Raw genomic sequence first — 115,343 nt, 5'->3', positions numbered from 1 at the left:
ATAAAATTGGGAATAGTAATGGCTAAAATTTTAACAGTTACTTTAAACCCTGCAATTGATGTAACCATCCAACTAAATGAGTTACAGGTAGGTGAAGTGAACCGACAAGAGTCGGTAGAAATTCATGCGGCTGGTAAGGGCCTTAATGTTGCACAAGTATTAAAAGACTTAGGTCACGATGTAATCGTAACTGGTTTTTTAGGCGAGCATAATCGACAAATTTTCGATACACATTTTACCCAAGCTCAATTTCAACCCGAATTCATTTATATTAATGGCGAAACACGCCAAAATATAAAAATTGCTGAGCATTCTGGGCGGATGACCGATTTAAACGGCAAAGGTTTCTTTGTTTCTGAAACAGACAAACAAAGCCTATTTAATAAGATTGAAGGTCTTTTACCCCAAGTTGAAGTGGTTGCAATAGCTGGTAGCCTACCACAAGGTTTTAGTATTGATGAGTTACAACAACTTATTCAACTAATCAAAAAACAGAATAAAAAAGTTGCATTAGATACCAGCGGTAAAGCTTTGGTTGCCGCAATTGCATGTCAACCTTGGATGATCAAGCCTAATACCGATGAGCTCGTAGAAAGTTATCAACGTCCTGCAACAAGCTATGCTGAACAAAGAAAACTTTTTGACAGCTTAACAAATATTGAGCATGTGGTTATTTCAATGGGTGAAGGTGGCGTAAATTGGCTGCATGCCTCACACCCCCTACATGCTCAAGCACCAAAAGTTATTGTAAAAAGTACAGTCGGTGCTGGTGACTCTCTCTTAGCAGGTATGATTCACGGACTTGTAAACCAACTTTCTCCTGAAGAAACTTTAAAAACTGCGACAGCAATTGCAAGCCATGCTGTAACACAAATTGGTTTTCGAATTCCTAATCCAGAAGTTCTAGACCAATTAAAAGCACAAACTACTATCAATTCATTGAGTGAATCTGATGCAAACTGCTAAACATTTATTATTTGTCACGAATAGTCCGCAACAGCAAGTCAATGCTTTGATTTTAGCTCGTAAACTTGCTTTAGTCGCAACACAACATGGCTATAAACACAGTGTTATTTCACTCGATGAATTTGAATCAAGTGATGACTTTAATCATGTGATTATTATTGGGCAAGAGCCTAAAAACTTAAATATTTTTGGTCAAAGCGATTTAGCTTTAGTATCTATTGAAGATATTAAAGAAGATGCAGATAAAGCACTGTTAACTGCACTTGAACACTCGAAACCAGCGAATGAATGGGATCAAAAACCTAAGCAGGCTTCAAATGCAGCAACTCACTTTGTTGCAATTACTGCTTGCCCAACTGGAGTTGCCCATACATTTATGGCGGCCGAAGCGTTACAGCAAGGTGCAGAGAGACTTGGATATCAAATCGATGTAGAAACTCAAGGTTCTGTAGGTGCGAAGAATATTTTATCAGCACAAGCGATTGCGGACGCCGATATTGTTATTCTTGCCACTGACATTGAAGTCAACACAGACCGTTTTGTAGGTAAACGTGTTTATCGATGCAGTACTGGTTTTGCATTAAAACAAACCGACAAGGCCTTTGCCGAAGCTATTGCAAATGCACAAGTTTTAGAACAAGGTAAACAACAAGCTAAAACGGAAAATAAAGAGAAAACTGAAAAAGTTGGAGTATATAAACACTTATTAACTGGTGTTTCTTATATGCTACCTATGGTTGTTGCAGGCGGTCTGTTAATTGCACTTTCTTTATGTTTTGGCCTGAATGCAGCAGAACAAGCTGGTAGCCTACCAGCTATATTAAAACAGATTGGTGCAGCAGCATTTATGCTGATGGTACCGATGCTATCAGGTTACATTGCATATTCCATAGCAGACCGTCCTGGTCTTGCCCCTGGTTTAATTGGTGGATTATTAGCTGCACAGCTACAAGCGGGCTTTTTAGGAGGCATTGTTTCTGGCTTCCTTGCTGGTTATATCGCATTATTTATTGCTAAAAAACTTAAACTACCAACTAGCTTAGAGTCTCTTAAACCTATTTTAATTATTCCATTATTAGGAACGTTATTTGTTGGTCTCATTATGTTCTATGTGGTTGGTCAACCTGTAGCACATATTTTTGAGTTAATGAAAGATTTCCTCAATAACATGGGCACCACAAATGCCATATTAATGGGAATTATTCTGGCAAGTATGATGTGTATTGATTTAGGTGGCCCAATTAACAAAGCAGCTTATGCTTTTACGGTTGGTTTACTTACAACCAATACCTATATGCCAATGGCAGCCACTATGGCAGGTGGTATGGTTCCTGCAATAGGTATGGCAATTGCAACCTTCCTCGCTAGAAATAAATTTAGTACAGGCGAGAAAGATGCTGGCAAAGCTGCTTTCGTGCTTGGCTTATGCTTTATTTCAGAAGGTGCAATCCCATTTGCAGCAAAAGACCCAATGCGTGTTATTCCAACTTGTATTTTAGGTGGCGCAGTAACTGGAGCACTGGTTGCTTTATTTCACTGTGAACTCGTTACCCCACACGGCGGTGTATTTGTACTTCTAATTCCAAATGCAATTAATCATGCTTGGTTATATCTAGCAGCAATTGCAGCTGGAAGCATCGTAACAGGTGTAAGTTATGCCATCCTAAAAAGGAACCAAGAAGAAAAACTATTAACAAACTCATAAGTTAATAAAAAGGGAGAATATTAATTCTCCCTTTTTATTACTAGCTAATTTTTAATGTTGAATTTGAACTGCTCGCGCCATAATTTCTTCTGGAAGATCTTGGGCTAATACCACTGCAAGAGTTGGTTTTTGGTTAGACTCTTCTTTCAAGTTTTGAGCTTCTAAAACTGCATTTACGTCTTTAGGAGCTAGCCTAAACATTGCGCCAGTAAATGGGTCGACAATTAAAATTCCAATTAAGCCACCAAAAAGAATGTTACCTAAATACCACCCACTTAATGTTCCAGTCACTTCTACGGTTTTAGTTTGATAACCAGCTTTACTGAATGTTATTTCGTATTTTTCAGGCTTAAAGTATCCAGCTCCCTTTTTCAAACTAACCGTAACAGGTGTTTGACCAGTATGTATTTTCATACCTTTTCTGTTTTTTATCTCTATAGATGCTGATTCAGGCACACTCGTAAACGTAACGATCTGTGAAGGGCCAGTTATGATACTCGCACAGCCATTCAAACCGATAGTGAAAGCTAATATTGAACTGACTAATATTTTTTCATCATGAATACGCAAAAATTTTCATTGCTAATTTGAACGCGCACTATACCAAAAATAAACAAAAAAACAACAATGAAACAAAACTTAATTATCAAAAAATTAATCTAATATTCAAGTTAAAATAATTAATCAAAAAAGTTAAAACCTTTAAAATACAATAAAAATTAAATTACTTAATAATCAAATATTTATGAAGATATTTTTTTATTTAGTTAAGTTAGTGAATGAATAATGTTAAATATCTGGTAAATTTTTTAGCTGTAAATATAGAATAATTACTTGATTATATTAAATATTTCTTTATTAAATGCATTTATTTTTTATGATTATGACTTTGTAGACAAAAAATATTTAGAGAAATGTCACGTTCAAAACAATTTTTTTTTTCTAGGATTCTCTGGCAAAGAGATATCGTTCATTTTACGAACAAGCGAGCAGCCAAGTTCAAATCAACGGTAAGAAATAAGTTTTATCAGATTAGTAAAATTTATAGTTTGTCCTTGTTAAATCAAACAATATAAATTTTGCTCACGACCTAAAGTCCTGATATAACTTGCTTAGTGAAACTATATTTTTCAACTATTAAGATTAGTTTCATAAAATGCGATCCACCAAGGTATGGGGAAAAGTCAATGACAAAGAAGTATGCGCGTTTTTTACCTACAACAGAATCTTTCACTCTTGAAGATTTTCCATATTATTGGATTACTCAGGTCCATGCTCAATATGTTCAGAATATTGACAATGCCCTCAAAAAATATGGCCTAGATAATTCTCGTCGACGGATTATGCTTGCACTCAGTAGCAAACCACATGCTAGCGTTTCTGAGTTATCTGACATGATCATCTCAAAGATGTCGACTACAACCAAAATTGTTTATCGCTTAAAAGACGAAGGTTTAGTTGAAACATATTCTTGCCAAACTGATGGACGTATTACACGTGTATATCTTACTGAACGTGGCACTGAAATGATAAATAAAATTAATGACCTGACCAGCGTCGTACTTGAGCAATCTTTTGAAGGCATAACCCCTTTACAGTTAGAAAAAATGATGGAAAGCTTAAAAATGCTTTTAAAGAATCTATCTCGTTAATTACTTTCTATAACTTACTGAATTTTAAAGCCCTCTTATGAGGGCTTTTTTACATTTACTGACTATGACTCGAAACTTAAATTTCATAAAGTAGTCAATTAAACACTATGCGTGTTGACTTGTTCTTTCAACTCCAGTAGAAACTCTTTTCTATTATCTACATCGTAATTTTTGGAAAAATGGCTAAAAGAAAATATAAAAGTGATAAGTTTCAGGTACGTCGTATTAACCGTCAATGGTGGGTACTTGAGAAAGATTTAGAAACTAATTGTTATAATAAGCATGAACAGGTAGCTACAAAAACTTTAGCTAACAATTATGCTGATGACTATATAGAGCAGTATTATATGAACCTTTATATTCAACAACAATTGAAAAAACCAGAAACCGTATAAAAAGCCATCACGGCTTTTTTTATATAATTTAAAAGTTAATAAACAGTAAGATAATAAAAATTATGGCATAAAAAAAACCTACATCTTGGGGAAAATGTAGGCTATAAAATGCACAAAAAGGATGTATATATCCTTTTCGACAGAATGAATTTTACTATAATATAAGGCCTTATTTTATATTACTTTTGTAAACTTAATAGTATTTATTGTATTTGTGCTTAATAATTTAAATTAATTTTTTATATAAATTTTTCTAAGTAAAATAGTGAATTTAAACTAACTTGTGCCTTAAAAAATATTTTATCTCATTTATATATCTCCATAATCTCTTCTTTTTTCTAATATATAAACAACTGTTTATAACAATTTTTTTACAAAAATAAGCATAATTTTTTAAAGTTAAAACTCTATTTTTAGCAACCTAAATAGAATTAAAAATTAATAAATAACATACGCATACATGAGTAATTACAATTATATTTTAGAAAAATATTTATTTAAGCTCAAAAAAAACACCAAATGTCCAGTTTTTATAGCTTTTGTGCTGACGACACAACTATTACAATACAGTTTATAAATAGTTTAATTCTTCAGCAATTTTTAGGCATGTTATGACTTCAATGTCGAACACTACCCAAAAGCATTTTATTGTTGAGCAGATTCCTCTACCGACATGGGTTAGTGATGAAAAAGGCTTAATTTTATATTGCAATACGGAGTGTACAAAATACTGGCACGATACTTCTCCCCCATTATCTCAACAATGGCTAGATTTCGTGTACCCTGCCGATTTAGAAGAAGTTAAAAACAAATGGTTAGATGCTATAAGACTCCAATCAAGAATTGAATTTAAATGTCGTCTTTTACATAAAAGCCATCACTATCGATGGTGTAAGCTTTCAATTCAATTGTCAAAATATCATGAATCTTTGCCTGAAAATGAATGGTTTATTAGTTTTTTAGATATTGATCAAGACATTCAAGAACAACAAAACTTACGTAAAGATATTGATATACAAAATCAAATGCTTGATATCAGTGTCGATTGTATTAAAGTTTTAAATACAGATGGCACAGTCTCTCATATGAATAAATCAGGATGCGTTGCTCTAGGCGTGCCTGAAAATGAAAAAAAATTTGGAATGCCATGGTTAGACCTTTTACCACCTCATATACGTAAACGTGGAAGAGTTGCTTTAAAAAAAGCCTTGCAAGGTAAAGTAGCTCGATTCGCTGGCATGAGTTCTTTACCCAATCAGGATCCTGAACATTGGGACAATATACTTACCCCAATTCAACATACAAACGGCGAAATTATTCAAATATTGTGTGTTTCTCGGAACGTTACTCAGCAATATCTTACTGAGAATCGTCTTAGAGACATTAGTGAGCGAGATGAACTTACCGGATTATTTAATAGACGTTCATTTAAACTACAACTAAAACGTACATTAACTTACTCAAGAGAAACTCAAACCAGCGTAGGGTTACTTTTAATTGATTTAGATCATTTCAAGCACATTAATGACACTATAGGTCATAGTGCTGGTGATCACTTGCTAAAAATTCTATCGAAACGTTTTAATCAGTGCGTAGATCATGAAAGATGTATTGTTGCTAGATTAGGTGGAGACGAATTTGCGGTCATTATTAGTCATTTAAAAGATGAAGATGATATTCAAGGTATCGCTGAAGTATTACTCCAACAACTCAATCACCCTATTACATATGCTGGCAATGTGCTCAACGGCGGAATGAGTATCGGCTGTGCCATTTACCCGCAAGATGCTGTTGATCAGTCGAGTTTATTAAGCTGTGCAGATATGGCATTACATGACTTAAAAGCTCGAGGTCGTGGTGGTATACGTATGTATAACCCCAGTATGATGCAATTAACCGAAGCAATCGCATCTCAGCTTAACATTGCTAGGCAGCTTATTCGTCACCATACCATCCAACCTTACTATCAACCTAAAGTTGATTTAAAAACTCATGCTGTCCTAGGATTTGAAGCATTATTACGTTGGCACACAACATCAGCTCAAACAGGTTTGCCTTCACAAATTGCTGAAGCTTTTAAAGACTATGATTTAGCCAGTAAGATCGGTGAAATTATGCAGCATCAAGTTTTGCATGATATGGCTAAATGGATAAAATTAGGTTTTCAGCCACTTCCTGTATCTCTAAATGCCGCACCAGTTGAATTTTTAAGAGACAATTACGCTGAACGCCTATTAAAAAAGATTTATCAGTTTGAAGTTCCTACGCATTTAATTGAAATAGAAGTTACTGAGCATATGCTTGGTGATCGTGGTTCTGAATATGTTATTCGTGCACTCAATAAACTAAAGCAACATGGGGTACGCATTGCATTAGATGATTTCGGAACAGGATCTTCTTCTCTAACGCATATACGAGACTATCCAATTGATTGCCTAAAAGTCGATTGTAGCTTTATACAAAAGATGCAACATGACCCATCAATTTATGCAATCGTCCAAGCAATTGGCTTACTTGCACCTAATCTTTCCCTCAGGCTAATAGCAGAAGGTATTGAAACACCAGAACAACAAGAGTTACTGCTCCAGTTCGGATATAACATTGGACAAGGTTTCTTATTTGAACAAGCTATTGATGCAAATCAGGTTATATCTATTCTAAAACAAGGTCAGGCTTATATAGAAAGCCACTATTCTATGAATTAGTCTGAATATTCAAAAGAAGTCGCTCGCTTTACACACTAAAAACACACAATAAAAACCATAAAATTGGCGATAATATAATCATAACGATAACTAATTTTTAGTTCTTCAACAATAAATATTGTCACAAGGCAATAAGGAGCAATATATGAGTTATCACCATATTTTAGTTCCAGTCGATGGTTCTCCTACTTCACTTATTGCGGTTAATCATGCTGCAAGTCTTGCAAAAGCATTTAACAGTAAAGTCACTTTAGTATATGCGCTCACTATTGATCCTTTTATTTCAGTTGAAATCATCGATAGTACAGAAATCGCGCAAGATTACTTTAATAAAGCGAGAGCTTCGATTCAGGGCATTTTAGATCAAGCTAAAGAGCAATTTAGTCAACACGGAATCTCTGTTGAAACAAAGATTGTTGAAGGTCAAACAATTCACACAGAAATTATCAAAGCAGCAACTGAGCTAAAAGCTGATTTATTAGTGATTGGTTCTCATGGGCGAAAAGGTTTTAAAAAGTTCTTCTTAGGAAGTGTGACTCAAGCACTGTTAGGAGAAATCCATGTACCAGTATTAGTCGTAACTGAATAAATAAATCTAAACTTGTATAAAAAACCCAGCTATAGAGCTGGGTTTTTTACATAAACTACTTTCCGTTATACGTAAATTTAATAAGAGAACCAGGATTCTCTAAAGTATGCGTTACAGAACCATCGTCTTTTTGCACATTCCCCGCTGTATCGGTCAGTACATATAAAACATTGCCCTCTGGACTTGCAATCACGTCACGATAGCGGTTATTGCTTTTAAACATCGGGATAGCATCATCCAAAGTCGCACTATATGTCGGATCTAGCTTAATACGGAAAATTACCCCACGTTTTAAAGATGGTACCAATAATGTATTTTCCCATCCCGGAATCGCTTTTTTGCCTCCCGTATATACATATGCCGATGACGGTGCAACCGTTGGCCAGCAGACATAAGTCATATCACCACAAGTTGGATCATTGTAGTTATAGGTATCTTGTACGGTATATAACGTTTTTAAAGGTGCTACAAAGTTTTTCCCAGTCCATTCAGACTCTTTAGTCACTGGAACGCCTTCGGCTACTTTTACTCCATTTTGACCCAAATCTTTAATTTGTGATTTATTAGTCGCAGCCGAATAGTTGGCATAGGCATAGCCACTATCGTCTTTATAACCAGCTACATTTGGCCAACCATAGTTCCCACCTTTTAAAATGAGATTAATTTCATCATCAGAATTTGGGCCTTGCTCAGACTGTAAAAGCTTTCCGTTTGGAGCAAATGCCAAACCTTGTGGATTACGATGCCCTAAAGTATAGATATGACTAACTACCCCATTAAAGCTTGGGTTATCTTTAGGAATACTTCCATCCAGATTTAAGCGTAATACCTTGCCCATATAGGTATGGTAGTCTTTGCTATTCAGCTCTTGCTGAGTTGGGGTATGCTGCGCCTGATTTGGTAAAAACAAATAAGCCAACTGGTTACGACCTTGGTCACCAATTGTATAGTATATTTTTTGATCTGGACCAATAACAAGACGGCCAGACTGATGGTCTTTCGATGATGGTAAGCCTGCAATCAAATCGACAGGTTTTTCAAATGTATCTGTTATTTTATTATAGGTATACCTACGGATAATCGTTTGGTTTGGTAGTTCTTTATCTGTAGATTTTGGATTTTTAAAAGTACCCGAAATATAGATATAAGGGTTATATTTAAAATCAGGATGAAAGGCAAAGCCTAATAAACCATTTTGTCCATCTGCATCATTCACAATTTCAGGAACCTGAAACACTGTTTTTGCACTACCAGACTCAGGATTGACTCTTATAATCTTTCCCGTTGCTCGTTCAGTTAACCAAATCTGATTGTCTGGCCCCCATAACAAAGCATGCGGTTTATTTAAGTTAGACAAAATAACTTTTTTATCAAAATTTTCTGTTTTTGCTTTAGCAAATTGTGCAGGGGTAAGAGGAATATCAGCAAATGCTGTATTGAATGCAAATATCTGGGCAGCACCCATTAAAGCAATTTTAGTCAATAAATGTTTATTCATATGTCCACCTTATAAATTTTCAAAATTTACGAGAATTTTTAAACTTTTAGCAAAAGTTTGGTACATGCTCTCTATATGATTTGTATTATGATGAATAGCACATTTATTAAAATCCAAATTTATGAAAGGCTCTGTTGCATAAAAGTAGCTATTAAAAAGAGCTCAACATCTTTATAAACTTCTTTTAAGTTAAACAACTTAAATTTATTCTTATCTCTTTTATTAATTTTTAGATCTTATGCTATTCCTCAAACACTTTTAAATGCTTCAAACTCAATATCCATGATTCTTACGCCACCTTAAGTTTACATCCTCTTATTTCTTGTAAATAACTCATCACTGTTTAGTGATGTCGTGTAGTTACGTGTGAAGGGATTGCTATATTGCTTCAGGTTTTGGGTGGTATGGCCGGTTGTGCCATGATTGGTCAATCAATGATTAATGTAAAACCGGGTGGCCGCACACGTTTATCTACTTTCTGCTGTGGAGTTCACTAACACAATTTCAAAACAATCCTAAAAGCAGTAATGTTGTTATGATTGCTACAGTTATCGTGGTAGTTGCCACTCATAACTTAGCGTTAGGCGTATTGACGGGCGTATTACTTTCAGCACTTTTCTTAGCAAATAAACTTGAAAATGATATTCGTATAGAAACCTCCTTAGAAGGTGAAGCTCGTCTGTATAAGTTAAGTGGTCAAATATTTTTTAGTTCATCTGAAAAACTTATGCAAAGCTTTAACTTTAAAGAAGATATTAAAGAAGCCATTATTGACCTTACCCATTCTCATATTTGGGATGTGACTTCAGTTGCTATGCTAGATTCTGTAGTAAATAAATTTCAAAAGAACAATATTAAAGTAACTGTTCGCGGTCTAAATGAAGACAGCTCAATCATGATAGATAAATATGGTACTCATGCAAAAATTTAAAGAAGGTCCTTCGGGACCTTTCTTTTTACGTTTGAGGAGCAATTATATAAAAATATAAAAGCATACTTATTAAAACAATAAGCATAACAGTCAAATAAGTACCAACTGTATTAAAACTTTTTAGAAACTTCAAAATATCCATAAAATCATAGAAAAAACCAAACTTTTAAAAATTATTTAAAAATTCAATCAAATTATCAACCATAAGAATTTTACAATTTATTCAACTACAAATTTTTCGTATCAGAAATGTATAAATATATTAATTATTGATTTAGTTCTTAATAAAAAATACCCCCATATTAAAAAATATGAGGGTATTAAAAAAATAAATAACTTTACAGACGCAGTATATGCTTGAACTACTATAATCGCTTAAAGATGTATTTTCAATACCTCTTTGATAAATTTAGTGACTTATTACTATAAATATGAACAAATTTGATGCTTTTATGTACTAAAATATCTTTCAATAGCAAAGTTTAAAAATAAAAAAGTCCGCATCTTGGGAAGCTACGGACTATAAAACTCATCTAAGCAACAGCTAAACAATTTGTCGCGTAGAGAGAAAACACTATCTTTTTAATCTAATCGAGATATTAGTTTAGGTCAACTCTAAAGCATATATATCAATAAAAAAGTTAATTAAATGTGACAAAGTTTACAGTTCAAACCACACATAATAAACAATGAATATATATTATTAAAAGTTAAATAAATATATATAATCTAACTTTAGGTTGAAGTAATTGATTTACCATATAAGGTCTAACAATCATTTAAACTCGTCTATACACTTAAGTTAACAATTGAGATGGTAGCACTCCCTTTTATAAAACAAGGATAAGTTTTTGATTTTTAAAATCTATAATTTATCTAATTTAATTCCCAAAGTTTTCTATTTCGCATTTTCGATTTTATTTAAATATATACTTAAAGTAATAATCTAAAATAGAATAATGATTAACTTCTGAAATAATATCTAATGACATAAGATTCTGATTTTGTTTGCACTTATGATCAAAATAGTTTTGGCTTTGCCATTTCAACTCACTTAGCTCCAACTCTCCACACAAAAGCGTACAAGGAATATCAACATTCTCTTCCCGATGAATAGGGCTATATTTTAAAATATCGTCTTGTGATAACTTTAATGCATGGTTTAAATGAGTCGCTTGTATAGGTGCTAAATCATATATTCCACTTAATAAAGCCACCTCAGATAACAAAGGGTGGCTTAAACATAATGCTCCGAGATGCGCCCCTGCTGAATGGCCCACTAATAAAACCTCATCCGTTTTCCAATTCTGCTGTGCAATAAAATCTAGGGCTTTTTGAGTCTGAGCCACAATTTGCGAAATATGGCTTTGAGGAGCCAAGTCATATTCTACAAGTACACACTGCGCTCCTTTTGCCAAAATATACGGTGCTATAAAGGCAAAGTCCGATTTATCACACCACTGCCAATATCCTCCATGTATAAAAATCACGGTTTTATTGGCATGTTCTAAAGGGAAAAAATCCATCGTTGATCGGTTCTGTGAACCATACTTAATATCTTTTACGTGATGATAGGCCTGATAACTTAGCAAGCTTCTATATTGAAAGCTTGCTAATATTTCACCTTCATTTGCTACCGTTGTAGCATTGTCATATTGTCTCATATCGCGATTACTTCAATGTCTCTTCAGTAGACTTAAGACTTACTTTTAAGGTTGAACGTTTTAAGTAGAAGCAAAATATCAGAACAAGCACCAAAGGTACGCCAAACTGTAAAGTAGACTTAAACTCATTGGTAAACCAAGTAGTTACTGTAATACTCAAAATCGCAATAAAACCAAATAGTGAGATGAATCGACTAGCAGGAATTTTAAATTTCAGCTCGATGCTTTGCTGAGCCATATGCTTTCTAAAAAACATATGTGTTACAAAGATGCTGCCCCACGTGAACAATGCACCAAACATCGATAGCGCAATCATGATTGGAAACGCAGAAGCCGGATTAATCGTATAAACAATACTAGCAATACCAATCCCCACCGCTGATAACAACAGTGCATTTACCGGTACACCGTTGCTACTGATTCGGCCAAAAACTTTTGGTGCATCACCTGCACGGGATAAGCTAAACAACATACGAGTTGAAATATAAAGCATGCTATTCATTGCAGATAAGGCAGCTACAATTACAATAAAATTTAAAATGCTATCGGCATATGGAATACCAACAATCCTCATGACCATAACAAAAGGACTTGTTGCATCCGCTCCAATCAAAACCGTCCATGGCACCAAAGTAACGATGAGAAATAAGGACAATAAATAGAATAAAATGAGTCGGAGTGCTGTGCTTTTAAATGCCTTTTTTACTGCTTTTTCAGGGTCTTTTGCTTCACCAGCTGCGACGGCGATCATTTCTATACTTAAATAACTAAATATTGAAATAATGACACCAATCCATACCCCACTAAAGCCATTGGGGAAAAAGCCTCCATGCCCTGACAAATTAGTCACAACTTGCTTCATTCCCTGATTGCTTTGAGTCAAGATACCAATAGCCAAAAGAATAAACACGATAATGGCAAAAACTTTGATTGTGGAAAACCAGTACTCAACTAGTCCGAAGGCTTTAACACTATAGGCATTTACAACAAGTAAAGTTAGTGAAAAAAAACCAATCCAGACCCAAGAGCCTACATTGGGGAACCAAAGCTTCATATAGTCAGCTACAGCGGTAATCTCGGTACCTACAGCCAGTACAATACAAGCCCAATAACAGTAGCGAACTAAAAAGCCAGCAAGTGGACTCATATAATGTTCTGCATACGCCCCAAATGAGCCAGAAGTAGGATGCTGAACCGTCATTTCAGCCAAGCAAGCCATAAGTGCAAATGCAATTAAACCACCAATCGCATAGCTGACAATGACTGCAGGACCTGCAAAGCTAATTGCAAATTTGCTTCCCATAAACAATCCGGTTCCAATTGCTCCACCAATGGCAATCATACCCATCTGTTTTGCAGATAACTTTTTATTCAGCCCAGCTTCTCTATTTTGTATTTCATCAAAACTACTCATAAGCCCTCCTAGCCATTTGTTTTATTTTGATTCCTTAAAATCAGGTCACTTCACCGCGAACTAAATAGCGCTTGTTTTTCCATTCACTATTCAACATAGTTTCTTTTAAGTGCTGTACTGCATTCCAAATATCTTCAAATCCTAAGTACAAAGGTGTAACACCAAATCTCAACACCGCAGGTTCCCTATAATCACCAATCACACCACGTGCAATAAGCGCTTGAATAATTTCATAACCGAATTCATGGCGATAACTAACGTGACTACCACGATATTTATGTTCTAAAGGCGTAATTAACTCAAAACCAAATTCAGAGCATTCTTGCTGTACCAGTTGAATGAATAAATCAGTTAATTTCAGAGATTTCTCACGGATTTTTTGCATATCGGCATGTAGGAAAATATCTACGCCGCATTCAATAAGACTCATAGAGATAATGGGCTGTGTTCCACATAAATAGCGACGAATGCTATTAGCAGGCTCATAATGCTGTGCCATATCAAATGGTTTCTTGTGACTCCACCAGCCAGATAAAGGTTGCCAAAACTGATCACGGTGCTTTTCATTGACCCACAACATTGCTGGAGAACCAGGACCACCATTTAAATATTTGTAGGTACAACCAATCGCAAAATCACTGCCGCTTTGGTTTAGGTCCATTGGAACAGCACCAACGGAGTGACATAAATCCCAAATCACCAAAGCTTCTTTAGAGTGAATCTGCTCATTAATAGATGGCATATCGTAGAAATACCCAGTACGGTAATTCACGTGAGAAAGTACCACTACAGCAACATCTTTCTCTAACGCTCGAGCTAAGTCTTCTACGCCATCAATCAATTCAACTTGATAGCCCTTTTGAATTAAATCAATGAAACCTTCAATAATATAAATATCTGTTGGAAAAGCATCTTTCTCCGCAACGATGATTTTACGTTCAGGATTTTTTTCAGCCTGAATTTTTACCGCTGCTGATAAAACTTTAAATAAGTTCAGTGTAGTTGAATCTGAAATAACAACTTCACCTTGTTCCGCACCAATCAGTTTAGCGACTTTGTCACCCAATCTTGTTGGTAATCCCCACCAATCAGCCTTATTCCAGCTATTGATCAAATCTTCTCCCCATTCTTGGGAAATAATGTGCTGGGCGACAGCCAAAGATTTCTTTGGTCTAGCACCTAAAGAGTTACCATCTAAATAAATGACTCCTTCTGGCAATGCAAATTCATCTTTAAATTTTTTGAGCTCATCTTCCTGATCCCAATATAGACACTGTTCACGAGTAATCATTTGGTATTGCACCTATTTCAACATTTCCTTTGTATTTGAATTTTATCACGCCAATTCTTGCGATTTATTCGATAATATTTGATAAAAAATGACTAATTTCGTATAAAATTCTAATTAAAATTAAAAAATATGGATGGAATTCGAAAATGAATGTCGATGCAATCGATCTAAAAATTTTGAAATATTTACAAGATAATGCCCGCTTAAGTAACCAAGAACTTGCTGATCTAGTCAATCTCTCAGCATCTGCTTGTCACCGACGTGTCAAGATTTTAGAAACCAACGGGATCATTGAAAAATATCAAGCAAAAGTTAACTACGAAAAATTAGGTATAAAAATTGAGGCCATAGTTGAAATTAAACTTGCTCAACTCACTGAAAATGATCACCAGTTTTTTTTAAGCCAGATCAAGAATTTTGATGAAGTTATTAATGCTTATATCATTACAGGCGAATCTAATTATGTCCTGCATGTCGCCACTAAAGATCTAGATTCTTTTTCTCACTTTGTTATTAATACACTCAATAAAATTAAAGGAGTGGTAAGCATTAATTCTAAGATTATCTTACAGAAAATTATACAAAAGCCACTGTAGACTATATGGTTAAATTAAAATTATATTTAAAGAGCTTTTACTATGATCGAAACCGAACGTTTAATCTTAAGACAATGGAAAGAAACTGATGCCGCCCCCTTTATCGAAATGGGATTGGATAAAGATGTTATGCGTTTTTTTCCAAAGCTTTTATCTGCTACTGAAAGTATAAATTTAATTCAAAGAGCATCGGCCCTTATTGATGAAAAAGATTGGGGATTTTGGGCTGTAGAATTAAAAGAAAGCCACGACTTTATTGGTTTTATTGGCCTACACGACCAACCAGAACAATTTGATTTTTCCCCTTGCATTGAAATTGGCTGGAGGATTGCTACAAAATACTGGAAAAAAGGTTATGCCACAGAAGGAGCAAAAGCAGCATTAGACTATGCCTTTAATGTGCTTAATAAAGATAAAGTGGTTTCTTTTACAGCAACAGTGAATAAGCCTTCTCAAGCTGTAATGGAAAGACTAGGAATGCGTAAAGTTAAACACTTCAATCATCCCAAGCTTCCAGATGGGCACGCACTTCAAGAACACGTTCTTTATGAAATATACAATCCATAATTTGAGTTATGAGTATATGAAATAGTGATATGATCAAAGATTACTAATAAATTTAAACCAGAGCTATTCATCAAAGTCATAACCTACCGAAGTTGAATGCTCCCAATACTCATTAATTTTATCTGCAATAGCTTCTTTGTCCATTGTAGTTAAAACATAGAAAAGTTTTGCCTCTTTGTTTTTTCTCAAAATTAATAAATTGTAATAGTCATATTCAGGACCATTTAGCCCTAGTGATGGTTCTTGACAGTGCTTTTCAGCCTTGTAATGCCATTCAAGTTTATAAGTATCAATGCCATTTGCAGCATTGATAACTATGCCATCATTGGCTCCTCCAATAAATCCAATTTTCATTGCCTACTCTAAATTATTATTCGGATAATTTTTAATATAACTTTAAACCTGCACAGTTCAATTTATAAAATGTTTGCCAATACGTGCACTATGTAAATCAAAATAGTGCGATTACTACTTTTATAGACATAAGAGTACTGTTGGTAGATTCCATCATTTAAAGTTAGATTTATTATTTTGAATATATTGATCAGAATTGCGATAACTCAATTTTCATTAGACTCTCCATCTAAAAATAACAATCAAGTCCTTGGCAGCATTTGAGTATATCACTTTTAACAATCATTATTAATCAGCCTCGATAGACCTCTAAATGATGAAATAATAACAAATCAATCCGTTTTTATAGGCTTTAATGCTTATAATCTTAGCCTAACTTTCTTCCTTGTCTATTCAAATTGGAGTCCTTAAAACATGGCTAAAATAGTGCTTTTCGATATGGACGGAACTTTGTTAGATTTGGCTTTTGACGACTTTATCTGGAACCAATGTCTACCTGTACGGCATTCTCAGACGCATCAACTCTCACTAGTAGAAAGCCAAGAAATATTGACCCAGTTTTATCTTAGTAATAAGCACACTCTTTCATGGTACTCCTCAAATTATTGGACGAAAACTACTGGAGTAGATGTTTTAAATCTTCAGAAAGAATTTCAACACAAAATTAAAACACGATCAGGATGTATGGAGCTACTTAATGCTCTAAAAGAACAAGGTTATCAATGTTGGTTAGTGACCAATGCAGACTGCGCAAGTTTACAATTAAAACTTGATAACATCCCTATTCAAGATTTTTTTGATGTGATTGTATCTAGTGAACAAATGGGTTATGCGAAGGAAGATCTTCAGTTTTGGCAAGAGTTACAAAGTTTGCATTATTTTGAACCAGAAACCACTATTTTTTTAGACGATACTCTTCAAGTTTTAAAAACTGCAGAAAAATTTGGTATAAGACACTTGTTTACTATATTACAGCCCTCAACTCTTAAGAGTAAAAGACAGCCACAAGATTTAGAGTATAAAGCTCTAGATCAGCTTACAGAGCTACTGTCTGTTTTGAATCAAACTGATAGAAAGGATAATGATGTCAAAATTGCATGAAAACGATGCTGTAGACACAATGCGTGTCGACAAATGGTTATGGGCAGCACGTTTTTTTAAGACTCGTTCTATTGCTAAAGCTGCAATTGAAGGTGGTAAAGTACATCACAATAATGAGCGTGTAAAAGTTTCTAAAGAAATTCGTGTTGGAATGGAACTTGTTGTTCAACAAGGTTTCGAAAAAAAGACAGTTGTTGTCAAAGCACTTTCCAACACCCGAGGACCAGCTCCAGTTGCACAGCAACTTTATGAAGAAACTGAAGTAAGTATTGCGAGACGGGAGTTGATTGCTTCCCAACGAAAATTGCATAATCTAGCTCGACCTGACCATAGACCAAGTAAGAAAGATCGGCGACAAATCAATCGGTTTAAACAGGATAACGATCAACATTATGAAGACCATTGGTCTTATGATGATGAATAGAAACGTCGAGTTATGTCGCACTCACATCTATAAGATATAGAAGCTAAAGAAAAAATCTGTCACTATTAGCCCTGTGAAACAAGTTGAGATTCAATGCATCCACTTGGGTTAAACGTGATGAACATAGAGTATTGAGGTTTTTGAGATGGATGAGAATAAAAGCAAAGCATTACAAGCCGCTTTGAGTCAAATTGAAAAGCAATTTGGCAAAAATACGGTTATGCGTCTCGGTGATAACACTGTTCAAGCAGTTGAAGCCGTATCTACAGGTTCTTTAACTTTAGACATCGCATTGGGGATTGGTGGTTTACCAAAAGGCCGTATTATCGAAATTTATGGTCCTGAATCTTCTGGTAAAACCACAATGACATTGCAAGCAATCGCCCAATGTCAAAAGTCTGGTGGTACATGTGCCTTCATCGATGCCGAACATGCCCTAGATCCTCAATATGCACGTAAACTTGGTGTTGATATTGACAACCTACTTGTTTCACAACCTGATAATGGTGAACAAGCACTTGAAATCGCCGATATGCTTGTCCGTTCAGGCGCAATTGATTTAATCGTTGTGGACTCGGTAGCTGCCCTTACACCTAAAGCAGAGATCGAAGGTGAGATGGGTGATTCTCACATGGGTCTACAAGCTCGTCTTATGAGCCAAGCGCTTCGTAAAATTACGGGTAACGCTAAACGTTCAAACTGTATGGTTATCTTCATTAACCAAATTCGTATGAAAATTGGTGTTATGTTTGGTAGCCCAGAAACTACAACGGGTGGTAACGCTCTTAAGTTCTATGCGTCAGTTCGTTTAGATATTCGTCGTATCGGTCAAGTAAAAGAAGGCGACGAAATCGTTGGTTCAGAAACTAAAGTTAAAGTCGTTAAAAACAAAATGGCTCCTCCATTTAGAGAAGCTATTTTCCAAATCCTATACGGCAAAGGCACTAACCAACTTGGTGAACTTGTAGATTTGGCAGTTCAACAAGATATCGTTCAAAAAGCTGGTGCATGGTATTCATATCAAGGTAATAAAATTGGCCAAGGTAAGAATAACGTGATTCGTTATTTTGAAGAAAATAAGCAAATCGCTGAAGAGATTGAACGCAATATTCGAGAGCAATTGCTGACCACAGGTACAAATGGCGCAGTACAAGTTGAAGATGACGAAGAAGAGCCAGATCTATTATTAGAATCTTAATTATAGATGAGTCATAAAACGCCCTTCGGGGCGTTTTTTACAAGGAAACCTATATGTTCAAAAGAAACGACGAGCAATCTCAACAGCGTCCCCCACTTACTGGCCAGCGTTTACGATCATATGCTTTTGCTTTACTTACTCGCCGAGACTACTCTAAAGCAGAACTGATTGAGAAATTAGCCCGTTATGCACAAAATATAGAAGAAGTGAAACAACTCGTTGAAGAGTTATCTGAGCAAAACTATCAAAGCGACCAACGTGTTGCAGAGCAAATGCTTGCAAGTCAGATTCGTAAAGGTAAAGGTCCAAAACGCATTCAACAAGCTTTAAAAACCAAACAGATTGAGAACGATTTAATCGCTGATGAAATTCACGAAATTGATTGGGTAGAGCAAGCTTATCAGCTTAAAGTTAAGAAATTTGGAGAAGTGGTTGAAAAAGATCCAAAGCTTAAAGCAAAACAAATTAGATTTTTACAGTATAGAGGGTTTGATTTAGATGTAATTTTAAAAGCAATCCAAAGAAAATTGGATTAAAAGAAAGGTGGCAGCCCCACTAGCAAAACTTCGGCACATCATAGATCTGCTACCGTTGCTACCTTCCGGTCCTGGCGGGGTTCACAGAGTACAATTGCGAAGCCACCAGCGGGGCTACCATTGCAAAACAAAGTATAGAGATTTTTAAAAGAGATGCAACCCTTCTATCCCATTTTCGGCAAGTTTTTGTTTCGATTGATTAATTCACCAACAATAATCGCTTAAAATTTGAAAATGTAATTTTATGAGTTTAAGTTCTTTTTTCATTTTGCATAAAATATGCTTGAAGATTGTAAACTATCCTTGCATTTAAACTGTTAACTGTTTTAATTGCATTGATCAATGAAAAACCTTAGATATTTAGTGAATTGATTTTTATATTCCGGTGTTCAAGGTGGCTTTTATATAAAATTATGGATTTATACACATGCAAATGAAGAAGCATTCTTTATTATTTATTGCCTTAATGAGTACCACTTCTCTATACGCAAATATTCCTATCGAGTCTCGTGGTTTAAGTCAAAATGATGGTAGTGCATCTAATACTTCTTCAAGCAATATTTCAGTTCCCACCAATTTAAACTGGGAGTTGATGCAAAAAAATCAACAATTAGAGAATGATATCCGCACATTAAGAGGTCAATTAGAAGAACAAGCAAATGATATTGAGCAACTAAAGAAAGATCTAGCCAACCGCTATACAGACCTAGATCAACGTTTAGAGCTACTACATCAAAAAGTTGACCCAGACAGTGCGACCCAAGATGATAGCTCAAATACGACTGCCGATAGTAGCGCCACTACAAATACATCAGCACCTTCTTCTCAGCCTACAAATGGCAACAAAGTAGTTGCAGCTCCGCCTACTCCAACCACCTCTGAACAACAACCTAGCGCACCAGTAACAAACGCTCAACCAACCACTGCTGCTCAAAACCAGTCAAATCCACTTGAATTAGAAAAAGCCGCTTATACTGTAGCTTTAGATGCTTATAAACAGGGCGGAGCGAAAAAAGCTATTGCCCCAATGCAAAACTTTATTAAAAACCACCCTAATAGTATTTATACAGGTAATGCTTACTTTTGGTTAGCTGAATTTCATTTAGCCACAGACCCTGTGAACTACAATGAAGCGAAGAAAAACTATAATATTGTTGCGAATCAATATCCAAACTCTAGTAAAGCTCCTCGAGCATTGTATCAACTGTATAGTATTGCAAAGGATGTTGATAAGAATACTGCATCAGCAAACCAATATAAGAACAAATTACTTACGCAATATCCTAAATCTGAAGAAGTTAAATTCTTTAAAAAATAATTTATACATAAAAAAAGACACTGTTAAACAGTGTCTTTTTTTATGTCTTATTAATTAACGTACAATTCCACGCTCTGATTGCTCAATAGAATCAATTAATAATTGAGCTTCTGGAACAGAAGGCAAAATTTCACTTTTAATTTGTTCAACAGCTTGAACAGAAGTCAGTCCTGACTTAAATATCAATTTATAAGCTTCTCTTAAACCCTGAATTGTATTTTTAGACCAACCTTTTCTTCGCATACCTTCAGTATTTATACCAAAAGCATGAGCAGGATTACCAGAAGCCATCACATAGGCAGGTACATCTTTAAGAATTAATGAAGCACCACCAATCATGCTGTAAGAATCAATTTTACAGAATTGATGTATCCCAGAATTCCCGCCCACAATAACGTGATCACCAATATGTACATGCCCAGCGACACCGACATTATTAGCAAAAATATTATGGTCACCTACGATACAGTCATGTGCAATATGCGTGTTTACCATCAATAGATTATGGCTACCTATTTTGGTTAATGCATTATCCTGCACTGTGCCTCTATGTAAGCTGCAATGTTCGCGAATTAAATTATAGTTACCAATTTCAAGCCAAGTTTCTTCACCTTTATATTTGAGGTCTTGGCAAACTTCACCAACACTTGCAAATTGAAAGATTTCATTATTTTGGCCTATTCTGGTAAAACCACCTACTACCACATGAGAATGTAATTTAGTACCAGCACCAATAGTCACTTGAGGACCAATAACACAATAAGGTCCTATTTGAACATCTGCAGCAATTACTGCAGATGGATCAATAATGGCGGTAGAATGGATTAAATCGTGATTGCTCATGCCTGCTCTGTTTTTTGGTGTGAAATCATAATCTCAGCGGTTGCTGCTACAATGCCATCAACGCTAGCTGTACAATTATATTTGTAAATGCCGCGCTTCTGCATTACCAACTCAGATTTTAATACAAGTTGGTCACCTGCAACTACTTGTTTTTTAAATCTAACTCTTTCAGCACCAGCAAACAGGAACAAAGAACCTGGTTTTGGCGTTTCATTGTTCATAATAAAACCAAGAACACCTGAAACTTGAGCAAGTGCTTCAACAATTAGAACACCAGGCATAATTGGATATTCTGGAAAATGTCCTTGTAAGAACTCTTCATTGATAGAAACATTTTTATAACCAACAATACTATTGTCAGTAACTTCAGTCACACGATCAACCAACAAGAATGGATAACGATGCGGCAAATATTGACGAATCGTTTGAATCTGCATTGGTAATTCAGGGATGGCAAATTTAGGGGTAGTTGACTCGGTCATAATATTCTATTTACGCAAATTAAAAGTTGATTCAAGAGACTCTATTTGAGCTTGTATATGATCAAGTCGTTTAGTGATTTGGGTCAATGGCACATCTGCTAATTGTCGCAAGCGTACAACAGTCTTTTTCCAATGACTATTTTCAAATAATCCAATTCCCGATGAATAAGTTCCTGCAACAGAAATATTTTTTGTGACCATTGACATTGCAGTAAAAGTCACATTATCGGTAATTGAAAGGTGACCTGATACTCCACATGCTCCACCTAGAATACAGTTTTTGCCAATTTTTGTACTTCCAGCAATACCACACTTGGCTGCAATAGCAGTATTTGAACCAATATGAACGTTATGTGCAATTTGCACAAGGTTATCAATAATTACTCCATCTTCCAAAATTGTATTATCAAGTGCACCTCTATCAATACTACAATTTGATCCAATTCGAACATCATTTCCAATTAAGACCGAACCTAGCTGAGCAATACGATGCCACTTACCTTGATATGGCGCAAAGCCAAAGCCCTCACCTCCAATCACAGTACTCGAGTGTACACGCACACGATCTTGTAATTTAGAGCTACCCGTAATAGTGACATGAGAATCGATAAAACAATCTTTTCCAACTTCTACATAATCATCAAGTTTAGTATGTGACTCAATGATCGTATTATCACCTACCACACAATTTTCACCAATAACCACATAGTGACCAATATATGCCGTTTCCGAAATAATAGCAGAAGGATGAATTTGAGCAGTGCTTTCTATCCCCGTTATGGAAACCTTTTTATCAAACACATGAGTCAAAATTGCAAATGCAAGGTAAGGATTCTCAACAATAATGAAATTATGTTTTTCTGGAAGAAGTTCTTTTAAAGTAGCTGTAACAATGAAGGCACCAGCATTACTCATTTTGGCTTGCTCAAGATATTTCTCACCATTTATAAAAGTAATATGGTTTGAATTAGCTTTTTCTAAACTTGCCAAGTTCGAAAGTTGAAGACTACCTTCACCAATTAGCTCACCTTGAACCAGATGAGCTAATTCATCTAAACGATATTGTTGCACTTTCATTAATTTATTTCATTGAATTAACCTTTTGAATCATTTTATCAGTTAAATCATACTTAGGGTCATAGGCAACAGTTGAATTTTTATTCAAAACAAAGTCAAGATTATTTTCTTTTCGTAACTGTTCAGCAGCTTGCTTAACTCTTGTTTCAAACGTTGTATTCATACTTTGTAAGCTAGTTTGAACTCTAGATTGTAAGCCTTGTTGTGTTGAATTAAATTCATTTAATTTCGATTGATACTGAGATTGCAATTTCTTAATATCATCTTCTTTCATTTTTTGGCCTTGAGTTTGTGCTTGACGTTGAAGTCCTTCCAACTCTTTACCCAATTGCTCAAGTTTAGTCGTTGTAGGTTTCACAGACTGGTTTAAGCTTGCATTTTGTTGTTTCAAATAAGTACTACTTTCAACAACTTTAGCTAGATCAATTACGCCATAACCAGCTGCATTAGCTGCCACTGAAGCTACCGTTAAACCCAATCCTAATATTAATGCATTTAATTTTTTCATATAATCACTTTCCTTATTTCGTTGCTCAATGAAGTCGTACTTAGAAAGTACGACCAATTTCAAACTGGATTTCTTTAGTTTCATCACCCGGTTTATCATTTAACGGGAATGCATAGCTAAGTGACAATGGTCCAATCATAGTAATCCAGGTTACACCCACACCCACGCTATAACGTAAGTTACCTAAATCGAAACCATAATTATCTTCACAATACTTCTTAACGTCTGTAATTGTCTGACCATTAATCCTCATGCCTTTATCGCCATATACAGAGTTATTAATGTTACACTTAGTATCAAAGACCTGACCACCTTCAGCAAACAGTACAGGACGTACCTGACGAGTCCAATCTCCTTTAAATGGCATAGGTAATGCTAACTCAGTTCCAAATTGAACTAGAGCATTACCACCCACATTTTCAGGTGAAGGATCATTTTGCTTTGTTTCTTGTAAATTTACACTAGCATATTTAGGCCCCAAAGTACTGTTGTCATAGCCTCGAACAGAACCATAACCGCCCGCGTAGAAGTTTTTATAGAATGGTAAATCGTTACCATAACCAAGCTTACCATAACCACGAAGTACAAAACCTGAATTACCAATCGGTAAGAATGCTTGCGTATCATAAGTAAGTTTTTGGTAGTCAACATCACTTCCTGGTAAGCCTATTTCAAGACCTAAACGGTGAGACATACCAGATGTTGGGAAAATCGGTCTATTTAACGTGTTATATGACCAACCTAAGTTTAAATTATAAGTAAAGAATTCACCATCAAAAGCACTATTGTAATCTTCAAATCCACCTTGACATGTATCAGCTATTGATTCATTTGTTTTAGGATCTGTCTCTGTCTTACCACTTGGACACCAAGTCGACTTACCAGTTGCTTTACCACCATTTGCTAATAAATAATCACGTACATAGGTAGAAACATAAGGACCAGTGGTGACTTTAGTATTATCAACACCAACAGAAGCACTTAAACTTTGGTTTTCATCAATAGGATAACCAAAACTTAAACTACCACCCACACTATCGGTTACATAGTTATTAACGTTATAGTTATCATTTAACTTAGTTTTACGATAATAAACGTTATACCCACGGCTTACACCATCAATGGTGAAGTATGGGTCAGTGACACTTAAATTATAATAATCTTGAGTTTCTGAACGAGACAAATCAATTGCAACTCGGTTACCAGTACCCATGAAGTTGGTTTGACTAAGTCCTGCTTGGAACGTGATACCACCATTTTGCGAATAACCTACCGCCAATGTTGTGGTACCTGAATGTTGTTCTTCAACATTTACATTCAAATCGACTTGATCAGGTGAGTTTGGAATTCGGGCAGGTTTAATATCAACAGTTTTAAAGAAACCTGTACGCTCCAATCGAACTTTAGACAAGTCAATTTTTTCATTACTTGCCAAAGCACCTTCCATCTGACGCATTTCACGACGTAATACTTCATCAGAAGTTTTGCTATTACCAGTGAAATTAATACGACGTACGGTAACTTGCTGACCTGGATTAACATAATAATTTAGGTCAACAACACCAGTTTCATTATTAATTTGCGGAACAATATTTACATCAGCAAAGTAATAACCTGCGTTACCATACTTACGTAAAAGTAATTGCTTAACAGCATTTACCTTTTCTTGAGAATAAGTATCGCCATCTTTATAAATTTTTAAAGCTTGCAATTCTTCAGGCTTATAAAGTGCATCACCCAAGAATTTAGTTTGGCCAAATTTAAACTGATTACCTTCCTCAACTGCAACTTCAATAAAGATATGTTTTTTATCTTCACTAATATTAAGCTGAGAGTTATTAATATTGAAATTAATATAACCCTTGTTAAGGTACATAGCACGTAATGCTTCAAGGCTTGCGGCCATTTTTTCACGCGCATAGCGGTCATTACGTGTAACGATTGAAGCCCAGCCGCTTTCTTTAAGAGCAAATGCTTGCTTGATTTCACTATCTTTAAAAACAGTATTACCAATTACATTGATATCAAAAACTTTTGCTGCCGTTCCTTCGTTGAAATTAATTTTTAATTCAACGCGGTTGTTTGGTCTCGCAACGGTATCAACAGTAACGCTAGCATCATAACGACCTTGTTGAGTGTATTGCTGCTCTAATTCTGTTTGAATGGTTTGCAAAGCAGATTTCTTAAAAACCTCACCCTCTGCAACACCCATTTTTTTAAGGCCTTGTTCTAACGCCTCTTTAGGAATAAGTTTATTACCTTTAAATTCAAGTTTTGAAATAATAGGGCGTTCAATAACATTAAAAACCAAAGTATCGTTATCTTTTGACGCTTTAATATCATCAAAAAGACCCGTGGCATACAATGTTCGAATTGCTTCGGCGATCATCGGTTCATTAACGCGATCGCCACTGTTGATTGGCAACATGGTATAAACATTTGCAGGAGTAAGACGAACTAAACCGTTTACACGAATATCTCTAACAACGAAATCATCAGCTGCATATGCTTGTTGTACCGCTGCCATAGCGCTAACAAGTGCCAAAGGCATTAAAAAATGTGTGTGCCGCATGCCAGTTTTTTCCAGTAAGTTATAAATCCATACACGTTTACAAACGCATAAAATCATTAAATAAAGCTAAAAGCATCATACTACCGAGCAGTACCATACCAATTTTCAGACCAAACATTTGTATTTGTTCAGAAACAGGCTTTCCTCGAATAGCTTCAATGATGTAATACACTAGATGACCACCATCTAACATTGGAATTGGTAATAAATTTAAAATTCCAAGGCTTACACTCATCAATGCCATGAAAGAGATAAAAGTTTGCCATCCCATTTCTGCACTTTGCCCAGCTACTTTTGCAATAGTGATAGGTCCAGAAAGATTTTCCAATCCAATAAGTCCTTTTACCATTTTCACTATTGAGTTCAAAATCATGCTCGAAATCTGGCCAGTTTTATCAAGAGCCATTTCAAAAGCTTGTATTGGAGTATATTGGATTGTTTGCTTATATTCGTCAGGAATTGTAATTTTTCCAGCGTCACTTTTTACACCAAGGACACCATTTACTTGTCCCATGTTGTCGCGTTTTCCTTGAGGCATCACTTGCAAATGAACCAACTGTTGATGACGCAACACGTCAATATTAAGTAACTTTTCTGGAGAGCGCTGAACAACCTCAACAACATCAAACCAATCTTTCATAGGCTGACCGTCAATCGCAACAATACGATCACCCACTTTCATTCCTTGACGAATTGCAGCACCATCTGCTGTTAAATCTGTTACAACAGCAGGAATTACAGGTCGATAAGGTAAGAAGCCTAATACATCGAGTGCAGATTCATTTTGGTTTTTTAAAAAATCTTTTATCGGTAATACAAAATTTTTCTCGGTGCCTGCACGATTTACATCGATATTTACAGTACCGGTTTCACCTACCCGATCAATCAAAGCAAAATTTAACTTTTCCCAAGTTGCTGTTTCTTTGCCATCAACAGCAATAATTTTATCACCTACATGTAACTGAGCAGCTGCAGCTGGCGAGTTTGGTATAATTTTACCGATTTTAGTATTTAATTGTTGTTGCGCTGGCAAAAATAAAACCCAAAAAAGCAATACGGCAAAAATTAAATTAATTAATGGCCCTGCCGCAACAATAGCAATACGTTTCCATGGTTTTTGACGGTTAAAAGCATATGGTAAATCTTGTTCTGCCACATTACCTTCTCGCTCGTCTAACATTTTAACGTAGCCACCTAAAGGTAAAGCAGAAAGCTGATATTTAATACCGGACTTTTTAGAGGTCCATTTGAGTAAAGTTGGACCAAAACCAATTGAATAAACTAAAACTTTAACACCAAGTTTACGTGCAACCCAGTAATGACCAAACTCATGAATTGCAATTAACGGACCAAGTAAAAGAGCCGCTGCTGCAATCATAAAAAGAGCATTCATTTCAGCCTCCAATACTTGATATATATTGTTGAGCTACTGAGCGAGCCATTTTATCTTTGTCTAAAATGCACTCAATGCTCTCAGCGGCTGCATTCTCTAAATCTTGCAAAGTATGCTCTACCACTTGCGGAATATGTGTAAATCCAATCCTTTCCTTTAAGAATGCTTCAACAGCAATTTCATTCGCTGCATTCAAAATGGTAGGTGCCAAACCTCCTGCACGCATTGCTTGTCTTGCAAGATTTAGTGCAGGAAATTTTTGGGTATCTGGAGCTTGAAAATTAAGCTGAGAATACTCAAATAAATCTAAAGCAGGAACACTTGTTTGTAAACGCTCAGGCCATGCTAATGCATGTGCAATTGGCGTACACATATCAGGATTACCCATTTGTGCTAATGTTGAACCATCAACATACTGCACCATAGAGTGAATAATACTTTGTGGGTGAACAACAACTGTAACAAAATGTTCAGATATTGAAAACAAATGACACGCTTCGATTAACTCTAACCCTTTATTCATAAGAGTGGCGGAGTCAACTGAGATTTTTTGGCCCATAGACCAGTTTGGATGTTTACATGCTTGTTGTGGTGTTACATGTTCCAATTGTTCTAGGGAATGATTTAAAAAGGGACCACCAGATGCAGTCAGTAGTATTTTGGATACACCTAATTGCGGTTGCCCAGTTCTCTCAACTTCTAAATAATTATGAGGTAATGACTGGAAAATAGCATTATGTTCTGAGTCCACTGGCAATAATAATGCCTGATGATCAAGAGCAGCTTGCATCATGATTTCACCAGACATCACCAATGCTTCTTTATTTGCAAGCAATACTCGTTTACCAGCTTTAACAGCTGCCAAAGTAGGTAAAAGACCTGCAGCACCTACAATTGCAGCCATTACAATATCAACGTCAGCATGTGATGCAATATCAATCAGACCATCTTGCCCAATTAAAATATCAATGTCTTGTATGTTTTGTTGCGCAAATAATGTTTTTAATTCAGCTATCTTCAGTTCAGGAACAACAACAACTTTAGGGCGAAACTGTTTGCAGATTTCAACAAGTTCAGAAATTCGACTATGTGCCGAAACTGCAAAAACTGAATACTTATCTGGATGCTGACTTAAAATTTTTAAGGTACTTTGTCCAATAGAACCAGTTACACCCAATATGCAAACAGATTGTGTCATCTATAAATCTACACCAATAAGCTTTAATATATACATTCCCGTTGCAAAAATCGGGGCTGCTGCGAGTAAAGAATCAATACGATCCAACACACCACCATGACCAGGCAACACACGCCCAGAGTCTTTAATACCAGCACGACGTTTGATCATTGATTCAAACAAATCACCTAATACTGAACCAAATACTGTAATTAAAGATAAGATCAGGAATAAAAGTTGTTGAACCCAAGTTAGATTTAAATATTGATATTGCACTACAATCATCACAATCACTGTAGTTAAAATACCACCATACAACCCTTCTACCGATTTATTTGGACTTACTGTGGGTGCCAACTTTCTTTTACCAAATTTGCGGCCTACAAAGTAAGCTCCACTATCTGCACCCCATACAAGCAAGAACAAATACATCAACCACCATGGTGAGCTTTGCCATACTACAAAGATTGCAGTCACTGCTGCACAGATAAGAATTAAACCAATAATATAGAGAGTCGCGTTATACCAACCATCAAATTCAGGAAAAGACTTAACCCAATATACACTAACGAGCCAAGTTAAAATTGAAGCAGACCATAGCAACAATGCAATGTCATGAAAGAATAAGGCAACACCAGAAACAAAGGCAACAAGTAGACCATAACCCCATGCTTTAGGCTTTACTACCGCACCAGCTTCATGAGGCATTAACTTATACCATTCATACCCCGCAACAGCTGCCGCCACAATCATAAGTACCAACATTGGATAATGTGATTGCGTAGCAAACATACAGCCCAAAACAACTGCAACAAGTACCAATGCGGTAACAATCCGCTCTAACATTATAATTTCTCGATTTTCTCTTGCTGAATTTGTTCAGATGTTTTACCGAAACGACGTTCACGCCCTGAAAATACATTCAGTGCATGATCGAATTCCTCGACTGTAAATTCCGGCCATAATGTATCCGTAAAATACAGTTCCGCATAAGCTGCTTGCCACAACAGGAAGTTAGATATACGAAAATCTCCACCTGTACGGATCAACAAGTCCACAGCTGGCAGATCGTTTAGACTGACATATTTTCCGAACAAATCAACATTTATTTGATCAGCGTCAATTTCACCACGAGAAACTGCTTGTGCAACCTCTTTAGCTGCATTTGCAATATCCCACATACCACCATAGCTAATCGCAATAGTTAATGTCATGGCGTCATGATGTACTGTTTGTTGCTCTGCATCTTCCATTAAGGCAACTAAATGTGAAGGTAATCTAGAACGATCCCCTATAAAACGCAAAGCAATATTGAATTTTTTCATGCGAGGTATTTGCTCATGAATCGTTTCTTCAAGAAGCTTCATAAGCAGATCGACTTCATATTGTGGTCGATTCCAATTTTCACTCGAAAATGCAAAAACAGTTAAAGCACGGACGCTAGTTTTTATACAATGCTCAACAATAGGATCAAGAATATTTTTACCTTCTCGATGCCCATCGCCTTTTTGCATTTGATTTTTCTTGGCAAAGCGGTTGTTGCCATCCATGATGATGGCAACATGCTGAGGAAGATGATACTCTTCTGATTCGGTCATAAAATTAGACCTTCATCAATTCTGCTTCTTTCGCTGCAAGACGTTTATCTACTTCTGCAACATATTTATCAGTAATTTTCTGAATATCATCACCTGCACGACGCTCATCATCTTCAGAGATTTCTTTCTCTTTCAACAGTGCTTTGATATCACCTAAAACATCTCGACGAATGTTACGAATAGCAACTTTTGCATTTTCAGCTTCACTGCGTGCAACTTTTTGCATATCACGGCGTGTTTCTTCAGTTAAAGCTGGTAAAGGCACACGAATTGAATCGGCAGTAATAGGGTTTAAACCTAAATCACTTTCACGAATTGCCTTATCAATTGCAGAAACCATTGTACGTTCAAATGGTTGAACGATAAGCGTACGAGAATCTTCAACACCAACGTTCGCTACTTGGTTTAAAGGCACATCAGAACCATAGTAAGGAACCATTACCCCATTTAAAATTGATGGGTGTGCACGGCCGGTACGAACTTTATTAAACCCTTGTTCCAAAGACTCAAGAGTTTTCATCATACGCTGTTCGCTGTCTTTTTTCAGATCGTTAATCATATGATCTTCCTTACTTATTTATTCAAGGATGTATATAACAAATTTAATTTAGCGCTAGTATAAAGAGCTTTGCAGCACACGTACATTATTTAGTAACGCGCGTACCCTCTTTTTCACCCATTACAACTGATAAAAGCGCACCAGATTTATTCATATCAAATACTTGCAATGGAACATTATGGTCACGGCATAGACAAATTGCTGTTAAATCCATAACGCCTAGCTTCTCATCTAACACTTGATCAAATGTTAAATGATCATATTTGACCGCATCTTCGTATTTGCTAGGGTCTTTATTATAAACACCGTCTACTTTGGTTGCTTTCAAAATTAAATTTGCTTCAATTTCAATACCACGTAGACATGCTGCTGTATCAGTTGTAAAGAATGGATTACCTGTTCCCGCAACGAAAACACAAACTTCGCCCTGGCTTAAATGACGGATTGCATCACGGCTTGAATATGACTCTACAACAGTACCAATTGGTAATGCAGACATAAGACGAGTTCTAATGTTTCGACGCACTAATGCATCACGCATTGCCAAACCATTCATGACAGTTGCAAGCATACCCATCTGGTCACCTGTTACACGGCCAACCAAGCCATCTTTTTGTAACTGGCTACCACGATATAAGTTACCGCCACCAACAACGATACCTACTTGCACACCCAAGCCCACCAAATGTGCAATAGAAAGTGACATCTGATCTAAAACTTGAGCATCAATACCCATATCTTTATTACCTGATAATGCCTCACCAGATAATTTTAATAAAATTCGTGAATAACGGGGGCTTATTGTTTCCGCCATGATTTTGCTCCAAGACCTCTTAAACTGAATACTTTTTGAATCGTGATTCGATTAGACCGATTTAATTTTAATTAACTTTGCAAATAAGTCGTATTCATCCGCATCGGTAATTTCGACTTCCAACATATCGCCTGGTTGAATCGTGCTCTTATCGATATCTTCTACGAAGACATTACCGTCAATTTCCGGAGCATCGGCATAAGAACGTGCAACAGCAACAGGATATTCATCTTCCAAACCATCGACTAATACCGTCATTGTTTGACCGATACGTTTTTGTAATTTGGCAGCAGATATTTGCTGCTGCACTTGCATAAAGCGCTCGTAACGCTCTTGCTTAATTTCTTCTGGCACATGATCTGGTAAATCATTGGCCGTAGCGCCTTCTACTGGTGAGTAGGTAAAGCAGCCTACACGATCAAGTTGAGCTTCAACTAACCAATCTAGCAAAATCTGGAAATCTTCTTCAGTTTCGCCTGGAAAACCAACCACAAAAGTAGAACGGATCACAAGATCCGGGCATTTTTCACGCCACAATTTAATTTTTTCTAGAGTATTTTCACTATGCGCTGGACGCTTCATTAATTTAAGAACGCGTGGGCTCGCATGTTGGAATGGAATATCCAGATAAGGCAGGATTTTACCCTGAGCCATCAAATCGATCACTGCATCAACATGTGGATATGGATATACATAATGTAGACGCACCCAAATTCCAAGCTGACCAAGTGCTTCACACATGTCAAAGAATTTAGTTTTTACTGGCTGTCCGTTCCAAAAATCCAACTTATATTTAGTATCTACACCATAAGCTGAAGTATCTTGTGAAATAACCAAAATTTCTTTCACACCTGCGCGTTTTAACGCAGCTGCTTCTTCTAACACGCTACCAACTGGACGTGATACTAAATCACCACGCATGCTCGGGATAATACAGAAGGTACAACGGTGGTTACAGCCTTCAGATATTTTTAGATAAGCATAATGCTTAGGCGTTAAACGGATACCTTGTTCAGGAACAAGATCAATAAAAGGATTATGTTTTGGCGGTGCTGGTACATATTCATGTACAGCTTCCATCACATCTTGATAAGCTGCCGCACCAGTAACCTTTAAAACGTTCGGATGCATTTGACGAATTTTATCTTCGTCTTTACCTAAGCATCCTGTAACGATTACTCGACCATTTTCACTCATGGCCTCGCCAATTGCATCTAGCGACTCTTGTACCGCAGATTCAATAAAACCACAGGTATTAACAACTACTAAATCAGCACCATCATAATCTGATGCAACTTGATAACCTTCAGTCTTTAACTGAGTTAAAATTCGTTCAGAATCTACCAATGCCTTAGGACAACCTAAAGAAACAAAACCGACTTTGGGGGTCTTCATGAATCTGCGCTCCACTTGAATGCGCGTATTGTATGTCTTTTCTCGTCTCACGCATAGGTGGAAACCCCACTCTTTGTGTAATGCACCAAAATACAACCAATATTTGCACCAAAACTCAATATTGCACCAAGTTGGAACATGATATTATTAGCAAGTAGGCTGCTATTTTTGACCAAAAGATATTAAGAACGATTTTAGCGCGCTTTAATTACGCTTAAAACCTCAAAATAATCCATAAACAAAGTTGGCGTACATTTTGCATCATTCATGTTCTATAACGGTGAATACCGATAACCAATGAAGATGCCATTGCGCCATTTTAAGACAGGAACGATTCGCTAATGGATCAACACACACCTATCGACTATCGCCTTTTGGTAGACAATTTAACTACTGCGATTTTATTAATCGATAGTAATTTTAATATTTTTTATTTGAATTCAGCTTGCGAAGCACTTTTCGACATTAGTTTGCTACGTGCTTCTGGGCAGCCGGTTTTAAATTTACTTCATGCGCCCGATGATACCTTTAATACACATGAAGCTTTACTCAATACTTTAAAAACAGGACAACCTTATACACGTCGTGAAGCTGTGATTAATGTCAACTTTAAAGACTTACATGTTGATTATACGGTTTCACAATTAAATGCAGGTAAAAGTTACCATCCGCTTTTACTTATTGAGTTAAATCCAATTGACCGTATGTTGAAAATTTCTAAAGAAGAAAACTTAATTCAACAACATCAAGTAGCTAGACAGTTGGTTCGAGGCGTTGCTCACGAAATTAAAAATCCGCTGGCTGGGATACGAGGTGCCACTCAATTACTTGCTCGGAGCTTGAATGACGAGAGTTATGCAGAATTTACAGATGTTATTATTAATGAAGTAGATCGTCTTACCAATTTGGCTGACACTATGTTAGGTTCAAGACAACTGCCGAGTTATGAGAACGTAAATGTTCATGAACCTTTGGAACGAGTTCGGTCTTTAATTGCAAACCAAACCAAGAAAAAAATTAAAATTACGCGTGACTATGATTTGTCTTTGCCAGATGTGAATGCTGACCGAGACCAATTAATTCAAGTTATGCTCAATATTAGCGTTAATGCCATTCAAGCGATTACAGAAAATAAGTCATTTTTTATAGATCAAGAACCCGAATTAATTTTACGTACCCGAATTCAACGTCTAGTCACTATTAATGGTGTGCTCAACCGCTCGGCGGTTCGAGTTGATATTGAAGACAATGGACCGGGTATTCCAGAAAGCATTTTAGAATCTGTGTTTTACCCGTTGGTTACAGGACGAGCAAAAGGTACAGGGCTTGGCCTGAGTATTGCACAGAACATTATGCATCAACATAACGGAATGATTGAATGCCAATCAGTTCCTGGAAAAACAATGTTTAGCTTATATTTACCTTGGGAGTCAGACCGTGTCGCGAAATAAAATATGGGTTATTGATGACGATCGCGCCATGCGATGGGTACTTGAAAAGACCTTTAAAGAAGAAGGATTTGACGTCACCAATTTTGAAGAAGCTCAAACAGCACTCGAACGTTTACATCATGATGCGCCCGATGTCATCTTAACTGACATCCGTATGCCTGGTATCGATGGGTTGACTTTTTTATCCAAAGTAAAAAACACACACCCCGACTTACCCGTCATTATTATGACAGCTCATTCAGACTTAGAGTCAGCTGTATCAAGCTATCAAACTGGTGCGTTTGAATATTTACCAAAGCCATTTGATATTGATGAAGCTTTAGCTTTAGTCAATCGTGCGATTTTGCATATCAATAAATTGCAGCAGCAAGAAGCTACAAAAACTGCTTCTCCGCTACAATCGACAGAAATTATTGGTGAATCTCCTGCCATGCAAGAGGTTTTCCGAGCAATTGGGCGGTTATCGCAATCACACATTACCGTTTTAATTAATGGCGAGTCAGGAACTGGTAAAGAGCTCGTTGCACATGCTTTACACAAGCACTCACCGCGCCGTGCCAAACCATTTATTGCACTAAACATGGCAGCAATTCCGAAAGACTTAATCGAAACGGAATTATTTGGTCATGAAAAAGGTGCTTTTACGGGCGCAAATACTCAACATCAAGGTCGTTTTGAACAAGCCAATGGCGGAACATTATTCCTTGATGAAATTGGTGACATGCCTTTTGAGACACAGACTCGTTTACTTCGCGTACTTGCAGATGGTGAATTTTATCGAGTGGGTGGGCATATCCCGGTTAAAGTTGATGTCCGAATTGTCGCTGCGACACACCAAGATTTAGAAAAATTGGTGAATGAAGGTCGATTCCGTGAAGACTTATATCACCGTTTAAATGTAATTCGTATTCATATTCCTAAGCTTGCGCATCGTAGCGAAGATATACCAATGCTTGCTCAGCACTTCTTGGCCCGTGCAGGAAAAGAGTTAGGTGTAAGTCCAAAGATTTTACGTACTGAAACAACAGACTATATGCAACAACTGCCATGGCCAGGTAACGTGCGTCAGCTTGAAAATACCTGTCGTTGGTTAACTGTCATGATTACTGGTCGTGAAGTTTATCCAGAAGATTTACCTTCTGAACTAAAACAAGTGCCACTTCAAAAAACTAGTGAAACTAGTCAGCCAGCCCCGTCTTTTGAGCGTATTTCTTTACATCATTGGGATGAACTATTAAATCAATGGGCAATTCAAAAGCTAAAAAATGGCGAAATGAAGATTTTGGATATTGCAACACCGATGTTTGAACGCACATTAATTAATGCAGCACTACAGCAAACTCGTGGACGCAAACGTCATGCAGCTGAACTATTAGGTTGGGGACGCAACACCCTAACCCGAAAGTTAAAGGAACTAGGAATGGATTCTGCTGATGACGATGATGAGGACGAACATAAAGCAACTTTGTCTGAAGCTTAATTGTAAAATACATAACAAGAGCGGCTAATTGATTTTAGCCGCTTTTTCTTTATATCTATTTATAAGGAAATTAATCTTTAAATTAAAACGTGAACATATAGTTACATCACTAAAAAACTCCAAAAGATCGTGTAAGTTTTTATATTTTAAAATATTTATTCAGTTTCATACTTATATGACTGTTTAGCAGACAATCTAAGAATATAGCAATGTCCATCGGTAAAGATAGTTTTGATATACTAGCTAAGCAGTATTAATCGTTGTTATTAAATTTTATGCATGATCCAGTCCTTGAGTCACATCATCCTATATGTGACAAACCTCAGACGCGCCGCGGTATCGAACGTCGTTTAGCTTTATTGCTAAGCGCAACCGAGCTGTTTTTGGAAAAAGGATATGATGCCGTATCTCTGGACGATATCGTAAATCATGCAGGTGGTTCAAAGGCCTCTATTTATAAATATTTTGGAAACAAAGAAGGACTTTTTACCGCGATTTGTGACTATAAGCGTGAAATGTTTTTTAAAGATGTGTGTATTCCATTTAATCCTGAAAAAAGTACTTTAAAAGAATATCTGATTCAAACGCTCGAACGTGTTTACGTTCATATCATTCAACCGGAACATATCGCGTTTTTACGACTTATTATAGAACAGACAGAATGTAATACGGTCCTCATACAATACCTTTATGACAAATGGGTACACAACTTACAGAATACACTTACTCAAGCATTAGAGTTTGCACATAATGCAGGAGAAATCACATGTCCTTCTCCTTATCATTCTTCACTCATGTACTTTGGGATTTTACGCGATATTGAGTGGCGTATGATTATGGGTATGCCCGCTCTACCCAATGAGAAAGAAGCATTTGATTATATTGAATATTGTGTAGACATTTTCTTAAAAGGCCACCATAAAGTCTAATTCTTTTGCATTTTGAAATGCTTATAGTATAGTAGACTTCTTTTTCTCCACATCCACCCAGCCAACAACAGATAATTGTTGTATTTCAAAGACAATTATTATGGAGTAGCTACATGGCTCTAAGACATTTCCTGACTTTACGTGATCTATCCACATTAGAACTTAACCGCATCTTAGAACGCGCAAGTGAACTAAAAAAAATGCAACAAGGCAATAAGGTTTATCAGCCTTTTGTTGGTAAAGTATTGGGAATGATTTTTGAAAAATCGAGCACACGCACTCGTATTTCTTTTGAGGCTGGTATTAACCAATTTGGTGGTAGTGCCATCTTTTTGTCACCTCGCGACACACAACTAGGTCGTGGTGAGCCTATTGAAGACTCAGCACGTGTTATATCAAGCATGCTTGATATTGTAATGATTCGTACTTTTGGTCACGACATTGTTGAACGCTTTGCATCTTACTCAAAAGTTCCTGTGATTAACGGCCTAACTGATGACCACCACCCTTGTCAGTTACTTGCAGATTTACAAACTTATATTGAGTATCGCGGTAGTATTGAAGGTAAAACCGTAGCTTGGATTGGTGATGGCAATAATATGTGTAATTCATATATTGAAGCTGCACATTTAATGGGTTTTAAATTAAAAATTGCTTCGCCAAAGGGTTTTGAACCTAAACCTGAATTTTTAGCAGAGTTTGGACATTGTGTTGAGCTTTTTGACAACGCTGAAGATGCCGCTGTAAATGCTGACCTTATCGTTACAGACGTATGGGCAAGCATGGGGCAAGAAGAAGAACAAAAATTACGTAAGAATGCTTTTTCAGCGTTTCAAGTCAATGAAAAACTGATGAGTCTTGCACATCCAGATTGTTTATTTATGCATTGTTTACCAGCACATCGTGGTGAAGAAATTTCAGAAACCATGCTTGATCATAAAAATTCAGTCGTATGGGATGAAGCAGAAAACCGCCTACATGCTCAGAAAGCTTTAATGGAATTTTTATTGAATGAAAATTTGAAAAAAGCTTAATCTCGATAGAAAAACAGCATCTTTAAGGTGCTGTTTTTTTTATTTCCATAAAACTCTTATTTTTCTTATTTATTTTTTAAAATTTTTCACGATGTTGCTGAATATATAAACAGTCTATATTTCAACTACACTCTGGAATCGTGTATAACATTCTACACAATAAGCCAAGCCTACTCTTGTAGAGTGCGATTATGACAACCCTTGAAGAATCACTATCTCAGATCCCTGCATTTTCAATTATTCATGAACATTTATTTAGTTCAGCACAACCTTCCGTTGAACAGCTCAAACTTATTAAAGAGTATGGCTGTAGCACCGTTATCAATTTAGCTTTGACAAACTCACCGCATTGTATTGAAAATGAAGATCAGGTTTGTCTTGAGCATGGTTTAAATTACATCCATATTCCAATTGACTGGGAAACACCGTCTTCTGACCAATGCTTATTGGTTTTAGATTTAATTGATCATTTAGTTCAAAATGAAATTGTTTGGGTACATTGTGCCAAAAATAAACGTGTAAGTTGTCTTATGTATGTCTACAGACAATTTTATATGAATATGGACATGCCAACTTCTCAAGATTTACTGCACGAAATTTGGGAACCAAATGAAACTTGGACAGGACTGATCCATAGTATTACCTTACAGCTACAAGGCCGTAAGGCTACCTTAGAACTTCAACAGTCTTTGCAACAAACTGATGATTTAGTTTAATTAGAGATTAATACCGTCGCTGTTGCTAAAATTCCTTCTTGGCGACCCGTAAACCCAAGTTTTTCGGTGGTGGTCGCTTTGATACTAATTTGATTTAAATCCACATTCAAAACATCTGCAATGCTTTGGCGCATCTCTAAATTATGTTTCGCTAATTTAGGACGTTCGCAAGCTACAGTAATATCAGCATTATTCAAACGATAACCACGGTCTAATATTAATTGATAAACGTGTTTTAGCAGTACACGGCTATCCGCTCCTTTAAACTCTGGATCGGTATCTGGAAAATGCTGACCAATATCACCAAGCGCCAGTGCACCGAGTAAAGCATCACATAGCGCATGTAACACAACATCGCCATCAGAATGTGCTTTCAAGCCATGCGTATGTGGAATCTGAACGCCAGCCAAAGTTACGGAGTTACCCTCTTCAAAGGCATGTACATCCATTCCTTGTCCAATACGAATTTGAGCAACCATATCAACTCTTCCCTTTTATAAAAACTTAAGAAATCTTGTATTCAGCTGTTGTGTTTCGCTATAGTACACTTAGCAAAGTAGACTGAAAGTATAAGCGATCATGCCGTCGAATACTGATATGAATCAATTGAAAAGATTAAGTTTTGTCGTGACATTGAGTTGTTTATGCTCACCATTTGTTTTTGCGGAATCTATCGACTGCTCAAATTCAAAATCTGAGCTCAAAATCTGCTCAAAAACCTTTAGTGAAGCGCGTAAGCAACTCAACAATCAATATCTTTCTGCATACTTAGTTACAGATGCCCCCTTAAAACTTCTACAAGATACGCAGACTTTGTGGTTTAAACATACTCAACAATGCAAAAACACTTCATGTTTTCAACAACAGTTTGATATACGTGGGGATGATTTAAACTTTTATGCATCACTTAAGCAAACCCTAACACAGCATTATCTTAAATTTGAAAATGGGCATATTGCAGCTCAACCTGTTCATTTACAAATTCATCAACTTGCTAAAGATAAAATCAAAATCGAAGGATTAGCTTACCGTAATCCGAATAACCGAAAAGATACTCAAACTATTTCACTAATGGCTTATAGCTCTCCTGAAAAGAAAAGTGAAATTTTAGACAACGAACATAACTGCAAATATAAGTTCGATTTCCAAAAAGCTTTACTTGTAGTGAAAACCCAACAAAAAGGCTGTGAACGATTTACTGGTGTTTATAGACTATATGATTAGTTGATATAAAACAAAAAAGCCAGTGAATCTACACTGGCTTTTCTTTTTTAAGTTGGATATTTTTGTAGAATATCTTGACTCACCAAAACAGCTGTCGCTGCTGATAAAGTCCAACCTAAATGGCCATGTCCGGTATTATAAAAAACTCGTGGCTGTTTAGACTGTTTTACGACTGGCAGCATATTAGGCATCATCGGCCTTAAACCTGCCCACGGCACAACATGCTCAGTTGAAATGTCAAAATTACGATTCACCCAATTCACTAGGGGTTGAATACGATCCGCTCGAATATCTCGATTATAGCCGTTAAATTCAGCTGTACCTGCAATACGTAAACGATCTTGGCCTAAACGAGACGTTACAATTTTGGCGCTTTCATCAAGCAAACTCACCCATGGCGCATTTTTAATACTTTTCTCATCTTTCAATTGGACAGTAATTGAATAGCCTTTAACTGGATAAACATTTACACGCTCACCGACCATATCAGCCAACTGATAACTTCCGACACCACCACAAACAACCAGAACATCACCTTCCAATTGAAAGCTATCTGATTGAGAAAGATGAGGATGTTCAGCACTTGGCTGACAATTCAACACTACTTTATCTGTGTGACACTTAATATCAGTCACTTCAAGTCCAAATTTATACTGAACACCATATTGTTTAGTCTTTTCAGCTAAAGCCGTTGAATACTTATGAATGTCTCCAGTTGCATCACTTGGAGTGTAATAACCCCCAAAGTAATCACCAGTTAAAGATGGCTCGATTGTCTTCATTTCCTCTGGTGAAACTGAATAGCGCTCCAAAGTACCTTTGTTTAAGACGTCATTCACCTGTTTGGCAACGTCATAATCAGCCTTACTGTGATACATATGAAGAATACCGCGTTTCTCCAAATCAAATTGAAGCTGCTCTTTTTCAGCGACTTCAAACAAGCGCTTACGGGCGAGCAATGCTAAGCGAACAGTTTCTATGGTGTTAGCCTCATAATTTTTAATATGAGAAAGAAACTCAACTAACCAGCTATATTTGTGCAAACTAAAAGAAGGGTTAAGTAATAGAGGAGCATCTTTTTGCCTCATCCATTTAAAACCTTTTATAACGGTCGCTTTCTGGTTCCAGACTTCTGCATTACAAGCAGATAATTGCCCTCCATTTGCAAATGATGTTTCCATAGCTGGATAAAGATGGCGATCAATCACTGTGACTTGGTAACCTAATTGAGATAATTCATAGGCTGAAGTAACCCCTGTGATTCCTGCACCAATCACAATAACATGTGGCATAACAGACTCCTCTGAAATGCAAAAACATTTCATCAGTACAGCCCATCTGTCATTTGTACCTGAGAGTTTCGACCTAAACACTACCTTTTAGCATTTCGATCTTCCCCTTCGGTGAGTTTATGACTTATAAGTTTTTATTCTTCATGCTTATAAATCTTAAGCTGCTCTCCAGATTTTTTAATTATTACAGTCCTTTTGCCTGAGAGTTTCCGGGCCTGTTGCTCCTTCGGCGGGTTCCTAAGAACCTCTCTCCCGCAATAATTTTGTATTTATATAAGCAATGTATCTGCCACTTTTAAAAAAACGCATTCTTTTCTTGTAAACTTTTGTACAACAATTTAATTAAATAAGAAAGTATTTGATTTAATTATAAAAAAAGGTGAATTATTGAAATTCACCTTTTGCTATTTATTAGAGCTTCCCTTCAAGTATTTGGTCAGAAACTAGACCTTTCCATTGCTCTCGCAAGGTGGGTAAATAAAACTTCTCACCAATTGTGACCAACTCAGCATCAATTAGTGCATGAATTTCGTGCATAAAAATATAATCCAGCGCAACTAAAGAAAGTTGATGATTTTTTTGTGCTACTTTTTTACGTTTAACTTGAGCTTGTTTAATGAGCTCATTTGCAAAATTTTTATCTTTATATGTTGTGATTGCATTTAAACGAAGCTCAATAACACCCCAACCTGCCAACAATTTTTTGAAGATTTCAAAGTCTTTTGTCGTTGATTCCCAAGTTACGTTTTCCAGATTATTATCTTCAGGTAAAACAGGTAAGAGTAAATCACCAGTACTTGGAAAAATCTTTTTAAGATTTAACAGAAATTTAACAGGCTGATCACTTGGGTAATCATTAAACTGCACATGTTGTTCGGTATCTGTTAAATAAATCGAGAGCATTCAAAAATCCTTAGCTAAGCAACTGTTTATTATGTGTTTAATTTCTATATCGCAAAATAAATGCAAATTAAAAACAATACAAAAACAGGATAAGGTGGGCATTTTAACAATTATGACAGCTTATTCAACTCTAAGTTAGTTTGATTAAGCTATATAAGAACAATTAAATTCAATTAACTTTGTAAAGAGCGCTGATATGAATTAATAGCTCAAAAAGTGAGTGCTCATTAAATATACTACAACTCAGCCTCTTATTAAGATTTAATGTTACAATACAGTGATTTACTCAATTTCATCTGGCTCCCAAAGAAATGAATAGATCACAGTTAATTTTATTATTTTTAAGTATTTGTACTTTTTCTTCTTCTGTATTTTCTGAAACGATTACCTTCCCAACTGAACAAGAGTTTTATGACCAAAAATCGAATCGCCATAGAAGTATGCTTGAGATAAACAATTCAAATCATAAGTTTAACGAATCAAAACACAATCCTTTTCGTTCCGATTCAAACAAGAAAGCAGTAGATTTTTTTGAAATTGCCAAACAATATCAAGATGAGAAACCACAAAATACATACTCTCACTCTCCAGATCCAACTGTGAATATGAGTGATCATGACCGAAGTCTCTACTACATTAGAAATCATGATGATATAGGTCTCAAAAGAGATATTCGCATTCAACAATATAGATCATTAAAACAGCAATACGATAAAGGAGTCATTTCCAATGACGAATACAAAGAGAAAGTTTACAAAATTTTAAAATAAGCTTTTATATATTCTGAAGCCTTCTTTTAATGGAAGGCTTCTATAAGAAATTTTGAGATAGAAGGTTAAAAATTATAAAAAACAAAGATTCATAGTAAATAAACAATAAAAATTAAACAGTTTTAATTGTTAAAAGACACCAAACTATTGAGGTCTTCCCTACAAATAAAGGAGAGATCAATGAAGATTCGAGCTTCACGTACCTATTCAACTTATTCAAATCACTATTTTATTTCAAAAGAATATGAATGCAGCGTTATTCCAGTAAAAGGAATGTGCTTTACCGATCTTGGTCTGACCGAAAATGGTGTGATTGAACCGATAGAAATTACAGAGGTCACTATAGATCCAACCTCTAATTCTTATCATGTTCTTTTAGCAAAAGATGCTTATGAATACACGAAAGAAGAACTAAAAAGAAAATTTGAAGAAATGAAAGTAAATGGTTGGGAATATATAGAAGATCTACTGATGTAGCTTTTATTCTCAACCTAATAAGTTAGAGCACATATCAAAAGCTATAGATTTAATGCGTACATATAATAGCCATCAGTAGTTTATCTGTACATTCAGTACAAAATGGCACTACTGATGGCTATATAGACTGCTTATTTACTATTTGGCGAAACCATTTTTTCAGGTTTAACGACCTCGTCAAACTGTTCTGCTGTTACTAAACCAAGCTCAACAGCCACTTGTTTTAAAGTCTTATTCTCTTTATACGCAGTTTTCGCTACTTTTGCAGAGTTTTCATAACCAATAACTGGATTTAATGCAGTAACTAACATGAGAGAGTTATGCAAGAAGTGGTCAATTTTATCGCGATTAGGTTCAATTCCAACCGCACAGTGATCATTAAAACTATTACATGCATCGCCAAGAAGCTGAATTGATTGCAATAAATTATAAGCAATTACTGGCATAAATACGTTTAGTTCGAAGTTACCCGAAGCACCTGCGACATTAATAGTGGTATCGTTGCCAAGCACTTGTGCAACCACCATGGTCATTGCTTCACTTTGTGTTGGGTTCACTTTACCCGGCATAATACTTGAGCCTGGTTCATTTTCAGGAATGCGAATTTCACCAAGACCACAGCGTGGCCCACTTGCTAACCAACGAATATCATTAGCAATCTTATTTAAGCTTACTGCTAAAGTTTTTAATGCGCCTGATGCAAAAACAGCGGCATCACGCCCTGCAAGTGCTTCAAATTTATTAGGAGCAGTAACAAATGGCAAACCCGTTAAAGCGGCAAGCTGAGTTGCTGCCTTAACAGCATAGTCAGGATGAGCATTTAACCCTGTTCCTACTGCTGTGCCGCCCAATGGCAACTCATATAAACCAGTTAAAGCTTGTTGTAGACGTACTAAACCGTGCTCAAGCTGAGAAACATAACCACTAAATTCTTGGCCTAAGGTTAATGGTGTAGCATCTTGCAAATGAGTACGGCCAATTTTAACAATATCGTGAAACTCATCGGACTTCTTCTGCAAAGTCGCTTTAAGCTGCTCTACAGCTGGAATCAGCAATTCATTAATTTGCACACTTGCTGCTACGTGAATAGCTGTTGGAAATGAGTCATTGGTAGATTGCGCACGATTGACATGATCATTTGGATGTACTGGTTTTTGTGCGCCCAGCACTTCACCTAATTTTTGGTTGGCAATATTGGCAATCACTTCATTACAGTTCATGTTGCTTTGTGTACCAGAACCTGTTTGCCAAACTACGAGTGGGAACTGTGAGTCCCATTTTCCTGCAATCACTTCTTCGGCAGCGCCCACAATATATTGACTTAAATCTTGTGGTAACTGTCCTAACTCTGCATTGGTTATTGCGGCTGCTTTTTTTACCAATCCCATCGCTCGAATCATGGCACGGGGTAAACGCTCCTGCCCGATTTTGAAGTTCTGTAAGCTACGTTGGGTTTGTGCTCCCCATAGCGCTTCATTTGGAACTTCAATCTCACCCATAGTGTCATGTTCAATTCGTGTTTGCATAGAAACCTCGGTTATCTGGTTAAAGAACTCACGGGCTGAAGCAATTTTTGCTTTGGCTAGTTAATTTTAGTATCGTACTCAAGCATTCCATTATTGTAAATAAGAATCATTATCTTATCTTCCATTTAATGTGTTTTGATAGAATCTCCATTCATCTTCAATCATTTGCTTTAAAGTTCGTTTCGGATTCCATTGTAATAAAGTTTTTGCTTTTCCTACATTTGCACCAAGTTGAGCCAATTCTTCATGCTTATAAATTGCCGATTGTGTCGGAATTTCAGCTTGGGTCACTTGTGAAATTTCATCTAATAACTGACGAATTGAATGTACTTGGTCATGTGCAATATTAAATGCTTCACAGCAATGGGTTTGATCACGTAGCCATAGTAGAGTTGCACTTACAGCTTCGCATACATCTAAGACATGTAGAAAACTACGCTCTACAGTATGGTCTTCGGTAGACACTTGGTCTTGTAATTCAATTAAATCACGCTGCATGGCTGCTACTTGCAATGCAAGCGGTACAATATTTTTAGGAAGCTGCGCAACATACTCACCTAATACACCATGCTCAAAAGCACCTACAATATTTGATAGGCGTAAGATCGCAATTTTCCATTCATGATCAATTTTATAGGTATCACGGATGATTTCTTCAATCATCTGTTGAGATTTGATATATGGATTTGGATAAGCGTAGTTGAAATCTTGTGTTTCACTCAGTTCTAAATCAGATTTTCCATAGACTGCCAAGCTAGATAAATGGATAAAATGACGAACTCCTGTACGTTGCATCGCACGTAATAGACTCATGATGCAACTGACATTATCGTTATAATATTCGAGCGGTTTTAAGTTAGATTCTTCAATGGATTTAAAACCAGCGGTGTGAATGACCGCATCAATGGAGTATTGTTCAAATACCTTATTCAATGCAGGTGTATTACGTACATCAAGTTTAACAAACGGAACGTACATACCAGAGATGTATTCTAACCGCTCAAGCGTTTGCAAGGTCGAGTTAGCCAAATTATCGACAATAACCACTTCTTGGCCTTGAGCCAACAGACTCAATGCAATGTGTGAACCGATAAAGCCTAAACCACCTGTCACTAAAATCATTGTATACTTACCTTTCTCTTAATGTATCTACGCCCATTTAGACGTATGACCATAGTGAATTCTCAATGAGTACATTACTACTAATAACCTCTGCTCCTACTTCAATCCATGCTTGGCATGCACTGGGCCTTGCTCAGGCACTCAAAAGTAAAAATGAAGACTTTCGTGTATTCTTTTACCAAGATGGCGTTCAGGTTGCGAATGATTTTCAGTGGGTTCCTGACGACCAGCGTAATTTAACGCATGAATGGCAAAAGCTCTCGATCCGACTTCCTGTCTGTGTCAGCGCCGCCCTTGCACGTGGTATTACCGATGCAGAAAATGCGAGTCGCCATCAACTTAGTCATCACAACCTAGCGGACAACTTTGAGTTAGTTGGACTAGGTGAACTTGCTGATGCAGTACAGTCAGCCTCTCGTTTTCTTCAATTCTAAGTTACTTTGTTAACTTAGATTGTTGCTTTTAAAAGGTATATTGTGTGAAAACTGTACTCGTTATTTTGACCCAAGCCAATCTAACCAGCCTACAAGTCAATGAAAGCCTCGCCGCTACTATGGTTTTAGCAACCTTTGGCTCACCAGTCAAAGTATTATTGAAAGATGCAGCTCTTAGCCTCTTACAAAATGAACATAACTTTGACCAGATGCAGCATGCTTTTAAAATTGCTTCAAACATGGTGGATAGCTTTGAGTTTTATGACTTGAGCCCCATTCTTATTGAGACCAAAAATAAACAGCATCCTTTTGTTCAAAACAGTGAGCAGGAGCTAGAGTTTGTTCAGTTAGATACTGAACTCATCCAATCCTTCGATCATGTCTTATATTGGTAGGTAAAGGTGTAAATTTAATGACGCAATCAACACTTTATCTGGTGCAAGCTTCTTATCACCATACTCCTCGCATTATTAAAGAACTTGAAAAACTTTTTCATAAAGACGATCAGATTATTTTTATGGGCGATTCAACCGCACATCTTTCAGTAAGCATTTGTCAGCAGTTTGGCTCAGTTTCTTGTTTGTCTCATGAAAAAGATTTAATTGATGCAGAAACCTTGGCTCACGTTAAGGTATTAAACTATGACCAGTTTGCAGATCTGGTTTTACAATTTAATCGGTGCATTTCTTTGAAGTAATATTGTTAGGCTTATTTTTATGAATTTAGAATTAGATCAAGATGGTCATTTAGTCGACTATACGATTTGGAATCCAGAAGTCGCACAGGAACTTGCCAAATCTCTCGATCTTGAATTAACAGATTGGCATTTTGAAGTTTTAGCTGCGGTTCGCCAATTTTATCAGCAATTTGGGCATTCTCCAGCGACTCGTCCCCTCATTAAATTCTTAATGAAAACTGTCAGTCCTGATATCAATAATGCTGTTTTACAGCAAAAATTTAATACTGGTTTAGTTGCGCGCCATCTCAGTCGTTTGGCAGGTATTCCTAAACCAGCAAATTGTTTATAAATTTTTATGCGAACTTTTTAGCGGCAGCGACACATAAAATTGTTACTGCCGTTACCATTAACATCGACCAACTTACATGTTCATGTAATAAAAGTGCGGCAATCGCGAGTCCCATTAAAGGTTGTAAAAGCTGTAGCTGGCTAATTGCAGCAATACCGCCTTGTGCAAGCCCTTTGTACCAGAAAAAGAACCCGATAAGCATACTAAATAACGATACATAAACCAGCCCTGCTATCGCCGATGTAGATACATCTTGGAAAGATACAGGCATGTAAAAAATAGTAGCAAATAACATAATCGGTAAAGCTAAAATAAGTGCCCAACAAATCACCTGCCATCCACCTATTTTTTTCGAAAGTACTCCGCCTTCTGCATAGCCAAATCCACATAGAATAATTGCAATAAGCATGTATAAATCGCCGATGCCAAAAGAAGCTTCACCCGACAAAAAAAACATGTAGGTAAAGACAACCAGGCTGCCTAAAATTGCAAATATCCAAAAAAATAAATTTGGTTTTTCTCCACCTCTCACTACTGCGAATATGGCAGTAGCGAGCGGTAGAAGACTCACAAAGACAATTGAATGTGCTGCATTCATATATTGCAAAGCAAGTGCCGTAAATAAGGGAAAACCCACCACAACACCTAAAGCAACTATAGCAAGTGGCCCCCAATATTGTTTAGCGGGTCTTTTTTCTTTAAGCAAAAAGATAAGAATTAAACCTAAAATACCCGCAATGGCTGCTCTTGCCGCCGTGAGAAAACCAGGATCAAAACTGGTAACCGCAACACGGGTGGCTGGTAATGAGCCTGCAAAAATCGCAACCCCAATAAAACCATTTACCCAACCATTCATAAACTTTTGCATATTATTCTCCGCAACTATACGAAGAATTTAAGCTGTGATATGGTGTCAAAACCAGATACAAAGCAGTACAATTTCAAAAAACTGTTATGTATAAATAAGCAGTACAGTTAGAGATGGTTAACGTGAATCAGTCAAAAACAAAAATCGAGCTTGTTATCTCACAGATTGAACAGCAAATTAAAAATCGTTCTTTAACACCAGGCTCCCGTTTACCTTCTGTACGTAAACTATCCAAAGATTTAGGTTTTTCTGTTTCTACTATTGTTGAAGCTTATGAGCGGTTAATTGCCGTAGGTAAAATTGAATCTCGTAGTGGCTCCGGTTTTTATGTCGTAGGACCGCTTGCCCCTTTGGCTTTAAGTGAATTAGGTCCTAAATTAGATCGTTCTATAGATCCGTTATGGATTTCGCGTCAGTCTTTGGAAGCAAAACCCGATGCATTTAAACCTGGTTGTGGTTGGTTACCAAATGACTGGATGCCACTTGAAAGTATTCGTAAAGCTTTAAGATCGGCTACACGTAACGAAGATGATAACTTAATGGGCTATTCGTCACCTTTAGGACTGCCCACATTAAGAGATCTGCTGGCTAGGCGAGCGCAAAGTAAAGGTATAGAAGCAAACTTGAACCAAGTTCTTTTAACTGATTCGGGTACCCAAGCAATTGATCTGGTTTGCCGTTTCTTACTTAAACCAGATGATGTTGTTTTGATTGATGACCCTTGCTACTTTAACTTCCATGCCCTACTTAAAGTTCATCAAGTTAAAGTTATTGGTATTCCTTACACACCAAATGGTCCAGATTTAGAAGCATTTAAAGAAGCGATTGGGACCCATAATCCACGGCTTTACATTACAAATTCTGGAATACACAACCCCACTGGTGCAACACTCTCACTTTCGATCGCTCATCAATTATTAAAACTGATTGAGCAGTCTAATTTGATTGTGATTGAAGACGATATATTTTCAGATTTTGAATATACTTCAGCGCCACGGCTTGCGGCCCTAGACAACCTTTCACGCGTGATTTTTATTGGAAGTTTCTCTAAAACACTCTCCGCCTCTATTCGCTGCGGGTATATTATTGCTAAACCAGAATGGATTGATCAAATTACCGATTTAAAAATTGCTACCAGCTTTTCTCACAATGGACTCTCAGCCAAAATATTACATACAGCATTAACCGATGGTTCATACCGTAAGCATCTAGATGTGTTAAAAGTTCGTTTAGCTCAAGCCATGCAGGAAACAATAGCGAAACTTAAATCGATTGGAATAGAACCATGGATTGAACCAAAGGCTGGAATTTTTGTGTGGTGTCGGTTACCAGAAGGAGTAGATGCAGCGAAGATTGCTCAGTTTTGTCTGAATCGAGAAGTAATTCTTGCTCCGGGTTATGCCTTTAGCCAAGCACAATCGGCAGGCCAATTTATTCGTTTTAATATTACCCAATCAAATCATGATTATATTTATAAGACTCTTACAGAGGCACTTCAGCAAGAGTCTTTAAAGAAAACGCTTTAAGCTTGTTTTTGCTTTTGTTCTATATAAGCAAAATAGCCCGGTCCAGCCGTAACTTGAACTTGTTTTGCATGCAAAGGTTCACGGCAGACCGAACATACCATGATTGGTTCAAATTTATGACCACAAGCTTTATGACGATATTCCAAAGGTTTACCTAAACCTTGATCCATCCATTTATCTGCCCAGTTCGCCATAGATAATATAATTGGATAAAGCTCAAATCCTTTATCGGTGAGACGATATTCAAAGCGTTCCTGACGATCAAAATAAGGAGCTTTGACTAAAATTTCGTATTCAACCAAACGCTTTAAACGATCCGATAGGACATGACGAGTGACACCTAGCGATTTTTGAAAATCATCAAAACGGCGAATTCCCATAAAAGCATTACGTAATATTAGCATCGTCCATCGATCACCAATTACTGATAGCATACGGGCAACAGAACAAGGTTGATCACCGATGTCATCCCATTTCATCTTTATGCTTACCTCAATATATAACTGGCCTACTTGCCTTATTATTTATACCCTAAACCACTTAATATGTTATATGCAATATTCAGCTTAAAAATAAGTTTTTAATGTACTTATGATGCTTATTTTTTAAATAACCATGAATAGAAATACTTATAAAATATGATTAACTTATAAGTATAAATTAATCATATTCAGCTTATTTATAGGCTAATTTGAAATAAAGATTCCTTTTAATAAAGTACCTGACTCTAGTTTTGTACTCGCAGGAATACGGACTAAACAATTGGCTTGCATAAGGTTACTCAGCATATGAGACTGCTGCTTAGCCAAACTTTTTACTCTAAGTTGTCCTGCATCAAAATAAGCATACATTCGTAAAAAACGCTCACGTGCATCTTCTTTTAAATCATGCTCTAAAGTTGCAGTAAACCATTCTGGTCCCTGTCTATTACCCTGCAATGCATCAAGCAAAGATTTGCCGTAAACTTGCATTGATACATAGACCGCAGCTGGATTGCCCGGTAAGCCTAACAAATAGCAAGAATGGCTAGCTTGTGAATTATGGTATTCGGCAAAGAATAAAGGTTTACCCGGTTTTTGTTTAACTTTCCAAAAGATTTGTTCAAACCCAACTTCGAAAGCGCATGGTCGAACAAAGTCGTAGTCTCCTACCGAAACTCCGCCTGTTGTTATGATGACATCATGACTATCTTTTAACTGGTTAAAGTAATGGGTGACCTGCTCTGCTTCATCTGCCACGTGAATGAGTTCAATATCTAAACCATAATCTACAAACCAAGCTTTTAGTAATGGACCATTTGCATCAAAGACTTTTCCATCAATTAAATCATCTACCGTTTGAGCAACTTCATCACCTGTGACTAGTACTGCAACTTTTGGTCTATGATAAACAGTAAGCTCTTGCACTCCCGCCATACTTAAAGCAGCCAAGCTTCCAATATTTAGAAACTGTCCTACTTGAGCAAGCAACTGCCCCTGCTGGATTTCTTCACCGGTAAAACGGATATCGGCTTGAGGGCGTATATGTTCCGTTAAACAAATTTCTTGAGCCGAAATAACCGATACAATTTCTTGCCGAGCTACATGCGTTGTCCCTTCAGGAATTTTACCGCCCGTAAATATACGAATTGCCTGACCTTCACCGAGTATGTCGTGACTCTCACTTCCGGCACGAATCTCGCCAGTAACCTGAAACTTTTGATTATTTAAGTCTTCTGCATGGCTACAAAGTGCATAACCGTCTACTGCACTTTGAGAAAAGCTAGGTAGATTAATTTCAGAGTAAATATCTTTAGCAAGATAGCTACTTAGGCTATTTGTTAGAGTCTTTTGAATAGAGTTTAAGTTTTTAGGCTTATTAATAACTAAATCTAGCGCTTCATCTATACTGATTAATCCACGCTCAGCACCACAACCTGACATTATTCATAGCCTCCCGGATGCGGTAAATCACGGCAAACATCAAAAATATGGACTAATGCTGGTAAAATAGCAGCCATTGATTCGCTTGCTCCACCACGGCTTCCCGGTAAAGTCACCACTAACGAACGGTCAATAAATCCTGCTACACCGCGTGACATAGCAGCGTATGGCGTGCGTTTTTGTCCAAATGAGCGAGCAGCTTCCATTAAGCCATCTAATTTACGTTCTAAAAGGGGCTCTAGCGTATCAACCGTAATATCACGCTTACCAATTCCTGTTCCACCCACGGTCATAATACAAGCATACGATTTGGTGAGTTCTAGAACCAATTCTTTGAGATCATCTGCTTCATCGGGTAAAATTTGGTAATGAATGGGGTCAAACCCTGCTTCAGTTAAAGTTTCAACCACAGATTTTCCGGCAGTATCCGGCTTTCTACCCGCTGCTACGGTATCTGACAATACAATAACCGCAGCCGAAACAGGCTGACGAAGAACTCGCTTGAAGTGTGATTTACCACCTTTTTTCTTAAGTAGTTTACATTGATCCATCCAGAGCTCTTCTGGTTCACAATGTGGCTTTAACATGTCATAGATAGTTAAGCCTGCAAGGCTTGCCGCCGTTAAAGCTTCCATTTCTACGCCAGTTGGTCCAATGGTCTCAACGACCGTAATAATTTTTACAAAGTCATGTTCTAATTCATATTCAACATCTGCACGGTAAATCGGTAGCGGATGACATAATGGAATCAGCTCATCAGTTCGTTTTGCTGCCAAAATTCCTGCAACACGTGCTGTTTTTAATGCATCACCTTTTTCCGTGTTTCCTTGTCTTAATAGTTCAATACAGTGTGGGGGTGCATATAAAATCGCTTGTGCTTCGGCAACACGATAACTTTCCGGCTTCATTCCAACGTTTTTCATTATTTATCCTAGTCTTGCTTATTTCAGTGTGAGTGTTCATGGCCGACATGATGGTGATGTTTGTGTTCGTGTGGTGCATCCTTACGAATACAACAGCCCTCTACATAATGACTTGTGCCATCTGTAAAAAACTCTTCTTTAAAGACAGGTACTTCATGCTTTACCCGTTCGACTGCTTCCTCACATGCCTGAAAAGCTTCACGGCGATGGGCTGCATAAGCAATTGCAATAATGGCTGTTTCACCGACATCCAGATATCCAATCCGATGAATCACTCGCACATAAGATACCTGATACTTTTTCTCAATTTCTAGTTCAATTTCACGTATCATTTTTTCTGCAAGCGGTTTATACGATGTATATTTCAGCGCCTTTACCGCCTTACCTTCGTGGTGATTACGAACCGTACCCATAAAAATATCAATACCACCACATTCAGGAAAAGATTGAATCGGATCAAAAGTATCAAGGCTTAAAGCTTGCTCTTGTATACGTGCAAAATCTCGCATGGTTTAACCTCCCGCAACTGGTGATAATAAAACCAAAGTACATGGCTCACTTAAGGTAGATTGTCTTGTGATGACATTCTCACCAATCGCGCATGCACATTTTTCCATAGCTTTTGTAGATTCTGGATGTAATGAAACAATTTCATCTAATACATCTTTAACCAAACTATGGTTAGGACAAACTAGCGAAAGATTTTGAGGTAGCAATTTTTCAATTGCACCAAATGCTTCGACTTTAATTTGGATAGATTGTTGCATTTATCCCCCAAGCATATGCATGCTGATTTTACGGGTTTGTTGATGTTGTAAGGCATGGAAACCTTTGGCTTTGTGCCAGATATAAGGATGAACCAAATGATTTAAATTTTGGACCGTCATATCATATTCTGGCGTATGTTGTTTACTTACCAATGCTTCAAGCTGAGGCTTAATATTTAAGCCTTGCGGTGCAAACAAACAGTTATATAGTTCGCCTTTTGCTGTAATTCGTATGCGGTCACACTGATGACAAAATGAATGCGTAATTGTGGAAATAATTCCTAAATGGTAGCTACCGTTAATTAGATATTGACGCGCTGGCTCATGTTGCTGCTCGATGACTTGTACCGAATAATGTGGTTGCAATATCTGTAAAATTTCAGCCTCGCTTACCACATCTTTATTTGACCAATGTCCCTCACCATCAAGCGGCATAAACTCGATAAAACGTAAAGGAATATGGTTGGAGATTGACCACTTCACCATGGATAAGATTTGATCATCATTTTTATCTTTCATTAATACGCAGTTAATTTTAAAAGGTAGTCCTGCATCTTTAGCAGCTTGAATACCCTCAAGAACTGGTTCTAACTTTTTCTTAGTGAGCTCTTTAAATTGAATTGAATCAAGACTATCTAAACTAATGTTTAAATCATCTAATCCAGCGTCTTTTAGTTGTTTAGCGTATTTAGCAAGGTAATGACCATTTGTAGTCATCGATATACGTTTTAAACCTAATGCTTTTAAGGCCTGCAAATCACGAACAAAATGAACAATGCCTTGACGCATTAATGGTTCACCACCCGTAATGCGAATACTCTCGATACCTTGCTGCACCATAAAATGACAAAATTGAAAGAGCGCTTCAAAACTAAGCAAGTCCTGTTTATTTAACCATTCTGGATGCTCAGGCATGCAATATACACACTTAAAATTACAGCGATCAGTTACAGAAATTCGCAACTTACGCTTGATACGCCCATATTGATCTTGCAAAAGCATTGGCGCAGTTTCAGAGTGATATTGTTTCATTATTTGCACTCATATCGAGAACAGTTCAAATATTGCAAGCACTCATTAAAAGCAATTAAACTTTTAAAATTGCGCCTTAGTAGTGCTTTAATCTTTATTGCAAAATTTGTTCCAATTCTATTTATCATCCATAACTTTTTGGGTTGTATTTGAAATTTCGGCCGTATCGTTTTAGTTTAAACTTTAAAGCTTTACAAAATCAGTGCGGCGTCAACCTTTTATATGCCCTACTTTATTTCTAGCACTTTTCTAAACGGATGGGTACATATTTATGGTACGGTGTTTTAGACAAAGGATCACAATGCTCACCAGAAATGAGCATGTTTAATTGTGGTCCAATTGGTTCCCCACCTTGAAAGCGCATGCCATAACCATGTGGAAGCGAAACAACTCCTTTTCGCATTCCCTCATCAAAATCTACAGTAACCTGAATTTCTCCATGTTGTGAGATACATTTGATTTGATCACCCATAGCTACATTTAAGGCCTCTGCATCTTCAGGATGAATTCGTAAAGCTCCTTCAGCATCTACTTTTCGCCATGCTGGGTCACGGTAAATTTGGTTGGCGTTATAACTACGACGCTCACCTGATAAAAGTATGAAGGGAAATTCTTCTACATTAACCTGATGATTTTTTAAATTTGCGAGCTCAGCTAACATCTCTGGAATAGCTAGACGTATTTTCTTATCTTTATAAGCCACTAGTTTCCAGACTTCGTCATATTCATGTTGTGACAGCACAACACCGGAACGTTGCTTTAATATCTGCTCAAATAATTTGACACCTTGTGTTAACGGATTACCTTTATAACCTGCACGGCGTACCGCTTTGCTGTGTAACACAGCATATTGAATAGAGAGCGGCAATAAAAAAGCAACTGAACCAGCTGAGTTTTCTAACTGCTTACCTAAAGTACGATAGATAATTGAAGCTGCAAAAGGAATGTATTTTTTATTTCGTGTAAAAGTAAGTCCTAATGCAGACAAATACGGTAAATAAGCTATTTTTTTAGAGTCGACTGAAGCTATTTTTTCTAAAATTGGAAAGCGTTTTGGAATCACCTGCATGGCTTCAAGTAATCGAGTATAAATTTCTGCTTCTGGCAAAGTATTCGTTTGAGCGGTCAATACAGGATGTCTGAGATGAAAGCCATTCTTAGGGAACTCAAGATTAAAGCCCGTAAATTCCCATTTTTCAAACTGAGTGTGAGCCGGCAAAATGTAGTCCGCAAGCCTAGCGGTTTCCGTCATGGCAACATCGACCACAACCAACAAATCTAATGCTTTAAATGCTTCCTCATAAGCTGGTGTATCAGGATACGTTAATAGTGGATTACAGCTATCTACAAACACAGCACGAATTCGCTTTTCCCCTGCTTTTAAGATTTCATCGGGTAAAATATTAGGCGGGAAAAACCCGGAAATTGGGAACATTTTATGGTAAACACTACGTCGATATTTAGGCTTTCTTTCATCTGTATCGCTTAAGATTGGAATAAACATGGTATGCAAATTATTGGTACCTTGTTTTCCAAAGTTTCCACTCAGTAAGTACAGTAGTTTTTCTAAATATCCGTTTAATGTCGTATTTAAAGTATGTTGAATACCTAAATCAATCCGCACACAGCCTCTTTTAGCTTTAGCAAAATCTCGAACAACCTGATAAATCAAATCAATAGGTACATCAGCTTTGGCAATATAGTCTTCAATCGGCACACGACTAAATGCTGTTTTTACGTCTTCAAAACCTTGTGTGTACTGCTCAATGAATGCTGCATCATAAAGTTTTTCTTTAATAATGATCGCAATCATGGCTGACATTAAAAAAGCATCTGTTCCTGGTTTTAATTGCACATGAATATCTGCTTGTTTTGCCGTTTCGGTAACACGCGGGTCGAACACCACCATGGTTCGGTTCGGATCTTTCTTAATATGTTTTAGCGTGTCTCGTGCGTTAGGAATACCGTGTGCTTGAAATGGATTTGTTCCAATAAAAAGTACGTAATCTGCATGTTCAACATCTTCTGTGGTATGGCATGCCTGACTACCGAATAGGCGGCCATTGAGCCAAAAGTCACCTGTTTTTTCTTGGGCAAGTGAGTTATATGCATAATAACTTTTCATAGCCAATAAAAGTTGTCGACCATAAGCTGCACCGAGGTGGTTACCCTGTCCACCGCCCCCAACCGTAGCAAAAGCAGTACCGCCAAATTTATCTCTAATCTGCACTAATCGATCAGCAATTTCTTGTATCGCCACATCCCAACTAATTTCTTGAAATAAACCATCTGGCTGGCGTTTTAAAGGTGCGGTTAAACGGTCTGCATGTTTCTGGTAATGCTGTAATCTTGCGGCTTTTTGGCAAATGTAACCTTGAGAAAATGGATGCTCAGGATTACCTTTAATTTTGACAAATTGGTTATCTTGAATTTCTACGCTCAAACCGCAGTTTCTTGAACATAAAATACATGCGGTCACATCTGTTTTACTTTGCTGAGCTGCGTCCATCATTTTTCTGGCTCCGTTTATTTTTATACATCTGGCTAGAATGAAAATAACAAGTTCCAAAATAGAACTTAAATTCTAAACAGTCAATAACTCAAAATTTAAAAAATGATTTCAGATTATCAATGTAAATTTTAAATCGATATGATTGAAGTTCTAATTTGTCGAAAAAATCTCTTTAAATGCTTTAATTTGTTTGTATTGTTGAAGTTCATCTAAAGAATTAATGCTATGGAAAAATAAGTTTTGCTTTTGAAAAATGGCTACTTGTGCGTGTAAAAGTTTGAAGCAATTTTTTAAACTCAATTGTTGCTTGCCAATTTGCTGCTCTAAAACCTCTAGACTTTCACGTTTTAACAAACAAAATGGGTATAAGGCATCTCCGTTAATTGAAAAGTAAGCTGCCTGGGCCTGTTTATTTTTGCGAAGTGCGCTGTGTAATTTCGCAACGACTTGCGTAGGTATGTAGGTCACATCACAAGGGATAAACAAAACATAATCTGCTTTTACATGTGACCATGCACTTTTCATCCCCATAAGTGGACCGAAAAAACCTGCTGCATCGTCTTGATAACATTGAATGTCAGGCACAATACTTTGATAAATTGAATAATCACGATGACTATTGACCCAAATTTCAGACACGGATGATCTTAATTTCTGATGAATTTTAATGAGTTGGGGTTCACCATCAAATTGTTGCAACAACTTATTTAAACCATTCATACGGCGGGCTTGTCCACCTGCCAGAATGACCAGATCAGTTACGGGATATCCCTTATTCACACTTCCTCCTCTTGTTGGCAAGCTTTAATTAAGCCACGGATTTCAGGTAAACATGAACCACAGTTTCCACCTGCTTTTAAACATGCAGTGACCTGTTTTTCATGGGTAATGTTTTGTGTTTTTATTGCTTCGATAATTTTATTCTTACCTACTTTAAAACAACTACACACCAAAGGCCCATCATTATTGGTAGCCGACATTGGCATACCTGCTAGTAAAGCTTTACGGTGCAAGGCGCTCAAACGTTCTCGTTTAAACAGACTTGCTACCCAGTCACGGTCTGGCAATAAATCTGGCGGTGCAATATATAGACTTGCAATTACAATGCCATCTTTCAAAATAACGCTATGGCTCAGCTGTGAAGAAATATCTTCTATGCTTAACCATTCAAAGGTTTCATCAGCAAATGGCAAAAAGCTTTTCAGATTCTTTTGAGTATCATGAAAAGTTTGGCGGTCTGCAAGTTCATAACGATTAGTTTTGACCATTTTGACTTTGGTCCACCATGCACACTGATGTAGCGATTCTTGAATATGCGAATCGTATCCTTCACGAATATAGAGCACGCCTTGCCAAGTGGTATAGAACGGCTGAATGGTTACAGGCGTATGTTTGAACTCGGGCTCACCTGAAATTGCATCAACTTCCGGATTCACGACTTTACCAATACGGGCGTCGGATGCGACCTGTTCAGTCCAGTGAATCGGTGCAAAAATTTGCCCACGACGAACACCCGATGAGAATGTCACACGTAGTACACAACTGCCCCATTTCGAACGAACTTCTACCAAACCTTGTTCACGTACACCAAACTTCAATGCATCACTTGGATGAATCTCACAGAATGGTTCAGCACGATGACTGGTTAAATTTGGCGACAAACCAGTACGGGTCATGGTATGCCATTGATCACGAATACGTCCCGTATTCAAAATAAGCGGATAATCTTCTGAAATTGCATGTACCGGATTAATTGCAACAGTCGGAATCAATTTTGCCTTGGTGTTTTTGTGACTAAACTGGCCCTTGCCAAACAGTTGTTGAACGGCTTTAGCGTCTTGTTTTTTATCCCATACTGGCCATTGCACTGGTTGTAGAGCGTCGTACTCAGCAGTACTTAGGTTCATTAAACCTTTTAAGTTGAAATAACGGAACGTAGCAGTTTGCTCACGTGCTTCAATGTCCGCATTATCTTGTGCTGACAAAGCCGCATGTTCATTAAAAATATCAACAGCGCTATTAAAATCAAAACCTTTAAAGCCTAATTTTTTCGCAACTTGACTCACTGACCACCAATCCGCTTTTGCTTCACCCGGCGCAGGTAAGAAAGTACGTTGACGTGAAATACGGCGCTCAGAGTTGGTCACAGTTCCATCTTTTTCGCCCCAACCTAAAGCTGGAAGTAACACATCAGCGTAAGCCGTAGTATCCGTATCTGCGCAGATATCTGACACGACGACCAATTCGCACTTTTCTAATGCACGTTTAACTTGATCGGCATCTGGCAAACTCACGACTGGATTGGTCGCCATAATCCAGATGGCTTTAATTTTTCCAGCTTCAACGGCACGGAACAAATCAACTGCTTTTAAGCCAGCTTGAGTTGCAATAAATGGACTGTTCCAAAAGGTTTGCACTACTTTTTGATGTAGTGGATTATCTAAGTCCATGTGCGCAGCCAACATATTGGCTAAGCCACCCACTTCTCGACCACCCATCGCATTGGGTTGGCCTGTCATTGAAAATGGCGCAGCACCAAGCTTACCAATTTTTCCAGTCAGTAAGTGGCAGTTAATAATGCTATTGGCTTTATTGACTCCCTGACTTGATTGATTCACACCCATTGAAAATAAGGTGATTACTTTTTCAGTCTGTGCAAATTTTTCAAAAAACTGCTGTAATTTATCGAGTGCAATTCCTGTACGCTTTGCTACATATTCAATATCAGTTTCTGGCTCGCTGCTTGCCAAAACTTCTTGTAAACCTTCAGTGTAGGTCTCTACAAAGGCCTGATCGGCATGACCATTTTGATATAGATATTGGAATAGACCGTTGAACAATGCGACATCTTGGCCCGGTAAAATCGGCAAATGCAAGTCCGCTTGTTCACAGGTACTGGTAAACCGTGGGTCAATCACGACCACGAACATATCTGGATTTTGGCTTTTAGCCTGCATGATCCGTTGATACAGTACAGGATGGCACCATGCAGTATTAGAACCAACCAATACCACCATGTCTGCATGTTCAAAATCTTCATAACTTGCAGGGACAATATCTTCACCGAAACTACGTTTGTGACCTGCCACCGCAGATGACATACAAAGCCGTGAGTTAGTATCGATATTTGCAGTGCCCAAATAGCCTTTTACAAACTTGTTCACCACATAATAGTCTTCAGTCAAAAGCTGACCTGAAACATAAAATGCAATGCTGTCACGACCATATTTGTCGATACAAGATTGGAATTTATCAGCAATTTTATTGATTGCCGCATCCCATGTCGTTACCACCCGATCAGCTTTGCGCCCCATCATTGGTTGTAAAACACGTGTTTCTAACCCCAAAGTATCTGCAAGACGGCTACCTTTAATACATAAGCGTCCAAAGTTGGAAGGATGCTCAGCATCCCCCTCAACTTGCACCAGAGGTCCTTGAGGTTTTTGCTGGACATTTACGCTAACACCGCAACCTACACCACAATATGGACATGTTGTTTTGGTTATAGTTGTTGCAACATGGTCGGAGCTATCGATTTCAACGCTTGGAATACTATTCATAACTGCTCCTTTCCCTATTTAGCCTGCATTTTTTAATGCAAAATCTCGACCAAATAGCAGTTTATTTCTAAATGATGAGACTGGGGTTTGGTCTGCAATTAACTCTGCATACCACATGCCATCTTCAGTATCACCGAACAGTACTGCACCGATTACTCGATCACTTTGGATAATAATACGTTTATAAATCTGGCGTTTTTCATCGTTTAAAATAATGTCTTCATAATCATCTTTAGGCTCAAAATTGCCTGCCGAGAATACATCGACACCACTGACTTTTAACTGAGTCGGCACAGTGGGTGCTTTAAAAGTTAAGCTGCCATGCTCTGCTAAATGGGTCGCGCAAATAAAAGCTTGCCCCCACAGTGGTTCAACCAAACCAAAAGTTTGACCACGGTGCTCAATACACTCACCCACAGCATAAATACTTGGGTCAAATGTTTGCATGGTGTCATTCACCAATACACCACGGTTACAACGTAATCCTGCACTTTGCGCCAAGGCAATATTCGGACGGATACCTACAGCAAACACCACAAGGTCAGCATCTAACACTGTGCCATCTTTCAAACGGATTTGTTTGACATGACCGTTTTCATCACCGATTAACGCTTCGGTATTGGCTTCGGTAATAATATTAATATCTTTTTGTTCAATACTATGGCGCAGTAACTGGCTCGCACGGCTGTCAAGTTGACGTTCCATAATACGGTCCATCAAATGCAGGACTGTGACATTCATACCACGTTGCTTTAATCCATAGGCAGCTTCTAAACCGAGTAAACCACCACCAATCACTACGGCGTTGTTTTTTGAACCACAGTATTCAATCATGGTGTTGACGTCATAAATATCACGGAAAGTTAACACGCCTTTTAAATCGACACCTTGAACTGGTGGAATAAATGGTGCCGAGCCTGTTGCCAGAATCAAACGATCATAATCAACTGTCTGGCCTTTTTCGGTGTAAACCACTTTACGCGGACGATCAATTTTTACGGCTTTATCACCAGCAATAAATTTAATGCCTTTATCGTCGTACCACTTTGGTGGGTGTAGCATAATGTTTTCAATGGTTTTTTCACCCGATAAAACCGGAGACAACATAATACGGTTATAGTTACCCCATGGTTCTTCACCAATCACCGTAACTTCATAACGGTCTGGTGCCATATCCAGTAAATCTTCCAGACAACGCATCCCTGCCAAACCATTTCCGATCAGCACCAGTTTAAGTTTGTCTTGTGATACACCTGTATTGGTAATATAAGTTTTTTGCGGCACTGCATTGACCCAAACACGCCCATCAACAATTTTGCTCGGATAAACCGAAAGTTTTTGGTCTTTATCTTCCAAACAACGGCCCGTTGCTAAACTAAAATGTTGTTTATAGATTGGCGATGCAACGACTCGTTCGCCTTGTAAATCACCAATAATCCCGCGGCTCATCACATTCGCTTGGCTAAACGGATCTTTATTGCTCAGTACATAAACACGTTTTTCATGCCCCACACGGAAGATTGCAACCGCTTGACCGCCCACTAGCGCACCCGCGCCAGTATTTGGGGTTAAATCATCGAGTGCACACACATCAATCCACTGATCATCAGGAAGCACATTTTTGTCTTGTACAATATTCATATAAGTTTTCCTTTATGCTTCAACCATTGGAATGCGGTCTTCTGAACGTTCAGCTTCGGTTAATGGACGGATTTGACCACGTTCAGTTGTAAATTGAATGTGTGGATCGGCCTGTTCATTTGCATCTGCATTGATATACGTTTGGAAACGCTTACGAACTTCAGGATTTTCCACCGCAGTACGCCATTCGTCTTGATATGTGCTAATAATGTGTTCCATACGGCGTTCAAGTTCGGCAGCCAAACCAAGTGAATCATCCACAACTACAGATTTAAGGTAATCTAAGCCACCTTCCATGTTGTCGCGCCATACACTCGTACGTTGTAAACGGTCTGCTGTTTGGATGTAGAACATATAGAAACGGTCGATGTAACGTATGAGCGTTGCTTTATCAAGGTCAGATGCAAGTAACTCTGCATGACGTGGTTTCATACCACCGTTACCACACACATAAAGGTTCCAACCTTTTTCGGTCGCGATAATACCAACGTCTTTACCTTGCGCTTCCGCACACTCACGAGTACAGCCAGACACAGCCATTTTCAATTTATGTGGTGAACGCAAACCTTTATAGCGGTTTTCAAGTTCAATCGCTAAACCAACTGAGTTGTCTACTCCGTAACGACACCAAGTACTACCTACACAAGATTTCACTGTACGTAACGACTTACCATAGGCATGACCAGACTCGAAACCAGCAGCATTTAACTCTTCCCAAATGAATGGAAGCTCGTGAACTTGGGCACCAAACATGTCAACGCGTTGACCGCCAGTAATTTTGGTGTACAGGTTATATTTCTTCGCAATTTGACCAATCGCGATTAAACCATCTGGTGTCACTTCACCACCAGCCATGCGCGGTACAACCGAGTAAGAACCGTCTTTTTGGATATTACCCAAATAGTAGTCATTACTGTCTTGTAAGCCTGCGTGGCTTGGCTCAAGGACGAAATCGTTCCAGCAAGATGCCAAAATATTTGCGGCAGCAGGTTTACAGATATCGCACCCTAAACCATGACCATGTTGATGAATCAAATCATCGAATGTCTTAATTTCATTAACACGAACCAAGTGATACAACTCTTGACGCGAGTACGGGAAGTGTTCGCAAATGTGGTTATTTACAGTCACACCTTGACGTTGTAACTCTGACTTCAACACTTGCGTCACTAGTGGTGCACAACCACCACATGCGGTTGCTGCTTTGGTGCATTTCTTTAATGCACCTAAAGAGGTCGAACCATCGCTAATTGCTTGGCAGATGTCCGCTTTTGATACGTTATTACACGAACAAATGGTCGCGCTGTCTGGCAGTAAATCGACTCCGCTACCACCAGATTTTCCTGCTAATTGTTCAAAGCCCGGCATGATCAAGCTTTCCGGCACTTCAGGCAAAGCCAGACCGTTTAACATCATTTGTAAAAGGTCGTTGTATTCTTTGGCATCACCCACTAAAACCGCGCCAAGCAATTTGGTTTTATCAGCATTTACAACAATCTTTTTATAAACCAGTGCATGTTCATCTGCATAGAAATAGCTTAATGCACCCGGAGTCATGGCATGCGCATCACCAACAGAGGCTACATCCACACCCATTAATTTCAACTTGGTGCTCATGTCTGCGCCAGCAAAGCAGTTACACTCTTCATCAGAAATGTGTTTTGCTGCAATACGCGCCATGTCATAGCCCGGTGCAACCAAGCCATAAATTTTATTTTGCCAAAGCGCACATTCACCAATGGCATAAATGTTTTGATCTGAAGTTTGGCAGTAATCATTAATCACAATACCGCCACGCTCACCAATCGCGAGACCACTGTTGCGTGCAAGTTCATCACGTGGACGAATCCCAGCAGAGAATAAAATGACATCTGCTTCAAGCTCGCTACCATCTGCAAATTTCATTACATGCGTTGTGCTGTCACCGCATTCAATAGATTGCGTCGCTTTTTGTGTATGAACTTTTACACCAAGATCTTCGATTTTACGGCGTAAAACCTTGCCCCCTAAGTCATCAATTTGAACTGCCATCAAACGTGGTGCAAACTCAACAACGTGTGTTTCTAAATCTAAATCACGTAATGCTTTGGCTGCCTCAAGTCCAAGTAAACCACCACCAATCACCACACCTGTTTTAGCGTTTAAACTTGCTGCACGAATCGCATCTAAGTCTTCAATGGTACGGTAAACAAAACAGTTTTCACGGTCATTACCCGGAATTGGTGGAACAAATGCATAAGAACCAGTAGCCAACACCAATTTGTCATAGCTGATGACATCGCCATGATTGGTTGTGACTGTTTGCTCAGTTGTATCAATTGCAGTTGCTTTGGTATTAAGTCGTAAGTCAATGCCATGAGCATCGGCAAAGTCAAAACGTGCTAAAGATAAATCTTTTGCCGATTTCCCAGAGAAATATTCTGTCAAATGCACGCGGTCATAGGCGATACGAGGCTCTTCCGCGAGAATCGTGATTTCTAGTTCATCATCTGCTTTTTCTAAAATGGCTTCGATGAATTTGTGGCCCACCATACCATGACCAATCATTACCAATTTCATAGTGCTTCTCCTCAAATCACGTTGCTTTTAAGCTGCGTTATTCCATTCTCAAATAGACATTGTTCTTTTGCTTTGTGCTCTATCGAGAAACGAATCAAGCTCACATGGCATGTAACTGCTTGAAACCAATTTTTTTCACTCGTTAATGACACCCAATGCACAGCAAAATCAAAAAAAGAAATAAAAAAAGCGAGCCCCCTCTTAGAGAAGGCTCGCATCGCTGGAACTGAAAATTTAAATAATTCAGATGTAACTTTTTTATGCAATAAAAATAAAGACATGACCTTCACTCCGACTGAACGTAACTTTTTTGTATGTGCGGTTGCACTCACAAACTCGATCAGAACGGACATCGTTGGCCGTCTTTAAAACTTATGGTCGTCTTCGACCTGTAATTAACTAAGCATTTTGCATGCCAATATTTAAAAAAATTTAATCCAACAATACTTTTATATTTAATTTAATATAGATATAAGTTTTTAATAGGTAAATAAAGAATCAAACCTTATTTTGCTTGCTCTATCACTGCACACTCATATGGTTTAAACAAAAATATGCTTTGCCACAAAATGAACCGTATTTTTGCACCAAGATCGAACACACCAACTCTTTAGCATCCAAAATTGCCACTAAATCCTGATTTTTGAGTAGTTTTGGATGGCATTAATCTTGCTTAAAGCTTAATAACAAAAAACGCGTCGAATTGGCGCATTTTCTTAGCCTGATTTTCTGAACTTATGCCAAAACTCAAAATAGCTCTTATTGATGATGATCATGCGCGAGCCGACTATATAAAAAACAGTCTGCTTGAAAATGACTTTGAAGTGGTGGTCAGCCTTACTTTGGACCACTTAAATATTTTTCGTCTTGAAGATTTACAAGCCGATGTCATCTTGCTCGATATGGATCATCCTCACCGCGACATTATTGAAAGTTGTGTTAGTAGCTATGACCTACCAACTGTCCTGTTCACTAAAAATTCAGATAAAGAAACCATCAAACAAGCTATAGATGCAGGCGTAACTGCTTATATTGTAGATGGCATAGACCCTGCCCGCTTACATACCATTTTAGAAATCTCGATCGAGCAATATAAAAAGCACAAAAAACTCGAAGGTGACTTAAAAGAAGCTCAAACCAAACTTGCTGACCGTAAGGATGTTGAGAAAGCTAAAGTTCTACTCATGCAGCTGCATGGCTTACCTGAAGAAACTGCATTTCAGCTTCTGAGAAAAAATGCCATGAGCCACCGGATTACGATTGGAGAAATGGCACGCCGTTTACTTGACGCTCAAAAACTACTAAATGATCAACTAAAGGACGAATAAATGAGCACATTAGAAAAGACTCAATTGCAACTCGGCTATATTCCTTTACTTGATTGCATCGCTTTACTATGGGCAAAACAGCAAGGTTTTTTCGAAGAAGTTGGTTTAGATGTTACCCTAGTCAAAGAAGCATCATGGGCAAGTCTTCGAGACCGTTTAGCTTTTGGGCTATTAGATGCTGCACATTGTTTATCTGCCATGCTACCTGCAGCAGCCGTGGGTGCAGACCAAATTGGTATTGCACTGCAAACCCCTCTTATTTTAAGTAAAAACCGTGCCTTTATTAGCTTAAGCCAAAAATTAACTCATCAACTGGCTATTCAAGAAAACGATAATGCACAAGCTACAGCCCAAAAAGTGACGAACTATATTGAAGCAGATCATTCTTTGTCCTTAGCCCACGTATTTAAACATTCAATTCATCATTATTGTTTAAGAGAATGGCTTGCTTTGGCAGATTCAAAAATAGCTCAAACACTTAAGCTCAAAGCCCTTCCACCACCGTATATGGTCGAAGCTTTAGATAATCATGTCATTGATGGTTTTTGTGTAGGAGAACCGTGGAATACACAGAGCGAACTTTTAGGCTTAAGTAAAATCGTATGTTCAAGTCAAGACATTATTCCCAATGTGGCAGATAAAGTTCTTGCATTAACTCAAGAATGGGCTGAACAACATCCTCAAACTTTAATTGCACTGACCACAGCAATTATAAAAGCTCAAAAGGAATTGAGTAATTTGAAAGACTTTTCACCTGTCTTAAAGTTGTTGGTCGATTTTGGAATTGTCCGCTTTCACTGTTCTGAAGAAGTACATGTAGATAAATACTATATGATTCAAAATATTGTAAAAAACTTAGTTAAAGAAAATGCTGCCCCACAACCTGAAGATTTCCATTGGCTATTTAAACAAATGCAAAAATGGGAAAAACTTCATTTATCTTCTGCTCAAATCATAGAACTGAGTGATCAATGCATTAATCTCGATTGCTACAATCAAGCTAAGCTAAGAAATACTTAAATCATCATAAAAAAAGCTGTCTTTTTTAACAAAGACAGCTTGAAAGACCCATAAGACAAAATGCGAAACACGCATTACTATATTTTTTAGGCTCAACTGATCCATTGAAAATATAGCGCTTATGGAAATGATCATATCTATCTAAACATATCATTTTCAGACATTTTCATATCAATAACTGACAATTCATTACTTTTACATCCTTTTCATAATTTCGACGAACAACCAAAACTCCCCTAGATATCTGTGCATAATTTTGTTAACTTGATTATGTTACAAATTCAAAATATGAATTTTGAGTTGATGAATTTGGGGGATGAAATAATGAGAGAAATCTCACACCGCGAAGTTTATGCACTGGTTGATATCAATAATTGCTATGTCAGCTGTGAACGACTTTTCAACCCTAAACTCATTGATAAACCTGTAGTTGTTTTATCTAACAACGATGGTTGTGTTGTATCACGTAGTGAAGAAGCAAAACTCTTAGGTATTAAGATGGGAGTACCATGGTTTCAAATTGAGAAAGATGCCGTGCAAGCTGGTGTTCAAGTCTATTCAAGCAATTACACTTTATATGCCGAGATGTCTCGTCGTTTTTTTGCTGTTCTCGGTGAATTTTTCTCTCCAGATGATATAGAAGCTTACTCTATAGATGAGTGCTTTATTCATCTCACTCCTTACCTTCAATCTATTGATATATCTAACTACTGCTTTAAGGTGAGAGAAACTCTCCTCCAATGGTTAGGTCTACCTTGTTGTATTGGAATTGGATATTCAAAAACACAAGCAAAACTTGCCAATCATTTTGCTAAGAAAATTAAAAGTTTTAAGGGAATCTGTAATTTCATTACCTTAGATCCATTAATTATGGAAGACCTCATGCAACAGACATCGGTCAAAGAAGTATGGGGAATTGGTTATCAACTAGTCAAACAACTACAAAGTTATGAAGTATATTCATGCCTAGACTTAACTTTTGCCAATGAACACCATATGGCAAAGGCATTTTCTGTGGTCATGGCACGCACTATTCGTGAGCTAAAAGGCCAATCATGTATTGAACTTGACGATCCTAGTATTCCAACTAAACGGATTTTAGCGTCACGAAGTTTTGCTCAAGCTTTATCCAGCATCGAGATTATTAAACAAGCACTTATTTTTCATCTTAATCGAGCGCATCGCCGCTTAATGAAACAAGAACAACTTTGTGCCTGCATTCAAGTCATGCTTTATGAGAAAACCGATAAGCCACCTTATAAAAAAGCCACTTCTCAGGCCATTGGTCTTCACTATGCAACAGATGACTTATGCATAATCACAAAAGCAGCAATGCATCAAATTGATGTTTTATATAAAGAAAATAAAAGTTATATAAAAATTGGAGTATTATTTTGTGGTCTACACGCGCGTCAACAACACATTGATGATTTATGGCAGCCTCTGGAACTTATTCATCAAAGACAACAATTAATGGAAACTTTAGGTACAGTTCGTAAGCGTTTTGGTAGTCATTATTTACAAGTGGGATATCACTCGCGCAATCCATCTTGGCAAATGAAACAATGCCATCGCTCAAAAAACTACCTAACTCGCTGGAATGAAATGTTAACAATTGAAGATGCCCATACCGTCGTTACACAAAATACATGAACTGTTTTTGTCAATTCGGTTTAAAATGAGCCTTGTTAAATTACTTGAAATTTTGTCATTTTTTAACATTGCTAATTCGTCGCAAAATTTACAATATATAAGCCGAATTTGGTGTACCCTTTCTGCGACAATTAAAAGAAATTATAAAAAACTTGTAGAAACATATGCCATAATAAGCAAACTTTGCAGACATCTTGCAAAGACTATTTGCAACTTTAGAGCAGGAGCAATCTGAATGAGTTCGACCATTTTGGTAATTCATGGACCGAATTTGAATTTGCTGGGAAAACGCGAACCAGAAGTATATGGTCATCTTACCCTAGACAATATCAACCAACAACTTATTGCTCAAGCTAAACAAGCCTCTATTACACTCGATACTTTTCAAAGCAATTGGGAAGGTGCCATTGTTGATCGCATTCATCAGGCACAAGCAGAAGGCGTAAAACTTATTATTATTAACCCTGCTGCCCTTACCCATACCTCAGTTGCTTTACGTGATGCTCTACTTGGCGTTGCCATTCCATTTATTGAAGTACATTTGTCAAATGTTCACGCACGTGAAGCGTTTAGACACCACTCTTATTTATCAGACAAAGCAATTGGCGTGATTTGTGGTCTAGGTGCAAAAGGTTATAGCTTTGCACTCGATTACGCCATTGAAAAAATTCAACCATCTAACCCAAACTAGTTCAGGAATAGTCGCCCATGGATATCCGCAAAATTAAAAAACTCATCGATTTAATGATTGAGTCTGACTTGCAAGCGATTGAAGTTAAAGAAGGTGATCAATCAATCGCTTTAACTCGTCGTAATCCTGTCGTTGCTGCGGCTGGTGTAGCACTTCCAGCAGCTCCTGTTGCTGAAGCACCTGTTGCAAAAACCCCACGTGGAGCAGTTGAAACTTCTCCAATGGTTGGTGTGTTCTATGCTGCTCCAAGCCCAGGTGAAGCACCATTTGTTAAAGTAGGTCAAACTGTATCTGCTGGTGAGACTTTGGGTATTATCGAAGCAATGAAAATCATGAACCCGATTGAAGCAACTCAAAGCGGCGTGATTGAAGAAATTTTAGTGAAAAATGGTGATGTGATCCAATTCGGTCAACCTTTATTCCGTTATCGCGCGTAATACCCCGGGGACAACTATGTTGCAAAAAGTTTTAATTGCAAACCGTGGTGAAATCGCTTTACGAATTACCCGGGCTTGCAAAACATTAGGAATCAAAACTGTCGGTATCTATTCAGATGCTGATAAAGATTTGATGCATTTACGTTTCGTTGATGAAGCAGTATGTATTGGTCCGGGTGCAAGTAGTGACAGCTATTTAAACATCCCAGCAATTATTACTGCTGCAGAAATTACTGGTGCTGATGCAATTCACCCAGGCTATGGCTTTCTTTCAGAAAATGCAGAGTTTGCTGAAATTGTAGAAAGCTCGGGTTTCACATTTATTGGCCCTCGCCCAGAACATATTCGTTTAATGGGTAACAAGGTTTCTGCAATTGTTGCAATGAAAAAAGCTGGTGTACCTACAGTACCTGGTTGTGACCATGCTGTAACCATCCACAACGCTTTAGCAGAAGCTAAAGAAATCGGTTTCCCGCTCATTGTTAAAGCGGCAGCTGGTGGTGGTGGTCGTGGTATGCGTATTGTTGAACGCGTAGACACATTACTTGAGTCAGTTCAAGCGGCTCAACGTGATGCAGAAATGTGGTTCGGTGATGACACCGTATACATGGAACGCTTCTTACAAAAACCTCGCCATGTCGAAGTTCAAGTTTTAGGTGATGGTAACGGTCATGCAATCCATTTATATGATCGCGACTGTTCATTACAACGTCGTCATCAAAAAGTTTTAGAAGAAGCTCCTGCTCCAAATCTACCAGAAAAAGCACGTGCTGATATTTTAGAAGCTTGTGTTAACGCATGTCAGTTAATGCAATATCGTGGTGCTGGTACATTTGAGTTCTTGTTCGAAGATGGTGAATTCTTCTTTATCGAAATGAACACTCGTGTTCAGGTTGAGCACCCTGTAACTGAAATGGTTACTGGTGTTGATATCATTGAGCAACAATTACGTATTGCAGCTGGTTTGGGTCTAGAGCTTCAACAAAAAGATATTGAAGTTCGTGGTCATGCTATTGAATGTCGTATTAATGCAGAAGATCCAACAACTTTCTTACCTTCACCAGGTAAAATTGAGAGCTTCTATGCGCCAGGCGGTGCAGGTATTCGTTTAGATTCTCATATCTATCCTGGATATAGTATTCCTCCATACTACGACTCAATGATTGCAAAATTAATTTCTCATGGTAAAGATCGCGAAACTTCGCTTGCTCGTATGCGTCAAGCGTTAGACGAAATGATTCTTACTGGAATTAAAACCAACATTCCTTTGCATAAAGATCTTATCTTGCAAGACAAAAGCTTCTGTGAACAGGCAATGGACATCCATTACCTTGAAAAGCACTTGTTGAAGCAACTGGAAGAAAAGAAGAAAGCTGAAACTGCATAACATGCATAATAAAAAAGCCTCTTAAATAAGAGGCTTTTTTATATCTATTCGGATTTATGGCAACATTCGACGTAAAGTTGCAAAACATTGCTCACCTTTAGCAGTTGAGCAGAAATTAATAGTATGGTCATTTTTCCACTGCACAAAATATTGGGAAACATCACCAGTCTGATCTTGCTGCTGACCAGAGCAATCTACTTTATTATTATCAAACTTAATCTGCATAACTAAAGCAGATAACTGCTCTTTAGGGTCATCAGATGGCTGGTATTCATAAATACCATATGACCATTCCTCACCACTTTTGATCACTACATCATTACTACTGCGGAAGTTATAGTACTCTACACATTTCTTATTATTTGGAATCTCCATTCCCCATAATCCCATAATCTCAGGACGCGTAACAATACGTATAGCATTAGGATTACTTGCGGTTCGAACAGGCTGTTCAGCAGGCTTTTGCGTTGCTGTTTCAGCCATAGCAAAACCAGAAAAAGCTAATAATAATCCCATAATATAAATATTTTTCATAGATTTATTAATCATTAAACGCATGAGTTTAAGTTAGCACATTTTTTTAGAAAATCATTGCTTCATAACCATATAAAAACAATATTTTTCAACCGTAACGAATAGATACTTTCCATAAAACAATTTAGCCGCTTAACCACGTAATGTTAACAATGTTAGTGATGTTTCGATTAAGAAGCTGGCTTTTCAATTTGTTTAGGTAACCAAAATACAAAACATAAACCGAATAGCACAACGAGCACAGCAATCATAAAGATATGCTCACCTGTCAGAGTTTTCCAATAATGACCCGCTAAAATACTTCCAAATGCCACTCCCAATCCCCACATGGTACTGTATAAAGCCTGTCCACGACCTTGTTGTCCTATTGAAAAGTTTTGGAAAATAAGCCGCATTGCAATAAGGTGAAATAGACCAAAACTAAAAGCATGTAAACATTGTGCAAATAGCTGACCTATAAAATAATGAGAAAAGATAGCTACTAGCAACCAACGTATGCTGGTTAAAACCAAACATATAGCAACAAGACTACGCCAAGAAAAATATTTGAAGAAAGTAGCCGCACATGCAAACATTACGATTTCAGAGACAACCCCCATTGCCCATAAGAAGCCAATTTCAGTCGTACTGTAATTTAAAGATTTTAGAAAGTTACTATAAAAACTATAAAAAGGCGCATGCGAAAAAAGGAGAATAAATTCGATTGTAAAAAAAGCAGCAACTTCAGGACGCTTTAACACAGGTAATAAAGGCTCTAAATGCTTTTGAGAAGTTGGAGCTCCCTCTGGCTCACGAATAGTGAAAGCCCAAATAAATGCAAGTGAAGCAATAACAAGCAATAAAATAGGCAACATAGAAATTGGAATAATTTCTAAAATGGCACCTATAGTAAATACACCTACAATAAATCCAACTGATCCCCATTTTCGAATCTTCCCATAGAGTTTTGCTCTTTGATCACCTAACCAAAATAAGGTTACCCCCTCAAACTGAGCTAAAATTGCATTTTGGAAAAAACTAAAAATAAGCATGAGTAAAGCGACAGATTGAAAGGTATTAGGAACTATAAAAATAGCCAACCATATACAGGCTTCCATCCAAGTTGCCAGTCGCACCAAAAGCATTCTTTTACCAGATTTATCTGCGATCCAACCCCAAACTAAAGGTGCAAAAAATCGTGTCACAATCGCAATAGATGATAAAATCCCGATTTGCTGATAATTAAACCCTTGATCTTGAAGATATAAATTCCAATACGGCATGAATGTACCAACAATGGAATAATAGAAAAAGTAGAATCCACCAAGTCTGGTTTGGATTGTAAGTGATGGGAGCAAGTGATAAACCTTTGTATTTTCAATAGGTTAAAATTTTAGATGGTTGCATATGTATATCCACATTTACCCTCACTTGTAGTTCAACAGTCTACAAACTTAATCTTAAACATTTTGTAGACTGTGCATTAGTTAGATAAAGTAGATATCAACTTACCGACCGTCGCAATTCTATCATTTACATAAAAAACTCATAGCGTTATTCATAATAGAAGATATGGAATTAAAAGATTTTCATTTAATAAATATTGATTAAATCTTGTCTTAATTTTCATAAATAAGTGTTTGTCCATCATCGGGTACTTGTACACGGTCAACTACATCCATTCCATGCAGAATTTGCTTTATCTCATCTCGTTTTACAGGACAGTGATTTAATGCTTCAAGATGATTAGCAATAATATATTTAGGCGAAAGCTCAATAAATTCGCATACTTCATCTTTCGACATAAGAATCGGCTGCCCCACATCCATTTGTGCTTGCCCCGCAGCAACTACCGCAATATCAGGTCGAAATTTAAGTAAGGCATTTTTAACATCATGAGTGAGTACGGTATCACCACTAATATATAAAGAAGGTTCATTTGGCAATTCTAAATAGAAGCCACAACCATTCGCCATCAATTTACTAATCCAGCCATGCCCATGGCGCGCCGGTATCGCGACCAATCTTCCACCTAAAAACTCGATTTCTTTCCAATAATCAATACCTGCCTGAACATTTATCCCATATTTAGATAAATACGACACATCATTTTTAAAGGAATAAACAGGAATTTGCTTTTGAACAAGAAAGTCCTCGCCCTTTTGATCTAGATGATCAGTATGTTGAAATGCTTTGATTCCAAAAGTTTGGCTATGAGTAATTAGACAATGGGTAACTTTGTTTAATAATTCTTGAGCATTCAAAGGCAAGTCAATTAAAGGATTCTTTGCAGCTTTAAAGCGAAAGTATGAAAAAGCAGGAAGCGAACCTTTATCACCCAACATCGGATCAATTAAAATAAAATAAGGGCCAGTTTCAATAATAAAAGTTGCACTTCGCAAATGATGAATTTTCATAGCCATATAAATTTTTTAATTATATAAAACTTAATTATAAACTATGAATTTAATAGAAATTTAATCATCGATAAATTATTTCTCATACTAACCCAATCAAAGGCTTAAGTTTGCCCCATAACCATAAATGAATATATTTTTTGACACTAATTCAATGTAGTCAACATAGCCTACTTCTATCTTCTAATCTATTTATTTAAAAAGCCTTTCTTATAATTGCTTAGATATACAAAACACCCTCACCCCTTAATTATTTTAAAATTTAAGAATAAAGTAGATATACTTCACACCAAAGTTTGTTTGATACCTCTCAACATGCCTCATACCCCTAGCTTTTGGCTTAGTCTTTTTCGTCTTGTGCATATTTATGCTGGTATTTTTATTGCCCCATTTATATTCATTGCGGCATTTACAGGTCTTCTATATGCAATTACTCCTCAGATAGAACAATCTATCTATAAAGATACATTGTATGTTCAGCCTTTAAATAAAGATATGCGCCCCCTAAGCCAACAGGTTGAGGCAGCAAAAAAAGTGATGCACGAATCTGCACAAATTACAGAAGTTAGGCCAGCTCCAAGCTCCACACAAACAACACGAGTTATTTTTTCTGACAAGGCTCATCATTTAAATAATGAAGCTGTTTTTGTAGACCCTTATACACTCTCTATAAAAGGTCAACTTGCAGTATATGGGACCAGTGGAGTACTTCCATTTCGTACCTTCTTAGATCAACTGCATAGTAATTTATTATTAGGGAAATGGGGTCGTTTTTATAGTGAGCTTGCTGCAAGCTGGCTGGGCATTTTAACCCTAACGGGCCTATATAGTTGGTGGAAGCGTCGTCAAAATTTTAAAATCAGACAAACATCTAAAAATCGTTTATTAAAATGGCATAGTTCTATCGGCTTGACCCTATTACCACTTTTATTGTTCATTTCGATTACTGGTCTTACATGGTCCCAATGGGCTGGCGATAATATTCGTATCGCTCGTCAATGGTTAAATTGGCAAACGCCAACATTAGCCACAACTTTAAATAATGCTCCATTACCCCAAATGTCTCATGATGAGCATAAAGAACATCATGGTATGGTTATGGAAACTTCGGATTTAGAAATCATACCAACTGAATTCGACTCTGCATTAGCAATTGCTAGAGCAAATGGAATTCATTCAGCCCAAATACAAATCAAACCACCAGTTGATGCAAATCAGGCTTGGACTGTTACTGAACTAAAGCGCAAATGGCCAACTCAAGCGGACAGTGTAGCGATTGATGTAAATCAACACAAAGTCATAGACAAACTGGCTTTTAAAGATTACTCGTTATTTGCAAAACTTACACGCTGGGGGGTCGATGCTCATATTGGCGTGTTATTCGGTTGGATCAATCAATTGATACTCGCCTTATATGCCCTTGGGCTATGTATCATGATTATTTATGCATATAAAGCTTGGTTTAAAACTTCTAATTTAAAACTTACGACTAGCCATTTTGTTAGCCAAACTTTATTGGTTTGGAAGCGTGCAACTAATCAACAAAAAATAATCACGGCACTTACACTTATTATTTTAGGAATTAGTTTGCCTATTTTCGGATTTAGCTTATTAATTACACTGTTTATATTGCTAATACGAAAACCAAGCTCTCTACAAACTAAATAAGATTCATAAAAACAATACAGGTACCGACTCACTATCTGCTTGCTTTAAGTGAATAGTGAGTTGGTAAATAATTAATAGGTCACTGTAACAACTATGCTATCTGAATAGTTACCAGGCGTACTTGAAATAGCTGTTCCTTGTGGAATTATTCCGTATACATTTGAAATTTGACTAGTGCCAGATCCTGTCTTTGACACTCCACCAGAACCACCCACCGTTGTTGTACCACCTGTAGCATCCCACACGGTGCTATAAGCAGAATCTTTGTATAACTGATAAGGAATATATTGACTGCTTCCATTCGTCATACGTCTAAATCCACCGCTTATACGATTATTACCGTCCCCCAAATAAATGCTATAAGGTGTTCCATTGTTGCAAGTTGCATTAATTGCACCTTGAGCAGTGTAGTCACGACTTGTTGTACCAATATCACCAATATTGCCAAAATCGACATTTGATGTGGAATCTAACTGACAGAAACTTGGTACTACATAGTTAGCTGTAATCGTCATATTACCCGAGTCCCAGCCACCACCACTATCACCCTCACATACACTGCTCGAATTTGCTTGCATGTCCCAAAATACTTGAACGGAGCCAATATAAGTACCTACCGGATAGGCTGTTAAAGAGCCCGATCTTGCTGGAACTTTAATACTTACTGAGTAACTAATAATATTATTTGGTGCCACCGTAGTAACAGGACCATACCAAAAGTTTGAAATTTGATTTGTAGTAGAAGAACCTGCTCCACCTACAGTTGCAATAACCGTATAAGGTAATGAAACATTACTATTTGAAGTAGTTGCACCAGTAAATACTGTTTTCATGCACATATATCTTGATATTTGAGCAGTACTCCCAACGTTCGTACACCGAATAGTTCCAGTATAAGTAATAGTAGCATCACTATTAATATTTGCTGCTGTATAATTATAAGAACCAGTTGTGTTTCCACCAGTTACTGTACACGTAGCATGTGCTGAACTAAAAAATGCATAAAGTACAAATAACAGTAAACTAGCTAAAACATACTTTAAAGTAGATGAAAACTTTTTGGCTAGCATGTAGGAACTATGACTTACAATACTTATTGACATACATAAGGCCCCAATTTTTTAGCACTGTATTGCTGACTTTCGTAAGTGAAATTAACTTGACATGAACCATGATCAAGAAGGTCTATTTCAAGTTTATTTTGCTTTAATAGTTTTGGAACGAAGACCTCACCGTCATAGCCCACTACGGCATCTTGTTGTCCATTAATTCGGACGCTATAACCCGGTAACAATGGCGAGTTATTTTTATCTACAACTTTGACTAATCCTGAAACAACTCGATGAGCACCAAAGTCAACTAAAGTTCCTTGGCGATAGCCCACAAGTGCTGTTCGATTGGTCGTTGTCACATCCCATTCCAGTGGTAAATAAGATGGGTCTAGATAGATATGATGAGATTGATACGGTCTTAAATTCGCAATTAAGAATCTTCCTGATTTATCTGTCTCTCCTAAATTTACTCCACCATTTATAATTTGGCTTTGCGGTCCAGCATTGGTGACAACAGCATAACCATCTCCAATTTCATTCGCCGCAAATATACGGCCTGCTGCTGCAACTAAAGATCCTGTCGCTGAAAGTGCAACTTGGTCATTATCTCCAATTCGGTTATAGCGACCTGTCAGGTACGCAGCCCGTGCGCGATAAGAGCCATAGACCGATGCATTGTTAGCATGTGCATCTTGATCCCGTTCAACATAACCACCCCATCCAAATGAACCAATTTGCGGATCTGTAAATCCATTGATTTCTTGTCTGTAGGTTGTTTTACCACTGTCATTAGATACACTTGTAATTGCATTGACTCTGGTAGATGGCGTATAGCGCAGCGCAAAGTAAATGCCATAGTCCTTATGGTTTTCATAGTCTTTATAAGCTGAACTATAAAAGCCCCAGTTCTTGTTTAAACTTCCGCTTAAGTTGGCAGACAGTAACTTATACGAGTTATCACTGTATTTGATCTGGTTATAGCCCACATAAACACCATAGCCCGTATAAAAGTTATAGTTAATCCCTGCCCTAATAATCTCGTCTGCCAGCGCGCTGTAGTTTAAATAGTTTTGTGATTCAGCATTAATCTGATTTTCTTTCAAATATCGAATTTGCGACACCCGTGCCAAGTCAAAATAGTTATCAAATACTTTGCGGTAACTGGTATTAAACGAAATATTTTTGCTAATTCGCCCTTCTAAACCAAGCAGAGCCGAATAGCCGTTTTCATCTTTATACTGACTTGCAGCAATGTCAGCATTAATCACCCCAACACCAAACAGGTTCTTGGCAAAGCCTGTTCCAACGTTGGAAAGACCATCTGTGGAAGCTTCTGCACCACCACTTAAGGTCAGTGAGTTGCTATAACCATAACGAATTGCACCAGAGGCAAAAGTGGCATCATCATAATCGTTTGAGTACAGTCCGTAGTTATAACGCGGAACCCCAACATCGACTGAAAACTCATTGATACCTTTTGCCAGAATCTTCGATGAAAAGTAATAAGGTTTTTTAGTAATGGTTTGCTGACCTGTTGCATCAGTTGTTACCAGTGTGACTTCATTTCCTGAAATAAATGGGAGCTGCTTAACATCAAATGGACCTGAAGGAACAAGGCCTGAATAAATCTTTTGCTGGTTAACGTATAAGTCCAGTGTAGAAGGTAGCGCCGCTGAACCGGAAAACTGTGGCAGCGCCGAAGTAACAATATCACCACGTTGGGTATAGGCACTCGACCACTGCAAACCGGCAAGACGTACACTACTGCCCCAGTCAGAACTATTGGAAATAAAGTCACCTAGGGTATATATCCTGACTTTTTCAGGATCTACATATTGCCACTTGCTCTCTAAGCGCACCCACTTCTCATGGCTATAACTATTTTCATTACTACCGTTGTATAAAACGCCTGATGAAAAATTACCAAGCGCGCTGTTAAAAATCCCTTCTGCCGAACCTGAGAAAATACTCTCATCATTAGTAATGGTGTGATACATGCTGTAATTCAGAATTGCAGCATTTAAAGGTTTCATTTTTAGTAAGTTGGTGTTTGTAGTCGGTTGACCAGTTAAGTCAACAGAATAGTCACTCAACATACTTGCAGGAACTTGTAAGTTTAGAGACTGCTCATTTTCCAGATACTTAAACTGGACTCCTTTCAGTTCATTAATACATACCCATTGGCTGTCAGGGATATGTTCATCCATTTCCAGTCTTAAGGCTTTTAAGTCATGGACGCGTATATATAATTTTCTATCTTGATCTTGATGTACCGATATTAAGTCGGTAGAAGTATTAGAATTGATAGAAATATTTAAAAATAGTTGTATATAGCCTTTATCTGAACCAGAGGTCTGAAAAGCGGCGTTTGAAACTTCCGGAATATTAGGCAAAGCGGCATTAGTGTTGTCTTGTAATGATTCAGCAAAAGCATGAACCGGCAAGTACATAACACACAAAGCACTTACGAGATATTTCATATGTGCCTCGTTAAAGAGATGCTGGCTTACCGTTAATATTCAATGAAATATTATATTTATGATCAGCTTGGAATTTAAAATCAGGGCTAATATTAAAGTTTCTTGACTTTCCAGAAAGAATATAACCATTTACGGTATTTACTTTAATCGGGTAACTTTTATTAGAAGTAGTATCCACAAGTGTTAAATTATTTAAAAGCGCGTGGCGATTGCCAACATTACTAATAGTAAGATAAGCACTGCTTTGGTCTTGCTGTATTGACCAACTCAGTTTAGTCATCGCATCTTTATTCACTACAAATACAGGCAATGATGAGCGAAGTAATACATTTACACCTTGCGATGCTTTACGGCTATCGATAGGTTTTGGTAATTCATCAAGAATAATACGATAAGTTTTTTCACCAGAAATTGGTTCTGGCTTAATGCGGACTACACGTAAATTATAAGAATCATTCGGTTTTAATTTTAAGAAAGGTGGACTAACTGCAATATCATCTGTTGGAATTAATTGATCTTGTCCAGCATTTTGAGTCCATTCAAATATACGTATTTGTAAGTCAGCACTTTCGTTCGACTGGTTATATAAACTAATTGAGGATGCAGATTGATCACTCAATATTTCAACATTCACAGGAGAAAGACGTATTGAGGCAGCATTTAACACACTAGGCAAAAATAACAATAAACTTGTAGCAACAAAGATATTTTTTTTCATAACTTGCCCAGAATTACTTTTCTCAAATTAAGCTAGAGCTAGCTCTTACAAAAGAGCTAGCGACAACAATGAACAGAACTTATTTAAAAAATTAATAAGTCACAGTCACAGTTACTGTGTCAACATAGCTACCCGCACTAGGTAAAGTTGAGCCAGCAGGGATACGGCCATATACGTTCACTGTTTGTACTGCACCAGTGCCTGTACCGCTATAAGCTGTTGTTGCAATACCAATTGCTGTTGCACGGTTAGTATCAGAGAAAAGGTTATAAGGGATATATTCGTTACTTGTTGCTCCACCAATCATACGGCGTTGAGTAGTCTGAGCATTTTTACCTGCGTCAAACGCCAAAGTCCATGGCACAGTGTTGTTACATAAAACTTTAATTGCAGTACCACCTGTAGTAGTCGTGTCTGCATCTACATTGCTCGCAAGAGAACTTAAAGTACCGAAGTCTAAGATTGCATTTGCAGTTGTGCCTGTAGCTGAAGTATTAAGTACGCAGCTATTCGTAATAGTGGCTTTAACAGTTAATGTACCAGTAGCCGTTGCAGCATTTGCAGCGGTGATAGACATTAAACCCATAGCAATTGCAGATAAACCGATGAGAGATTTTTTCATGATTGAAAACCTTTTTACATTACGCCAATAAGAATTAATAGATGTAAAAACTAGCCTTCCCCAATCCAATCACTAGCTTCTTTGACTGTTTTTTCAAAGCGTCTTTTTTTTTACTCTACTGTGCGCGCATCATACAAAAAAACAACAAAAATATAGCTATTCATTTCATTTTAAATATCTATTAACAAGTTAAATTTCGATGGATTTCTCAATTATGAGTATTTATATGGTATGTACCACTTTTTAAAGAAATTTCCGGTAATTTTATTCAATTTTTTTTATTAGTTTTATTAAAAAATCATAAAATTTCATTAGTTAAATTTTACCATCATTTTTTATATTTTATTATTTTCAGAACTAAATTCATAATAAGTGTTTAAAAAATCAGCATTTTTTTTAATTCTATATATTTTAAATGAATAAGAAATTAAAATTTAATGAATAAGAATTCTAAGAGTTTGGAACATGCTTTGATTGATTTCCTTAACTTTAGAACAAGAGGAAATTATTTATAAAGAAAGAAATACTTGCTTAAGTATTTCTGAATACCAAATGAAAAATGAAACCCAACACCCCACCCGCCAGCGCAAAGCTAAGTTGAACGTAAGCCTTTCCGTACCAAGCCAACTTATTAAATGGATAGTTTTCACTATATGCATCAATGATCAAAATATTTTTTATGTCCCAAGTATGAAATCCTTTAGGTCTTACAGCAAAAAAATCAAGAATAGGTGTGAAGCCTAAAATAAATAAAATACCTAATAAGGGATAGACGATACTTCCTGGGAAAATAGGTTTCTTTTTTTGTTCCATAGCATCAAAAATGATAGCAACTGCAACTAGACAAGATTCGACTAAAGCAACTTTTTTAAAAGTTTCAAAATCATAACCTAGATAAAACATTAAAACTAATAAAAATATATCAGTAAAAAAAACAGAAATTGTTAATAATTTCCAGCTCATTCCAATTCCCTACTTAATTTTTAGAGTGCTATATAGTTGTAATAAGATCGGTTTAAAATACTATATCAATCTACAAATATTACCAAAAAACAAATCTAAAAAATATCAGATCAACAAGTCAAAATTTACACTTATGATTAAATTACAAGCAAACAAGGTTCCAAGAGGCTAACTAAATATTTAAGAAAACCGTAATAAACATAAAAAAACAATTTTTTATAATATTAAAGCTGAGGTTAACAAAATTTATTTCTGTAATTATTCACATAATTAAAATCAATAAACGCTCATATTAAAAGTACAATATATAAATATTATTAGACTTATTCCTATTCTAAAAAAACCATAATATCTAAAATATCCTAATTTAAAAAATTGAGTAAATAATGCTCTGGGCATATAAGAATACTAAACTTTTTAATCTTAAGCATCATCGACTACTTTTGACCTCCACCTCATTGAAACTAACAATTCCATACTTGTAGTTTAAGTTGCTTCTTGGCAAGGTATCTACCAGTAAAACATTAGGAATTTGTTCACATATGGCGAGTCCAGCACAAATTATTCGACATAAATTTCTCAATACATTTTTTTCACGCCATTCTCTCTGGTTCTTATGTATTTTTACTGCACTTAGTATCACTTGGTTCAGAACTGTATATACCCCACATAGTATCTATTATTTTATTTCTGATACTTTACTCAATGGATTATGGGTGCTTACAGGTGTATTGAGTCTATTAGGCTTATATGACGTATTACAGAATAGGCACTCTATCTTAAGAAATTACCCGATCATGGGCCATTTTCGTTTTCTATTTGAAGACATACGTCCTGAAATTCGCCAATATTTCATTGAAGCCGATCAAGATGCACTACCCTTCTCGCGCATGCAAAGAAGTTTAGTTTATCAACGTGCTAAAAATGAAAATGCAGACAAACCTTTTGGTTCAATTATTAACGTATATCAAGAAGATTACCGATTTATTGTTCATTCAATTAGCCCATGTCCACCGGCAGACCCAAAGAGCTTTCGGATTCAAATTGGTAATAGCCAATGCCTTCAACCGTATAGCGCTTCTATTATGAATATTTCTGCCATGAGTTTCGGTAGTTTAAGTGCAAATGCAATACGCGCATTAAACAAAGGAGCACAATTAGGCGGTTTTTATCACGATACAGGTGAAGGTAGCCTCAGTCCTTATCATTTAGAAAATGGTGGTGATATTGTTTGGCAAATTGCCAGTGGCTATTTTGGTTGCCGTACTTTAGATGGTAAGTTCGACGAGCAAAAATTTGCTAAACAATCTCAACTACCACAAATCAAGATGATTGAGTTAAAGCTTTCACAAGGTGCTAAACCCGGGCATGGCGGCATTTTACCTAAGCATAAAATTACTGCTGAAATTGCCGAAATTCGTGGTGTCTCACGAGATCACGATTGTATTTCTCCAGCGAAACATTCAAGTTTTTCTACACCAATTGAAATGATGCAGTTCTTACAGAAGTTACGCACATTATCTGGCGGAAAACCTGTTGGTTTTAAACTGTGTATTGGGCAACCTTGGCAGTTTATGAGTATTGTGAAAGCAATGCTTGAAACGAAAATAGTTCCTGATTTTATTGTAGTAGATGGCTCTGAAGGTGGAACTGGCGCAGCGCCAATTGAGTTTAGTGATTATATTGGAACACCGTTACGTGAAGGCTTACGTTTTGTACACAACACACTTGTAGGTGCTGGACTAAGAGACCAAGTTAAAATTGGTGCAAGCGGTAAAATTATTAGCGCATTTGATATTGCCAGCACATTTGCATTAGGTGCAGATTGGGTCAATTCAGCACGAGGATTCATGTTCGCAGTTGGATGTATTCAAGCTCAAAGTTGCCATACGAATCAGTGCCCTGTAGGCGTAGCAACCCAAGATAAAGATCGCCAAAAAGCCTTACATGTACCCACTAAAGCAGAACGTGTATTTAATTTTCATAAAAATACATTACATGCTTTATCCGAAATGATTGCTGCTGCTGGCTTACGCCATCCTTCGGATATTAAAGCCCATCACTTGGCACAACGTGTAAATGACCGTGAAATTAAGAATTATGCTCAATTGCACTTTTTCTTAAAAGACGGAGAGCTTTTGCAATCTGAACTTAATAATGATGGTGATAATTTTTATTACCGAATGTGGAATATGGCTGATGCCAATCATTTTTAATTTATATTAACTTGATAATTTGAGCATCATAGTTAAGTGTGATGCTCTTTTCTATTTTAAACTTATATGTGATTTCTACTTAAATTAGTTTCTTATTTTAGTTTGTATTTAATGTATTTTTCACCTACTATTAAAGTATAAATAATATACATGCTTTAATTTTATTAAATAAATATCCTCAAATTGTTATAACAAGAAGGTGTATTCTCATGTTAAAGAAAACATTCATTTCATCTTTTGTCGCATTGGCTGTAGGGTTAAGTAGCTATGCAGTTGCTTGTACACGTGCAGTTTATTTAGGCAATAATCAACATGTTATTACTGCCCGCTCGATGGACTGGAAGGTTGATACGGGTACGAATTTATGGATTTTGCCAAGTGGTGTTGCCCGCGATGGAAGTGCAGGATCTAAATCAATAAAATGGACTTCTAAGTATGGCAGCGTTATTGCAACCGGTTACGAAGTCTCTACGACTGATGGAATGAATGAGGCTGGTTTAGTTGCAAATGTCTTATGGCTAGTTGAATCTCAATATCCTGACGTAAAAAAATCAAATAAACCACTGTTAAGTATTGCCGCTTGGGCACAATATGTTCTTGATAATTTCGCAACCGTAGATGAGGCTGTGAAAGCGCTGGAGAAAGAACCTTATACAATTGTGACTGATAGTGTTCCAGGTGAAACGAGATTAACGACACTACATTTATCTATTTCAGATAAAACGGGGGATAGCGCAATTATTGAATACATTGGTGGTAAGCAAGTTATTCACCACAGCCGAAGTTATCAAATCATGACTAACTCACCTACTTTTGATAAACAATTGGCATTGGCAGAATATTGGAAACAAATTGGTGGTACCGTTATGCTTCCTGGTACAAACCGAGCTTCTGACCGTTTTGCTCGCGCTTCATTCTATATCAATGCAATTCCAAAAAATGATGATATGAAACAAGCGCAGGCTTCTGTATTTAGCGTAATTCGTAATGCATCTGTTCCATACGGTTTAAACACACAAGAAGAGCCTAATATTTCATCGACTCGCTGGAGAACTGTTGCAGACCATAAACAGATGCTTTATTTTTTTGAGTCAGCCTTATCACCGAATGTATTTTGGGTTGACTTAAAGAAAATAAATTTTAAAGACGGTAAAACGCGAAGACTTGATCTAGGACCTGAGCAGAGCCATATCTATGCAGGTGACGCGACATCTGAATTTAAAGTTACGAAACCATTTGCTTTTTTAAGTCCAAAAACTCTTTAATGAGGGGTAAAATTTATCATCTTTAAGATAAATAATATTAAACGTGCTTTCTTGGAATTACATTATGAAAAAAGCCCTATTTTTATTAGGTACTTGTTTACTTACAGCAGCTTGTAGCACAACCTCGTATAAGTCTAATACCACGACAGCAACATCTGAGCTAAAAACAGCTGGTCAGCTTAATTGCTTACCTACAGAACTTTGTCCAAGCTTACTGGTTAAATGGAATGAAAAACAGAAAAATCAAGTTCGTGTAGATGTTCATTTAAGTAGTAGTTACAACTTCTATGATATTAATTCGCTAGTATTTGATATCGATGGAAAGCAGTTTAGTTATAAACCAGCTCAAGCTACTGAGAAAACGAATGTTAGTCGACTTGTTCCTAAGCACTCGACAACTTACTTTATTATTCCAAGTCAATTCTTACAGGAATTTAAAAATGCTCAAAACATTAATGTTCTAGTTAAAACTGACAAAGGTATTATTGAGCGCAATATGTATTCTCCGCAGAAACAATCTTCGGTCTATAAAAACTTCGTTGAGCTTTATCAGAGTTTAAAATAATCATCTGATTTAATTAACTAATGCACTCAATCTATTGACTAGATTGAGTGCATTACTTTTTTAATAATAAAAATGCTTTGGCTTTGCATGCAAAAAGGCTGGAATCAAACCTGTTAAAGCTGCACGTATATCTGCACGCTCATTAATTAATTGATGAGACCCCTCTTCAAGCATTAATAAGGTTTGAAGCCTAAACTTACGGCGAATAAACTCAATGTTATAACGCCAATCTACTGTTTGATCTAATGCACCTTGCGCCAACCAGACAGGAATACGACAAGCAGGTCGTTCTTCCATTTCCTGCATCCATTTCGACATTGCCAAAATCCAGTCCATACCCATCATGCGTGGCTGCAATGGATCTTTTAAACGAATAAAACGTAAAAATTCAGGATTATGATTATTACGTCTAAAGTGTCTTGGTACTTGGCGTTTAATGCGGCGAATAATGCCAAGTCCCACTGGATTATGCCACCATGCTGTTTTAGCTGGGCGAATTAAAGGTGAAAGTAATAAAACTCTATCAACAATTGGATCTTGGCGTTTTTCTGCATACTCAAGCAAATGATGCATCCAAATTGCACCACCCGTACTTTGACCTATCCCGACCCAAGGCTTAGGTAACTGGTCTGCATGTTTAACATATCGATAAACAGCCATCAGAACTTGTTGGTAATGATCAAAATTTTGAATACTTGCTGGTGAACCATTACTTAAACCATGACCAGGTAAGTCATAGGTAATTACACTAAAACCCTGTTCAAGTATTTCACGAATAATTGGCTGATATATTCCACTATGTTCAAGATAACCATGTAATAAACAGACAGTTCCTTGTACTTTGTCTAATTTAGGCTTAAAAACTTGAACATGCAGACGGAATAAAGGCATTTGGACATAGCCTTGCCAGTGATCACAGTCGAGTAAATGTAAACCGTATAATTTTCGATATGCTAAAAGTTCACGAGAAGGTTCTTCTAATGTATTTAAATTAAGAGGACTTAAAACTTGCGGAGTGAGATCACGGTTAGGCACCGGTAAATCTAATTGTTTTAATACGGCAGGATTGAGAAATGGGATCTCAGACATTAAGGCACCTCTCGACAATCACTTGAACCAAATAGCATGTCACGAATTGTCGCAAGTAATTCATAATTTGCACGACGACTATGATCGTAGTTTTGTACACTCGGTTGCCAACGTGTAAGTGCTGTTGGCATTGGGGCAATAACAGGAATCGTTTCGATACCATTCAAAGCAAATAAGCGACGTGTACGCGGCATATGATATTCATCTGTGACTAACATTACCGTAGGAGCACCACCTTTCTTTTGAAGCAGTAACGAACTAAAACGAGTATTTTCACAAGTATTCATACTTTTTTGTTCTAATAACTTTGCATCGACCCCACGCTTTTTTAGCCATGCCTGCATATAAGGTGCCTCAACACCACTCAACACAATCGGTAGGTCATTTTGTTGCTCAACTTCTAACGTTTTTTCCAGTCTTAAACGTGTATAACTATTAACTACAATGTCTTTGCCATTTTTATCTAAAGTTAAACCACCACCTAACACCACAATTGCGTAAGGTTCTGACAGTTTTTTTGGCTGAGGTTGAAGTGGATTTTTACTGACATCTTCAACTTTCTGCTCAGGCTCGCTTACCGCTTTTTGATGCTCGGGTAATACAGGTTTTCTTGCCAAAAACTCTGTGTATTGTTCTGTAAGCGCTTTATTTTCTGAGCTGTTAATAAAAAGTGCTTCATCAATAGGACCACTTGTTTCATCAGCTGCATCTATTTCTGAGTTTTTAGCAACCAAAGGAACACTTACAGCTGAAGTTTCTTGCTCTTCTTCCATTTCTTGTTCTTTTTCTTCTAAAAGAATAATTTGCTGCAAAGCTTTATAGTTTTCTTGGATGTAGCCCAAATCTGCTGCTTTTTTCTCACGTAAAGCATCTTCGGTCAACTTTAAATAAGCTTGACGAGCAATCCATAAATTTGAACCTGGCTCTAAGTTATCATGTTCACTTAAGGCAGCTTTTCTCTGGCTTTCCGCAGCCACTTCATTCACATCTACAGGCACAAAATAGTTAAGCCCAGCTACAATAAGTTTTGAATAAAATGGTGAATATAAAAAAACTACGAAACAGCCTAATAGTACAAATAGCACAGTGACTACTTGTACAAAACGTACCATTAAATGTACTTTTGGCATAAAACTATTCCGTATGATTTTCAATTAAACCTAAACTGTTATAAAGCACAGGTTCTGGTTCTAACATAACATGGAAATGCTGATCAACATCATGCTGTACAGCCTGATAAGTTTTCTTCACATCAGCAAGAGATGCATTGGCATAATTCACCAAAACCAATGCTTGTTTGTGAAACATACCCACCACACCCAACTGCTTACCTTTCCAACCTGCTTGATCAATTAACCAACCAGCTGCAATTTTAACGTTACCGTTAGCTTGAGGATAATGTGGAATTGTTGAAAATTGTGTGATTAAACGTTCAAACTCATGCGCATTTACTATTGGGTTTTTAAAGAAACTTCCTACATTTGGATATTCTTTAGGATCAGGAAGTTTACTTTGTCGAATGTTAATAACCTGATTTTGTAAATTTTCAGCAGTTAGATTGTCTCCAACTGCCTGCTTTAAATCACCATAATTTAACTTTAAATGAGGCTGCTTAGGTAATTTAAAGGTGACATGCGTAATGATGTAGCGTGTCGGATCATCTTTAAAAATGCTATGTCTATAAGAAAAATGACAGTCTGCTGCTAAAATTGATTTGATCTCTTTAAACTGTCTGTCATAGACTTGCACTGACTCAATGAACTCACCAACTTCAACGCCATAAGCACCAATGTTTTGTACTGGTGAAGCACCAACCAATCCCGGAATAAGTGCTAAATTTTGCAATCCATACCAGCTCTGCTTAGTACTATATAAAACAAAATCGTGCCAAACCTGCCCTGCACCTACTTTAACTTGAACAAAATCCTGATTTTCAGACAAAACTTCTATACCTTGAATATCAAGATGTATAACTAGCGCATTAATTTGCTGCGGCAACAACATATTACTACCGCCAGACAAAACAAGTACGTTTAACTCATGCTGTTTAGCAAAATCCAAAGCAGCTTTAATATCTTCGATAGAGGTGATTTTAGTGTAATGAGATGCTGTCACATCTAAACTTAAAGTGTTGAATGGCTTAAGCTGTACTTGATTTTGAATTTGCATTGTATTGAAAAACCTATTCCTAAACATTCAACTGTTTTTTTAAGATATTAACCCACGCTAAAGTACTTGATTCACATTGGTCAAGTACACGCTCAAAGCCTTCCTCACCACCATAATAAGGATCAGGTAAAGCTTGTTTTGGATATTGCGGATCATGCTCACTCATTAATGCAACTTTTGCTCGAATTTGATGACTACCAAATTGAAATATCGCGTTTTGTAGCAAATTATGAATATCTTCAAAGTTTTGATGATCCATTGCCAAAATCAAATCAAAATCTAAAAAATCTCGAGTTGAAAGTTGTCTAGCACGTAAAGACGACAAATCATAGCCTCTTTTTTTAGCATGCATTTGGCTACGCTGATCAGGTGCTTTATTTGGATGATAATTACTCGTTCCAGCCGAATCGACGATTACATTGAGTTGATGCTTATCACAATAATGTCTGAAAACCACTTCAGCGGTGGGTGAGCGGCAAATATTTCCTAAACAGACACATAAAACCTTATATTGTGTTTCCATTAGAAATTAGTTCCAAACATTTGAATTACATAAAAATAAACAGATTGCTTGCAAAGTTACTGCAAAATTCCGACAAGCTATAAATCTGGTCAAGTCTTTCTTGACCGTAATGGCCAGTTGCATTTTGTCAAAACTCAGTTGGGTTGAAAAGGAAAATAATGTTTATCAATAGATTAAAAGTTGATAAATCAGGCGATAAAGTCACTAAACTTTTATTTTGAATTTAATTAGAGATAGCAATCATATTTTGAATAAAATCATATTCAATTATAAAAGCCCTACTCATAGGGCTTTAGATAAATCATTTTGCTGAAGTCATTAACTCGATCATTTCCTTCGTTGGCCTTAAGCTACCTAATTGCCACTGTTCAGGTTGATATTCATCAATTCGAATCCAAACATGCTCTCGAAAAGCTGGATTACCCTTACCCTCTATTTCTACAAATAAGTCTGTTATCCGTTTAAAAAGTTCGGCCTTACTGTCTTTATCGAGTAAACCTTCTATAGTTTGTATATTTATAAATGGCATAATGCTACCTGAATTAATGCTAGGTCTAAATTATAGACCCATCCTAATTGGAGCTTCCTCTAATGTCAAATCAAATTATTCCAGACCATAAATTTCCCGTAGACGTCTGTGGGATATTCAAAATTACAGAAATATTGAATGACAGATGGACGATCTTATTATTAAGAGAAGCTTTCTATGGGGTAACGAAATTTAATGATTTTTTAGAAAATACAGGTATATCAAAGCAAGTTTTAACCGATCGTCTCAAACATCTTGTCCAATTAGAAATATTCGAACTATCAATTTATAAAGAAGTTGGTGTACGAGAGCGTAAAGAATATTTACTCACTAAAAAAGGCAAAAGCCTAAATATCGTTCTACTCGCAATGCTTGAGTCAGGTGGTAATTTTATTGAAGAAGGTAAAGATGTAGTCAAAGTTTTTGATAAAAGTACAGATGAAGAACTGAAATTAAAACTTGTTGATTCATCTAATCAAGTTATAGATTTGAAGAATTTGGAACTTAAACTCATCCATTCTAAAAAATAAATTTCTACATCTTAAGTTCAGTGATGCAAGTTCGGAAAGCTATCATATTAAAAATAAAAAAAGCCTACTCTTTCAAGTAGGCTTCCCCTTATGACTTTTGCGCTGATCATTAAGGTTTATTGTTGTTTAAAGCAACCCCATGATCTTACAGAAATACTTAAAAATAAAAAAGACCTTTCGAGTTTGCTAAATCATGTCCTTGTAAGACTATTCAACCACCTATCAGAGCACTTATCTTTACGATTTTATTTATAAATTAAAACTAAAAGATAAGCTCTTCTGTAGTGTTTACCTTAGCAAAAGCATTCCTAAAAATCTGGTTGTGATGATCAATTATATATTGGGCACTTAAATGTATTGAATCAAATGTAGTGTGTGCATCGGAGGCTACCATTACTTTATATCCAGCCTCTGAAGCAGCTCTAATAGTCGTGTCTATACAATATTCAGTTTTCATTCCAGTTACTATAATTTGTTCAATATCTAGTCTCTCTAACAGTTCTTTTAAGTCCGTATTCTTAAAGCTACTCGGATAAGTTTTCTGAATAACAAAATCTTTATCTGAATTAAAAGATAAGTCTGCTATTAGTTGAGTATTCGGACTATCTGGATCTAAGGGTGTATTTTTGTCGCCCACATGACGGACAAAAATAATGGGTCTGTTATTCAATCGGTGATGTTCTATCAGCTTAAGAATATTTGAAAGTATGAGTTGATGGTTACAAGGTTTCGACTCTGCATTGAATAGGCCATTTTGCATATCAATAACAAGTAAAGCTGATTTTGAGTTATGACTTTTATCCATAATCTTTCTCTGTAAAAAACCAATAATGTGCAGAGAAAAATAAACCCAGCCATTATTGGCTGGGTTTGGTTATCTTATTAAGTCGTTCTAATAAAAAATCACACGCAGCCTTTTCTGAAGGTCGTGGTGGTTGTATTGATTTTTTTTAGTAAACAGTTCATGAATTAAACTTGCTCATCATTAAAGCGCAAATAAACATAGCATAGTTGTTCCTCAAAAAACAAAGCTTATTTACTTAATTGAATGTAAGTACTCATAGGCCCCTTTTTCATTACTCTCCAGCTTAATAACTGCATCCGTTTCGTCATTTAGTGTCAAATTAAATATTATCCCATTCTCATAAGAAATTTGATGGCCCATTCGAAACTCAGAATCAAGTGATTCAAAAATAATAAATTTTCCCTCGCTATTTGAAGCGATATAGTAAGTATTGTTCCGATGAACATATCTAATTGTATACATCAACATGAAAATCCCATCTCAAATCAATTATGCTTTTTCTTAAAAATAAAAAGACCCATTTTCACTTTTCATTAAAAAGTCTTAATGGAAAAGACGCTTAAACCTCAAATAAGTAACAGTTACTTGATCATATTTCCTACTTAATAACGTCTATACAACCTCAACGCGAATTAAGATAAATAATTATTTAATTCAAACTATTAAAAAATGAACTCCTCCCTTTTACTTTCTAAAATCAATTATTTGGCTTTTTCCAACTTATACTATTAAATTGATATTACAGAAATACTTAATAATAAAAAACCCCACCATTAGTCGATAGTTAGCAGGGTACATGGTAAAAAATTTGCTTTTAGCAGGTTATTTCAATTCAGAATTTTATATAATTTTTTAAAAAATTTATTTATTTTTAAATAACTTATCAGTCGTATTTCTATCAATTTTACTACGATGTCCATTTTCAAAATATCGATCGACATGACATAGTTTTGTTTTGGTATCACAGAACACACCATTTGAGAGTGTAAATGCTGAAGTATCAAAATCGCCTTGGGAGAAAGCCTTATTCGCCTTATAAGGACCTAAGTATTTAGTTGTAAGTTTTTTTGAGATACCTTTTTTGTCTGCGCATATGTATTTGTCACAAATTACACCCTTTTGAGGTGAAAATACACCAGAGTTGTTTTTTGCCATCGCTACTGAGCTAAACATGAAGCAACTACATCCAATGATACTAAGTAAAGTTTTAGAAATTTTCATTTTTAGAACCGAATAAAATTATTAATTGTTAAGGCATTATATAAATTAGAAGCTTGCCAGAAAATCTCTACCAGCCTATAAATAACAAAAAGCCCACCATTCAATGTCTTTTTAAATAACTTATGCATCATCTGCACATCCTTCTCGATCCCGAACAGATAACAATAGTGTTGATGTCATCTAACACCCAACATAATTGCCCTAGAACTACTTTATTTTAAGGTGTCCTGTGCTAAGTTATTTAAAGATTGAATCTTATAGAACCATTCGACAATAATTTTCAAAAATAAGGAAATAACGTATATGAGCCATTTTCAGTTTCAAACCGTTCCAAATATCATTTCTGGCTTAGGTTCTATACAAGAATTACAAAATGTTTTGTCTTCAAAAGCTTACCGTAAGTTATTGCTAGTCACCGATGCAGGCATGATCAAAAATCAATTACATCTACCCATTCTTCAAATTTTAAATACGCTCAACATTGAATATGACATTTATGCAGATGTTCAGGCTGATCCACCAGAACAAGTGGTCTTAGATGCAGCCAATTATGCAAAGCAGCAAAATGTAGATGCCATTATTGGCTTTGGTGGTGGTAGTTCTTTAGATGTTGCAAAAGTAATCGCTTTACTCGCCCACCCCGACCAGACTCAAAGTTTGCAAGACATGTATGGCGTAAACCAAGTCACCACAGCTCGCCTTCCACTTATTTTAATTCCGACCACAGCTGGTACAGGTTCAGAAGTAACACCTATTTCAATTGTGACTACTGGCGAGACAACAAAAATGGGGATTGTCTCTCCAGTACTGTACGCCGACACTGCGATTCTTGATGCTACTTTTACTCAAAACCTTCCAGCGCATATTACTGCTGCAACAGGTATTGATGCGATGGTACATGCCATTGAGGCATATACCTCTAAGCACAAGAAAAATATTTATACCGATATTTTAGCTAAGAATGCTTTGAAGTTACTAAACCATAACTTACCGAAAGTTCTTAAAGATGGTAATGATTTAGAAGCACGTCAAAACATGCTTTTTGGTTCAATGCTCGCGGGGCAAGCATTTGCAAACTCACCCGTTGCTGCGGTACATGCTTTAGCTTATCCACTGGGTGGACATTTTCATTTATCGCATGGACATACCAATGCCTTAGTGCTGGTTGAAGTATTAAAATTTAATGCGCCGAATGCAAAAAAATACTATGCGGAACTTATGCAATGGTTAGATCCATATAGCAATGGCAGCACTGATGGCTTGTGTGATCTGTTCATTGACCATATGCAGAACCACTTAGACCGTAGTGGCTTGACCTTAAAACTTAGAGATTTGGGTATTGATGAGTCGAGCTTACCTCGGCTTGCTCAAGATGCCATGTTGCAAACTCGCTTACTACAAAATAACCCACGAGACATGACAGAAGCCGCTGCTTTGGCAATTTATCAGGCAATTCATTAATGACTAAACCAGTTTTAAAAAATCGAGATCAATTTAAGTTCTTTTTAGATATTCAAACGCGTTGGGCAGATAATGACATCTATGGTCATGTGAATAATGTGACTTACTATAGCTACTTTGATACCGCAGCCAATGCTTTGCTCATTCAAGAAACAGGTTTTGATATTCATGAAGCAAAGTCAATTGGCTTAGTGGTTGATTCAGCTTGTAGCTTTTTACAAGAGTTATCATTTCCAGAAATTATTCAGGTAGGTGTGGCGATTGGTAAAATCGGTACGACTTCATTACGTTATGAATTGGCAATCTTTAAACAAGGTCAAGATCAAGCCTCAGCTCAAGGGCATTTTGTGCATGTGTTTGTTGATCGCGAAACGCGTAAGGCTGTGCCAATTTCCGAGACAGTTCGTGAGGTTTTAGAGAATTTCTTATTATAAAAAATGAGGCAAAAAGAAAATACACAGCTCTTTTTGCCTCGTTTTAGCTTACATCATTGCGGGATCACTAAAAGAGTCTTCACCCGTTTCAACTCGACCAGCAAAACGTCGGTAATAGTATGGATCACTCTGGCTCGTGATTTCAAAATCATACCAATGCCCGACATCAGCCAAAGCCCAATGTTGCTTAACAACCTGCCCCGCCTTTACGGTAAGTTGTAACGGCGCATCTTGTCGATATGCACAAGGTTTTACCGTCAATATTGCATCCTTGGTTCCTTCATTCATAAGTTCGACATAAACATCACCATTGGCAATGTCATAGCACACTCGAATTTCAGGTTTAACGCCACTATCAACAATACGTTGAGTATCCCCTTTGAAATGACGATGGTAGCCATTTGGACCGAGTACCCATAAGTCGTAACGGCCCAAGTTATCTTTTAAAGCATCACATTCATCATCTAAAGTTTTATTCGGCTCGACAATGTAACGCTTTGGAATGTGATCCAAGTTGAGCTTGTCATAAACATGAAAAACCGCAGCTTGCGTACCTGTATTAGAGAATATTAATTGTACCTTACCGTCCGCTTTACAGCGCGCACTGGTATGCAATTCGTAAGGTAGCGCACGCGACAAACGTATGCCACTTTGCTGAATCGGTAACTTAATATCCGTAGGTACAGGAACAGCTGGCAAAGCTTCTTGATTTTCTCTTAATGCATCTGCCTGCACACGTGTTTGTTTACCATCAAGCTGCGGTAAAGCATCTGCATTTGGTGTTTTAAAGTTAAATGCACTGGTCAAATCACCACACACTGCACGGCGGTACGCACTAATATTCGGCTCTTTTACACCGAAACGTTTTTCTAAAAACATGAGCACGGACGTATGGTCAAACACTTGCGAGTTTACCCAGCCACCACGACTCCATGGGGAAATCACATATAAAGGAACACGCGGGCCCGGACCATAAACGCGTCCATCAGGTGTAGGCTGAGAATGGCTTCCTTCAGGCGCAGTGTGGTCAAAATATTCATCCTGCATATCGACACTGCTTAATGTCGATTTGCCAGCATACTGACCATTTGCAAGTCGAGATGGTGCAGATGGTGACGGTACATGGTCAAAGTAACCATCATTTTCATCGAAGTTAATAAGCAGTGCTGTTTTACTCCATACTTCTGGCACAGCAGTTAATGCATCAATAATTTCTTGAATAAACCAAGCCCCTTGAACTGGGCTTGAAGGATCTGGATGTTCACAGTAAATTGATGGCGCGTTAATCCAAGAGACTTGCGGTAATTTACCCTCACGAATGTCTCTTTTAAAAGCGTCAAGGTACTCTTCAGGCTTATTGCCCGGTAGTGTATTTGCAATGCCTTTATAGAGTGGATTTTTGGCATTATCAGTAGCCGCATCATAGGCTTTATACGGTAGTTTTTGGCCCGTATCGGCATACGGTTTATTCGGTTCCCCACCACTTGCAACTGGGTAGCCAGAAGCAATGTTTGCCTTTCTAAAGGAACGAAATGCACCAAGCATATTATCGCCCCATTCATCCGGCATATTTTGATAACAAATCCAGCTTACCCCTGCTTCTTCTAAACGCTCAGCATAGGTCTTCCATGTGTAACCACGATCTGCCGTAGCGGGATTACCATCAATCCAGTCCCATTCGTTATTTACAAATGAACGCTTAGTCGGTGTTGCCCCATTTGTACCCGTTAAATGAAAAGATCGGTTCGCATCTGTTCCGGTGTGCATGGAACAATGGTAGGCATCACAAATCGTAAAAGCATTGGCAAGTGCAAACTGATATGGAATTTCTTTTTCTTTAAAATAGCCCATAGATATGTCGGTCTTATAAGTTGGCCAGTTCGCCATACGGCCATTGTCCCAAGCTAACTGACTGTCGTTCCATGTATGCGGTGTGCCATCTGCACGCTGTGCATTGTTGGCTGTACCGTCTAAATGAAAAGGCGTTAAAACTTGCCCATTGCGTCTAAGCTGTTCCCAAACCTTACGACCATTTGGCAAAGGAATTGTAAAGCGGTCAGCAAAACCTCGAACACCTTTTAACGTACCAAAGTAATGATCAAAAGATCGGTTTTCCTGCATTAAAATAATAACGTGTTCAATATCTTGAATAGTACCCGTTTTATTATTTGCAGGAATTGCTAAAGCTTTTTGAATACTAGATGGGAAAGCTGCCAATGCCGCAGCACCAAAACCCATATTTAAAGAGTAATTTAAAAATTTACGACGTGTAATCATGATCAGGTTCTTTTTATTATTTAAGTTTAAGGAGCACAGCGCATTACAGGCTTTTTACCTGTCTCTGGTGTATTTGAATTATCATTTGATGAGTCGTTACAACCACTCAGCAGAATGGCGCCGATCAATAAAAAGTAAGAATATTTAAAGGAAGTTGTTCCTGTGCATTGCCTTTTCATGACGATATATAGTCCATTTAAAATCTAAAATGGCTAACATAGAAAAGTACAATGACAGTGGCGTGACTTGAATATTTCAATCCAGTGAAAAATATGAAAATTCTATTATTTCCACATTTCTCACCAGATAAAAACTCACTTAAATTTAAGGCTTTAACTGAATATTTTGGAGTTCGCCATCAAAAGTTTCTATGAGGCTTTTAATAACAGGTTGTTGCTGTAATAGCTCTGTCGCTCTATGGAAAGCTTTTTCTTTACGCATGCTTTGCATGACATAGGGTGTAGATGTATTAACTGCACCATACTCAACCGTAAATTGTGTATTCGGCCATTGCTGGTTTAATGCATCAATGAGGCCTTGTTGTAATTGGGTCAACATATTTTCATATTCTTGAGGAATATGGAAAATCGTATTGCCTCCAATTTCTCCAGTCATTACACCATGTTGAGCAAGTTCTTGAACGGCTGGGGAAAGCTGGCTGTTTCTAAACCAGTATTCCCATTTTTCAAGTGTCCACTCACCTTCCAAAACTTGAGCAGAAAGCTTCAAAATATCCTGAGGCATCAACTGCCCATTATCAGTTACGCTAGATTCTTCTACAGCTGTAGCAGTTTCAACAACCACTTCGGGTTGCACCAAAGGTTGCTGCTCAATAATAGGTTCAGAAACCAAGTCATGAGTTACAGGTGCATCCTGACCAAGAGAAAACTCAGTATCAGATGTTTCAAACAAACCTTGCGGCTCAGCCGTAAAAGTTGGCTCTGGTTCAATTTGTCTAGCTTGGTTTTCAGCCTGAACTTGTACTGCCTTTTGTTCTGGCACGGGAATGAAATCTTCTTCCAGAACACTAACAGTCTCTTGAACAACTGCTGACTCAAGCCCAATCAGCTCATGATGATTTGGATCAAATACCATTAAATCCTGATTAGACTGAGGTTCAGGTTCAGGTTCAGGTTCAGGTTCAGGTTCAGGTTCAGGTTCAGGTTCAGGTTCAGGTTCAACCATAGCGGGTTGGTTAATAACTTCAACAGGCTGAACAGTACTTACAGGAGTAATATCTTGAACTGTTGGTTGCGCTTGTGAGTTTAGCCCCATCACTGCTTGCTCATTTTGTTGAACAGGCTCTGATACTAAAATTTCATTTGGCGCTAAAGGACGGAATGCCAATAAGCGTAAAATACACATTTCAAAACCTTGCTCTTGCGTCACGGCAAGTTGCAAGTCTGAACGACCTTTACATGCGATTTGGTAATAAAGCTGTAAATCTTGAGCAGAAATTAGCTTAGACAGTTGCATAATTTTGCGATTGATTTCATCACTATATTTCAAACTCAAATCAGGTAGATATTGCAAAATTGCCAATTCATGCAATGTCGAAATCAACTGATCAAGCACAAGTGAAACATCTAAAGCTTGATGTCTAAATTGCAATAAAAGCTGACTCACTTTCTCACGTTGGTTTTGATGAACCGCTAAAATCAAATCATAAATAATTGTACGGTCAATCAAGCCAAGCATTTCTTTAACATCTTGGTGATGTACAGCACCCTGTCCATAAGCAATGGCTTGGTCAGTTAAAGATAGTGCATCACGCAGTGAACCTTGAGCAGATTCAGCAATTTGCCAAATTGCATCCTGATCGGCATTAATTTGCTCTTTTTCAAGAATAGCGCCAAGGTGTTTGGTAATTTCATCTACAGCTAAAGGTCGTAGAGTAAATTGCAAACAACGTGAAATAACCGTAATCGGTAGCTTTTGTGGGTCAGTCGTAGCAAACAGAAATTTAACGTGTTCTGGTGGTTCTTCTAGTGTTTTTAATAACGCATTAAAAGAATGCGTCGATAACATATGTACTTCGTCAATCAGGTAAACTTTAAAACGACCTTGCGTTGGCGCATAAGGAACGTTGTCTAAAAGTTCACGCGTATCTTCTACTTTTGTTCTTGAAGCAGCATCAATTTCAATTAAGTCAATAAAACGGCCTTCATTTACCGCCTTGCAGGTTGCACAGACTTCACATGGTGTAGCAGTCACACCTGTTTCACAGTTCAAACACTTGGCTAAAATACGGGCAATTGTAGTTTTACCTACACCACGCGTTCCTGTAAATAAATAAGCATGGTGAAGACGACCGCGTTCCAATGCACTACTTAATGCACGAGAAACATGGTTTTGCCCCACTAACTCATTGAAATTACGTGGACGGTATTTTCTAGCAAGTACTTGATACATGTATGCTCCTTGTTACAGGCATAAGCATACTTTGTTTTTAAAAGAGTGTGAACGCATAAAGCTCATATCCGTACAGATAAACTGCGAACCACACTCTTTTTCAAAGCCAGAAGCGTTTATTTGTCTACGGATGATCATGATGAAGCTCTTGATCAGTTACGCCTTCATCCATGGTTTGGACCAGCCCTACACCATCCTTAATTTCAGCTGAATAATTTCCTTTCTCGGTAAAAATCTGCATGATCGTATAATGGTCTTTTTGACTTTGAGTAATAGTAAAGAAATTCTGATTTGGATCGCCCTGATCAAATTTTCCAGTCCACCGAACAATATCTTGGTCAACAGGTTCGATCTCTACAATTTTACCCGTGCGATTAATGCCATATTCCAACATTTGGAACTTAACAGTGTCACCCACTTTTTTAAGTTCAATCACATTTGGATCATATTTAATCACCATACCTTTCGCATTTTTAAGTAGCGGAAAATTAATATTAGAAGGAAGCTGATCTTTTTCTATTTCATTAAAAACAATTTGTTGCTGAGATAATTTTTCCTTTTCTGACGGGCTCAAATTCAGCATATTTTGACGGACCAAACCATTTTGATTATCTGCTACTTTTGGCCCAGACTCTTGCCGACTTTCTAAAGACGACGTTAAAGCAGAAGAGCTTTGCTGTGAAAAAGCAAACCAGATTAAAACTGCTAACGCCATACAAGCGATAGCAGCTCCTATTAACAATTTATTTTTCTTCATTATTTACAGCTAAGATAGAGATTAGTTATATAGAGAAATTTTCTGCGCATTCAGGTTAATGACACTAACCGCATCAATTTTTCCTTCTACACCTAAACGTACACCATATTTAGGGTTATACAGATACGGGCTAGAGTAAAAATTAATATTATTACCACCCATTGCGGTACTTCCTAACGGATGGGCAAAACCTGAACCAATATTGGTTGAACCATTATGGTACAGGCCAAGATTGTGCCCGACTTCATGACGCATAGCGGCAAAAGAACAACCTGCAATATCATTTGCACCAATCATGTTATATGCAGAAGCATTAATCCAAGCCCAACCACAACCACCATCGCCTGGTTCATTACCTTGATAATAAACACCGTCTGCCAATACACGTTTACGCTCATTTTGTACTGTCGTGTCATCTCGTCCAGTCGAGATTGCTTCTTTTAAAGTGGTAGCAGGGATTTTATAAGTTAAATAGCCCACATCTCTTAAGTAAAAGCGTGCATTCGAATTTTCAGCAGTTAAGTTTGTTAGATTTACGCCTTCAATCATTCTAAGTTTTGCAGCGCTCTCTCCTAAAATTGCATTTACTTCTGGACTAGAAACTAACAACATATCAATTGTATAACTATCTACTGTCCATCCTTGAGCGGTGTAAATAAAACGGCGATTTTCACCATTTTTAATTGCTGTCGACAAACCATTAGGAGCATTAATATAGGTGTCTGCCGATGCATTCGACACAATAACCACCTTATCCCCGACTTGAGCTTGAGCGGGTAGCTGCAAAGTCGGCTGCCAATTTGATGTAGAAAGTTTTACCTTTAAAGTGGGCTGAGTCATATTCGGTAAAGTTGCAGGGATTGTTGCCGTTGAATCAATCACCTTTGTTGGTGAAGAGATCAGCTGCCAATAGCCTTTATCACTTACATACATAAACTCATATTGATCGCCTGTTTTAAGCGTTAAAGTCGCTTGGCTATTAATATTGGTGTTATTAATCTTTGCTGACCAAGTCGCTGTAGACTTGATAACAATTCTATCCCGATCACTTGCGGTGGTAGGCAAAGTGAAATTCGAAACCCAATTTCCATCTCCAAATGAAACTTCTGTTAGCGGGCTACTTACCGCGGCTAAAGATGTTCCGATTTGCTGAACATTTAGCTTCTGAGGTTTTATATATTCTGGAACCCATTTTCCTAAAGCAGAATAATATTTAAACCAATATTCAGAGCCATTTTTTAATGTAAAACTGCTTGGGAATAGTAAATTTGTTTTATCAATCTCCGAGCTTGCACTTGCTGTAGAAACAACTTGTACGGTTGTTCCGTCACGTACATCACTCGGTAATGCAATGGTTTGTGCCCATTTGTCATTTTGAATAAGTATTTTTTGCATGGATGCAGTGGTTAATGGAACGACTTCATAAGTCGCACCATTGGTAGGACTCACTGTTGCTAACTGAGCGACCCATTTATTTTGACTGCTATTAAAGATAAATTGATAAACATCTCCACTATTTATCTTCAATACTTCTAACGGAATATTCGTATTAGAAGTATCTAAATAACTACTATAGGCGGCACTAGAACGAATTGTAATTTTGTCCGAATTATTAGCACTTGCCGGTAAAGAGAGATTTTTGACCCAATTCCCATTTGCTAAAGAAAATTCTAAATCTGAATAACCAAATGGTATTGATCCACTATTATTATTCTGATTTGGTGAAAGTACAGTTGCGGCATACACAAGTGAAGACGCAACAATTGCTCCAATAATAAGTGATGTTTTTAATTTAAAATTCACAGCGGCCTCTTTTATTTGTTTTTAGATTTTCGAATAGCAGGTTAACAAACCATTTTTTTACAGTCAATTTTCGATCAATCAATTTTTCATTAAATTTCAATTACATGAATATTGAATCATTTTGAAATAAAAACATGAAATTTATTAAAGAATGGGTTGTTTATGAGAATTAAATAACTAAATTTATTATAAAGAAAATATTAAAAAGACATTTGAGGGTAAAAAGAAAGATAAATCTCTCTTTTTTACCCTTTATTTTAGTTTACTTTCTTAGGAAAGCTAAACCAGACAAATACAGTTAAAAGGAAGAAACAAATAGCTGAAATAGTGAGTACCCAACTATGCGCATAGCTAAAAGCTTGCTGAGCAACTGCAATTAATTGCCCTCCCAAAGGGCTTTCAAGGTTAGAAGCTAATTGCATGGTTTCACCAATCGAGATACTCGCTTTTTCAATTAAGTTCGATGGAAGCTCTGCTGGTAAAATAATTGAGCGACTATAAAACCAAGACAACATTAACCCGAAAATAGCTACGCCCAAACCAGCACCAAGCTCATAGGCCATACCTTCAATCGCACCTGCTGCACTTGCTTTTTGTGGTGGAACAGATGACATAATCGCAGCAGTTGAAGCCAATAAGGCAATCTCAATACTAAAGCCTAAAAAGACCATACACGTCCATGCTAAAAAATGGTCAGTTGAAAAGTCAAGCTGGGCAAGCCCCCATAGACTAAATCCACTTATTAAAATACCAACAGTAGATACAAGTCTAAGCCCCCACTTATTCAAGCAAATACCAGCTAATGGACCACCTAAACTAATTGCAATCATGAATGGAATAATAAACATGGCTGCCTGTAATGGAGAAAACCCATGCACAAACTGCAACTCTTGAGACAAGAGTAATTCAAAGCCAACCAAAGCAATCATGGAAACCACCGCCATCACAATGCTGGTTGAAATCACTGGATGTTTAAACAATTCCAGATCAATCATTGGCGTGGTCGTTCTTTTTTGGCTTCGAATGAAGTGAATTAAAGTACTAATACCCACCACAAACATCACGACTGTAAGTACCGAGAAGTTATACATCGCCGATTTGATTGAATAGATCAGGCTTAAAATTGCCACGACTAAAATTAAAGCTTGCCCTAAGTTAATTGGCTGATCAGTTTTCTCTTGTTGTTTTGGAATGATCATCGTGATCATGACTAGAACGACTAAAATAATCGGAATGTTAATGAGGAATACAGCTCCCCAATGGAAGTGTTCTAGTACAAAACCACCAACCAATGGACCAAAAGCTGCTCCGCCACCACCTACTGTAGACCAAAGACCGAGTGCAAAATTTCTCTGCTTTTCTTCGGTAAAGGCATTACGTATACCTGATAAAGTGGCAGGAATAAGCATCGCTGCCCCTAGACCTAAAACAGCACGGGAAGCAATTAGCGCGTAAGCTGTTGGAGAAAAGGCCGCAGCTAGAGAACCGATTCCAAAAATTGCAGTTCCAATAAATAATAATTTTTTAAAGCCAATACGATCACCCAGTGCACCCATTGGCAAAATCAAACCCGCCATAATCAGTGAATAAATATCAATGACCCATAAAAGCTGATTGGCAGTTAAATTCAATGCTGCACTTAAAGAAGGTGTTGCAACATGCATCACGGTTGCATCAATCGTAACTGGTAAATATATGAGGACGATAATTGTCAGGATTAACCATTTTTTTTGCATAACGCTCTTCAATATCCAAAACTTGGACATATGTTCAAATCATGGTTATTATATACACAATTGGACACTTGTCCAACTTTTAGTTTTAATGTAATTTGTGTCGAATTCAGTCAGGTGAAAGAAACATGGCCTATCTTAATCGCGATCAACGCAGAGAAATGATTCTGCAAGCTGCCATGCAAGTTGCTTTGGCTGAAGGTTTTACAGCCATGACGGTACGCCGAATCGCAACAGAAGCACAAACATCAACTGGACAAGTTCACCACCACTTTTCTTCAGCATCTCATTTAAAAGCTGAAGCTTTTTTAAAGCTCATGGAACAACTTGATGAAATTGAACAAGCCCTAAAAACCACTAGCCAATTTCAAAGGCTATTCATTTTGTTAGGTGCAGAAAATATCGACAGACTTCAGCCTTATTTACGATTATGGAATGAAGCAGAACTTTTAATTGAACAAGATGCGGAAATACGAAAGGCGTATAATCTTGCCATGCAGAGTTGGCATGAATCTATTGTGCAAGCAATTGAATGTGGCAAGAAAGAAGGTGAATTTAAAAATACATCTAATTCAACAGACATAGCTTGGCGGCTCATTGCCTTTGTGTGCGGATTAGAAGGTATTTATCAACTTGGTTTACAAGGTTTAGCTGAAGAAGACTTTAAGCGTCATACCGAAGCAATTATTCGCCTAGAATTATTATAAATATAGAAGCTGGCATTAATTAAAATACCAGCCTTAAAACACTAAAATTAGAACCAACCTTTACGGCCTTTTAAAATTTGGTCAGTGCAACGCAAGGCTTCTTGAGTAAGCCCCCACAAACGGTAATCACCCGTGATTGAACCAATTTGAAAGTTATGAGTATAGGCAAAACTCAGGTCACGCTCAGGATCGCACCATGCGCCTGAACCATTGTAACCAATATGTCCAAATCCATTTTTAGCGCGTTTACCCATCGTAATAATGCGGTGATATCCTAAGCGCCAATTCATCGGAATTGGCATAACACGATCACGTGCATAACTTTGAATGGTACTGAGTTCTTTAAATACTTCTGGGCGAATGAGTTGTTGTCCATTCCATTCGCCTTGATTTGCTAGCATCGCATAAATTTTAGCAAGACTATTTGCAGTAAATGAACCGTTTGCTGCCGGAATAACTGCTTGTAATCCCTCATCACTAAAGAAACTAAAATGCTTCATTCCTTTTGGAATCATGGCATCCTGAAAATCTTGCGGGTCTTGTCCAGTCCAAGTAATCATTTTTTCAGAAAGTGAACTTTTACGTGCTTGAGGCTTTTTAGGTTTTTCAGCTTGAGTAGGTGCTGGTTTTTCTGATTTTGGTTGAATAATTAATCGTGCTACTCGATCCAGTTCGCTTGCAGGTGTACCAAAATAAGCACCGTCTAACTGCAACGGTTCAACAAGATATTTTTGCATGAGCTGATCTAAAGATTGACCAGTTGCTTTTTCAAGCACGCCACCGACAAGCCAACCAAATGTTAAGGCTTGATATGCATTGCCCTGTCCTGCAAGGAATCTTGGCTTGGTGGCTGCCATCACATATAACATATGTGACCAGTCCAGCATTTCCCTCGCACTTTCAATAATATTTCGAATATCAAACATACCACTTTGATGACTCAGCACATGCCGTAAAGTGATTTGCTCTTTACCATTTTGAGCAAACTCAGGCCAATAGGTCGCAATCGGTTTATCGTATTCTAAAAAACCTTCACTGACTAAAATATGCGCCAAGGTTGCAAGTACACCCTTACCTGTAGAGTAGCAAACTGCCAAAGTATCGGGTTGCCAAGCTTCATTTTGTGATTTTAGACCGGTGTAGATATCTACAACTTTCTGGTCTCTAAAATAAACCGCTAATGCAGCACCACCTTGTCCTGTTCTAGCATCTTGAAGACGGCTAAATTGGTGGGCTAAATCAATAAAACGTTCATCTAAAATACCGTGATAGTTATGGGTATCGGCCAGTAAAATTTCTTTAATCACATGAAGTTCCTTGCATTTTTTGTTATTTTGCTCAAAAGCAGCCCAAACCTCTGTTCAGGCTGCTGATATTTTTATAATGCTTTTACAGTTCCTGCAACATGCGGTTTTTTCGATTTTGCATTACGAATCAAAAAGTCAGTCTTTTTGTCTGTATTAGCAGTTAAAAACTCAACTTTTGACGGTAAGAACATTGGTAGCTTAAACCAGACATCTGCTTCATAAGCATTAGGTAACTCAAGATTCGCTAATGCTTTAGCCTTGCTCCACATACCATGCGCAATGGCCTGTTTAAAGCCAAATGCTTTTGCTGTAATGGCATGAATATGAATTAAGTTAAAATCACCAGACACTTTCGCATAACGGCGGCCTGTGTTTTCTAAAATATCCCACTCTGCCTTTGGAACATAAGCTGGCGCTTGTTCTTCTTTAGCTTTCTCACCTACTCTTTTCTCGACTTTTTGGCGAGATAAATAAGTCGTTAAACCTTCCATCACTACTTCATTGCCAACTTTTGCCGTAGTAATAAAGTCAAACTGAACACCTTTATCATGTGGTTTTAGTTCCCCAAATTTACATGACAGAGTGAGTTTTTCAGTTACACCAATTGGTCTGGTTTGTTTAATCTGGTTACGGATATGCACTAAACCTAAAATTGGAAATGGAAAGGCTTCTGCTGTCATCATGTGCATTTGTAAACTTTGAGAAAGCACAGCAAGATAAATTGCCGGTACAAAACCATTATTTTGGAAGCCACATACTTCGTTATAAGCTTTGAGATGGCTCTGATCAATTTCAAGACGGTCTACCACATATTCAACTTGTGGCAAGATTTTTGGCCCCTGAGGCTTTTTAAAAATTAAGCCTTGTACTACTTTTGGATAAGCCAATGCCGCTTTTGGTAGTTGGCTAAAATGACGAGTATTCATACCTAACCTTTTATAATTTATAGATTCTTGAATAAAAAAGGGATGCACAAGCACCCCTATTTAACTAAAAGTGCTTAAGCGCCCAACAAGCTTTGACCACACACACGTACAACGTTACCGTTTACACCAGTAGACGCAGTTGATGCAAACCATGCAATTGTTTCTGCTACATCAACAGGTAAACCACCTTGTTGCATTGAATTCATACGGCGACCAGCTTCACGAATTGCAAATGGAATTGCCGCAGTCATTTGAGTCTCGATAAAGCCAGGTGCTACTGCGTTAATGGTAATACCATTTTTTAAGATAGGCGCAGTAAATTTAACTAGACCAATCACACCAGCTTTAGATGCAGCATAGTTGGTTTGACCAAGGTTACCAGCAATACCACTAATTGATGATACACAAACAATACGGCCATTTGCATTTAGACCATCGTTTTCTAACAAGTAGTCATTTACTCGTTCAGCAGCAGACAAGTTAATGTTAATTACCAAGTCCCAAAGCTCTGGCTTCATGTTTGCCAAAGTTTTGTCACGAGTAATACCTGCATTATGAACGATAATATCTAAACCGCCTTGTTTTGCCGCAGCAGTTTTAATTTTTTCGCCTGCATCGGCAGCAGTAATGTCAATTGCCAATGTAGAACCACCAATGTCAGCAGCTACACGGTCAAGATCAGCTTGTTGTTGTGGTACATCTAAACAAATAACATGAGCGCCATCACGCGCCAACACATGTGCAATTGCTTCACCAATACCACGGCTCGCACCAGTTACCAATGCAGTTTTACCAGCAAGTGGTTTTGCCCAATCAACATCAACTACATCTGCTTTAGATACACGAATTACTTGACCAGACACATAAGCTGAACGTGGAGAAAGCAAGAAACGTAAAGTTGATTCAAGGTTTGCAGCAGCACCTTCGTCTACATAAACAACTTGTGCAGTAATACCCTTTTTAAACTCTTTACCTACAGATTTGATAAAACCTTCAAGTGCACGCTGAGCAATCGCCTGTTTTACAGTTTTTGCAGTTTCAGGCGTTGTACCAATCACAATTACACGACCAGAAGTTGCAACTTGACGTGCAATCGGATTAAAGAATTTATAAAGTTCGTTTAACTGTTCTGAGTTCTGAATACCAGAAGCATCAAATACTACTGCTTTGAATTTTGATTCTTTGTCGCCTGCATTGAATGGGCGTAAATTTAAACCAACTTTTGCAGCTTCTTGCTGTAATGCAACATTGTTGCCTACATAACTGTCAGCATGAATATTGCTAAGTACTTGTGCAATCGCACCAGACAATACACTTGATGGCGCTGCGCCAACCAATACTGCACCATTCACTACTGGCTGAGCACTTTCAAAACGCTCTAATGCAACTGGCGATGGTAAACCCAAATTTTTAACAACGAATTTACCAATAGGAGATTGTGTAAATGCTTGGTATTGATCAGTCATGATTATTATCTCTCAAAGAAATGAATTTTCTACGACAGGCTTCATTATGTTATGAGATGGACAGAAACAATATGAAATCAGTCGTTCATTAGAGTTACTCCAAATCATACTTGAGTTCATCTTTGGATGTCTTGACCTGAATGCTATCTACAATGTCATTCTAGTCAATACAGGTCTATTTGAATTGTGTTAAGGTAGCTTACAAGAATATCGTTATTATGCTTGGAAAAGCCTTATGAGCAAAACAACTCAAGAAAATCCAGCAGTCGAGAATTCTGCTCAGGAAAAAGTGTCAAATACATCAAAGTCGGCTTCTAACACGGCTAAGCGTAACAGCACTACTCCTAAAGCAGCAACTAATACACAAAAAACGACACGTACTCGTTCAACGACTGCACCTGCACGTAGCCCTCGTAGTAAGAGCGCTGCTTCAGCAACCCCGTCTACATCTTCAAATGTAGCTGCAGCACCAAAAGCAACAAAAACCAAACCTTCTGTTCAACAGGATAAAACCATGAGTCAAAACACTGTTCGCCGCGTTGCAATTATTGGTGGCAACCGTATTCCATTTGCACGTTCAAATACTGCTTATTTCAAAGCGTCTAATTCTGACATGCTGACAGCAGCATTGAATGGTTTGGTTGAACGCTTTAATTTACAAGGTAAGCGTATTGGTGAAGTTGTTGCGGGCGCTGTTTTGAAACACAGCCGTGATTTCAACATGACTCGTGAAGTTGTATTGAGCACAGATCTTGCTCCTGAAACTCCTGCTTATGACATTCAAATTGCATGTGGTACAGGTTTACAAGCAGCTTTTGTCGTTGCCAACAAAATTGCACTTGGTCAAATCGATGTAGGTATCGCAGGTGGTGTAGATACAACTTCTGACGCGCCGATTGCTGTAGGTGATGGTTTACGTAAAGTTTTACTTGAGCTCAATGTTGCTAAGACTGGTAAAGACCGCCTTAAAGCTTTAACAAAAATTGATTTTAAAAAGCTTCTTGATGCACCAAGCAACGGTGAACCACGTACTGGCCTTTCAATGGGTGAGCACCAAGCAATCACTGCTTTAGAATGGGGTATTACTCGTGAAGCACAAGACGAGCTAGCTGCAAGCAGCCATCAAAAACTTGCTGCTGCTTATGAGCGTGGTTTCTTTGATGACTTAATGACTCCTTTCTTAGGTCTTAACCGTGACAACAACTTACGTGCAGACAGTACAGTTGAAAAACTTGCTAAGTTAAAACCAGTTTTCGGTAAAGGCGAAACTGCAACAATGACTGCAGGTAACTCAACTCCGTTAACTGACGGTGCTTCTGTTGTATTGCTTGCATCTGAAGAATGGGCAAAAGAAAACGGTCATGAAGTTTTAGCTTACCTTTCTTTCTCTGAAACAGCAGCTGTTGACTTCATTGGTAAGAACGGCCCTAAAGAAGGCTTATTGATGGCTCCTGCTTATGCAGTACCTCGTATGCTTAAGCGCGCTAACCTTAAACTTCAAGATTTCGATTTCTACGAAATCCATGAAGCATTTGCATCTCAAGTGTTATCTACATTGAAAGCTTGGGAAGATGAAAAATTCTGTAAAGAACGTCTTGGTTTAGATGCACCTTTAGGTTCAATTGACCGCTCTAAACTTAACGTAAATGGTTCATCTTTAGGTGCAGGTCACCCATTTGCTGCAACTGGTGGTCGTATCTTGGCTACTGCTGCGAAATTGATTAATCAAAAAGGTTCAGGTCGTGCATTAATCTCGATCTGTACAGCAGGTGGTGAAGGCGTTGTAGCAATCGTAGAGAAATAATTTTACGATTCACCCAAAAAAGCACCCTAATGGGTGCTTTTTTACTTTAACTAGTTAATTTTAATGAAGTGATGCAGCTTTAGCATTTGGGAAAAACTTATCTTCAATATGGTCATAGCACCACTGGAAAATAAAGGTATAAACCAAAATACATAAGGTTAAGCCAATATCTAAAATAAAGGCATCGATCACTGTCATCTGCATCATATATGCAATCATTGGAACAGTCGCAATCAGCAAACCACCCTCAAAACCAATCGCATGTAAAATCCGCACAGGGATCGTTCTGTCCCAATTATATTTATGCTCTACTTTTTCGAAATAGTGGTTAAAAATCATATTCCAGAAAACTGAAACCACTGCCATAAACACACCGAGTGTTCCGGTCACTTCCATCGGCATGTTAAAAATAAAACTTAATGCAATCGCAATGATGACCAATAAAATTCCTTCATAACTGATTGCATGAATGAGTCTTCTCTTGGAAATCAACATTTTTAAATACTCAATAATTACTTGGATAATGTGTATTTTATTTTTATAATTTTGATTAATCCAATCAGATTCTTTCAGTTTTTTTGACAGATGAATATAAATCAAGAACAATTGCTCATGTTTCAGGCCGTGATTGAAACTGGCTCCTTTTCAGCAGCAGCACGCAAACTTGGAAAAGTTCCTTCTGCTGTAAGCATGTCTATTGCCAATTTAGAAATCGATTTGAACCTGACATTATTTGAACGTAAAGGTCGTGAACCTACCCCAACAGCTGAAGCACGAGTGCTATATGAAAAAACGGCGCAACTATTAATTGAAATGAATCAATGGAAACAACACGCCCATGCATTAAGTACTGGTCTTGAACCAAACCTCACTATTGTTGTGGTATCTGAGCTGTTACATACCAATTGGACTGACTATGTTTGCCTGTTAGAAAGCCGCTTCCCTGACCTACAAATTAATATTGTGTCTGCCCCTCAAGAAGATGCACTTCACATGTTACTAGATGGCTCTGCCCAACTGGCCCTTATGTTTGAACGTGAGCATTTAGACAATAGAGAGCAGTTTGTAGAACTCAAACGTGAAGCTTTAATTCCTGTTATTTCAAAAACCCATCCGCTCGCAAGCCAAGAGTATGTTTCTTATGAGCAGATTTTGGGTACGAGACAAATTGTGGTGGCAAGTCGAGATGAGACGTTAAAACCTGAATTATTATTTTCAAAGCATTATTGGCGTACAGACAACCACCACTCCGCATGCCTAATGATTTTACGTAATTTAGGTTGGGGGGTACTGCCACAAGAAATGTTTAAAGAAAACCCTGAGTTAAACAACAAGCTAAAAGCATTAGATGTATTTGATTTTACACCGTATTTTGAATATTACGTCGACTTAGTTTGGAGCCGTGAAAATGAACTTGGTGCTGCTGCAAGGTTTTTGATTGACTATATTCGCAATAAGCGAATGCAGCAGGTCCCTTAAAATAATTTCAATTTAGATGCACAACATAAACGTTTTTCTTTGAAACATAACAATTGATATATCGACAGTATGGATAGAGTTTGTGCTATAAAGAAAACATAAGATTTATTACTGAAGATGTTGAATATCAATGACTCATACAGCACTTGACCAATTAAAAACATTAACGACCGTTGTTGCTGACAGTAGCGACCTTGATGCCATTCGTAAATTTCGTCCCTTAGATGCTACAACGAATCCTTCATTAATTACGGCAGCGGCAGAACAACCTGAAAGTAAAGAGCTCATTGAAGATGCTTATTATCAAGCCAAAGAAGAAGGCTATAAAAGTGATGAGTTGATTGAAAGAACCATTGATATTTTAACCGTAAAATTTGGCGTAGAAATTTTAAAACTCATTGAAGGCCGTGTTTCGACAGAAGTTGATGCTGCCCTTTCATATGACACCGAAGCAACCATTAAAAAAGCGCATGAATTATGTGAACTTTACAAAGGTTATGGTATTGATCAGTCACGTATTCTTATTAAAATCGCGTCGACTTGGGAAGGCATTCAAGCGGCTAAGGTACTTGAAGCTGAAGGGATCGCTTGTAACCTCACGCTGCTTTTCGGTTTACACCAAGCTCAAGCATGTGCAGATGCTAAAGTAACTTTAATTTCACCATTTGTAGGCCGTATTTTAGACTGGTACAAAAAGGCTGAAGGTGTAGACGCTTACCCAATCGAAAAAGACCCAGGTGTGGTTTCAGTTAAGAAAATCTACACTTACTACAAGCAGCAAAATATTCCAACTCAAGTGATGGGTGCGAGCTTCCGTAGCATTGATCAAGTGCTTGGCCTTGCAGGATGTGATTTGCTAACGATTTCACCGGGGCTACTTACCCAGCTTGAGCAAGATACACGTACAGTTGATGCAGCTCTTGATGCGACTAAATCAAAACAAGCAGAGGGTATTGTTAGACCTGCTCAAGATGAACAAAGCTTTAAAGACGAACTTAATCATGATTTAATGGCATTCCAACTTTTACAAGGTGGTGTTGATGGCTTTATTAAAGCTCGTGACCAATTAAGTTTTTTATTACGTCAATCTTTTGGAATTGATGCAGAAATTAAACCTTAAAAAACTGCACTTTTCATACAAAATTGCCGATTTTTGTTATCATGACAAAAATCGGTTTTTTATTGGGTTTCTTGTGTTCGGCATAACAGATATAACAACATATATTATTGGTACATTCCTAATTGTGTTATTACCCGGACCCAATTCCCTTTATGTGATGTCAATTGCTTCACGCTACGGGATTAAAACCGGATATATGGGTGCACTTGGTATTTTTACTGGTGATCTTATTTTAATGCTCTGTACCGTACTGGGTGCTGCTTCTTTATTAAAAGCATTTCCTTGGGTTTTTATTATTCTTAAACTCGTTGGTGCACTTTATCTGTCCTATTTAGGGTTTAAGCTTTTACAAGGCAGTATTCAACGCTGGAAACTACGTAATCAACCACAACCAGAAATGGCTGATTTACCTACTTTAGATAAAATTCACCCGTATAAAACTGCCTTAAGTATTAGTTTACTTAACCCGAAAGCGATTTTATTTTTCTTATCTTTCTTTGTTCAGTTTATTAATCCAGATTACGCTTATCCAGCTTTAAGTTTTTTAATTTTAGCGGTTATTTTACAAATTATTAGCTTTAGCTATTTAACAGCGCTTATTTTCTCTGGAATTAAGCTCTCGGCATTTTTTAAACAAAACCATAAAATTGCAGCAAGTAGTATTTTCTTGGTTGGAATTTTATTTTTTGGATTTGGTTTAAAGTTGGCAACTTCAACGATGTAATCTGCCTAACCTATAAAGATGAACATACTGAACTTTTAAAATGCCAGCATGCCATCTGTTTTGACTTCATTGAGTACAAAGAATGTTCTAACCTGCCTTACTCCAGGTAAGGCAATAATTTTCTCACTATGAAATCGGTTAAAAGCAGCCAAATCTTTAACGCGAATTTTTAGAAAATAATCGACTTCTCCAGCAACTAGATAACATTCTAAAACATTCTCCAAACCACCCGATGCCTGTTCAAACGCTTGAAAGCTATCGGGTGTTGAACGGTCTAGTACCACACCCACTAATACAATTGTTTCACGCTGTACTGTAGCTGGATTAATTCGCGCACGAACATCTAAGATTGCCCCTATTTTAAAAAGACGCTGGGTATGATTCCAACAAGATGAGGTGCTTATACCTACAAGTTTTGCCAGTTCGGCGTTACTTAAGCGTCCATTTTCTTGTAAACAACGCATAATTTTCAGATCAAGCGGTGTTAAATTTTCAGCTTGTTCATCCATAAGAACAATATCCAGTATTCATTAATTTTTATGAAATGAATAATAGCATTTATAGCTATTTAAAAAATATTATTTCATTTTTAAGATAAAAATAGAAAGCACCTTCTTAAAAAAAATTGTTAGATTTAGCTAGCTGAAAATGTAGGCAGAAACATATTAATTTTTCAGGGATTTAGAACATTTAGCCATGCAAAAGATTCTTCAAGATTTTTCTATTCCAGCTGTATTCGCGGGTTTCATTACCTTTCTTATTGGTATTAGTGTTTCGGCTATTTTAGTGATTCAGGCCGCCCAAGCTTTAGGTGCTTCACCTGAACAAATTACCTCATGGTTTTGGGCTTTAGGTTTGGGTCTTGGTTTATCAGGACTTATTCTTTCTTGGAAATTCAAATACCCTGTAGCAACAGCTTGGTCTACTGCTGGTCTCGCCTTAATTATTGCAACTGGCGGTGGATATAGCATAAATGAAGCAATTGGTGCTTTTTTAGTTGTTGGTGTACTGACTGCAATTTTAGGTTTTTCAGGAATTTTTCAAAAAGCACTTTCATATATTCCTCAAAGCTTGACCAGTGCCATGCTTGCAGGGGTTTTACTCAAATTTGGTATTTCACTTTTCGCAAGTTTACAAAATGATTGGGTATTCGTTTTATCTTTGCTCGTCATTTATATCATTACAAAAAGATTATGGCCGCGTTATAGCATCGTGTTCACAGCACTTGCTGGTGTTGTGCTCTGTCCTGTGTTTTTAGACTTTCATATGCCTACACTTCACTGGTCTTTGGCTAGACCTGTTTGGATTAGTCCTGTCTTTAGCTGGTCGGCTCTTTTGGGCTTAGCGTTACCTCTTTTTGTGATTAGTATGGCTTCGCAGTATTTACCCGGTATTGCCATGATTAAGAGTTATGGCTATAAACCACATGTTAACCAACTCATTGGCTGGACCGGTTTAACCCAAGTTTTGCTTGCACCTTTTGGTTGTTATAGCGTCAATATTGCCGCGATTAGTGCGGCTGTATGCCTTGACGATCAGGTTCATCCTGACCCAAGCAAACGCTATATTGCTGGCATAAGCTCTGGTTTTTTCTATGCATTGATGGGACTATTTGCAGCAACACTGACAAGCTTGCTCATGTCTTTTCCTCATATTTTTATTGTAGCTTTAGCAGGTATTGCATTACTTGGTACAATTAGCCATAACATTGCGCTTGCATTTGGCCCTGTTGAAGACCGTGAGGCCGCATTATTTACCTTTTTATGTAGTGCTTCGGGTATCCAATTTTTCGGTATAGGTTCGGCATTTTGGGGTCTGATTGTCGGTATTATTGTATTTGTAGTTCTTAAGTTTAAGGCTAGAAAATAAGGCCTAAAATAAAAACTTTGCGCTTAACCATTTAGAGCATTTCATAAACAGTTAAGTGCAAAGTCTTATTAAATTAATTAATTGCGTTTTTATCCCAAAAAGCTTGGCGTATTTGTGGCATTGCATTTAAATGGTTAATAATATGCTGTGCTTCTTCTGTCTCAATTGAAGTCGCAATAAGCGTC

At 37.3% G+C, this 115,343-nt stretch carries 111 protein-coding genes, 1 other RNA gene, 1 pseudogene and 1 riboswitch (2 of these 114 cut by a window edge); of the genes and pseudogenes, 47 read left to right on the top strand and 66 right to left on the bottom strand.

The window, feature by feature from the left end; all coding sequences use genetic code 11:
- The 3 genes in view from ptsP to B554_RS0115400 are tightly spaced (at most 14 nt apart) and all read left to right on the top strand, a layout consistent with a single transcriptional unit that may run on beyond the window.
- Positions 1-4 carry the end of a phosphoenolpyruvate--protein phosphotransferase gene (gene ptsP / locus B554_RS0115410; RefSeq protein ID WP_019458754.1) on the top strand. Its footprint begins 2,858 nt before the window's first position, so 4 of the gene's 2,862 nt are visible here — the last part of the coding sequence; its start codon lies off the left edge, out of view; the stop codon is at positions 2-4.
- A 14-nt stretch (positions 5-18) separates the two neighbouring features.
- Positions 19-966 (top strand): 1-phosphofructokinase, encoded by a 948-nt coding sequence (gene pfkB, locus B554_RS0115405; RefSeq protein WP_019458753.1) that lies wholly within the window; start codon positions 19-21, stop codon positions 964-966.
- Positions 953-2,671 (top strand): fructose-specific PTS transporter subunit EIIC, encoded by a 1,719-nt coding sequence (locus B554_RS0115400; RefSeq protein ID WP_019458752.1) that lies wholly within the window; start codon positions 953-955, stop codon positions 2,669-2,671. The genes pfkB and B554_RS0115400 overlap by 14 nt, the downstream gene beginning before the upstream one ends.
- Positions 2,672-2,722: 51 nt before the next feature.
- Here B554_RS0115400 and B554_RS0115395 read toward each other — a convergent pair whose 3' ends face one another.
- Positions 2,723-3,241, bottom strand: a complete 519-nt coding sequence (locus tag B554_RS0115395; protein WP_019458751.1) for a hypothetical protein — start codon at positions 3,239-3,241, stop codon at positions 2,723-2,725.
- A gap of 617 nt (positions 3,242-3,858) precedes the next feature.
- Between B554_RS0115395 and B554_RS0115390 the strand changes: the two genes are divergently transcribed.
- The 4 genes from B554_RS0115390 (at position 3,859) to B554_RS0115375 (ending at position 8,012) form a co-directional block, all read left to right on the top strand.
- On the top strand, positions 3,859-4,323 hold the full coding sequence (locus B554_RS0115390; protein ID WP_002050629.1) for a MarR family winged helix-turn-helix transcriptional regulator: 465 nt from the start codon (positions 3,859-3,861) through the stop codon (positions 4,321-4,323).
- Between the two features lie 179 nt (positions 4,324-4,502).
- On the top strand, positions 4,503-4,718 hold the full coding sequence (locus B554_RS0115385; protein WP_004701241.1) for a hypothetical protein: 216 nt from the start codon (positions 4,503-4,505) through the stop codon (positions 4,716-4,718).
- 611 nt (positions 4,719-5,329) lie between these two features.
- On the top strand, positions 5,330-7,423 hold the full coding sequence (locus tag B554_RS0115380; protein WP_019458750.1) for an EAL domain-containing protein: 2,094 nt from the start codon (positions 5,330-5,332) through the stop codon (positions 7,421-7,423).
- Positions 7,424-7,568: 145 nt separating this feature from the next.
- A complete protein-coding gene (locus B554_RS0115375) occupies positions 7,569-8,012 on the top strand; it encodes a universal stress protein (protein WP_002050707.1) in 444 nt (147 codons plus the stop codon).
- Between the two features lie 55 nt (positions 8,013-8,067).
- Here B554_RS0115375 and B554_RS0115370 read toward each other — a convergent pair whose 3' ends face one another.
- Positions 8,068-9,510 (bottom strand): glucose/sorbosone family PQQ-dependent dehydrogenase, encoded by a 1,443-nt coding sequence (locus B554_RS0115370; protein ID WP_019458749.1) that lies wholly within the window; start codon positions 9,508-9,510, stop codon positions 8,068-8,070.
- 368 nt (positions 9,511-9,878) lie between these two features.
- On the opposite strand from B554_RS0115370, the pseudogene B554_RS0115365 reads away from it, so the two are divergent.
- A pseudogene (locus B554_RS0115365) lies at positions 9,879-10,441 on the top strand (STAS domain-containing protein); the annotation flags it as partial.
- 25 nt (positions 10,442-10,466) lie between these two features.
- Here B554_RS0115365 and B554_RS19190 read toward each other — a convergent pair.
- From B554_RS19190 to kynU, 4 genes are all read right to left on the bottom strand, one after another.
- Entirely contained in the window at positions 10,467-10,583 is a 117-nt protein-coding gene (locus tag B554_RS19190; RefSeq protein WP_081400414.1) for a hypothetical protein, read from the bottom strand.
- Between the two features lie 775 nt (positions 10,584-11,358).
- Complete coding sequence (locus B554_RS0115360; protein ID WP_019458747.1) at positions 11,359-12,105, bottom strand: alpha/beta hydrolase; 747 nt, start codon at positions 12,103-12,105, stop codon at positions 11,359-11,361.
- Positions 12,106-12,112: 7 nt separating this feature from the next.
- On the bottom strand, positions 12,113-13,519 hold the full coding sequence (locus tag B554_RS0115355) for an amino acid permease (protein ID WP_019458746.1): 1,407 nt from the start codon (positions 13,517-13,519) through the stop codon (positions 12,113-12,115).
- A 40-nt stretch (positions 13,520-13,559) separates the two neighbouring features.
- A complete protein-coding gene (kynU, locus tag B554_RS0115350) occupies positions 13,560-14,810 on the bottom strand; it encodes a kynureninase (RefSeq protein WP_019458745.1) in 1,251 nt (416 codons plus the stop codon).
- A 146-nt stretch (positions 14,811-14,956) separates the two neighbouring features.
- Here kynU and gigD point away from each other — a divergent pair, with 146 nt between their 5' ends.
- Together gigD and B554_RS0115340 are read left to right on the top strand one after the other, a co-directional pair.
- Positions 14,957-15,406: an Lrp/AsnC family transcriptional regulator GigD gene (gene gigD / locus B554_RS0115345; RefSeq protein ID WP_004701228.1), complete on the top strand. Its 450-nt coding sequence runs from the start codon at positions 14,957-14,959 to the stop codon at positions 15,404-15,406.
- Between the two features lie 42 nt (positions 15,407-15,448).
- A complete protein-coding gene (locus B554_RS0115340) occupies positions 15,449-15,973 on the top strand; it encodes a GNAT family N-acetyltransferase (RefSeq protein ID WP_019458744.1) in 525 nt (174 codons plus the stop codon).
- A gap of 63 nt (positions 15,974-16,036) precedes the next feature.
- Here the strand turns inward: B554_RS0115340 and B554_RS0115335 are convergent, their stop codons facing one another.
- Entirely contained in the window at positions 16,037-16,327 is a 291-nt protein-coding gene (locus B554_RS0115335; RefSeq protein ID WP_004701224.1) for a hypothetical protein, read from the bottom strand.
- A 414-nt stretch (positions 16,328-16,741) separates the two neighbouring features.
- Between B554_RS0115335 and B554_RS0115330 the strand changes: the two genes are divergently transcribed.
- From B554_RS0115330 to B554_RS0115315, 4 genes are all read left to right on the top strand, one after another.
- The gene (locus B554_RS0115330; protein WP_019458743.1) at positions 16,742-17,428 is read left to right on the top strand and encodes an HAD-IA family hydrolase; all 687 of its coding nucleotides are present in this window, start codon (positions 16,742-16,744) and stop codon (positions 17,426-17,428) included.
- Positions 17,412-17,852, top strand: coding sequence for an RNA-binding S4 domain-containing protein (locus tag B554_RS0115325; protein WP_004701218.1), 441 nt, complete (start codon positions 17,412-17,414; stop codon positions 17,850-17,852). Before B554_RS0115330 ends, B554_RS0115325 begins: the two co-directional genes overlap by 17 nt.
- 145 nt (positions 17,853-17,997) lie before the next feature.
- Positions 17,998-19,050 carry a recombinase RecA gene (gene recA, locus B554_RS0115320; RefSeq protein WP_004701217.1) on the top strand — a complete coding sequence of 351 codons (1,053 nt, stop codon included), beginning with the start codon at positions 17,998-18,000 and terminating at the stop codon, positions 19,048-19,050.
- A gap of 53 nt (positions 19,051-19,103) precedes the next feature.
- Positions 19,104-19,586 (top strand): regulatory protein RecX, encoded by a 483-nt coding sequence (locus tag B554_RS0115315; protein WP_019458742.1) that lies wholly within the window; start codon positions 19,104-19,106, stop codon positions 19,584-19,586.
- A 14-nt stretch (positions 19,587-19,600) separates the two neighbouring features.
- Here the strand turns inward: B554_RS0115315 and ffs are convergent.
- An RNA gene (gene ffs / locus B554_RS18775) (signal recognition particle sRNA small type) lies at positions 19,601-19,697 on the bottom strand.
- 316 nt (positions 19,698-20,013) lie between these two features.
- Here ffs and B554_RS0115310 point away from each other — a divergent pair.
- Positions 20,014-20,904: a YbgF trimerization domain-containing protein gene (locus B554_RS0115310; protein ID WP_019458741.1), complete on the top strand. Its 891-nt coding sequence runs from the start codon at positions 20,014-20,016 to the stop codon at positions 20,902-20,904.
- A gap of 54 nt (positions 20,905-20,958) precedes the next feature.
- Here B554_RS0115310 and lpxA read toward each other — a convergent pair whose 3' ends face one another.
- The 12 genes from lpxA to rimO form a co-directional block, all read right to left on the bottom strand.
- Positions 20,959-21,747, bottom strand: a complete 789-nt coding sequence (gene lpxA, locus B554_RS0115305) for an acyl-ACP--UDP-N-acetylglucosamine O-acyltransferase (RefSeq protein ID WP_019458740.1) — start codon at positions 21,745-21,747, stop codon at positions 20,959-20,961.
- A complete protein-coding gene (fabZ, locus tag B554_RS0115300; RefSeq protein ID WP_000140523.1) occupies positions 21,744-22,229 on the bottom strand; it encodes a 3-hydroxyacyl-ACP dehydratase FabZ in 486 nt (161 codons plus the stop codon). The genes lpxA and fabZ overlap by 4 nt, the downstream gene beginning before the upstream one ends.
- A gap of 6 nt (positions 22,230-22,235) precedes the next feature.
- Positions 22,236-23,306 carry a UDP-3-O-(3-hydroxymyristoyl)glucosamine N-acyltransferase gene (gene lpxD, locus B554_RS0115295; protein WP_004701209.1) on the bottom strand — a complete coding sequence of 357 codons (1,071 nt, stop codon included), beginning with the start codon at positions 23,304-23,306 and terminating at the stop codon, positions 22,236-22,238.
- A gap of 4 nt (positions 23,307-23,310) precedes the next feature.
- On the bottom strand, positions 23,311-23,814 hold the full coding sequence (locus B554_RS0115290) for an OmpH family outer membrane protein (RefSeq protein WP_019458739.1): 504 nt from the start codon (positions 23,812-23,814) through the stop codon (positions 23,311-23,313).
- Between the two features lie 40 nt (positions 23,815-23,854).
- The gene (gene bamA, locus B554_RS0115285) at positions 23,855-26,386 is read right to left on the bottom strand and encodes an outer membrane protein assembly factor BamA (protein ID WP_025465244.1); all 2,532 of its coding nucleotides are present in this window, start codon (positions 26,384-26,386) and stop codon (positions 23,855-23,857) included.
- 37 nt (positions 26,387-26,423) lie between these two features.
- Positions 26,424-27,779 (bottom strand): RIP metalloprotease RseP, encoded by a 1,356-nt coding sequence (gene rseP, locus B554_RS0115280; RefSeq protein ID WP_019458737.1) that lies wholly within the window; start codon positions 27,777-27,779, stop codon positions 26,424-26,426.
- A 1-nt stretch (position 27,780) separates the two neighbouring features.
- Positions 27,781-28,977 (bottom strand): 1-deoxy-D-xylulose-5-phosphate reductoisomerase, encoded by a 1,197-nt coding sequence (gene ispC / locus B554_RS0115275; protein ID WP_019458736.1) that lies wholly within the window; start codon positions 28,975-28,977, stop codon positions 27,781-27,783.
- The gene (locus B554_RS0115270) at positions 28,978-29,802 is read right to left on the bottom strand and encodes a phosphatidate cytidylyltransferase (protein ID WP_019458735.1); all 825 of its coding nucleotides are present in this window, start codon (positions 29,800-29,802) and stop codon (positions 28,978-28,980) included.
- Positions 29,802-30,554 carry a polyprenyl diphosphate synthase gene (gene uppS / locus B554_RS0115265; protein WP_019458734.1) on the bottom strand — a complete coding sequence of 251 codons (753 nt, stop codon included), beginning with the start codon at positions 30,552-30,554 and terminating at the stop codon, positions 29,802-29,804. The genes B554_RS0115270 and uppS overlap by 1 nt, the downstream gene beginning before the upstream one ends.
- A gap of 4 nt (positions 30,555-30,558) precedes the next feature.
- Entirely contained in the window at positions 30,559-31,113 is a 555-nt protein-coding gene (gene frr / locus B554_RS0115260; RefSeq protein WP_004701195.1) for a ribosome recycling factor, read from the bottom strand.
- An 85-nt stretch (positions 31,114-31,198) separates the two neighbouring features.
- Positions 31,199-31,927, bottom strand: coding sequence for a UMP kinase (gene pyrH / locus B554_RS0115255; RefSeq protein ID WP_000852257.1), 729 nt, complete (start codon positions 31,925-31,927; stop codon positions 31,199-31,201).
- Between the two features lie 51 nt (positions 31,928-31,978).
- Complete coding sequence (gene rimO, locus B554_RS0115250) at positions 31,979-33,322, bottom strand: 30S ribosomal protein S12 methylthiotransferase RimO (RefSeq protein WP_004701193.1); 1,344 nt, start codon at positions 33,320-33,322, stop codon at positions 31,979-31,981.
- Positions 33,323-33,663: 341 nt separating this feature from the next.
- Here rimO and glnL point away from each other — a divergent pair, with 341 nt between their 5' ends.
- From glnL to B554_RS0115225, 5 genes are all read left to right on the top strand, one after another.
- Entirely contained in the window at positions 33,664-34,773 is a 1,110-nt protein-coding gene (gene glnL / locus B554_RS0115245; protein WP_019458733.1) for a nitrogen regulation protein NR(II), read from the top strand.
- Entirely contained in the window at positions 34,760-36,253 is a 1,494-nt protein-coding gene (gene glnG, locus B554_RS0115240) for a nitrogen regulation protein NR(I) (RefSeq protein WP_004701189.1), read from the top strand. The genes glnL and glnG overlap by 14 nt, the downstream gene beginning before the upstream one ends.
- A gap of 275 nt (positions 36,254-36,528) precedes the next feature.
- Positions 36,529-37,182 (top strand): TetR/AcrR family transcriptional regulator, encoded by a 654-nt coding sequence (locus B554_RS0115235; RefSeq protein WP_004701188.1) that lies wholly within the window; start codon positions 36,529-36,531, stop codon positions 37,180-37,182.
- A 113-nt stretch (positions 37,183-37,295) separates the two neighbouring features.
- Positions 37,296-38,216, top strand: a complete 921-nt coding sequence (gene argF, locus B554_RS0115230; protein ID WP_019458732.1) for an ornithine carbamoyltransferase — start codon at positions 37,296-37,298, stop codon at positions 38,214-38,216.
- A gap of 191 nt (positions 38,217-38,407) precedes the next feature.
- Positions 38,408-38,932 (top strand): protein tyrosine phosphatase family protein, encoded by a 525-nt coding sequence (locus B554_RS0115225; RefSeq protein ID WP_019458853.1) that lies wholly within the window; start codon positions 38,408-38,410, stop codon positions 38,930-38,932.
- Here B554_RS0115225 and ispF read toward each other — a convergent pair.
- On the bottom strand, positions 38,929-39,411 hold the full coding sequence (ispF, locus tag B554_RS0115220) for a 2-C-methyl-D-erythritol 2,4-cyclodiphosphate synthase (RefSeq protein ID WP_025465243.1): 483 nt from the start codon (positions 39,409-39,411) through the stop codon (positions 38,929-38,931). The two genes, B554_RS0115225 and ispF, sit on opposite strands and share 4 nt — an antisense overlap.
- Positions 39,412-39,511: 100 nt before the next feature.
- Here ispF and B554_RS0115215 point away from each other — a divergent pair, with 100 nt between their 5' ends.
- A complete protein-coding gene (locus B554_RS0115215) occupies positions 39,512-40,156 on the top strand; it encodes a hypothetical protein (protein WP_019458731.1) in 645 nt (214 codons plus the stop codon).
- A gap of 47 nt (positions 40,157-40,203) precedes the next feature.
- Here the strand turns inward: B554_RS0115215 and B554_RS0115210 are convergent, their stop codons facing one another.
- Together B554_RS0115210 and B554_RS0115205 are read right to left on the bottom strand one after the other, a co-directional pair.
- Complete coding sequence (locus B554_RS0115210; RefSeq protein WP_004701177.1) at positions 40,204-41,448, bottom strand: D-amino acid dehydrogenase; 1,245 nt, start codon at positions 41,446-41,448, stop codon at positions 40,204-40,206.
- 177 nt (positions 41,449-41,625) lie between these two features.
- A riboswitch (glycine riboswitch) is annotated at positions 41,626-41,713 on the bottom strand.
- A gap of 146 nt (positions 41,714-41,859) precedes the next feature.
- Positions 41,860-42,351: a hypothetical protein gene (locus B554_RS0115205; RefSeq protein ID WP_019458730.1), complete on the bottom strand. Its 492-nt coding sequence runs from the start codon at positions 42,349-42,351 to the stop codon at positions 41,860-41,862.
- Between the two features lie 311 nt (positions 42,352-42,662).
- Here B554_RS0115205 and B554_RS0115200 point away from each other — a divergent pair, with 311 nt between their 5' ends.
- The gene (locus B554_RS0115200) at positions 42,663-43,121 is read left to right on the top strand and encodes a hypothetical protein (RefSeq protein WP_025465242.1); all 459 of its coding nucleotides are present in this window, start codon (positions 42,663-42,665) and stop codon (positions 43,119-43,121) included.
- 180 nt (positions 43,122-43,301) lie between these two features.
- Complete coding sequence (locus B554_RS0115195; protein WP_019458728.1) at positions 43,302-43,598, top strand: hypothetical protein; 297 nt, start codon at positions 43,302-43,304, stop codon at positions 43,596-43,598.
- A gap of 131 nt (positions 43,599-43,729) precedes the next feature.
- On the opposite strand, the gene fumC is transcribed toward B554_RS0115195, so the two are convergent.
- Together fumC and galE are read right to left on the bottom strand one after the other, a co-directional pair.
- Entirely contained in the window at positions 43,730-45,124 is a 1,395-nt protein-coding gene (gene fumC / locus B554_RS0115190) for a class II fumarate hydratase (RefSeq protein ID WP_019458727.1), read from the bottom strand.
- A 114-nt stretch (positions 45,125-45,238) separates the two neighbouring features.
- On the bottom strand, positions 45,239-46,246 hold the full coding sequence (galE, locus tag B554_RS0115185; protein WP_019458726.1) for a UDP-glucose 4-epimerase GalE: 1,008 nt from the start codon (positions 46,244-46,246) through the stop codon (positions 45,239-45,241).
- A gap of 65 nt (positions 46,247-46,311) precedes the next feature.
- On the opposite strand from galE, the gene tusD reads away from it, so the two are divergent.
- Genes tusD through B554_RS0115165 form a run of 4 tightly spaced genes read left to right on the top strand, consistent with a single transcriptional unit; the run spans position 46,312 to position 47,708 of the window.
- Positions 46,312-46,680 (top strand): sulfurtransferase complex subunit TusD, encoded by a 369-nt coding sequence (gene tusD, locus B554_RS0115180; protein WP_019458725.1) that lies wholly within the window; start codon positions 46,312-46,314, stop codon positions 46,678-46,680.
- A 44-nt stretch (positions 46,681-46,724) separates the two neighbouring features.
- Positions 46,725-47,075: a hypothetical protein gene (locus tag B554_RS0115175; RefSeq protein WP_019458724.1), complete on the top strand. Its 351-nt coding sequence runs from the start codon at positions 46,725-46,727 to the stop codon at positions 47,073-47,075.
- A 17-nt stretch (positions 47,076-47,092) separates the two neighbouring features.
- On the top strand, positions 47,093-47,377 hold the full coding sequence (locus tag B554_RS0115170) for a hypothetical protein (RefSeq protein WP_019458723.1): 285 nt from the start codon (positions 47,093-47,095) through the stop codon (positions 47,375-47,377).
- A gap of 19 nt (positions 47,378-47,396) precedes the next feature.
- Positions 47,397-47,708, top strand: a complete 312-nt coding sequence (locus tag B554_RS0115165) for a TusE/DsrC/DsvC family sulfur relay protein (RefSeq protein WP_001047539.1) — start codon at positions 47,397-47,399, stop codon at positions 47,706-47,708.
- A 4-nt stretch (positions 47,709-47,712) separates the two neighbouring features.
- Here B554_RS0115165 and B554_RS0115160 read toward each other — a convergent pair whose 3' ends face one another.
- Entirely contained in the window at positions 47,713-48,576 is an 864-nt protein-coding gene (locus B554_RS0115160; RefSeq protein WP_019458722.1) for a DMT family transporter, read from the bottom strand.
- Between the two features lie 122 nt (positions 48,577-48,698).
- On the opposite strand from B554_RS0115160, the gene B554_RS0115155 reads away from it, so the two are divergent.
- Positions 48,699-50,102 (top strand): PLP-dependent aminotransferase family protein, encoded by a 1,404-nt coding sequence (locus B554_RS0115155; protein WP_025465241.1) that lies wholly within the window; start codon positions 48,699-48,701, stop codon positions 50,100-50,102.
- Here the strand turns inward: B554_RS0115155 and B554_RS0115150 are convergent.
- The 12 genes from B554_RS0115150 to B554_RS0115095 all read right to left on the bottom strand — a co-directional run bounded on the left by B554_RS0115150 (position 50,099) and on the right by B554_RS0115095 (position 65,299).
- The gene (locus tag B554_RS0115150) at positions 50,099-50,581 is read right to left on the bottom strand and encodes a winged helix-turn-helix transcriptional regulator (RefSeq protein ID WP_019458721.1); all 483 of its coding nucleotides are present in this window, start codon (positions 50,579-50,581) and stop codon (positions 50,099-50,101) included. The two genes, B554_RS0115155 and B554_RS0115150, sit on opposite strands and share 4 nt — an antisense overlap.
- A gap of 207 nt (positions 50,582-50,788) precedes the next feature.
- On the bottom strand, positions 50,789-52,024 hold the full coding sequence (locus tag B554_RS0115145; protein WP_019458720.1) for a molybdopterin molybdotransferase MoeA: 1,236 nt from the start codon (positions 52,022-52,024) through the stop codon (positions 50,789-50,791).
- A complete protein-coding gene (gene moaCB, locus B554_RS0115140) occupies positions 52,024-52,947 on the bottom strand; it encodes a bifunctional molybdenum cofactor biosynthesis protein MoaC/MoaB (protein WP_019458719.1) in 924 nt (307 codons plus the stop codon). Before moaCB ends, B554_RS0115145 begins: the two co-directional genes overlap by 1 nt.
- A 23-nt stretch (positions 52,948-52,970) precedes the next feature.
- Entirely contained in the window at positions 52,971-53,456 is a 486-nt protein-coding gene (locus B554_RS0115135) for a molybdenum cofactor biosynthesis protein MoaE (RefSeq protein WP_019458718.1), read from the bottom strand.
- A gap of 3 nt (positions 53,457-53,459) precedes the next feature.
- A complete protein-coding gene (locus B554_RS0115130) occupies positions 53,460-53,714 on the bottom strand; it encodes a MoaD/ThiS family protein (RefSeq protein ID WP_019458717.1) in 255 nt (84 codons plus the stop codon).
- Positions 53,715-54,755 carry a GTP 3',8-cyclase MoaA gene (gene moaA, locus B554_RS0115125; protein WP_081400413.1) on the bottom strand — a complete coding sequence of 347 codons (1,041 nt, stop codon included), beginning with the start codon at positions 54,753-54,755 and terminating at the stop codon, positions 53,715-53,717.
- Positions 54,756-54,984: 229 nt separating this feature from the next.
- Positions 54,985-57,258 (bottom strand): molybdopterin-dependent oxidoreductase, encoded by a 2,274-nt coding sequence (locus B554_RS0115120; protein ID WP_019458715.1) that lies wholly within the window; start codon positions 57,256-57,258, stop codon positions 54,985-54,987.
- Positions 57,259-57,408: 150 nt separating this feature from the next.
- A complete protein-coding gene (locus tag B554_RS0115115) occupies positions 57,409-58,038 on the bottom strand; it encodes a molybdenum cofactor guanylyltransferase (RefSeq protein ID WP_019458714.1) in 630 nt (209 codons plus the stop codon).
- Complete coding sequence (locus B554_RS0115110; protein ID WP_019458713.1) at positions 58,035-60,818, bottom strand: nitrate reductase; 2,784 nt, start codon at positions 60,816-60,818, stop codon at positions 58,035-58,037. The genes B554_RS0115115 and B554_RS0115110 overlap by 4 nt, the downstream gene beginning before the upstream one ends.
- Before the next feature lie 18 nt (positions 60,819-60,836).
- Positions 60,837-62,459, bottom strand: coding sequence for a nitrite reductase small subunit NirD (gene nirD, locus B554_RS0115105; protein ID WP_019458712.1), 1,623 nt, complete (start codon positions 62,457-62,459; stop codon positions 60,837-60,839).
- Between the two features lie 12 nt (positions 62,460-62,471).
- Entirely contained in the window at positions 62,472-65,018 is a 2,547-nt protein-coding gene (gene nirB, locus B554_RS0115100; protein ID WP_019458711.1) for a nitrite reductase large subunit NirB, read from the bottom strand.
- An 11-nt stretch (positions 65,019-65,029) separates the two neighbouring features.
- The gene (locus B554_RS0115095; RefSeq protein WP_319795920.1) at positions 65,030-65,299 is read right to left on the bottom strand and encodes a hypothetical protein; all 270 of its coding nucleotides are present in this window, start codon (positions 65,297-65,299) and stop codon (positions 65,030-65,032) included.
- Between the two features lie 456 nt (positions 65,300-65,755).
- On the opposite strand from B554_RS0115095, the gene B554_RS0115090 reads away from it, so the two are divergent.
- Both B554_RS0115090 and B554_RS0115085 read left to right on the top strand, forming a co-directional pair.
- Positions 65,756-66,346, top strand: a complete 591-nt coding sequence (locus B554_RS0115090; RefSeq protein ID WP_019458709.1) for an ANTAR domain-containing response regulator — start codon at positions 65,756-65,758, stop codon at positions 66,344-66,346.
- The gene (locus B554_RS0115085; RefSeq protein WP_019458708.1) at positions 66,347-67,366 is read left to right on the top strand and encodes an ABC transporter substrate-binding protein; all 1,020 of its coding nucleotides are present in this window, start codon (positions 66,347-66,349) and stop codon (positions 67,364-67,366) included. It abuts the gene before it with no gap.
- Here the strand turns inward: B554_RS0115085 and B554_RS18770 are convergent.
- Positions 67,352-67,471: a hypothetical protein gene (locus B554_RS18770; protein ID WP_019458707.1), complete on the bottom strand. Its 120-nt coding sequence runs from the start codon at positions 67,469-67,471 to the stop codon at positions 67,352-67,354. The two genes, B554_RS0115085 and B554_RS18770, sit on opposite strands and share 15 nt — an antisense overlap.
- Before the next feature lie 219 nt (positions 67,472-67,690).
- Here B554_RS18770 and B554_RS0115075 point away from each other — a divergent pair, with 219 nt between their 5' ends.
- The 4 genes from B554_RS0115075 to accC all read left to right on the top strand — a co-directional run bounded on the left by B554_RS0115075 (position 67,691) and on the right by accC (position 71,534).
- The gene (locus B554_RS0115075) at positions 67,691-69,019 is read left to right on the top strand and encodes a Y-family DNA polymerase (protein WP_025465240.1); all 1,329 of its coding nucleotides are present in this window, start codon (positions 67,691-67,693) and stop codon (positions 69,017-69,019) included.
- Positions 69,020-69,254: 235 nt separating this feature from the next.
- Positions 69,255-69,710, top strand: coding sequence for a type II 3-dehydroquinate dehydratase (gene aroQ, locus B554_RS0115070; RefSeq protein ID WP_019458705.1), 456 nt, complete (start codon positions 69,255-69,257; stop codon positions 69,708-69,710).
- 17 nt (positions 69,711-69,727) lie between these two features.
- Entirely contained in the window at positions 69,728-70,147 is a 420-nt protein-coding gene (gene accB / locus B554_RS0115065) for an acetyl-CoA carboxylase biotin carboxyl carrier protein (RefSeq protein WP_004701124.1), read from the top strand.
- A 16-nt stretch (positions 70,148-70,163) separates the two neighbouring features.
- Positions 70,164-71,534 (top strand): acetyl-CoA carboxylase biotin carboxylase subunit, encoded by a 1,371-nt coding sequence (gene accC / locus B554_RS0115060; protein WP_004701123.1) that lies wholly within the window; start codon positions 70,164-70,166, stop codon positions 71,532-71,534.
- 54 nt (positions 71,535-71,588) lie between these two features.
- Here accC and B554_RS0115055 read toward each other — a convergent pair whose 3' ends face one another.
- The 3 genes from B554_RS0115055 to B554_RS0115045 form a co-directional block, all read right to left on the bottom strand.
- Positions 71,589-72,092, bottom strand: coding sequence for a hypothetical protein (locus tag B554_RS0115055; RefSeq protein ID WP_004701120.1), 504 nt, complete (start codon positions 72,090-72,092; stop codon positions 71,589-71,591).
- A 146-nt stretch (positions 72,093-72,238) separates the two neighbouring features.
- Positions 72,239-73,405: an MFS transporter gene (locus B554_RS0115050; protein ID WP_202948400.1), complete on the bottom strand. Its 1,167-nt coding sequence runs from the start codon at positions 73,403-73,405 to the stop codon at positions 72,239-72,241.
- 261 nt (positions 73,406-73,666) lie between these two features.
- Positions 73,667-74,470, bottom strand: coding sequence for an MBL fold metallo-hydrolase (locus tag B554_RS0115045; RefSeq protein ID WP_019458703.1), 804 nt, complete (start codon positions 74,468-74,470; stop codon positions 73,667-73,669).
- Between the two features lie 309 nt (positions 74,471-74,779).
- Here B554_RS0115045 and B554_RS0115040 point away from each other — a divergent pair, with 309 nt between their 5' ends.
- On the top strand, positions 74,780-76,132 hold the full coding sequence (locus B554_RS0115040) for a PepSY-associated TM helix domain-containing protein (RefSeq protein WP_019458702.1): 1,353 nt from the start codon (positions 74,780-74,782) through the stop codon (positions 76,130-76,132).
- 71 nt (positions 76,133-76,203) lie between these two features.
- Here the strand turns inward: B554_RS0115040 and B554_RS0115035 are convergent, their stop codons facing one another.
- The 5 genes from B554_RS0115035 to B554_RS0115015 form a co-directional block, all read right to left on the bottom strand.
- Positions 76,204-77,235: a spore coat U domain-containing protein gene (locus tag B554_RS0115035; RefSeq protein ID WP_019458701.1), complete on the bottom strand. Its 1,032-nt coding sequence runs from the start codon at positions 77,233-77,235 to the stop codon at positions 76,204-76,206.
- Positions 77,226-79,634 (bottom strand): fimbria/pilus outer membrane usher protein, encoded by a 2,409-nt coding sequence (locus B554_RS0115030; RefSeq protein WP_081400412.1) that lies wholly within the window; start codon positions 79,632-79,634, stop codon positions 77,226-77,228. The genes B554_RS0115035 and B554_RS0115030 overlap by 10 nt, the downstream gene beginning before the upstream one ends.
- Before the next feature lie 40 nt (positions 79,635-79,674).
- Positions 79,675-80,382, bottom strand: a complete 708-nt coding sequence (locus B554_RS0115025; protein ID WP_019458699.1) for a molecular chaperone — start codon at positions 80,380-80,382, stop codon at positions 79,675-79,677.
- 91 nt (positions 80,383-80,473) lie between these two features.
- Positions 80,474-81,004, bottom strand: a complete 531-nt coding sequence (locus B554_RS0115020; RefSeq protein WP_019458698.1) for a spore coat U domain-containing protein — start codon at positions 81,002-81,004, stop codon at positions 80,474-80,476.
- A 531-nt stretch (positions 81,005-81,535) separates the two neighbouring features.
- The gene (locus B554_RS0115015; protein WP_019458697.1) at positions 81,536-81,967 is read right to left on the bottom strand and encodes a hypothetical protein; all 432 of its coding nucleotides are present in this window, start codon (positions 81,965-81,967) and stop codon (positions 81,536-81,538) included.
- A 542-nt stretch (positions 81,968-82,509) separates the two neighbouring features.
- On the opposite strand from B554_RS0115015, the gene B554_RS0115010 reads away from it, so the two are divergent.
- The 3 genes from B554_RS0115010 to B554_RS0115000 all read left to right on the top strand — a co-directional run bounded on the left by B554_RS0115010 (position 82,510) and on the right by B554_RS0115000 (position 86,013).
- Positions 82,510-84,183 (top strand): FMN-binding glutamate synthase family protein, encoded by a 1,674-nt coding sequence (locus B554_RS0115010; protein ID WP_019458696.1) that lies wholly within the window; start codon positions 82,510-82,512, stop codon positions 84,181-84,183.
- A 209-nt stretch (positions 84,184-84,392) separates the two neighbouring features.
- The gene (locus B554_RS0115005) at positions 84,393-85,448 is read left to right on the top strand and encodes a linear amide C-N hydrolase (RefSeq protein WP_004701100.1); all 1,056 of its coding nucleotides are present in this window, start codon (positions 84,393-84,395) and stop codon (positions 85,446-85,448) included.
- A 61-nt stretch (positions 85,449-85,509) separates the two neighbouring features.
- Positions 85,510-86,013 (top strand): hypothetical protein, encoded by a 504-nt coding sequence (locus B554_RS0115000; protein ID WP_077163460.1) that lies wholly within the window; start codon positions 85,510-85,512, stop codon positions 86,011-86,013.
- Between the two features lie 60 nt (positions 86,014-86,073).
- Here B554_RS0115000 and B554_RS0114995 read toward each other — a convergent pair whose 3' ends face one another.
- The 5 genes from B554_RS0114995 to B554_RS0114975 all read right to left on the bottom strand — a co-directional run bounded on the left by B554_RS0114995 (position 86,074) and on the right by B554_RS0114975 (position 90,323).
- Positions 86,074-87,102, bottom strand: a complete 1,029-nt coding sequence (locus B554_RS0114995; protein ID WP_004701095.1) for an alpha/beta hydrolase — start codon at positions 87,100-87,102, stop codon at positions 86,074-86,076.
- Positions 87,102-88,232 carry a YdcF family protein gene (locus B554_RS0114990; RefSeq protein ID WP_019458694.1) on the bottom strand — a complete coding sequence of 377 codons (1,131 nt, stop codon included), beginning with the start codon at positions 88,230-88,232 and terminating at the stop codon, positions 87,102-87,104. The genes B554_RS0114995 and B554_RS0114990 overlap by 1 nt, the downstream gene beginning before the upstream one ends.
- 4 nt (positions 88,233-88,236) lie before the next feature.
- Entirely contained in the window at positions 88,237-89,271 is a 1,035-nt protein-coding gene (gene murB / locus B554_RS0114985; RefSeq protein WP_019458693.1) for a UDP-N-acetylmuramate dehydrogenase, read from the bottom strand.
- Between the two features lie 19 nt (positions 89,272-89,290).
- A complete protein-coding gene (locus B554_RS0114980; RefSeq protein WP_019458692.1) occupies positions 89,291-89,794 on the bottom strand; it encodes a low molecular weight protein-tyrosine-phosphatase in 504 nt (167 codons plus the stop codon).
- Positions 89,795-90,095: 301 nt separating this feature from the next.
- Complete coding sequence (locus B554_RS0114975; protein ID WP_019458691.1) at positions 90,096-90,323, bottom strand: tautomerase family protein; 228 nt, start codon at positions 90,321-90,323, stop codon at positions 90,096-90,098.
- A 62-nt stretch (positions 90,324-90,385) separates the two neighbouring features.
- On the opposite strand from B554_RS0114975, the gene B554_RS0114970 reads away from it, so the two are divergent.
- The gene (locus B554_RS0114970) at positions 90,386-90,853 is read left to right on the top strand and encodes a winged helix-turn-helix transcriptional regulator (protein WP_019458690.1); all 468 of its coding nucleotides are present in this window, start codon (positions 90,386-90,388) and stop codon (positions 90,851-90,853) included.
- Positions 90,854-91,115: 262 nt separating this feature from the next.
- Here the strand turns inward: B554_RS0114970 and B554_RS0114965 are convergent, their stop codons facing one another.
- The 3 genes from B554_RS0114965 to B554_RS0114955 form a co-directional block, all read right to left on the bottom strand.
- A complete protein-coding gene (locus B554_RS0114965) occupies positions 91,116-91,658 on the bottom strand; it encodes a cysteine hydrolase family protein (protein ID WP_019458689.1) in 543 nt (180 codons plus the stop codon).
- A 231-nt stretch (positions 91,659-91,889) separates the two neighbouring features.
- A complete protein-coding gene (locus tag B554_RS19185; protein WP_031944961.1) occupies positions 91,890-92,120 on the bottom strand; it encodes a hypothetical protein in 231 nt (76 codons plus the stop codon).
- A 399-nt stretch (positions 92,121-92,519) separates the two neighbouring features.
- Positions 92,520-92,879 (bottom strand): YcgJ family protein, encoded by a 360-nt coding sequence (locus B554_RS0114955; RefSeq protein WP_025465238.1) that lies wholly within the window; start codon positions 92,877-92,879, stop codon positions 92,520-92,522.
- 303 nt (positions 92,880-93,182) lie between these two features.
- Here B554_RS0114955 and B554_RS0114950 point away from each other — a divergent pair, with 303 nt between their 5' ends.
- Both B554_RS0114950 and B554_RS0114945 read left to right on the top strand, forming a co-directional pair.
- Entirely contained in the window at positions 93,183-94,340 is a 1,158-nt protein-coding gene (locus B554_RS0114950; RefSeq protein ID WP_019458686.1) for an iron-containing alcohol dehydrogenase, read from the top strand.
- Complete coding sequence (locus B554_RS0114945; RefSeq protein ID WP_019458685.1) at positions 94,340-94,774, top strand: acyl-CoA thioesterase; 435 nt, start codon at positions 94,340-94,342, stop codon at positions 94,772-94,774. The genes B554_RS0114950 and B554_RS0114945 overlap by 1 nt, the downstream gene beginning before the upstream one ends.
- A 48-nt stretch (positions 94,775-94,822) precedes the next feature.
- On the opposite strand, the gene B554_RS0114940 is transcribed toward B554_RS0114945, so the two are convergent.
- The 5 genes from B554_RS0114940 to amvA form a co-directional block, all read right to left on the bottom strand.
- Positions 94,823-97,051: a phosphocholine-specific phospholipase C gene (locus B554_RS0114940; RefSeq protein WP_019458684.1), complete on the bottom strand. Its 2,229-nt coding sequence runs from the start codon at positions 97,049-97,051 to the stop codon at positions 94,823-94,825.
- A 324-nt stretch (positions 97,052-97,375) separates the two neighbouring features.
- Positions 97,376-99,463, bottom strand: coding sequence for a DNA polymerase III subunit gamma/tau (locus tag B554_RS0114935; protein WP_019458683.1), 2,088 nt, complete (start codon positions 99,461-99,463; stop codon positions 97,376-97,378).
- 124 nt (positions 99,464-99,587) lie between these two features.
- Positions 99,588-100,220 (bottom strand): metalloprotease secretion chaperone CpaB, encoded by a 633-nt coding sequence (cpaB, locus tag B554_RS0114930; protein ID WP_025465237.1) that lies wholly within the window; start codon positions 100,218-100,220, stop codon positions 99,588-99,590.
- A gap of 21 nt (positions 100,221-100,241) precedes the next feature.
- Positions 100,242-102,023: a metalloendopeptidase CpaA gene (gene cpaA, locus B554_RS0114925; protein ID WP_019458681.1), complete on the bottom strand. Its 1,782-nt coding sequence runs from the start codon at positions 102,021-102,023 to the stop codon at positions 100,242-100,244.
- 257 nt (positions 102,024-102,280) lie between these two features.
- Positions 102,281-103,759: a multidrug efflux MFS transporter AmvA gene (gene amvA, locus B554_RS0114920; RefSeq protein ID WP_019458680.1), complete on the bottom strand. Its 1,479-nt coding sequence runs from the start codon at positions 103,757-103,759 to the stop codon at positions 102,281-102,283.
- Positions 103,760-103,884: 125 nt separating this feature from the next.
- Between amvA and B554_RS0114915 the strand changes: the two genes are divergently transcribed.
- Positions 103,885-104,463 carry a TetR family transcriptional regulator gene (locus tag B554_RS0114915; RefSeq protein WP_019458679.1) on the top strand — a complete coding sequence of 193 codons (579 nt, stop codon included), beginning with the start codon at positions 103,885-103,887 and terminating at the stop codon, positions 104,461-104,463.
- A gap of 47 nt (positions 104,464-104,510) precedes the next feature.
- Here the strand turns inward: B554_RS0114915 and B554_RS0114910 are convergent, their stop codons facing one another.
- From B554_RS0114910 to B554_RS0114900, 3 genes are all read right to left on the bottom strand, one after another.
- Positions 104,511-105,770, bottom strand: coding sequence for a serine hydrolase domain-containing protein (locus B554_RS0114910; RefSeq protein WP_019458678.1), 1,260 nt, complete (start codon positions 105,768-105,770; stop codon positions 104,511-104,513).
- Positions 105,771-105,841: 71 nt separating this feature from the next.
- Positions 105,842-106,696 (bottom strand): MaoC family dehydratase, encoded by an 855-nt coding sequence (locus tag B554_RS0114905; protein ID WP_019458677.1) that lies wholly within the window; start codon positions 106,694-106,696, stop codon positions 105,842-105,844.
- 74 nt (positions 106,697-106,770) lie between these two features.
- The gene (locus tag B554_RS0114900) at positions 106,771-108,162 is read right to left on the bottom strand and encodes a 3-oxoacyl-ACP reductase (RefSeq protein ID WP_019458676.1); all 1,392 of its coding nucleotides are present in this window, start codon (positions 108,160-108,162) and stop codon (positions 106,771-106,773) included.
- 235 nt (positions 108,163-108,397) lie between these two features.
- Here B554_RS0114900 and B554_RS0114895 point away from each other — a divergent pair, with 235 nt between their 5' ends.
- Positions 108,398-109,966, top strand: coding sequence for an acetyl-CoA C-acetyltransferase (locus tag B554_RS0114895; RefSeq protein ID WP_004701062.1), 1,569 nt, complete (start codon positions 108,398-108,400; stop codon positions 109,964-109,966).
- A 60-nt stretch (positions 109,967-110,026) separates the two neighbouring features.
- On the opposite strand, the gene aceI is transcribed toward B554_RS0114895, so the two are convergent.
- Positions 110,027-110,461, bottom strand: coding sequence for a chlorhexidine efflux PACE transporter AceI (aceI, locus tag B554_RS0114890; protein WP_151819556.1), 435 nt, complete (start codon positions 110,459-110,461; stop codon positions 110,027-110,029).
- A 90-nt stretch (positions 110,462-110,551) separates the two neighbouring features.
- Here aceI and B554_RS0114885 point away from each other — a divergent pair, with 90 nt between their 5' ends.
- The 3 genes from B554_RS0114885 (at position 110,552) to leuE (ending at position 113,289) form a co-directional block, all read left to right on the top strand.
- Positions 110,552-111,445, top strand: coding sequence for a LysR family transcriptional regulator (locus tag B554_RS0114885; RefSeq protein WP_019458674.1), 894 nt, complete (start codon positions 110,552-110,554; stop codon positions 111,443-111,445).
- A gap of 130 nt (positions 111,446-111,575) precedes the next feature.
- Positions 111,576-112,565: a transaldolase gene (gene tal / locus B554_RS0114880; protein ID WP_019458673.1), complete on the top strand. Its 990-nt coding sequence runs from the start codon at positions 111,576-111,578 to the stop codon at positions 112,563-112,565.
- Between the two features lie 73 nt (positions 112,566-112,638).
- The gene (leuE, locus tag B554_RS0114875; protein ID WP_004701054.1) at positions 112,639-113,289 is read left to right on the top strand and encodes a leucine efflux protein LeuE; all 651 of its coding nucleotides are present in this window, start codon (positions 112,639-112,641) and stop codon (positions 113,287-113,289) included.
- Between the two features lie 35 nt (positions 113,290-113,324).
- On the opposite strand, the gene B554_RS0114870 is transcribed toward leuE, so the two are convergent.
- Positions 113,325-113,798 carry an Lrp/AsnC family transcriptional regulator gene (locus B554_RS0114870; RefSeq protein ID WP_004701051.1) on the bottom strand — a complete coding sequence of 158 codons (474 nt, stop codon included), beginning with the start codon at positions 113,796-113,798 and terminating at the stop codon, positions 113,325-113,327.
- Between the two features lie 187 nt (positions 113,799-113,985).
- Between B554_RS0114870 and B554_RS0114865 the strand changes: the two genes are divergently transcribed.
- On the top strand, positions 113,986-115,158 hold the full coding sequence (locus B554_RS0114865) for a benzoate/H(+) symporter BenE family transporter (RefSeq protein WP_019458671.1): 1,173 nt from the start codon (positions 113,986-113,988) through the stop codon (positions 115,156-115,158).
- Positions 115,159-115,231: 73 nt separating this feature from the next.
- Here the strand turns inward: B554_RS0114865 and B554_RS0114860 are convergent, their stop codons facing one another.
- Positions 115,232-115,343: the final stretch of an MgtC/SapB family protein gene (locus B554_RS0114860; protein ID WP_004701047.1), read on the bottom strand. 608 nt of this gene lie beyond the right edge of the window; only the last 112 of its 720 coding nucleotides appear in the window; the start codon falls outside the window, past its right edge; it ends in the stop codon at positions 115,232-115,234.

This window comes from Acinetobacter sp. GG2 (assembly GCF_000292385.1).
Taxonomy (GTDB): domain Bacteria; phylum Pseudomonadota; class Gammaproteobacteria; order Pseudomonadales; family Moraxellaceae; genus Acinetobacter; species Acinetobacter seifertii.
The sequence above is the reverse complement of the archived record's forward strand: the minus strand, read 5'-3'. Positions and strand labels throughout refer to the sequence as shown.

Coding starts and splice junctions, on each gene's coding strand:
- pfkB (WP_019458753.1), top strand. CDS start 19: ATGGCTAAAATTTTAACAGTTACTTTAAACCCTGCAATTGATGTAACC.
- B554_RS0115400 (WP_019458752.1), top strand. CDS start 953: ATGCAAACTGCTAAACATTTATTATTTGTCACGAATAGTCCGCAACAG.
- B554_RS0115390 (WP_002050629.1), top strand. CDS start 3,859: ATGACAAAGAAGTATGCGCGTTTTTTACCTACAACAGAATCTTTCACT.
- B554_RS0115385 (WP_004701241.1), top strand. CDS start 4,503: ATGGCTAAAAGAAAATATAAAAGTGATAAGTTTCAGGTACGTCGTATT.
- B554_RS0115380 (WP_019458750.1), top strand. CDS start 5,330: ATGACTTCAATGTCGAACACTACCCAAAAGCATTTTATTGTTGAGCAG.
- B554_RS0115375 (WP_002050707.1), top strand. CDS start 7,569: ATGAGTTATCACCATATTTTAGTTCCAGTCGATGGTTCTCCTACTTCA.
- B554_RS0115370 (WP_019458749.1), bottom strand. CDS start 9,510: ATGAATAAACATTTATTGACTAAAATTGCTTTAATGGGTGCTGCCCAG.
- B554_RS19190 (WP_081400414.1), bottom strand. CDS start 10,583: ATGGATATTTTGAAGTTTCTAAAAAGTTTTAATACAGTTGGTACTTAT.
- B554_RS0115360 (WP_019458747.1), bottom strand. CDS start 12,105: ATGAGACAATATGACAATGCTACAACGGTAGCAAATGAAGGTGAAATA.
- B554_RS0115355 (WP_019458746.1), bottom strand. CDS start 13,519: ATGAGTAGTTTTGATGAAATACAAAATAGAGAAGCTGGGCTGAATAAA.
- kynU (WP_019458745.1), bottom strand. CDS start 14,810: ATGATTACTCGTGAACAGTGTCTATATTGGGATCAGGAAGATGAGCTC.
- gigD (WP_004701228.1), top strand. CDS start 14,957: ATGAATGTCGATGCAATCGATCTAAAAATTTTGAAATATTTACAAGAT.
- B554_RS0115340 (WP_019458744.1), top strand. CDS start 15,449: ATGATCGAAACCGAACGTTTAATCTTAAGACAATGGAAAGAAACTGAT.
- B554_RS0115335 (WP_004701224.1), bottom strand. CDS start 16,327: ATGAAAATTGGATTTATTGGAGGAGCCAATGATGGCATAGTTATCAAT.
- B554_RS0115330 (WP_019458743.1), top strand. CDS start 16,742: ATGGCTAAAATAGTGCTTTTCGATATGGACGGAACTTTGTTAGATTTG.
- B554_RS0115325 (WP_004701218.1), top strand. CDS start 17,412: ATGTCAAAATTGCATGAAAACGATGCTGTAGACACAATGCGTGTCGAC.
- recA (WP_004701217.1), top strand. CDS start 17,998: ATGGATGAGAATAAAAGCAAAGCATTACAAGCCGCTTTGAGTCAAATT.
- B554_RS0115315 (WP_019458742.1), top strand. CDS start 19,104: ATGTTCAAAAGAAACGACGAGCAATCTCAACAGCGTCCCCCACTTACT.
- B554_RS0115310 (WP_019458741.1), top strand. CDS start 20,014: ATGCAAATGAAGAAGCATTCTTTATTATTTATTGCCTTAATGAGTACC.
- lpxA (WP_019458740.1), bottom strand. CDS start 21,747: ATGAGCAATCACGATTTAATCCATTCTACCGCCATTATTGATCCATCT.
- fabZ (WP_000140523.1), bottom strand. CDS start 22,229: ATGACCGAGTCAACTACCCCTAAATTTGCCATCCCTGAATTACCAATG.
- lpxD (WP_004701209.1), bottom strand. CDS start 23,306: ATGAAAGTGCAACAATATCGTTTAGATGAATTAGCTCATCTGGTTCAA.
- B554_RS0115290 (WP_019458739.1), bottom strand. CDS start 23,814: ATGAAAAAATTAAATGCATTAATATTAGGATTGGGTTTAACGGTAGCT.
- bamA (WP_025465244.1), bottom strand. CDS start 26,386: ATGCGGCACACACATTTTTTAATGCCTTTGGCACTTGTTAGCGCTATG.
- rseP (WP_019458737.1), bottom strand. CDS start 27,779: ATGAATGCTCTTTTTATGATTGCAGCAGCGGCTCTTTTACTTGGTCCG.
- ispC (WP_019458736.1), bottom strand. CDS start 28,977: ATGACACAATCTGTTTGCATATTGGGTGTAACTGGTTCTATTGGACAA.
- B554_RS0115270 (WP_019458735.1), bottom strand. CDS start 29,802: ATGTTAGAGCGGATTGTTACCGCATTGGTACTTGTTGCAGTTGTTTTG.
- uppS (WP_019458734.1), bottom strand. CDS start 30,554: ATGACCGAATCAGAAGAGTATCATCTTCCTCAGCATGTTGCCATCATC.
- frr (WP_004701195.1), bottom strand. CDS start 31,113: ATGATTAACGATCTGAAAAAAGACAGCGAACAGCGTATGATGAAAACT.
- pyrH (WP_000852257.1), bottom strand. CDS start 31,927: ATGGCGGAAACAATAAGCCCCCGTTATTCACGAATTTTATTAAAATTA.
- rimO (WP_004701193.1), bottom strand. CDS start 33,322: ATGAAGACCCCCAAAGTCGGTTTTGTTTCTTTAGGTTGTCCTAAGGCA.
- glnL (WP_019458733.1), top strand. CDS start 33,664: ATGGATCAACACACACCTATCGACTATCGCCTTTTGGTAGACAATTTA.
- B554_RS0115235 (WP_004701188.1), top strand. CDS start 36,529: ATGCATGATCCAGTCCTTGAGTCACATCATCCTATATGTGACAAACCT.
- argF (WP_019458732.1), top strand. CDS start 37,296: ATGGCTCTAAGACATTTCCTGACTTTACGTGATCTATCCACATTAGAA.
- B554_RS0115225 (WP_019458853.1), top strand. CDS start 38,408: ATGACAACCCTTGAAGAATCACTATCTCAGATCCCTGCATTTTCAATT.
- ispF (WP_025465243.1), bottom strand. CDS start 39,411: ATGGTTGCTCAAATTCGTATTGGACAAGGAATGGATGTACATGCCTTT.
- B554_RS0115215 (WP_019458731.1), top strand. CDS start 39,512: ATGCCGTCGAATACTGATATGAATCAATTGAAAAGATTAAGTTTTGTC.
- B554_RS0115210 (WP_004701177.1), bottom strand. CDS start 41,448: ATGCCACATGTTATTGTGATTGGTGCAGGAATCACAGGGGTTACTTCA.
- B554_RS0115205 (WP_019458730.1), bottom strand. CDS start 42,351: ATGCTCTCGATTTATTTAACAGATACCGAACAACATGTGCAGTTTAAT.
- B554_RS0115200 (WP_025465242.1), top strand. CDS start 42,663: ATGAATAGATCACAGTTAATTTTATTATTTTTAAGTATTTGTACTTTT.
- B554_RS0115195 (WP_019458728.1), top strand. CDS start 43,302: ATGAAGATTCGAGCTTCACGTACCTATTCAACTTATTCAAATCACTAT.
- fumC (WP_019458727.1), bottom strand. CDS start 45,124: ATGCAAACACGAATTGAACATGACACTATGGGTGAGATTGAAGTTCCA.
- galE (WP_019458726.1), bottom strand. CDS start 46,246: ATGATTTTAGTGACAGGTGGTTTAGGCTTTATCGGTTCACACATTGCA.
- tusD (WP_019458725.1), top strand. CDS start 46,312: ATGAGTACATTACTACTAATAACCTCTGCTCCTACTTCAATCCATGCT.
- B554_RS0115170 (WP_019458723.1), top strand. CDS start 47,093: ATGACGCAATCAACACTTTATCTGGTGCAAGCTTCTTATCACCATACT.
- B554_RS0115165 (WP_001047539.1), top strand. CDS start 47,397: ATGAATTTAGAATTAGATCAAGATGGTCATTTAGTCGACTATACGATT.
- B554_RS0115160 (WP_019458722.1), bottom strand. CDS start 48,576: ATGCAAAAGTTTATGAATGGTTGGGTAAATGGTTTTATTGGGGTTGCG.
- B554_RS0115150 (WP_019458721.1), bottom strand. CDS start 50,581: ATGAAATGGGATGACATCGGTGATCAACCTTGTTCTGTTGCCCGTATG.
- B554_RS0115145 (WP_019458720.1), bottom strand. CDS start 52,024: ATGTCAGGTTGTGGTGCTGAGCGTGGATTAATCAGTATAGATGAAGCG.
- moaCB (WP_019458719.1), bottom strand. CDS start 52,947: ATGAAAAACGTTGGAATGAAGCCGGAAAGTTATCGTGTTGCCGAAGCA.
- B554_RS0115135 (WP_019458718.1), bottom strand. CDS start 53,456: ATGCGAGATTTTGCACGTATACAAGAGCAAGCTTTAAGCCTTGATACT.
- B554_RS0115130 (WP_019458717.1), bottom strand. CDS start 53,714: ATGCAACAATCTATCCAAATTAAAGTCGAAGCATTTGGTGCAATTGAA.
- B554_RS0115120 (WP_019458715.1), bottom strand. CDS start 57,258: ATGATGGACGCAGCTCAGCAAAGTAAAACAGATGTGACCGCATGTATT.
- B554_RS0115110 (WP_019458713.1), bottom strand. CDS start 60,818: ATGAATAGTATTCCAAGCGTTGAAATCGATAGCTCCGACCATGTTGCA.
- nirD (WP_019458712.1), bottom strand. CDS start 62,459: ATGAATATTGTACAAGACAAAAATGTGCTTCCTGATGATCAGTGGATT.
- nirB (WP_019458711.1), bottom strand. CDS start 65,018: ATGAAATTGGTAATGATTGGTCATGGTATGGTGGGCCACAAATTCATC.
- B554_RS0115095 (WP_319795920.1), bottom strand. CDS start 65,299: ATGTCTTTATTTTTATTGCATAAAAAAGTTACATCTGAATTATTTAAA.
- B554_RS0115090 (WP_019458709.1), top strand. CDS start 65,756: ATGCCAAAACTCAAAATAGCTCTTATTGATGATGATCATGCGCGAGCC.
- B554_RS0115085 (WP_019458708.1), top strand. CDS start 66,347: ATGAGCACATTAGAAAAGACTCAATTGCAACTCGGCTATATTCCTTTA.
- B554_RS18770 (WP_019458707.1), bottom strand. CDS start 67,471: ATGGATCAGTTGAGCCTAAAAAATATAGTAATGCGTGTTTCGCATTTT.
- B554_RS0115075 (WP_025465240.1), top strand. CDS start 67,691: ATGAGAGAAATCTCACACCGCGAAGTTTATGCACTGGTTGATATCAAT.
- aroQ (WP_019458705.1), top strand. CDS start 69,255: ATGAGTTCGACCATTTTGGTAATTCATGGACCGAATTTGAATTTGCTG.
- accB (WP_004701124.1), top strand. CDS start 69,728: ATGGATATCCGCAAAATTAAAAAACTCATCGATTTAATGATTGAGTCT.
- accC (WP_004701123.1), top strand. CDS start 70,164: ATGTTGCAAAAAGTTTTAATTGCAAACCGTGGTGAAATCGCTTTACGA.
- B554_RS0115055 (WP_004701120.1), bottom strand. CDS start 72,092: ATGCGTTTAATGATTAATAAATCTATGAAAAATATTTATATTATGGGA.
- B554_RS0115045 (WP_019458703.1), bottom strand. CDS start 74,470: ATGGCTATGAAAATTCATCATTTGCGAAGTGCAACTTTTATTATTGAA.
- B554_RS0115040 (WP_019458702.1), top strand. CDS start 74,780: ATGCCTCATACCCCTAGCTTTTGGCTTAGTCTTTTTCGTCTTGTGCAT.
- B554_RS0115035 (WP_019458701.1), bottom strand. CDS start 77,235: ATGTCAATAAGTATTGTAAGTCATAGTTCCTACATGCTAGCCAAAAAG.
- B554_RS0115030 (WP_081400412.1), bottom strand. CDS start 79,634: ATGTACTTGCCGGTTCATGCTTTTGCTGAATCATTACAAGACAACACT.
- B554_RS0115025 (WP_019458699.1), bottom strand. CDS start 80,382: ATGAAAAAAAATATCTTTGTTGCTACAAGTTTATTGTTATTTTTGCCT.
- B554_RS0115020 (WP_019458698.1), bottom strand. CDS start 81,004: ATGAAAAAATCTCTCATCGGTTTATCTGCAATTGCTATGGGTTTAATG.
- B554_RS0115015 (WP_019458697.1), bottom strand. CDS start 81,967: ATGAGCTGGAAATTATTAACAATTTCTGTTTTTTTTACTGATATATTT.
- B554_RS0115010 (WP_019458696.1), top strand. CDS start 82,510: ATGGCGAGTCCAGCACAAATTATTCGACATAAATTTCTCAATACATTT.
- B554_RS0115005 (WP_004701100.1), top strand. CDS start 84,393: ATGTTAAAGAAAACATTCATTTCATCTTTTGTCGCATTGGCTGTAGGG.
- B554_RS0114995 (WP_004701095.1), bottom strand. CDS start 87,102: ATGTCTGAGATCCCATTTCTCAATCCTGCCGTATTAAAACAATTAGAT.
- B554_RS0114990 (WP_019458694.1), bottom strand. CDS start 88,232: ATGCCAAAAGTACATTTAATGGTACGTTTTGTACAAGTAGTCACTGTG.
- murB (WP_019458693.1), bottom strand. CDS start 89,271: ATGCAAATTCAAAATCAAGTACAGCTTAAGCCATTCAACACTTTAAGT.
- B554_RS0114980 (WP_019458692.1), bottom strand. CDS start 89,794: ATGGAAACACAATATAAGGTTTTATGTGTCTGTTTAGGAAATATTTGC.
- B554_RS0114975 (WP_019458691.1), bottom strand. CDS start 90,323: ATGCCATTTATAAATATACAAACTATAGAAGGTTTACTCGATAAAGAC.
- B554_RS0114970 (WP_019458690.1), top strand. CDS start 90,386: ATGTCAAATCAAATTATTCCAGACCATAAATTTCCCGTAGACGTCTGT.
- B554_RS0114965 (WP_019458689.1), bottom strand. CDS start 91,658: ATGGATAAAAGTCATAACTCAAAATCAGCTTTACTTGTTATTGATATG.
- B554_RS19185 (WP_031944961.1), bottom strand. CDS start 92,120: ATGTATACAATTAGATATGTTCATCGGAACAATACTTACTATATCGCT.
- B554_RS0114955 (WP_025465238.1), bottom strand. CDS start 92,879: ATGAAAATTTCTAAAACTTTACTTAGTATCATTGGATGTAGTTGCTTC.
- B554_RS0114950 (WP_019458686.1), top strand. CDS start 93,183: ATGAGCCATTTTCAGTTTCAAACCGTTCCAAATATCATTTCTGGCTTA.
- B554_RS0114945 (WP_019458685.1), top strand. CDS start 94,340: ATGACTAAACCAGTTTTAAAAAATCGAGATCAATTTAAGTTCTTTTTA.
- B554_RS0114940 (WP_019458684.1), bottom strand. CDS start 97,051: ATGATTACACGTCGTAAATTTTTAAATTACTCTTTAAATATGGGTTTT.
- B554_RS0114935 (WP_019458683.1), bottom strand. CDS start 99,463: ATGTATCAAGTACTTGCTAGAAAATACCGTCCACGTAATTTCAATGAG.
- cpaB (WP_025465237.1), bottom strand. CDS start 100,220: ATGAAGAAAAATAAATTGTTAATAGGAGCTGCTATCGCTTGTATGGCG.
- amvA (WP_019458680.1), bottom strand. CDS start 103,759: ATGCAAAAAAAATGGTTAATCCTGACAATTATCGTCCTCATATATTTA.
- B554_RS0114915 (WP_019458679.1), top strand. CDS start 103,885: ATGGCCTATCTTAATCGCGATCAACGCAGAGAAATGATTCTGCAAGCT.
- B554_RS0114905 (WP_019458677.1), bottom strand. CDS start 106,696: ATGAATACTCGTCATTTTAGCCAACTACCAAAAGCGGCATTGGCTTAT.
- B554_RS0114900 (WP_019458676.1), bottom strand. CDS start 108,162: ATGACTGATCAATACCAAGCATTTACACAATCTCCTATTGGTAAATTC.
- B554_RS0114895 (WP_004701062.1), top strand. CDS start 108,398: ATGAGCAAAACAACTCAAGAAAATCCAGCAGTCGAGAATTCTGCTCAG.
- aceI (WP_151819556.1), bottom strand. CDS start 110,461: ATGTTGATTTCCAAGAGAAGACTCATTCATGCAATCAGTTATGAAGGA.
- B554_RS0114885 (WP_019458674.1), top strand. CDS start 110,552: ATGAATATAAATCAAGAACAATTGCTCATGTTTCAGGCCGTGATTGAA.
- tal (WP_019458673.1), top strand. CDS start 111,576: ATGACTCATACAGCACTTGACCAATTAAAAACATTAACGACCGTTGTT.
- B554_RS0114870 (WP_004701051.1), bottom strand. CDS start 113,798: ATGGATGAACAAGCTGAAAATTTAACACCGCTTGATCTGAAAATTATG.
- B554_RS0114865 (WP_019458671.1), top strand. CDS start 113,986: ATGCAAAAGATTCTTCAAGATTTTTCTATTCCAGCTGTATTCGCGGGT.